100 protein-coding genes and 2 pseudogenes (2 of these 102 cut by a window edge) are annotated in these 115343 nt (G+C 51.7%); 36 read left to right on the top strand and 66 right to left on the bottom strand.

The window, feature by feature from the left end; translation table 11 throughout:
• On the bottom strand, positions 1-350 hold the 5' portion of the coding sequence (rcsC, locus tag ACJHWK_RS00510) for a two-component system sensor histidine kinase RcsC (protein ID WP_113328625.1). It extends 2500 nt beyond the left edge of the window; only the first 350 of its 2850 coding nucleotides appear in the window; the start codon lies at positions 348-350; its stop codon lies beyond the left edge, outside the window.
• 166 nt (positions 351-516) lie between these two features.
• On the opposite strand from rcsC, the gene atoS reads away from it, so the two are divergent.
• The 6 genes from atoS to atoB all read left to right on the top strand — a co-directional run bounded on the left by atoS (position 517) and on the right by atoB (position 7767).
• On the top strand, positions 517-2343 hold the full coding sequence (gene atoS, locus ACJHWK_RS00515) for a two-component system sensor histidine kinase AtoS (RefSeq protein WP_000559127.1): 1827 nt from the start codon (positions 517-519) through the stop codon (positions 2341-2343).
• Positions 2340-3725 carry an acetoacetate metabolism transcriptional regulator AtoC gene (atoC, locus tag ACJHWK_RS00520; protein ID WP_000125281.1) on the top strand — a complete coding sequence of 462 codons (1386 nt, stop codon included), beginning with the start codon at positions 2340-2342 and terminating at the stop codon, positions 3723-3725. The genes atoS and atoC overlap by 4 nt, the downstream gene beginning before the upstream one ends.
• A 195-nt stretch (positions 3726-3920) precedes the next feature.
• Entirely contained in the window at positions 3921-4583 is a 663-nt protein-coding gene (atoD, locus tag ACJHWK_RS00525; protein WP_000850534.1) for an acetate CoA-transferase subunit alpha, read from the top strand.
• Entirely contained in the window at positions 4583-5233 is a 651-nt protein-coding gene (gene atoA, locus ACJHWK_RS00530) for an acetate CoA-transferase subunit beta (RefSeq protein WP_000339064.1), read from the top strand. The genes atoD and atoA overlap by 1 nt, the downstream gene beginning before the upstream one ends.
• A complete protein-coding gene (locus tag ACJHWK_RS00535; RefSeq protein WP_000580275.1) occupies positions 5230-6552 on the top strand; it encodes a TIGR00366 family protein in 1323 nt (440 codons plus the stop codon). Before atoA ends, ACJHWK_RS00535 begins: the two co-directional genes overlap by 4 nt.
• Positions 6553-6582: 30 nt before the next feature.
• Positions 6583-7767 carry an acetyl-CoA acetyltransferase gene (gene atoB / locus ACJHWK_RS00540; protein WP_410234788.1) on the top strand — a complete coding sequence of 395 codons (1185 nt, stop codon included), beginning with the start codon at positions 6583-6585 and terminating at the stop codon, positions 7765-7767.
• 73 nt (positions 7768-7840) lie between these two features.
• On the opposite strand, the gene ACJHWK_RS00545 is transcribed toward atoB, so the two are convergent.
• From ACJHWK_RS00545 to gyrA, 6 genes are all read right to left on the bottom strand, one after another.
• Positions 7841-8617: a YfaP family protein gene (locus tag ACJHWK_RS00545; RefSeq protein ID WP_001225828.1), complete on the bottom strand. Its 777-nt coding sequence runs from the start codon at positions 8615-8617 to the stop codon at positions 7841-7843.
• Positions 8618-8621: 4 nt separating this feature from the next.
• Positions 8622-10271: a YfaQ family protein gene (locus ACJHWK_RS00550; RefSeq protein ID WP_001520880.1), complete on the bottom strand. Its 1650-nt coding sequence runs from the start codon at positions 10269-10271 to the stop codon at positions 8622-8624.
• Positions 10272-14786, bottom strand: a complete 4515-nt coding sequence (locus ACJHWK_RS00555; protein ID WP_410234791.1) for an alpha-2-macroglobulin family protein — start codon at positions 14784-14786, stop codon at positions 10272-10274. It abuts the gene before it with no gap.
• Between the two features lie 23 nt (positions 14787-14809).
• On the bottom strand, positions 14810-15433 hold the full coding sequence (locus ACJHWK_RS00560; RefSeq protein ID WP_001322734.1) for a DUF1175 domain-containing protein: 624 nt from the start codon (positions 15431-15433) through the stop codon (positions 14810-14812).
• On the bottom strand, positions 15430-17118 hold the full coding sequence (locus ACJHWK_RS00565) for a DUF2138 domain-containing protein (RefSeq protein WP_001520882.1): 1689 nt from the start codon (positions 17116-17118) through the stop codon (positions 15430-15432). The genes ACJHWK_RS00560 and ACJHWK_RS00565 overlap by 4 nt, the downstream gene beginning before the upstream one ends.
• Before the next feature lie 148 nt (positions 17119-17266).
• Entirely contained in the window at positions 17267-19894 is a 2628-nt protein-coding gene (gene gyrA / locus ACJHWK_RS00570) for a DNA topoisomerase (ATP-hydrolyzing) subunit A (RefSeq protein WP_001281251.1), read from the bottom strand.
• Positions 19895-20040: 146 nt separating this feature from the next.
• Here gyrA and ubiG point away from each other — a divergent pair, with 146 nt between their 5' ends.
• Entirely contained in the window at positions 20041-20763 is a 723-nt protein-coding gene (ubiG, locus tag ACJHWK_RS00575; protein ID WP_000990765.1) for a bifunctional 2-polyprenyl-6-hydroxyphenol methylase/3-demethylubiquinol 3-O-methyltransferase UbiG, read from the top strand.
• 60 nt (positions 20764-20823) lie between these two features.
• Here ubiG and yfaL read toward each other — a convergent pair whose 3' ends face one another.
• Positions 20824-24582, bottom strand: coding sequence for an AIDA-I family autotransporter adhesin YfaL/EhaC (gene yfaL / locus ACJHWK_RS00580; protein ID WP_021517215.1), 3759 nt, complete (start codon positions 24580-24582; stop codon positions 20824-20826).
• A gap of 424 nt (positions 24583-25006) precedes the next feature.
• Positions 25007-25150 (bottom strand): protein YpaB, encoded by a 144-nt coding sequence (gene ypaB / locus ACJHWK_RS00585; protein ID WP_001300064.1) that lies wholly within the window; start codon positions 25148-25150, stop codon positions 25007-25009.
• 127 nt (positions 25151-25277) lie between these two features.
• On the opposite strand from ypaB, the gene nrdA reads away from it, so the two are divergent.
• From nrdA to yfaE, 3 genes are all read left to right on the top strand, one after another.
• Complete coding sequence (gene nrdA, locus ACJHWK_RS00590; protein ID WP_001075170.1) at positions 25278-27563, top strand: class 1a ribonucleoside-diphosphate reductase subunit alpha; 2286 nt, start codon at positions 25278-25280, stop codon at positions 27561-27563.
• Between the two features lie 145 nt (positions 27564-27708).
• On the top strand, positions 27709-28839 hold the full coding sequence (nrdB, locus tag ACJHWK_RS00595; protein ID WP_000332037.1) for a class Ia ribonucleoside-diphosphate reductase subunit beta: 1131 nt from the start codon (positions 27709-27711) through the stop codon (positions 28837-28839).
• The gene (yfaE, locus tag ACJHWK_RS00600; protein ID WP_000101256.1) at positions 28839-29093 is read left to right on the top strand and encodes a ferredoxin-like diferric-tyrosyl radical cofactor maintenance protein YfaE; all 255 of its coding nucleotides are present in this window, start codon (positions 28839-28841) and stop codon (positions 29091-29093) included. Before nrdB ends, yfaE begins: the two co-directional genes overlap by 1 nt.
• Positions 29094-29146: 53 nt before the next feature.
• Here yfaE and inaA read toward each other — a convergent pair whose 3' ends face one another.
• Together inaA and ACJHWK_RS00610 are read right to left on the bottom strand one after the other, a co-directional pair.
• Positions 29147-29797 carry a lipopolysaccharide kinase InaA gene (gene inaA, locus ACJHWK_RS00605; RefSeq protein ID WP_000301032.1) on the bottom strand — a complete coding sequence of 217 codons (651 nt, stop codon included), beginning with the start codon at positions 29795-29797 and terminating at the stop codon, positions 29147-29149.
• 80 nt (positions 29798-29877) lie between these two features.
• The gene (locus tag ACJHWK_RS00610; RefSeq protein WP_001520889.1) at positions 29878-31068 is read right to left on the bottom strand and encodes an MFS transporter; all 1191 of its coding nucleotides are present in this window, start codon (positions 31066-31068) and stop codon (positions 29878-29880) included.
• A 151-nt stretch (positions 31069-31219) separates the two neighbouring features.
• Here ACJHWK_RS00610 and ACJHWK_RS00615 point away from each other — a divergent pair, with 151 nt between their 5' ends.
• Positions 31220-32098, top strand: coding sequence for a LysR family transcriptional regulator (locus tag ACJHWK_RS00615; protein ID WP_020233897.1), 879 nt, complete (start codon positions 31220-31222; stop codon positions 32096-32098).
• A 41-nt stretch (positions 32099-32139) separates the two neighbouring features.
• Here the strand turns inward: ACJHWK_RS00615 and glpQ are convergent, their stop codons facing one another.
• Together glpQ and glpT are read right to left on the bottom strand one after the other, a co-directional pair.
• A complete protein-coding gene (gene glpQ, locus ACJHWK_RS00620; RefSeq protein WP_000779071.1) occupies positions 32140-33216 on the bottom strand; it encodes a glycerophosphodiester phosphodiesterase in 1077 nt (358 codons plus the stop codon).
• A gap of 4 nt (positions 33217-33220) precedes the next feature.
• Entirely contained in the window at positions 33221-34579 is a 1359-nt protein-coding gene (glpT, locus tag ACJHWK_RS00625; RefSeq protein WP_000948724.1) for a glycerol-3-phosphate transporter, read from the bottom strand.
• A gap of 272 nt (positions 34580-34851) precedes the next feature.
• Here glpT and glpA point away from each other — a divergent pair, with 272 nt between their 5' ends.
• The 5 genes and pseudogenes from glpA to ACJHWK_RS00650 all read left to right on the top strand — a co-directional run.
• Positions 34852-36480, top strand: a complete 1629-nt coding sequence (gene glpA / locus ACJHWK_RS00630; protein ID WP_001520893.1) for an anaerobic glycerol-3-phosphate dehydrogenase subunit A — start codon at positions 34852-34854, stop codon at positions 36478-36480.
• The gene (gene glpB / locus ACJHWK_RS00635) at positions 36470-37729 is read left to right on the top strand and encodes a glycerol-3-phosphate dehydrogenase subunit GlpB (RefSeq protein ID WP_001520894.1); all 1260 of its coding nucleotides are present in this window, start codon (positions 36470-36472) and stop codon (positions 37727-37729) included. The genes glpA and glpB overlap by 11 nt, the downstream gene beginning before the upstream one ends.
• Complete coding sequence (gene glpC / locus ACJHWK_RS00640; RefSeq protein WP_001000377.1) at positions 37726-38916, top strand: anaerobic glycerol-3-phosphate dehydrogenase subunit GlpC; 1191 nt, start codon at positions 37726-37728, stop codon at positions 38914-38916. The genes glpB and glpC overlap by 4 nt, the downstream gene beginning before the upstream one ends.
• 192 nt (positions 38917-39108) lie before the next feature.
• Positions 39109-40068 (top strand): ISNCY family transposase, encoded by a 960-nt coding sequence (locus tag ACJHWK_RS00645; RefSeq protein ID WP_000140566.1) that lies wholly within the window; start codon positions 39109-39111, stop codon positions 40066-40068.
• A pseudogene (locus tag ACJHWK_RS00650) lies at positions 40069-40254 on the top strand (hypothetical protein); the annotation flags it as partial.
• 40 nt (positions 40255-40294) lie between these two features.
• Here the strand turns inward: ACJHWK_RS00650 and yfaU are convergent.
• The 6 genes from yfaU to ACJHWK_RS00680 form a co-directional block, all read right to left on the bottom strand.
• The gene (gene yfaU / locus ACJHWK_RS00655) at positions 40295-41098 is read right to left on the bottom strand and encodes a 2-keto-3-deoxy-L-rhamnonate aldolase (RefSeq protein WP_000992991.1); all 804 of its coding nucleotides are present in this window, start codon (positions 41096-41098) and stop codon (positions 40295-40297) included.
• A gap of 16 nt (positions 41099-41114) precedes the next feature.
• A complete protein-coding gene (locus ACJHWK_RS00660) occupies positions 41115-42404 on the bottom strand; it encodes an MFS transporter (RefSeq protein ID WP_001328560.1) in 1290 nt (429 codons plus the stop codon).
• Positions 42405-42460: 56 nt separating this feature from the next.
• Positions 42461-43666 (bottom strand): L-rhamnonate dehydratase, encoded by a 1206-nt coding sequence (gene rhmD, locus ACJHWK_RS00665; RefSeq protein WP_001520901.1) that lies wholly within the window; start codon positions 43664-43666, stop codon positions 42461-42463.
• A gap of 14 nt (positions 43667-43680) precedes the next feature.
• Positions 43681-44463, bottom strand: coding sequence for an IclR family transcriptional regulator (locus ACJHWK_RS00670; RefSeq protein WP_170886228.1), 783 nt, complete (start codon positions 44461-44463; stop codon positions 43681-43683).
• A gap of 219 nt (positions 44464-44682) precedes the next feature.
• On the bottom strand, positions 44683-45885 hold the full coding sequence (locus ACJHWK_RS00675) for a nicotinamide mononucleotide deamidase-related protein YfaY (protein WP_000921656.1): 1203 nt from the start codon (positions 45883-45885) through the stop codon (positions 44683-44685).
• A 99-nt stretch (positions 45886-45984) separates the two neighbouring features.
• On the bottom strand, positions 45985-46527 hold the full coding sequence (locus tag ACJHWK_RS00680; protein WP_000717009.1) for a YfaZ family outer membrane protein: 543 nt from the start codon (positions 46525-46527) through the stop codon (positions 45985-45987).
• Between the two features lie 277 nt (positions 46528-46804).
• Here ACJHWK_RS00680 and nudI point away from each other — a divergent pair, with 277 nt between their 5' ends.
• On the top strand, positions 46805-47230 hold the full coding sequence (nudI, locus tag ACJHWK_RS00685) for a nucleoside triphosphatase NudI (protein ID WP_001303598.1): 426 nt from the start codon (positions 46805-46807) through the stop codon (positions 47228-47230).
• 38 nt (positions 47231-47268) lie between these two features.
• On the opposite strand, the gene ais is transcribed toward nudI, so the two are convergent.
• Positions 47269-47871: a lipopolysaccharide core heptose(II)-phosphate phosphatase Ais gene (ais, locus tag ACJHWK_RS00690; RefSeq protein ID WP_001306469.1), complete on the bottom strand. Its 603-nt coding sequence runs from the start codon at positions 47869-47871 to the stop codon at positions 47269-47271.
• A gap of 307 nt (positions 47872-48178) precedes the next feature.
• On the opposite strand from ais, the gene arnB reads away from it, so the two are divergent.
• The 7 genes from arnB to arnF are packed head-to-tail and all read left to right on the top strand — an operon-like array spanning position 48179 to position 55529.
• On the top strand, positions 48179-49318 hold the full coding sequence (gene arnB, locus ACJHWK_RS00695) for a UDP-4-amino-4-deoxy-L-arabinose aminotransferase (RefSeq protein ID WP_024166496.1): 1140 nt from the start codon (positions 48179-48181) through the stop codon (positions 49316-49318).
• Between the two features lie 3 nt (positions 49319-49321).
• Positions 49322-50290: an undecaprenyl-phosphate 4-deoxy-4-formamido-L-arabinose transferase gene (arnC, locus tag ACJHWK_RS00700; protein ID WP_000461642.1), complete on the top strand. Its 969-nt coding sequence runs from the start codon at positions 49322-49324 to the stop codon at positions 50288-50290.
• The gene (gene arnA, locus ACJHWK_RS00705; RefSeq protein WP_001551384.1) at positions 50290-52272 is read left to right on the top strand and encodes a bifunctional UDP-4-amino-4-deoxy-L-arabinose formyltransferase/UDP-glucuronic acid oxidase ArnA; all 1983 of its coding nucleotides are present in this window, start codon (positions 50290-50292) and stop codon (positions 52270-52272) included. Before arnC ends, arnA begins: the two co-directional genes overlap by 1 nt.
• Complete coding sequence (arnD, locus tag ACJHWK_RS00710) at positions 52269-53159, top strand: 4-deoxy-4-formamido-L-arabinose-phosphoundecaprenol deformylase (protein ID WP_001520904.1); 891 nt, start codon at positions 52269-52271, stop codon at positions 53157-53159. The genes arnA and arnD overlap by 4 nt, the downstream gene beginning before the upstream one ends.
• Positions 53159-54811 (top strand): lipid IV(A) 4-amino-4-deoxy-L-arabinosyltransferase, encoded by a 1653-nt coding sequence (arnT, locus tag ACJHWK_RS00715; RefSeq protein WP_001520905.1) that lies wholly within the window; start codon positions 53159-53161, stop codon positions 54809-54811. The genes arnD and arnT overlap by 1 nt, the downstream gene beginning before the upstream one ends.
• Complete coding sequence (gene arnE, locus ACJHWK_RS00720; protein ID WP_000638031.1) at positions 54808-55143, top strand: 4-amino-4-deoxy-L-arabinose-phosphoundecaprenol flippase subunit ArnE; 336 nt, start codon at positions 54808-54810, stop codon at positions 55141-55143. Before arnT ends, arnE begins: the two co-directional genes overlap by 4 nt.
• Positions 55143-55529: a 4-amino-4-deoxy-L-arabinose-phosphoundecaprenol flippase subunit ArnF gene (gene arnF / locus ACJHWK_RS00725; protein WP_000523864.1), complete on the top strand. Its 387-nt coding sequence runs from the start codon at positions 55143-55145 to the stop codon at positions 55527-55529. The genes arnE and arnF overlap by 1 nt, the downstream gene beginning before the upstream one ends.
• On the opposite strand, the gene pmrD is transcribed toward arnF, so the two are convergent.
• From pmrD to ACJHWK_RS00770, 9 genes are all read right to left on the bottom strand, one after another.
• Positions 55523-55789, bottom strand: a complete 267-nt coding sequence (gene pmrD / locus ACJHWK_RS00730) for a signal transduction protein PmrD (protein ID WP_001389849.1) — start codon at positions 55787-55789, stop codon at positions 55523-55525. The genes arnF and pmrD overlap by 7 nt on opposite strands.
• A gap of 109 nt (positions 55790-55898) precedes the next feature.
• Complete coding sequence (menE, locus tag ACJHWK_RS00735; RefSeq protein ID WP_170886227.1) at positions 55899-57254, bottom strand: o-succinylbenzoate--CoA ligase; 1356 nt, start codon at positions 57252-57254, stop codon at positions 55899-55901.
• On the bottom strand, positions 57251-58213 hold the full coding sequence (gene menC / locus ACJHWK_RS00740) for an o-succinylbenzoate synthase (protein WP_001520909.1): 963 nt from the start codon (positions 58211-58213) through the stop codon (positions 57251-57253). Before menC ends, menE begins: the two co-directional genes overlap by 4 nt.
• Complete coding sequence (gene menB / locus ACJHWK_RS00745) at positions 58213-59070, bottom strand: 1,4-dihydroxy-2-naphthoyl-CoA synthase (RefSeq protein ID WP_000639989.1); 858 nt, start codon at positions 59068-59070, stop codon at positions 58213-58215. Before menB ends, menC begins: the two co-directional genes overlap by 1 nt.
• 14 nt (positions 59071-59084) lie before the next feature.
• Complete coding sequence (menH, locus tag ACJHWK_RS00750) at positions 59085-59843, bottom strand: 2-succinyl-6-hydroxy-2,4-cyclohexadiene-1-carboxylate synthase (RefSeq protein WP_000600541.1); 759 nt, start codon at positions 59841-59843, stop codon at positions 59085-59087.
• Complete coding sequence (gene menD, locus ACJHWK_RS00755) at positions 59840-61510, bottom strand: 2-succinyl-5-enolpyruvyl-6-hydroxy-3-cyclohexene-1-carboxylic-acid synthase (RefSeq protein WP_001520910.1); 1671 nt, start codon at positions 61508-61510, stop codon at positions 59840-59842. The genes menH and menD overlap by 4 nt, the downstream gene beginning before the upstream one ends.
• An 88-nt stretch (positions 61511-61598) precedes the next feature.
• The gene (gene menF, locus ACJHWK_RS00760; protein ID WP_001520912.1) at positions 61599-62894 is read right to left on the bottom strand and encodes an isochorismate synthase MenF; all 1296 of its coding nucleotides are present in this window, start codon (positions 62892-62894) and stop codon (positions 61599-61601) included.
• A 78-nt stretch (positions 62895-62972) separates the two neighbouring features.
• Positions 62973-63278 (bottom strand): stress response protein ElaB, encoded by a 306-nt coding sequence (gene elaB, locus ACJHWK_RS00765; RefSeq protein ID WP_000070621.1) that lies wholly within the window; start codon positions 63276-63278, stop codon positions 62973-62975.
• Positions 63279-63332: 54 nt separating this feature from the next.
• Positions 63333-63794 (bottom strand): GNAT family N-acetyltransferase, encoded by a 462-nt coding sequence (locus ACJHWK_RS00770; protein ID WP_000574084.1) that lies wholly within the window; start codon positions 63792-63794, stop codon positions 63333-63335.
• 64 nt (positions 63795-63858) lie between these two features.
• Here ACJHWK_RS00770 and rbn point away from each other — a divergent pair, with 64 nt between their 5' ends.
• The 4 genes and pseudogenes from rbn to ACJHWK_RS00790 all read left to right on the top strand — a co-directional run bounded on the left by rbn (position 63859) and on the right by ACJHWK_RS00790 (position 68132).
• Positions 63859-64776 (top strand): ribonuclease BN, encoded by a 918-nt coding sequence (rbn, locus tag ACJHWK_RS00775; protein WP_001520915.1) that lies wholly within the window; start codon positions 63859-63861, stop codon positions 64774-64776.
• Between the two features lie 187 nt (positions 64777-64963).
• Positions 64964-66174 (top strand): annotated as a pseudogene (locus ACJHWK_RS00780) (ElaD/SseL family deubiquitinase).
• Positions 66175-66554: 380 nt separating this feature from the next.
• Entirely contained in the window at positions 66555-67526 is a 972-nt protein-coding gene (locus tag ACJHWK_RS00785; RefSeq protein ID WP_001520918.1) for a M28 family metallopeptidase, read from the top strand.
• A gap of 102 nt (positions 67527-67628) precedes the next feature.
• On the top strand, positions 67629-68132 hold the full coding sequence (locus ACJHWK_RS00790; protein ID WP_000525365.1) for a YfbM family protein: 504 nt from the start codon (positions 67629-67631) through the stop codon (positions 68130-68132).
• 66 nt (positions 68133-68198) lie between these two features.
• On the opposite strand, the gene nuoN is transcribed toward ACJHWK_RS00790, so the two are convergent.
• The 14 genes from nuoN to lrhA all read right to left on the bottom strand — a co-directional run bounded on the left by nuoN (position 68199) and on the right by lrhA (position 84859).
• On the bottom strand, positions 68199-69656 hold the full coding sequence (nuoN, locus tag ACJHWK_RS00795) for an NADH-quinone oxidoreductase subunit NuoN (protein ID WP_000156701.1): 1458 nt from the start codon (positions 69654-69656) through the stop codon (positions 68199-68201).
• Positions 69657-69662: 6 nt separating this feature from the next.
• Positions 69663-71192: an NADH-quinone oxidoreductase subunit M gene (gene nuoM / locus ACJHWK_RS00800; protein WP_000926437.1), complete on the bottom strand. Its 1530-nt coding sequence runs from the start codon at positions 71190-71192 to the stop codon at positions 69663-69665.
• Between the two features lie 230 nt (positions 71193-71422).
• Positions 71423-73264, bottom strand: coding sequence for an NADH-quinone oxidoreductase subunit L (nuoL, locus tag ACJHWK_RS00805; protein WP_001056618.1), 1842 nt, complete (start codon positions 73262-73264; stop codon positions 71423-71425).
• Positions 73261-73563, bottom strand: a complete 303-nt coding sequence (nuoK, locus tag ACJHWK_RS00810; protein WP_000612644.1) for an NADH-quinone oxidoreductase subunit NuoK — start codon at positions 73561-73563, stop codon at positions 73261-73263. The genes nuoL and nuoK overlap by 4 nt, the downstream gene beginning before the upstream one ends.
• The gene (nuoJ, locus tag ACJHWK_RS00815) at positions 73560-74114 is read right to left on the bottom strand and encodes an NADH-quinone oxidoreductase subunit J (RefSeq protein WP_000393511.1); all 555 of its coding nucleotides are present in this window, start codon (positions 74112-74114) and stop codon (positions 73560-73562) included. Before nuoJ ends, nuoK begins: the two co-directional genes overlap by 4 nt.
• Before the next feature lie 11 nt (positions 74115-74125).
• Positions 74126-74668, bottom strand: a complete 543-nt coding sequence (gene nuoI / locus ACJHWK_RS00820; protein ID WP_000172749.1) for an NADH-quinone oxidoreductase subunit NuoI — start codon at positions 74666-74668, stop codon at positions 74126-74128.
• Positions 74669-74682: 14 nt separating this feature from the next.
• On the bottom strand, positions 74683-75660 hold the full coding sequence (gene nuoH, locus ACJHWK_RS00825; protein ID WP_000118507.1) for an NADH-quinone oxidoreductase subunit NuoH: 978 nt from the start codon (positions 75658-75660) through the stop codon (positions 74683-74685).
• Positions 75657-78383 (bottom strand): NADH-quinone oxidoreductase subunit NuoG, encoded by a 2727-nt coding sequence (gene nuoG, locus ACJHWK_RS00830; protein ID WP_001296257.1) that lies wholly within the window; start codon positions 78381-78383, stop codon positions 75657-75659. Before nuoG ends, nuoH begins: the two co-directional genes overlap by 4 nt.
• Before the next feature lie 52 nt (positions 78384-78435).
• Positions 78436-79773: an NADH-quinone oxidoreductase subunit NuoF gene (nuoF, locus tag ACJHWK_RS00835; protein WP_000789502.1), complete on the bottom strand. Its 1338-nt coding sequence runs from the start codon at positions 79771-79773 to the stop codon at positions 78436-78438.
• The gene (gene nuoE, locus ACJHWK_RS00840; RefSeq protein WP_000545042.1) at positions 79770-80270 is read right to left on the bottom strand and encodes an NADH-quinone oxidoreductase subunit NuoE; all 501 of its coding nucleotides are present in this window, start codon (positions 80268-80270) and stop codon (positions 79770-79772) included. The genes nuoF and nuoE overlap by 4 nt, the downstream gene beginning before the upstream one ends.
• 2 nt (positions 80271-80272) lie before the next feature.
• Positions 80273-82075, bottom strand: coding sequence for an NADH-quinone oxidoreductase subunit C/D (gene nuoC, locus ACJHWK_RS00845; RefSeq protein WP_000247878.1), 1803 nt, complete (start codon positions 82073-82075; stop codon positions 80273-80275).
• A gap of 93 nt (positions 82076-82168) precedes the next feature.
• On the bottom strand, positions 82169-82831 hold the full coding sequence (gene nuoB / locus ACJHWK_RS00850; RefSeq protein ID WP_000386733.1) for an NADH-quinone oxidoreductase subunit NuoB: 663 nt from the start codon (positions 82829-82831) through the stop codon (positions 82169-82171).
• A gap of 15 nt (positions 82832-82846) precedes the next feature.
• Positions 82847-83290, bottom strand: a complete 444-nt coding sequence (gene nuoA, locus ACJHWK_RS00855; protein WP_000062997.1) for an NADH-quinone oxidoreductase subunit NuoA — start codon at positions 83288-83290, stop codon at positions 82847-82849.
• Positions 83291-83920: 630 nt separating this feature from the next.
• Positions 83921-84859 carry a transcriptional regulator LrhA gene (lrhA, locus tag ACJHWK_RS00860; protein WP_000622290.1) on the bottom strand — a complete coding sequence of 313 codons (939 nt, stop codon included), beginning with the start codon at positions 84857-84859 and terminating at the stop codon, positions 83921-83923.
• Between the two features lie 919 nt (positions 84860-85778).
• Here lrhA and alaA point away from each other — a divergent pair.
• Positions 85779-86996 carry an alanine transaminase AlaA gene (gene alaA / locus ACJHWK_RS00865; protein ID WP_001520923.1) on the top strand — a complete coding sequence of 406 codons (1218 nt, stop codon included), beginning with the start codon at positions 85779-85781 and terminating at the stop codon, positions 86994-86996.
• A gap of 83 nt (positions 86997-87079) precedes the next feature.
• Complete coding sequence (gene yfbR / locus ACJHWK_RS00870) at positions 87080-87679, top strand: 5'-deoxynucleotidase (RefSeq protein WP_000813860.1); 600 nt, start codon at positions 87080-87082, stop codon at positions 87677-87679.
• A 58-nt stretch (positions 87680-87737) separates the two neighbouring features.
• On the opposite strand, the gene ACJHWK_RS00875 is transcribed toward yfbR, so the two are convergent.
• From ACJHWK_RS00875 to yfbV, 4 genes are all read right to left on the bottom strand, one after another.
• The gene (locus ACJHWK_RS00875; protein ID WP_001012889.1) at positions 87738-89570 is read right to left on the bottom strand and encodes an SLC13 family permease; all 1833 of its coding nucleotides are present in this window, start codon (positions 89568-89570) and stop codon (positions 87738-87740) included.
• 86 nt (positions 89571-89656) lie between these two features.
• Positions 89657-90307, bottom strand: a complete 651-nt coding sequence (gene hxpA / locus ACJHWK_RS00880; RefSeq protein WP_001203403.1) for a hexitol phosphatase HxpA — start codon at positions 90305-90307, stop codon at positions 89657-89659.
• A 10-nt stretch (positions 90308-90317) separates the two neighbouring features.
• A complete protein-coding gene (locus ACJHWK_RS00885) occupies positions 90318-90812 on the bottom strand; it encodes a YfbU family protein (RefSeq protein WP_001520926.1) in 495 nt (164 codons plus the stop codon).
• Positions 90813-90894: 82 nt separating this feature from the next.
• Positions 90895-91350, bottom strand: coding sequence for a terminus macrodomain insulation protein YfbV (gene yfbV, locus ACJHWK_RS00890; RefSeq protein WP_000106627.1), 456 nt, complete (start codon positions 91348-91350; stop codon positions 90895-90897).
• A gap of 337 nt (positions 91351-91687) precedes the next feature.
• On the opposite strand from yfbV, the gene ackA reads away from it, so the two are divergent.
• The 3 genes from ackA to yfcC all read left to right on the top strand — a co-directional run bounded on the left by ackA (position 91688) and on the right by yfcC (position 96819).
• The gene (gene ackA, locus ACJHWK_RS00895; RefSeq protein ID WP_000095707.1) at positions 91688-92890 is read left to right on the top strand and encodes an acetate kinase; all 1203 of its coding nucleotides are present in this window, start codon (positions 91688-91690) and stop codon (positions 92888-92890) included.
• A 74-nt stretch (positions 92891-92964) separates the two neighbouring features.
• Positions 92965-95109: a phosphate acetyltransferase gene (gene pta / locus ACJHWK_RS00900; RefSeq protein WP_000086716.1), complete on the top strand. Its 2145-nt coding sequence runs from the start codon at positions 92965-92967 to the stop codon at positions 95107-95109.
• 189 nt (positions 95110-95298) lie between these two features.
• Complete coding sequence (gene yfcC / locus ACJHWK_RS00905) at positions 95299-96819, top strand: putative basic amino acid antiporter YfcC (protein ID WP_001274493.1); 1521 nt, start codon at positions 95299-95301, stop codon at positions 96817-96819.
• A 32-nt stretch (positions 96820-96851) separates the two neighbouring features.
• Here the strand turns inward: yfcC and yfcD are convergent, their stop codons facing one another.
• The 3 genes from yfcD to yfcF are packed head-to-tail and all read right to left on the bottom strand — an operon-like array spanning position 96852 to position 98703.
• Positions 96852-97394: an NUDIX hydrolase YfcD gene (gene yfcD / locus ACJHWK_RS00910; protein ID WP_000437935.1), complete on the bottom strand. Its 543-nt coding sequence runs from the start codon at positions 97392-97394 to the stop codon at positions 96852-96854.
• A 57-nt stretch (positions 97395-97451) separates the two neighbouring features.
• Positions 97452-98003, bottom strand: coding sequence for a phosphodiesterase (gene yfcE, locus ACJHWK_RS00915; protein ID WP_000772452.1), 552 nt, complete (start codon positions 98001-98003; stop codon positions 97452-97454).
• A gap of 55 nt (positions 98004-98058) precedes the next feature.
• Positions 98059-98703: a glutathione transferase gene (gene yfcF, locus ACJHWK_RS00920; protein ID WP_000042441.1), complete on the bottom strand. Its 645-nt coding sequence runs from the start codon at positions 98701-98703 to the stop codon at positions 98059-98061.
• Positions 98704-98842: 139 nt separating this feature from the next.
• Here yfcF and yfcG point away from each other — a divergent pair, with 139 nt between their 5' ends.
• Genes yfcG through ACJHWK_RS00935 form a run of 3 tightly spaced genes read left to right on the top strand, consistent with a single transcriptional unit; the run spans position 98843 to position 100823 of the window.
• Positions 98843-99490 carry a GSH-dependent disulfide bond oxidoreductase gene (yfcG, locus tag ACJHWK_RS00925; RefSeq protein WP_001520930.1) on the top strand — a complete coding sequence of 216 codons (648 nt, stop codon included), beginning with the start codon at positions 98843-98845 and terminating at the stop codon, positions 99488-99490.
• A 56-nt stretch (positions 99491-99546) separates the two neighbouring features.
• Positions 99547-99909 carry a dihydroneopterin triphosphate 2'-epimerase gene (gene folX, locus ACJHWK_RS00930; protein ID WP_000068457.1) on the top strand — a complete coding sequence of 121 codons (363 nt, stop codon included), beginning with the start codon at positions 99547-99549 and terminating at the stop codon, positions 99907-99909.
• 20 nt (positions 99910-99929) lie between these two features.
• Complete coding sequence (locus ACJHWK_RS00935) at positions 99930-100823, top strand: TIGR01777 family oxidoreductase (RefSeq protein ID WP_001520931.1); 894 nt, start codon at positions 99930-99932, stop codon at positions 100821-100823.
• 47 nt (positions 100824-100870) lie between these two features.
• Here the strand turns inward: ACJHWK_RS00935 and rpnB are convergent, their stop codons facing one another.
• From rpnB to pdxB, 16 genes are all read right to left on the bottom strand, one after another.
• Positions 100871-101773, bottom strand: a complete 903-nt coding sequence (gene rpnB, locus ACJHWK_RS00940) for a recombination-promoting nuclease RpnB (protein ID WP_001520932.1) — start codon at positions 101771-101773, stop codon at positions 100871-100873.
• 196 nt (positions 101774-101969) lie between these two features.
• Positions 101970-102743 carry a histidine ABC transporter ATP-binding protein HisP gene (gene hisP / locus ACJHWK_RS00945; RefSeq protein ID WP_001293612.1) on the bottom strand — a complete coding sequence of 258 codons (774 nt, stop codon included), beginning with the start codon at positions 102741-102743 and terminating at the stop codon, positions 101970-101972.
• Positions 102744-102750: 7 nt separating this feature from the next.
• Complete coding sequence (locus ACJHWK_RS00950; RefSeq protein ID WP_000569958.1) at positions 102751-103467, bottom strand: ABC transporter permease; 717 nt, start codon at positions 103465-103467, stop codon at positions 102751-102753.
• The gene (gene hisQ / locus ACJHWK_RS00955) at positions 103464-104150 is read right to left on the bottom strand and encodes a histidine ABC transporter permease HisQ (protein ID WP_001520934.1); all 687 of its coding nucleotides are present in this window, start codon (positions 104148-104150) and stop codon (positions 103464-103466) included. The genes ACJHWK_RS00950 and hisQ overlap by 4 nt, the downstream gene beginning before the upstream one ends.
• Positions 104151-104239: 89 nt before the next feature.
• Positions 104240-105022, bottom strand: coding sequence for a histidine ABC transporter substrate-binding protein HisJ (gene hisJ, locus ACJHWK_RS00960; RefSeq protein ID WP_170886225.1), 783 nt, complete (start codon positions 105020-105022; stop codon positions 104240-104242).
• A 220-nt stretch (positions 105023-105242) separates the two neighbouring features.
• Positions 105243-106025 carry a lysine/arginine/ornithine ABC transporter substrate-binding protein ArgT gene (gene argT, locus ACJHWK_RS00965; RefSeq protein WP_000748261.1) on the bottom strand — a complete coding sequence of 261 codons (783 nt, stop codon included), beginning with the start codon at positions 106023-106025 and terminating at the stop codon, positions 105243-105245.
• Between the two features lie 265 nt (positions 106026-106290).
• Positions 106291-106860, bottom strand: a complete 570-nt coding sequence (gene ubiX / locus ACJHWK_RS00970; protein ID WP_001520936.1) for a flavin prenyltransferase UbiX — start codon at positions 106858-106860, stop codon at positions 106291-106293.
• A gap of 94 nt (positions 106861-106954) precedes the next feature.
• Positions 106955-108472 carry an amidophosphoribosyltransferase gene (gene purF / locus ACJHWK_RS00975; RefSeq protein WP_000334221.1) on the bottom strand — a complete coding sequence of 506 codons (1518 nt, stop codon included), beginning with the start codon at positions 108470-108472 and terminating at the stop codon, positions 106955-106957.
• Between the two features lie 36 nt (positions 108473-108508).
• Positions 108509-108997: a colicin V production protein gene (gene cvpA / locus ACJHWK_RS00980; RefSeq protein WP_000262113.1), complete on the bottom strand. Its 489-nt coding sequence runs from the start codon at positions 108995-108997 to the stop codon at positions 108509-108511.
• Positions 108998-109255: 258 nt separating this feature from the next.
• Positions 109256-109906 carry a cell division protein DedD gene (gene dedD / locus ACJHWK_RS00985; RefSeq protein WP_000157005.1) on the bottom strand — a complete coding sequence of 217 codons (651 nt, stop codon included), beginning with the start codon at positions 109904-109906 and terminating at the stop codon, positions 109256-109258.
• Positions 109896-111164, bottom strand: a complete 1269-nt coding sequence (gene folC, locus ACJHWK_RS00990; RefSeq protein ID WP_001520938.1) for a bifunctional tetrahydrofolate synthase/dihydrofolate synthase — start codon at positions 111162-111164, stop codon at positions 109896-109898. Before folC ends, dedD begins: the two co-directional genes overlap by 11 nt.
• A 69-nt stretch (positions 111165-111233) precedes the next feature.
• A complete protein-coding gene (accD, locus tag ACJHWK_RS00995) occupies positions 111234-112148 on the bottom strand; it encodes an acetyl-CoA carboxylase, carboxyltransferase subunit beta (RefSeq protein ID WP_000118404.1) in 915 nt (304 codons plus the stop codon).
• 155 nt (positions 112149-112303) lie between these two features.
• Positions 112304-112963 (bottom strand): DedA family protein, encoded by a 660-nt coding sequence (locus ACJHWK_RS01000; RefSeq protein WP_001520941.1) that lies wholly within the window; start codon positions 112961-112963, stop codon positions 112304-112306.
• Positions 112964-113045: 82 nt separating this feature from the next.
• Positions 113046-113858 (bottom strand): tRNA pseudouridine(38-40) synthase TruA, encoded by an 813-nt coding sequence (gene truA, locus ACJHWK_RS01005; protein ID WP_001283590.1) that lies wholly within the window; start codon positions 113856-113858, stop codon positions 113046-113048.
• Complete coding sequence (locus ACJHWK_RS01010; RefSeq protein WP_001289165.1) at positions 113858-114871, bottom strand: aspartate-semialdehyde dehydrogenase; 1014 nt, start codon at positions 114869-114871, stop codon at positions 113858-113860. The genes truA and ACJHWK_RS01010 overlap by 1 nt, the downstream gene beginning before the upstream one ends.
• A 65-nt stretch (positions 114872-114936) precedes the next feature.
• A protein-coding gene (pdxB, locus tag ACJHWK_RS01015) for a 4-phosphoerythronate dehydrogenase PdxB (RefSeq protein ID WP_000699144.1) crosses the window boundary here: on the bottom strand, positions 114937-115343 show its 3' portion. Its footprint extends 730 nt past the window's final position; the window shows 407 of its 1137 coding nt (coding positions 731-1137); its start codon lies beyond the right edge, outside the window; its stop codon occupies positions 114937-114939.

Genomic DNA, 115343 nt, shown 5'->3' on the forward strand with positions numbered 1-115343 from the left:
GTGTTACTCATTGCGGAACAATCGGAGTCGGCAAACAGCGGTTCAAACGCAGGCACATCCGCCTGCGTTTCTCGTCCACGCGGGGAAAGCACACCGTTTTCTGCCGATAAGCGATTTTCGGCGATGTACTTCAGCTCTTTCATCACATCAGAGGTGCGTTGAATAAAGCGCTGAGCCTGATCGGAACTCAGATTAAATTCCTGACGAATTTCCGATTCTCGCTGATGTAACGCATTAACGATGTAAAAAACGGATGAAAAAGCAATCAACAGCCAGAGCACTAACGCCAATGCTCTGAACATGTAGCGCGAGGCTTTCAGGGTTGTACGAAAAGAAGCAAGGTATTTCAAAGGGGCGAAGCTCCGCCTCAGGTGACCGATGGAGTGTGGTTAAGGTAGCGGTAAAAGCGTGTTACCGCAATGTTCTCTCTTCTCTGGAATATGATACACCGCCGAGAAATCATCACCTTAACCTCTGATAATCGTCATATACCGGACAAGACTAGTGGATTTCAGCATGCATTATATGAAGTGGATTTATCCACGCCGCTTACGCAATCAAATGATCCTGATGGCAATCCTGATGGTCATTGTCCCAACGCTTACTATTGGTTATATCGTAGAAACGGAAGGACGTTCAGCAGTCTTATCTGAAAAAGAGAAAAAACTTTCTGCCGTGGTCAACCTGCTTAATCAGGCACTAGGCGATCGCTATGATCTCTACATCGACTTACCACGTGAGGAGCGTATCCGCGCATTAAATGCAGAACTTGCCCCCATTACCGAAAATATCACTCACGCCTTCCCTGGCATCGGCGCTGGTTATTACAACAAAACGCTGGATGCGATAATCACCTACGCACCTTCAGCGCTATATCAGAATAATGTGGGCGTTACCATTGCCGCAGATCACCCTGGTCGCGAAGTCATGCGTACAAATACCCCTTTGGTCTATTCAGGCAGGCAGGTGCGCGGCGATATTTTGAATTCAATGATTCCCATTGAGCGTAATGGTGAAATCCTCGGCTATATCTGGGCCAATGAATTAACCGAAGATATTCGCCGTCAGGCCTGGAAAATGGATGTGAGGATTATCATTGTGCTCACCGCCGGTTTGCTGATAAGCCTGCTGTTGATTGTCCTTTTCTCCCGTCGCCTGAGCGCCAATATTGATATCATCACCGATGGCCTCTCGACTCTGGCACAAAATATTCCCACTCGATTACCACAATTGCCCGGTGAAATGGGGCAAATCAGTCAGAGTGTTAACAACCTCGCCCAGGCACTGCGTGAAACGCGGACACTCAACGATCTGATTATTGAAAACGCTGCCGATGGCGTCATTGCCATTGATCGCCAGGGTGATGTAACCACCATGAACCCGGCAGCAGAAGTCATCACTGGCTATCAACGTCATGAACTGGTAGGGCAGCCTTACTCCATGTTGTTCGACAATACTCAGTTCTACAGTCCAGTACTGGATACGCTGGAACATGGCACCGAACATGTAGCGCTGGAGATCAGTTTTCCAGGCCGTGACCGCACCATTGAACTCAGTGTCACTACCAGTCGTATTCATAACACGCATGGTGAAATGATAGGTGCTTTGGTGATTTTCTCTGATTTAACTGCCCGCAAAGAAACCCAGCGCCGCATGGCGCAAGCAGAACGCCTCGCCACACTGGGTGAGCTGATGGCTGGCGTCGCGCATGAAGTGCGTAATCCGCTAACGGCTATTCGTGGTTATGTACAGATCTTGCGCCAACAAACCAGCGACCTAATACATCAGGAATATCTGTCCGTAGTACTCAAAGAAATCGATTCAATTAACAAAGTTATTCAGCAATTGCTCGAATTTTCACGTCCACGCCACAGTCAATGGCAACAAGTCAGTCTCAATGCATTGGTTGAAGAAACTCTGGTACTGGTACAAACCGCCGGCGTACAAGCGCGGGTCGACTTCATAAGCGAACTGGATAATGAATTAAACCCGATTAACGCCGATCGTGAACTGCTCAAACAGGTACTACTGAATATCCTGATCAATGCCGTCCAGGCTATCAGCGCACGAGGGAAAATTCGCATTCAAACCTGGCAATACAGCGACTCACAACAGGCCATTTCGATAGAGGACAACGGCTGTGGCATTGATCTCTCGCTGCAAAAAAAGATCTTCGATCCCTTTTTCACCACCAAAGCCTCAGGAACCGGGCTTGGTCTGGCGTTAAGTCAACGCATCATTAATGCCCATCAGGGTGATATTCGCGTCGCCAGTTTGCCGGGCTACGGCGCAACCTTCACGCTTATTTTACCGATCAATCCGCAGGGAAATCAGACTGTATGACTGCTATTAATCGCATCCTTATTGTGGATGATGAAGATAATGTTCGCCGTATGCTGAGCACCGCTTTTGCACTACAAGGATTCGAAACACATTGTGCGAACAACGGACGCACAGCATTACACCTGTTTGCCGATATTCACCCTGACGTGGTGTTGATGGATATCCGCATGCCAGAGATGGACGGCATCAAGGCACTCAAGGAGATGCGCAGCCATGAGACACGGACCCCCGTTATTCTGATGACGGCCTATGCTGAAGTGGAAACCGCCGTCGAAGCGCTACGCTGCGGGGCCTTCGACTATGTTATCAAACCGTTTGATCTCGATGAGTTGAATTTAATCGTTCAGCGCGCTTTACAACTCCAGTCAATGAAAAAAGAGATCCGCCATCTGCACCAGGCACTGAGCACTAGCTGGCAATGGGGGCACATTCTCACCAACAGCCCGGCGATGATGGACATCTGCAAAGACACCGCCAAAATTGCCCTTTCTCAGGCCAGCGTCTTGATTAGCGGTGAAAGCGGCACCGGGAAAGAGTTGATTGCCAGAGCGATTCACTACAATTCGCGGCGGGCAAAGGGGCCGTTCATTAAAGTCAACTGCGCGGCGCTGCCGGAATCGTTGCTCGAAAGTGAACTGTTTGGTCATGAAAAAGGTGCATTTACTGGTGCACAAACCTTGCGTCAGGGATTATTTGAACGTGCCAACGAAGGTACTCTGCTCCTCGACGAAATTGGCGAAATGCCGCTCGTACTGCAAGCCAAATTACTACGCATTCTGCAGGAACGGGAATTTGAACGGATTGGCGGCCATCAGACCATAAAAGTTGATATCCGCATCATTGCTGCCACCAACCGCGACTTGCAGGCAATGGTGAAAGAAGGCACCTTCCGTGAAGATCTCTTTTATCGCCTTAACGTTATTCATTTAATACTGCCGCCTCTGCGCGATCGCCGGGAAGATATTTCCCTATTAGCTAATCACTTTTTGCAAAAATTCAGTAGTGAGAATCAGCGCGATATTATCGACATCGATCCGATGGCAATGTCGCTGCTTACCGCCTGGTCATGGCCGGGTAATATTCGAGAGCTTTCCAACGTCATTGAACGCGCCGTCGTGATGAACTCAGGCCCGATCATTTTCTCTGAGGATCTTCCGCCGCAGATTCGTCAGCCAGTCTGTAATGCTGGTGAGGCAAAAACAGCCCCTGTCGGTGAGCGTAATTTAAAAGAGGAAATTAAACGCGTCGAAAAACGCATCATTATGGAAGTGCTGGAACAACAAGAAGGAAACCGAACCCGCACTGCTTTAATGCTGGGCATCAGTCGCCGTGCATTGATGTATAAACTCCAGGAATACGGTATCGATCCGGCGGATGTATAACGCCAAAACTTGCTATGCAGAAATTTGCACAGTGCGCAATTTTCTGCATAGCCGCTCATTCTCCTTATAAATCCTCATCCAATTTATCCCTTCATATTCAATTAGTTAAATAACAAAACCCAATAATCTCATTCTGGCACTCCCCTTGCTATTCCCTGACTGTACCCACAACGGTGTATGCAAGAGGGATAAAAAATGAAAACAAAATTGATGACATTACAAGATGCCACCGGCTTCTTTCGTGACGGCATGACCATCATGGTGGGCGGATTTATGGGGATTGGCACTCCATCCCGCCTGGTTGAAGCATTACTGGAATCTGGTGTTCGCGACCTGACATTGATAGCCAATGATACCGCGTTTGTTGATACTGGCATCGGTCCGCTCATCGTCAATGGTCGAGTCCGCAAAGTGATTGCTTCACATATCGGCACCAACCCGGAAACAGGTCGGCGCATGATATCTGGTGAGATGGACGTCGTTCTGGTGCCGCAAGGTACGCTAATCGAGCAAATTCGCTGTGGTGGAGCTGGACTTGGTGGTTTTCTCACCCCAACGGGTGTCGGCACCGTCGTAGAGGAAGGCAAACAGACACTGACACTCGACGGTAAAATCTGGCTGCTCGAACGCCCACTGCGCGCCGACCTGGCGCTAATTCGCGCTCATCGTTGCGACACACTTGGCAACCTGACCTATCAACTTAGCGCCCGCAACTTTAACCCCCTGATAGCCCTTGCGGCTGATATCACGCTGGTAGAGCCAGATGAACTGGTCGAAACCGGCGAGCTGCAACCTGACCATATTGTCACCCCTGGTGCCGTTATCGACCACATCATCGTTTCACAGGAGAGCAAATAATGGATGCGAAACAACGTATTGCGCGCCGTGTGGCGCAAGAGCTTCGTGATGGTGACATCGTTAACTTAGGGATCGGTTTACCCACAATGGTCGCCAATTATTTACCGGAGGGTATTCATATCACTCTGCAATCGGAAAACGGCTTCCTCGGTTTAGGCCCGGTCACGACAGCGCATCCAGATCTGGTGAACGCTGGCGGGCAACCGTGCGGTGTTTTACCCGGTGCGGCCATGTTTGATAGCGCCATGTCATTTGCGCTAATCCGCGGCGGTCATATTGATGCCTGCGTGCTCGGCGGTTTGCAAGTAGACGAAGAAGCAAACCTCGCGAACTGGGTAGTGCCTGGGAAAATGGTGCCCGGTATGGGTGGCGCGATGGATCTGGTGACCGGGTCGCGCAAAGTGATCATCGCCATGGAACATTGTGCCAAAGATGGTTCAGCAAAAATTTTGCGCCGCTGCACCATGCCACTCACTGCGCAACATGCGGTGCATATGCTGGTTACTGAACTGGCTGTCTTTCGTTTTATTGACGGCAAAATGTGGCTCACCGAAATTGCCGACGGGTGTGATTTAGCCACCGTGTGTGCCAAAACAGAAGCTCGGTTTGAAGTTGCCGCCGATCTGAATACGCAACGGGGTGATTTATGATTGGTCGCATATCGCGTTTTATGACGCGTTTTGTCAGCCGGTGGCTTCCCGATCCACTGATCTTTGCCATGTTGCTGACATTGCTAACTTTCGTGATCGCGCTTTGGTTAACACCACAAACGCCGATCAGCATGGTGAAAATGTGGGGTGACGGTTTCTGGAACTTGCTGGCGTTTGGTATGCAGATGGCGCTTATCATCGTTACCGGTCATGCCCTTGCCAGCTCTGCTCCGGTAAAAAGTTTGCTGCGTACTGCCGCCTCCGCCGCAAAGACGCCCGTACAGGGCGTCATGCTGGTTACTTTCTTCGGTTCAGTCGCTTGTGTCATCAACTGGGGATTTGGTTTGGTTGTCGGCGCAATGTTTGCCCGTGAAGTCGCACGCCGAGTTCCCGGTTCTGATTATCCGTTGCTCATTGCCTGCGCCTACATTGGTTTTCTCACCTGGGGTGGCGGTTTCTCTGGCTCAATGCCTCTGTTGGCTGCAACACCGGGCAACCCGGTTGAGCATATCGCCGGGCTGATCCCGGTGGGCGATACTCTGTTCAGTGGTTTTAACATTTTCATCACTGTGGCGTTGATTGTGGTGATGCCATTTATCACCCGCATGATGATGCCAAAACCGTCTGACGTGGTGAGTATCGATCCGAAACTACTCATGGAAGAGGCTGATTTCCAAAAGCAGCTACCGAAAGATGCCCCACCATCCGAGCGACTGGAAGAAAGCCGCATTCTGACGTTGATCATCGGCGCACTCGGTATCGCTTACCTTGCGATGTACTTCAGCGAACATGGCTTCAACATCACCATCAATACCGTCAACCTGATGTTTATGATTGCGGGTCTGCTGCTACATAAAACGCCAATGGCTTATATGCGTGCTATCAGCGCGGCAGCACGCAGTACTGCCGGTATTCTGGTGCAATTCCCCTTCTACGCTGGGATCCAACTGATGATGGAGCATTCTGGTCTGGGCGGACTCATTACCGAATTCTTCATCAATGTTGCGAACAAAGACACCTTCCCGGTAATGACCTTTTTTAGTTCTGCACTGATTAACTTCGCCGTTCCGTCTGGCGGCGGTCACTGGGTTATTCAGGGACCTTTCGTGATACCCGCAGCCCAGGCGCTGGGCGCTGATCTCGGTAAATCGGTAATGGCGATCGCCTACGGCGAGCAATGGATGAACATGGCACAACCATTCTGGGCGCTGCCAGCACTGGCAATCGCCGGACTCGGTGTCCGCGACATCATGGGCTATTGCATCACTGCCCTGCTCTTCTCCGGCGTCATTTTCGTCATTGGTTTAACGCTGTTCTGACGGCAACCCTACAGACAGAAGGAATAAAAAATGAAAAATTGTGTCATCGTCAGTGCGGTACGTACTGCTATCGGTAGTTTTAACGGTTCACTCGCTTCCACCAGCGCCATCGACCTGGGGGCGACAGTAATTAAAGCCGCCATTGAACGTGCAAAAATCGATTCACTACACATTGATGAAGTGATTATGGGTAACGTGTTGCAAGCCGGGTTGGGGCAAAATCCGGCACGTCAGGCACTGTTAAAAAGCGGGCTGGCAGAAACGGTGTGCGGATTCACGGTCAATAAAGTGTGTGGTTCGGGTCTTAAAAGTGTGGCGCTTGCCGCCCAGGCAATTCAGGCAGGTCAGGCGCAAAGCATTGTGGCGGGGGGTATGGAAAATATGAGTTTAGCGCCCTACTTACTCGATGCAAAAGCACGCTCTGGTTATCGTCTTGGAGACGGACTGGTTTATGACGTAATCCTGCGCGATGGTCTGATGTGCGCCACCCATGGTTATCATATGGGGATTACCGCCGAGAACGTGGCCAAAGAGTACGGAATTACCCGAGAAATGCAGGATGAACTGGCGCTACATTCACAGCGTAAAGCGGCAGCCGCAATTGAGTCCGGTGCTTTTACAGCCGAAATCGTCCCGGTAAATGTTGTCACTCGGAAGAAAACCTTCGTCTTCAGTCAAGACGAATTCCCGAAAGCGGATTCTACGACTGAAGCGTTAGGCGCATTGCGCCCGGCCTTCGATAAAGCAGGAACAGTCACCGCCGGGAACGCGTCTGGTATTAACGACGGTGCTGCCGCTCTGGTGATTATGGAAGAATCTGCGGCGCTGGCAGCAGGCCTTACCCCCCTGGCTCGCATTAAAAGTTATGCCAGCGGTGGCGTGCCCCCCGCATTGATGGGTATGGGGCCAGTACCTGCCACGCAAAAAGCGTTACAACTGGCGGGGCTGCAACTGGCGGATATTGATCTCATTGAGACTAATGAAGCATTTGCCGCGCAGTTCCTTGCCGTTGGGAAAACCCTGGGCTTTGATTCTGAGAAAGTGAATGTCAACGGCGGGGCCATCGCGCTCGGGCATCCTATCGGTGCCAGTGGTGCTCGTATTCTGGTCACACTATTACATGCCATGCAGGCACGCGATAAAACGCTGGGGCTGGCAACACTGTGCATTGGTGGCGGCCAGGGAATTGCGATGGTGATTGAACGGTTGAATTAATCAATAAAAACACCCGATAGCGAAAGTTATCGGGCGTTTTCTTGAACATCGACGGCGAAGGTAACCCCATTAATCACCAGTCAAAACTTTTCACCAGCGTCAGCTCGCCAGCATTACGCATCGGTACAATAAATGTTTCCTGTTTCTCATTGACCGATCCTTCATCGGTGATCAACGTCAGTTGGGCGGTCGTCAATTCCGTTTCGCTGCGTCCGCCATAGTAGTTGATATACACCTGATAACGTCCGTGAACTGGCGCTGGCATGGCGAAAATCTCGGGTCCGTACCCCGTCGTGACATCCATATCCAGTGCACCACTGTTTTTCAGCACGGTGTTACCGTACCAGGCGTGTTCGCCATCGGGCGTAACAACGTGAAGGTCGAGATCGGTATTGTCCGTGTCCCAGGAGAGAACCAGCCGTAAACGCGCGCGGATCGCTCCAGCGCCCGGCGTTGAGTAAAACTGCATTTTTTGTCGGCTTTGCCCATCCGGGCTGATGACCTGCACGCTGTTGCTGCCTTCAGTGAAAATATAAGGGCGTGCAAATGAACCATCGGATTCAATTCTCTGCGGCATACTGGCACCGTTGACCACCAGCCGGCCCTGCTGAACTTTACCCGCCGCAGCATAATTCTTTATTTTGCCGCGGATCTGCGCTGAGATATTTTGATCATCTGCCATGTTGACGGACGACGCCGGGTAATTGATCGATTGTGAAAAACTGGCATCTTCGCCCTCTGCCTGATGCCAGCCAGAGAGCGGTGCATCAATCTCGACTTCCTGCACACCTTCGCCATGGGCAACAGGCGAAAGCGCCACCAGTAACAACGGAAGAAAAATCTTTCGCATAGCATTAGTCCATTAATAATTGTCGGGTCAGCGTTTCGATATAGTTCTCATCAAGCCCGGTGGGATAACCATCAAAGGCCAGATGCAGATACTCATGGGTTAAATCGAGCCGATCCTGAAGCGTAAAGAAGTTACGAATAAACAGCCGTTTCTGCTGCCGAACGGTATAGGGGAAACCTGAGACTAAACGGCAAACCGCAAACACGTCTGGTTCGTTGTACCCCGTCTCACCTTGTAATATACGCCGCCACTGCGGCATTTTTTTCGCCAGCCAGGCTTTCGCTTTGGGTAATAACTGGCAGGTTGAGCGTGGCGCTCCCCAGCGGCTAAGGCTGTTGTCGGGATAAGCAAACGCGAGTATCTGGTCGTAACGCTCCCCCTGCCCCGCCTGGGCCATGGCTTGCCGCCAGGAAAGCGTCCCTTCGGTAGCGCGACTGCCGTGATAATGAACCGGATCGCCCGCATAGATGAGATCCTGCGTCCAGGCGGTCATCGTTCGCGCCCCCGTGGTCGCTGGCGAAGCAGAAACACGCTGCGTGGCGCTACTGTCGGGGATGGTCAGGCAATCGCCTTCCCGATTGGCGTTTTGCTGTAAAAAAGTGCGAATCGCCACGGTCATGGCTTTCGCTGCCTCAGGGGGCGTACTTTTCGCCTCGCGATCCAGAACTCTGGCAACGTACTCTTCACGATCAAGATGCGACTGCAATTTCAGTTTGCCCTTTTCGCTCAGTAAGGTCGTCTCACCGTGGCTGACAAACGTAATGTGGTTACCATTAGTAAACGTCACACGATAGCGCCCATTAAGTACGCCGGGTTTTACTGCCGTCGTACTCTTTTCCGCTGTGATTTTCTTCAGCGGATAGCGGGCAAACAGTTCCACCTCTACACATTGCCCACTGGCAACCTGCGTCGGCACTGGCAAAACTCGATTAAGCACCGTCGCATAACGGGTCAGTACCGTTTTGCTGGTGCCACTGCCAGTAACCCACAGCGGTGTACCATCGGTTAACCAGCCGGCAAAACCACCCTGACGGATTTCCTGTTTATCATCGGCAAACCAGCTCCAGGTTTTCACCCGTACCCGACTACCGAGCATGGATGCGACACCGATTTTCGCCTCGTCCAGCACCACATCCAGTAAGACTTCCTGAGCTTTGTTTTGCGCAGGTAACGTCGCTAATGAATCAAGCAGCGATTTAACCGTTACCGAGGTTTCTGGCTTCAGCGTAGTAAGAGACGCTAACCACGCAGGTGCCTGACGCTGTTGCCAGTATTGCCCCCACATATCTGCGCTAATATGCAACCGCTGCGGCGCAAAATAGAGCCCACAGGAACGTACCAGCGCGGTATCGCGCGTTATGCTCTCCCCAGCCTGACAACAATAAACCTCTTCCGGGGAGTTTCCACGACACTGGTAGGCCTGCTCCGGTTGATGGGTATCCTCCAGCCAGGCGTAAACATACAGTTTCCACAAACTCCCTAACGGCGTGGTGAGCATGTCAGGTAATGCTGAGACTTTGGTCACGCCTGATGACGACAGCTGATACAGTTGATCGTGCTGCGCACCGCGCAGCACCAGTTGTAACGGCGTCTCCTCCGCAAGCGTTGGCAGAGTAACCAACGCCAATAGCCAGACGATTCTGCGCCAGTTCACTTATTTCACCTGCATCCCGGTCCATTCACTCCCTGCCGCAACACTTTGCTGTGCAGGTGCATAGGAACGCACATAACGAGCAGGAGGCAGAACGAATTGCCCTTTTTGCGAGAAGCGCAGCAAATGGCGGAAAGTGACCGTTCCCGTCAGTTCTTTCACCGGCACCATATAGGCCAGTTCGCCCATTTCATTTCGCGCTTTTTCCAGCAATTGCCCCTGCTGTTTCGCGGCGTTGGGTTTATTGATCGAAATGCCCCATGTTGTGCGCTCAACATCGGCTCCCGGCGGGAGCGGTACTTCCACCTGACCGTAGCGCAGAACGGCATCCTGCTCGCTGGTAAGCGTAATTTCATCGAGATACAGCGCATCGCTGTCAATCTCATTGCTGGTCACCGGCTGCAGAGTAAAGCTCATCTCTTCTTCACCGGGGATAAGCCGATACAACTGGCGTTCAACGGTCACCGGAATGTTACTTTGTTGAGTCGTTTTTGCCGGTTCACGCCAGCGGACCTGCACATTTTGCGGCGATAATTCGTCACCAAAAGAGAGAATGTCCGGCACGCCCTGACCAACCCAACGCCAGTATTCGCCCCCTCCAGTTAACTTATGTTTGGCCCATGCGCCCGCAGGCGCAGGCAAAACAACTGGAGGCATTGTCGCCATATATTTCGCCAGCCAGTTCATGGCCAGCGCGCGTTCAATAGTGGATTGCTCAGCGGTCAAACCACTTAAAATAGCAGCCGCCTGGGTAGCGTCGCCCCCGCTATTGAGCAGCACAACTGTGTGCGCCAGCGGCTGATTGCTGTTTGCCGCTTTATCCCACGCGTATTGCTGAATCTGTGGCATCACAGTGGACTTCAACTGCGCTTTTTTCAGCAACATCATGGTTAAGACGTGTGCCACCGCATCTGCCAGTGGAGATTCCGGTGTATCGAGGATCAGGCTGTCATTGATATCGCGGGTGTCTTCCTCAGAGAAATCTTCAGTTTTAGTTCCGCGCCGGGCGATAGCTTCATCCAACCCTTTCAACAACGTTTTGCACGGCAGATTCATCTCCTGTGCCCACGCCAGCACCAGCGCGCGATGCAATAACGGCATGTTATCTGCCTGCTCCGCGTAGCTGTCGAGCATATGCTGCCAGTATTCCGGTTGTTGCGTTACGCCGAGCGCCTGGCTGTCCTGCCAGTCGGCGTACCATGCCCATGCCGTCAGGAAGGCGTCGCCATTGCCATCTTCCCCCCACCAGGTAAAGCGCGCACCGGGCCCCGCCAGTTGCATCAGCCGCAGACGGTTATCCTGAATCATCTGACGAATGTCGTTAGCGGCGGCACTTTGATGATCGGCAAGCGAACGCCAGGCGAGACTGAGCGGGATCAGACGGCTACCGGTGTTGATCACGCCACCCCACGGTTCATCGACTAACGCATCAAGATTGTTACGGAAAATCTCCTGCGGCGTTTCGCTACTTTGTAGCCGGATATTGCTCGCCTGCTCGGGCAACATCAGCGCGTTATCGCCACCGCCGAGCATGACATTTTTCTGCTGTTCAACGGGCCAGCTGTTATCCACAAAAAACAGTTTTGTGCTAATGCTGTCCTGCACTTGCCCATTTTGTTGCAGTTCTGCGCTTAACAAGCCAGATTGCTGAATGTTCTGCGCCAGCGAAATATAATTCGCCCCTTTGTGCAGTGTCAGCGTCTGGCGCATCTCGTCGCCTGCAAACTTAGTCACCAGCGCCACCGGTTCGTTATCCTGCTGACTGAAGATAAACAGTCCTGCTGCCGGTTTGTCGCCCATGCGATACACCGTTGGCATACTCCACTTCATGTAGAGATTTTTTTCCGAACGAAGATAAGCACGCCCCTGCCCGACCAGCCCGTCGCCGTTCATCCCTCTGGCTGTAATGCGCCAACGGGTTAACGAATCAGGCATCAGGAACGTAAAATACGCTTTGCCTTGTTTATCGGTTGTGAGTGACGGCATCCATGCCGCGGTATCCACCTCTTCACGCCGTGGACGTTCAAGCATTTTTACTCGCCGCTCGCTGCGGTTGGTCGCGCCAGGCGCAACCGGCTCGCTGGAGAGCGCCTGGTCGTAGCTGATAAACGACAGACTGGAGCTGGTACGCACATTGTTACGCCCCAGCGGATAGAAAAATTTGCCGATATTCGGCGCGATTTCCGGTTGCAGCGCGTAGATCATTTCATCGACCACGCCAACCGTTAGCTGCGCAGAAACAGGTTTACCTTTCAGCGACGAGGTTAATTCGACATTGACCAGTTCACCGGGCTGGTAATGGGTTTTGTCCGTTTTCACCCGGATATCCAGCTGGGGAACGGCAACTTTGATCCCGGCGTTCTGAAAACTGTACTGACCGTTACGGGTATACAGCACCGAAAAAGTGATGTTAGGCGCAAAGGAATTGCTCACCGGTACGCGGGCTTCATACTGGGTATCGTTTAAACGTTGTAACGTCAGCCAGTTTGCCGGATGCGAAAGCAGCGACTGCTGTTCAACGCGATCGCGTTCCAGCGTCAATAATGCTTCATCAATTGGCTCCGGGAAGGTAATCAGCATCTTCGCGGTTTCGCCAGGCTGGTACAGCGTTTTATCTGCCACGATATCTACCGTACCAGTATGCGACGTGCTGCCCTTACCGCTGACTGCATGGCTTAACCCGGCGAGAGTTAAGCCGTCTTTATCGCGTAACGTCAGATTGTAGTTACCCGGTTTATCGAAATTGACGGTAAAGGATTTGCCACCAGAAGGTAGATCTCCGCTGTGGCTCGTGCGGTCTTCGAGACGCAACCATTCATACGTAACAGGAACCTGTTTTGAAGATTCCAGCGCGGCATAACGGAACACAACCGACTCGCCGCTATAACTGTATTGTGCGGCGGTACTTAAAGAGTAATGCGCCAGGCCGCGTTCAATGAGGATCTCTTTGGTAGTGGTAACTCGATACGCCGCGCCGTCACTGGCGGAGACGGTTAACAAATAACGGCTTGGTTTATCAGCGGCGGGGAGATTTAACGCCACATGACCGCTATCGTCGGACACCGTTTCACTGCCTTCCAGCGACACCGGGAAACGTCCGGCATAACGCAAATCGTTACCGACCATTGATAATTGCTGAGCGCGCAAACTTAACTGCACACGGGCATCTTTTACCGGCTCGCCATCCGGGTAGAGCAGTTGCAGTTTGCCGCTGACCGCTTCGCCAGTTTTGAACTCTTTTTTGTCGAGAGCTAAACCAATCTCGAAATGTGGCTTGATATAGTTGGCTACGCGAAAACTACTGCTATAGACCTGATTGCGGTAAGCAAGACGTAACTCATAACCTCCGGCAACGGCATTTTCTGGCAGGCGGAAACTCCCCTGCCCGCCATTACGCGCATCCAGCGTGACATTGATGGTTTGCAACAGACTGCCGTTGGCGTCCAGCACTGAAAGCTTCGCCGGGGCGCTAACGATGGGGGATGAATGCAACGGGTCGTGGAACTCGCGGCCCATCACTTTGACATCAACACGATCGCCTGCGCGATACAGAGGGCGGTCGGTGAAGATATACAAGCGGGTGTTGTAAATTTCGCTTTCGTAGAAAAAATTCTCGGAGACAAAAACGCCGCCTTCAGCATCTTTACCCAGAATGTATGAACGTTCCGGCGATATATGTTGTAACTGCAAGGTACCGCTGTCATCGGTCACACCGCGGGTCATCACGCCAAGACCGTCAGTCCACAAGATCTCTGAGCCGGGCTTCGCTTCACCCTGTTTTTTACCCGCGGTCCACACCAGAAGCTCGTTACCTGACACTTTGCTAAGCGCCACGGTATCGGAAACAAACACCACCGTCGTCGCCCGATACCCACCAACCATCGCCTCGACGAGGTACAGTCCCGGCTCTTGTTTGCCGAGAGGAATATAGATGTTGCCCGGCTGCGGCGAGATGAAATTGCTGGATGCGCCTTCCAGTTTTACCCCTTGCTGCGGCTCGACCAGTTTAGCCTGCCATAATGGGTAACGGAACTGTTCCACCAGTGGATATTTTTTCAGCGGGGAAAACTGGCTGTTCTGTACATAACGGGAAGGTTTAATAATGGCATTACCGAGCTGTAATTCGGGTAACGCCTGAGTCACATTCTGCCGTGACTGAGAAGAGAAAGTACGCTGCATCACGCGGCGAGATTTGCCGTACCAGTTATCCCACAGCCAGGTCAGCGTATTGTTCAGCCCGTCGCCCAAATATTGCGGTTGCACCACAATGCGATGCAGGTTTTTCTGCTGGCGCAAAAATGCCATCGGGTCAGGAATACGATACAGGCGAACGTCCACGCCGCCGTACTCTTCCATCTGATAGCGTCGATAATCACGCCCCGGCGCTTCCAGTCGCACTTTCGCCTCTTCACTGCTGCTAAAACTGCTGTCAGCGAGCAAAAAGAATGTTCCCCCGGCGGGCGGCGCATAGTTGCTGGAAGGAAGCGAATCATCAGCATTGGCAAGCCCTGTTCCCACAAGAGACAGGGACAAGCACGCTGCTATCGCGCCAGAAAATTTAAACGATAAATGCCAATGAAATTGGGATTGGAATCGTTGGGTATCCATCGGGTGTCCTTCCATGTCATAAGTTGTTGCAGACTGACTGCGCGCATTCCGTTGTCAGTTTTCGTGGCGCTTCCGGTGTGGTAGATGACGTAACGCCCCATCCAGACCATTAAGTGCTGGGCATCGCCCTGATCGAAAAAAATCATATCGCCAGGCAGCGCCTGGTTTATGTCCTGGCCAATAAACTGGCTGTTGTACTGAATCAAATTAATCGCGGTCACGTAGGGGCCGGTTTTCCCGTTCCCCTGATTCCAGTTTTGCGCCAGTTGACGCTGTTCAGGTGTTAGCGTCATTTCAGGCGGCAAATACTGACTTGCTATACCGTTACTTTTTAGCCATTTGCTGTCGTGAATTTTCAGCGCCTCGTTCGCCGAAAATCGCACCAGGCCCGCACAATCCTGCTGATACCAGCGCGGACTTGGCCCCTGGCGGAGCTGTTCCTGTGCAATGCGCACAAACCAGGCGCGAAACAGCCCCGACTGTTCGACATTCAGCATTTCGCTATGGGCAACAACACAACACAGCCAGCAAATCAGCGCCAGCAGCCCGTGCCTCATAGCGGCTGCCAGGTTATGGGTAGCCACTGCCAGGCGGCACCGGGTTCCATCTGGGCCAGCTTCATGACATAACGCGGTTGTTGAGATAAAGCGTCCAGCTTCGGCATTAATAAAGTTTGTGCGGCGTTATAAAAAACCGGTTCGAGATTCTTCGGCAGACTGGTCAACGTTTCGTTACGCAGCAGTTTCGCCACGCCTTGTGGATTGATATAGAGCGGAACGATGCCATCAGTGGGTATTACATCCACCATTGCCGGACGGGTTTTATTCAGTGTTTGCAGGGCGTTATTAACCAGCGTGTCATCGAGGGAGAAAAGCAGCGTTTTGTTTTGCATCGCCAGCGACACGCGGAAAAAATAATCCGACATTAATTGATCGGGTTGCGCCGCCTGTGTTTTCGGATACTGACCGTATCGGGAACTCACTTCGCGACGCCAGATTTGCGCTTCGCCCTGCTGAGTCTGGTTTACCGGCAAAACACCTTCTGGCGCTTTGCTTTCGTGCGCACCAATATTTTGCGTAAACAGTTTCCCAGGCAGTTGTGCCTGTTCGGCTGAGCCATCAAATTGACCAACAAATAACGGGGTTTGTAATTTTGAGTCTTCATACCAGCACAGCCCGGCTGCACCATCTAACGCCCCGTTCAGCTTGTCGTTTTCCTGGCTGATGTGCGAAAGCATCTCTTCGGCAATACCATGCGAATACGGCACCGCCACACAGAAGCTGGCCCCGGCAGGCATACTGTTCCATACCGGCGTAAAATCGAAACTGGCATCTACGCTGGCGGATTCATCATTTAACGCCACAAAGCTATGCCAGCCGTCGTTGCTCATTTCGAAGCGTACGCCAGCAAAAGAAGGCATTAATCGCTGGTAGCCAAACCCCAGCAACCTGGCGCTGACCACGATGCGCTGGCGTACTGGCGTTTTTTCAGCAGCACGCTCTTCCAGGCCAAAGCTGGCTTGCCAGCGTTTTTTACCGCTCAACAAATCACTTGCGATCGCCGTGGCTTCGGTATCCTGCTGGTCATCTTTAAACAGCATATCCGTGCTGGAAAATACCAACATCTTGTCCTGATAAGTCGCGAACATCAGGGCGTTATTGCCGTTATAGCGCAACTGATAAACCGGGATGGTTTCACTATTTAGCTTAATACTACTGATTTCCGTTTTGCTTAACTGGCTGTCGCTGGTAGCGGCAAACAACAATGGCTCCAGCAGTTTGCTTAAACCACTGCGCTGGATCAGCACCATGTAATGTGAAAGATGGCCTTGTTTATCGTGCCATAGCGCCGCCTGCGCGGGCTGATCTAAGAGTGAAGAAAAGAGCTTATCTTTCAGCGTGAGATCGTGTTCATAGACAATGCGGCGAATGCTGCCTTCAATGCCCAGACGATCGGCATGATTCTGATAATAGAAAACGAAATCTTCACTCAGAACATCGTGGAGAAACGGAATGGTAAGGAGATCTTTGGGAAGCTGGCTCAGAGAGTCGCTGTCGAGAAAGAGGTCCGGCTCATTGAGATCGATTTGCAGATTGTTGTGCACCACCAGCGGCGACAACGTTTTTTCTGGCCCACTGCCAGCATATTGCAACGCCCAGACGCCAGCGGAAAGCAGTGCTATTGCGCCAAAACCTACAAGACCATAGAACCGCCAGCCTTTCGCCTTTTTTTCACCACTCATTGCCACATTCCTTGTGTATAGCCAGCCATTTTTTACGAGCACAGCAAAACTTTACCGCGCCCTAATACGACAAAAGCCCAGACTTTGCAGCCTGGACTTTTCAATTCAAACAAGGGAGATAGCTCCCTTTTGGCATGAAGAAGTAAAATTATTCTTCTTCTGGCTCGTCGTCAACGTCCACTTCCGGAGCGATTTCATCGTCCCCTTCCGCGGCACTGCCGTCGATGGTATCCAGATCTTCCTCGTCAACCGGTTCAGCAACACGTTGCAGACCCACTACGTTTTCATCTTCCGCAGTACGGATGAGGATCACGCCCTGGGTGTTACGGCCCACGATGCTGATTTCCGAAACGCGAGTACGTACCAGCGTACCGGCATCGGTGATCATCATGATCTGGTCGCAGTCATCTACCTGCACCGCGCCAACCACTAAACCGTTACGTTCGGTAACCTTGATGGAGATAACCCCTTTCGTCGCACGCGACTTAGTCGGGTATTCCGCCACTGCGGTACGTTTACCATAACCGTTCTGCGTTGCGGTGAGGATTGCGCCATCGCCACGAGGCACGATCAGAGAGACGACTTTATCGCCTTCGCCTAAACGAATACCGCGAACACCGGTGGTGTTGCAGCCCATCGCACGGACAGAAGACTCTTTAAAGCGCACCACTTTACCTTCGGCGGAGAACAGCATTACTTCGTCTTCGCCGCTGGTCAGGTCAACGCCGATCAGCTCATCGCCTTCAACCAGTTTGATCGCCACTTTACCGGCGGTACGCAGACGGTTGAATTCGGTGAGGACGGTTTTCTTCACAGTACCGTTAGCGGTCGCCATGAAGACTTTCACGCCTTCTTCAAACTCGGTCACCGGCAGGATCGCGGTGATACGTTCGTCCTGCTCCAGCGGCAGCAGGTTGACAATCGGACGACCGCGCGCGCCACGAGTGGCTTCCGGCAACTGATAGACTTTCATCGAATAGACGCGACCACGGCTGGAGAAGCACAGAATATGGTCGTGGGTGTTCGCCACCAGCAGTCGGTCAATAAAGTCTTCTTCTTTAATACGTGCGGCAGATTTGCCTTTCCCGCCACGACGCTGCGCTTCGTATTCAGAAAGCGGCTGATACTTCACGTAGCCCTGGTGAGAGAGCGTCACAACCACATCTTCCTGAGTGATCAGATCTTCCAGGTTGATGTCTGCGCTGTTGGCGGTGATTTCAGTGCGACGTTTGTCACCGAACTGTTCACGAACCAGTTCCAGCTCTTCGCGGATCACTTCCATCAGACGATCGGCACTGCCAAGAATACGCAGCAGTTCTGCGATCTGATCCAGCAGCTCTTTGTATTCGTCGAGCAGTTTTTCATGCTCAAGACCGGTCAGTTTCTGCAGACGCAGATCCAGAATTGCCTGGGCTTGCTGTTCGGTCAGATAGTACAGACCATCGCGCACGCCGAACTCTGGCTCCAGCCATTCCGGACGCGCAGCATCGTCGCCAGCACGTTCCAGCATCGCGGCAACGTTGCCCAGCTGCCACGGATTAGCCACCAGCGCAGTTTTCGCTTCTGCAGGCGTCGGCGCATGACGGATCAGTTCGATGATCGGGTCGATGTTCGCCAGCGCCACGGCTAATGCTTCAAGGATATGAGCACGATCGCGAGCTTTACGCAGTTCGAAAATAGTACGACGGGTCACCACTTCACGGCGGTGACGAACAAACGCCGCGATGATGTCTTTCAGGTTCATGATCTTCGGCTGACCATGGTGCAATGCCACCATGTTGATACCGAAAGAAACCTGCAACTGGGTCTGGGAGTAGAGGTTGTTAAGCACAACTTCACCAACCGCATCGCGTTTCACTTCAATCACGATGCGCATACCGTCTTTGTCAGACTCGTCACGCAGCGCGCTGATGCCTTCCACGCGTTTTTCTTTTACCAGTTCCGCAATCTTCTCGATCAGGCGCGCTTTGTTCACCTGATACGGAATTTCATGGACGATAATGGTTTCACGTCCGGTTTTGGCGTCAACTTCCACTTCAGCACGGGCGCGGATATATACCTTGCCGCGACCGGTACGGTAAGCTTCTTCAATACCGCGACGACCATTAATGATTGCCGCCGTCGGGAAGTCCGGCCCCGGGATGTGTTCCATCAGCCCTTCAATGCTGATGTCTTCATCATCGATATACGCCAGACAACCGTTGATAACTTCCGTCAGGTTGTGCGGCGGGATGTTGGTTGCCATACCTACGGCGATACCGGAAGAACCGTTCACCAGCAGGTTAGGAATTTTGGTTGGCATGACGTCGGGAATTTTTTCCGTGCCGTCATAGTTATCAACGAAATCGACCGTCTCTTTTTCGAGATCGGCCATCAGTTCATGGGCAATTTTCGCCAGACGGATTTCCGTATAACGCATTGCCGCCGCAGAGTCGCCGTCGATGGAACCGAAGTTACCCTGACCGTCTACCAGCATGTAACGCAGCGAGAATGGCTGCGCCATACGGACGATCGTGTCATAAACCGCCGAGTCACCATGGGGATGGTATTTACCGATTACGTCACCAACGACACGGGCAGATTTTTTATAGGCTTTGTTCCAGTCATTGCCTAGTACGTTCATGGCGTAAAGTACGCGACGGTGTACCGGCTTCAGGCCATCTCGGACATCTGGCAGCGCACGGCCAACAATGACCGACATCGCATAATCCAGATAGGAGCTCTTCAGCTCTTCCTCAATGTTGACCGGTGTAATTTCTCTCGCAAGGTCGCTCATCTAACCGCTATCCCTCTACTGTATCCCGGATTCAAAGGTCGCAAATTATAACACAGCCGCGCAGTTTGAGGTAAACCTATACGCTTTATTCACATCCAATGCCTGATATACTCGTTTGTCTTGCCAATTACGGAGTAGAAGTGCCAATGAATGCCGAAAAATCGCCGGTAAACCATAACGTAGACCACGAAGAGATCGCTAAATTTGAAGCCGTCGCCTCCCGCTGGTGGGATCTTGAAGGTGAGTTCAAACCGCTGCACCGCATTAACCCGCTGCGTCTGGGCTATATTGCCGAGCGTGCTGGCGGTTTATTTGGCAAAAAGGTGCTCGATGTCGGTTGTGGCGGCGGCATTCTGGCCGAGAGTATGGCGCGCGAAGGTGCGACGGTGACCGGTCTGGATATGGGCTTTGAGCCATTGCAGGTGGCAAAGCTGCACGCGCTGGAAAGCGGCATTCAGGTGGATTACGTGCAGGAAACCGTGGAAGAGCACGCGGCAAAACATGCCGGGCAGTATGATGTGGTGACCTGCATGGAGATGCTGGAGCACGTGCCCGATCCGCAGTCAGTGGTCAGAGCCTGTGCGCAACTGGTGAAACCGGGCGGCGATGTCTTTTTCTCGACGCTTAACCGCAACGGCAAGTCATGGCTGATGGCGGTGGTTGGCGCGGAATATATTTTGCGCATGGTGCCCAAAGGCACGCACGACGTGAAGAAATTTATAAAACCGGCAGAACTGCTTGGCTGGGTAGATCAGACAAGCCTTAAAGAGCGACATATAACCGGGTTACATTACAACCCGATCACTAATACTTTTAAACTCGGCCCCGGCGTCGATGTGAACTATATGCTGCACACGCAGAATAAATAAAATTGTTAGCCGGATAAGGTGCTCGCACCACATCCGGCTACAATGCCGGGCGCAAAGCAGCTACCATTTCACCGTCATCGACAAAAACCCTGCCGTCTGGGCAAAATCATCACTCCCTTTCTGCCACGCCACGCTACCACGCAGGGACACTCGCTGACTGATATTGCCCGTGACTCCCACTTTTATTTCACCCCGTTGTTTTACCGCTTCGTCACTGATAGTGCTGCCATCTTCTTCAATTTTCGTCGAATGGGGATCGTAATAATAATTCAGATCTAATGTTGGTGTGACATGAACAGCGGTACGCCATTCGCTGTGTAAACCCAGCCGCGTCTGAATATCATCGCCCTGTGATTGTGACACGCGCGCATGGTTAGCGGCTGTAAAATCATCCTGCTGCACGCCCTGATAAATCACCTGCGCCTGTGGTTCAATCACCACTCCATGCCCCGGTAACCACTGATACCCGGCTTCCAGCGAGGCGATAATCCCCGATGAGTGGTAATGATCCACGCCATCTTCATGTTCGGAAACATCATTGTTAAACCACGCGTATTGCAGCCAGCTATCCAGCCAGGCCCCCTGCTTCTGATTACCGTGCTGAAACCAGCTTGAGGTCAGACCAACGGCATAACCGTGGTTCTGGTTATCGGCGCGAGTTCCGGTCATATTCGAGCGGCTGTCGCCCTGGTTATCACTGTAGCCACCAACCGCCCCAAGCATCCACTCGCCATCCGTGCCCCAGCGCCCGCTAAACAAGTCGCCGCTAAGCTGCACCGTAGAAGTGTCTTCATGCTGAGCCAGTTGCCCCGCTGCTGTGTAATGATAATCTCCGCCGATAACACGTAAATTCAGCGTCTGACCATTGCCACCAGCGTGATCGTGTCGCTCCATCACAAACGCCTGATTTGCCGCCCGCAGGTTATTAAAATATCCACCAACTTTGGCATTCAACACCGGCTGATAAGCAGGCGTAGGGTCCGGGGCCGGGTCGGGTGTTGGATCAGGATCCGGCGTGGGATCAGGATCGGGAGTCGGGTCTGGATCAGGTGGCGATGGTGGCGTTACTTCTTGCGATCGCAGATACCAGTCGTTGTTATCTTCCACCAGCGTGTAGTCATACGCTCCCATATTGACGTAGCCGCTGCCCGCCAGACTGAACTGCGCATTGTTTTGAAATTGCGTTGGATCGGCTGCGAAATCAACCACTTTAATGCCTGTCGATGTCGGCTCACCAATACCCGTAATGGGATTAATTACCACGGTCGTGTTGCCAGCAGTATTACCGTTCAACACCAGTTGGTCACTTGCCGAGTCATCGCCGTTTAATTCGCTATCGAGCAGTAGCGTACCACCGCCAGTATAATCACCGTTTACCCTCAGCGTGTCGCCAGCGACGCCATTTTGCAGGCTGACCGCACCGGACGTATTGGTCAGATTGCCATTAACTGTTACGTCGGAAAGATAAGTCAGGCTGTCAGTTTCAAGGTTGGTATTAAGCTCACCTGTCAACGTCACGCCATCGGTGGTATTCACCAGCGTCCCATCGCCGTTAAACAGTGAGGCATTAAGGGCGACGGAAGTATCCTGCCCGGTCAGGCGCAAAACCGTACCATCGCTGATGTCGATAGTGCCGCTGGAAGTAGCATCAATTGACTGAATATCCTGATCCGCGCCAGTAACGAACGTTGCCCCGTCACCGACCCACAGCGACGAAGCATAAGGGAAGATATCCGCAACATCGCCTTGCAGCGTGCCTTCTTCGACACGTACCGCCGACTGCGTCGTACCGCTGGCGGTCAGTTCCAGCGTACCCGCCCCCGTTTTCGTCAATGTGCTACCCTCATCCTGATGCTGCCCGCTGCTGTCAGCCATCAGTGCGCCCCACTGCGTGTCTACCCCCGCATCAACTGCCACTTCACCGTCGGCGCGCATTTCAATATCACGCCCATGCTCAGTCGTTGTAGAGCGAGTATCGACATTGGCAGTAATCTCCATCACGCTTTCTTGTTGATTATCGGTAAAGATAACCTGGCGGTTGTAATGGGTATCTCCAAGCTGCGAGTTGTCGCTCACCACCAGCGTACCGGAAGCGATTTGCGTGGTGCCCAGGTAACTATTATTGTTTGCCAGGCTAATCAGCCCGTCGCCCGCATCGACCACCACGTAGACGCCATCTTTCCCGTCGCCGCCGATATGCATATTGTTTCCGCCTGCAAGATCTACCACATCCTGACTGCCGATAACCGTTCCGCTGCTGCCGCTGACTGCAAGGCCATCGTTGTATGATGTGCCGCTCTGCCAGGTGGCGAAATCAGAGAGATCAAGCACACCGCCGTTTAACACGATCGACTGCGGATCGTCCTGGAGAGCGGCAAGATCTGCCGCGTCGCCTTCCAGCGTAAGCACCGCGCCATCATCAACGACTATATCGCCAGTTAGCGCCATCGACTGTGCCCCTGCCAGCACGTAGCTGCCGTTTTGCGCAATGGTGAGCTGACCAGCACCTTCGATGGTGCCAGCAAAACTGCCTTGATTAACAGTAACATTGCCACCAGCATCGATATTTAAAGTGCCATTCTGAAAGCCCGTCAATGCGTGCACAAAAGTTTGTTGGGTCGAGCCAACGTTTAGCTCAGCCTGATTCTGATACTGATCAATACTCCCTATCGTCAGACCGTAGCAGTCTTGCGGATCGTCCTGGCAATGCGTATCGCCGACATTCATCAGGGAGTTGCTGCGGCCCAGGGTAACTTCACCGTTTTCTATCTGCATCTCGCCAGTAAAGTCATTGTTATTTGCATTAAGTACCAGATCGCCGGAACCTGTTTTGGTGATTACCCCGGTACCAGCAATAGAGTCAACAGCTCCGTCATTCTCTGTATTGCCGATAACCAGCGTTTTTCCGTCGGCAATATCAAAGGTAACTTCACTTAAGCCGAGATACATAAAGCCGCCCGCCGCAGTGGAAGGACCATCCCCATAACCTGCTGCGCTGTTGTTCTCATCCACTAACACGCCGTTGTTCTGGCTGTAGCTGTCATCAACTGAAATATCAATAAGATAGGGAGCCGTCACGCTATTGGTATAAATCGCCCCACCATATCCCTCAGCAGAGTTATTTGTAAATGCGGTGTTATTTATTATTGTGAAACCTGACGGATGCGTGATATTGCTATTATTATCGGTGACATCGATTGCCCCTCCATCGCCATCACTGTAACTTGTTGATGTATATGCCTGGTTGTTATCAAAAATAACTTCACTTAAATAGACGTCATTGTTGATGGTATAAATTGCACCACCTTTGCCGTCATTAGCGATGTTATTGCGAAACACGGCGTTAGTGACACGTAAATCGACGACACCGGTATCGTTAGTACCAGAAGAATAGATTGCGCCACCATAGCCACCTGCAACGTTATCGGAAAAAATAACATCAGTAAGATTCAGCGTTGAGTTTTCTTTAGCAAATATTGCCCCGCCGTTATTATATTCTCCTGAGACAGTATTATTGGCAAACAGAGTCATTCCAGTTTCATTTTCTGGCGATAGAGAAAACTCCGCTCCTTGTTGCAAAAATACGGCCCCACCGCTGGCGTTATTGTTCATATCCGAAAAAACCAGCCATTGCCCATCGGCGATGCTCCAGTCCTGCGTAATGCCTGAAAGGCTTTGCCTGCTGGCGTGACAACTCGCTTTGATATCATATCCCTGACATGAATCAATGACCGCCGCGACACCGTTAGCAGAGAAAAGAGATGCAATCATTGACGGGAGTAAAGATAAATACTCCTTGCGTAGAAAAATAATCCGCATATTAATCTGACCATCATTTTCTATAAGACGGCATATTTAATCGCATTATACGATATGGGTTATTTTTCTTTTGTAAATTGTTCAACCCGGTGCAATGGCTATTTTGTTATTATTTCATGAATAATATCAGTGCGTCATAATTCAAGTTAATCACCTTAAGGGATATCAGTTATGTTTAAACTGAATTAAAGTAATGAATAATTTTCTTATAATATAAGGTAAATTAACAAAATGGCTTCGCATTTAACAACAACCGAAGAGAAAACAACCATTTCGACATCAACAATCGCTTACATTCGCTTATATATTGACCACAACTGATACATCAGATTATGTGATGACTCGTACTTAGATCAATTTTTGCAATCATTAGCAAAAAGATTAATAAACCATCTATATCAATTTATCCAACCTATTCTGCCGTTCAAGAAATCGCCGAACAGTTATTTTTAACAAATTTTTCTCTTCCCATTGACTTTCCCGGACACCTTGTCTGACCTAAGGTGCGCGAAAGCCACTTTTTCCTTCCTGAGTTATCCACAAAGTTATGCACTTGCAAGAGGGCCATTTTCACACTATCTTGCAGTGAATCCCAAACATACCCCCTATATATAGTGTTCTAAGCAGCTTCCCGTACTACAGGTAGTCTGCACGAAACTATTGCGGAAAGAATTCCAAAAACAGGTACGACATACATGAATCAGAATCTGCTGGTGACAAAGCGCGACGGTAGCACAGAGCGCATCAATCTCGACAAAATCCATCGCGTTCTGGATTGGGCGGCAGAAGGACTGCATAACGTTTCGATTTCCCAGGTCGAACTGCGCTCCCACATTCAGTTTTATGACGGTATCAAGACCTCTGACATCCACGAAACCATTATCAAGGCTGCCGCAGACCTGATCTCCCGTGATGCGCCGGATTATCAGTATCTCGCCGCGCGCCTGGCAATCTTCCACCTGCGTAAAAAAGCCTACGGCCAGTTTGAGCCGCCTGCGCTGTACGACCACGTGGTGAAAATGGTCGAGATGGGCAAATACGATAATCATCTGCTGGAAGACTACACGGAAGAAGAGTTCAAGCAGATGGACACGTTTATCGATCACGACCGTGATATGACCTTCTCTTATGCTGCCGTTAAGCAGCTGGAAGGCAAATATCTGGTGCAGAACCGTGTGACCGGCGAAATCTACGAAAGCGCCCAGTTCCTTTATATTCTGGTTGCCGCGTGCCTGTTCTCGAACTACCCGCGTGAAACGCGCCTACAATACGTGAAGCGTTTTTACGACGCGGTTTCCACATTTAAAATTTCGCTGCCGACGCCAATCATGTCCGGCGTGCGTACCCCGACTCGTCAGTTCAGCTCCTGCGTACTGATCGAGTGCGGTGACAGCCTGGATTCCATTAACGCCACCTCCAGCGCGATTGTTAAATACGTTTCCCAGCGTGCCGGGATCGGCATCAATGCCGGGCGTATTCGTGCGCTGGGTAGCCCGATTCGCGGTGGCGAAGCGTTCCATACCGGTTGTATTCCGTTCTATAAGCATTTCCAGACAGCGGTGAAATCCTGCTCTCAGGGCGGTGTGCGTGGCGGTGCGGCTACGCTGTTCTACCCGATGTGGCATCTGGAAGTGGAAAGCCTGCTGGTGTTGAAAAACAACCGTGGGGTGGAAGGCAACCGCGTGCGTCATATGGACTACGGGGTACAAATCAACAAACTGATGTATACCCGTCTGCTGAAAGGTGAAGATATCACTCTGTTCAGCCCATCCGACGTACCGGGGTTGTACGACGCGTTCTTCGCCGATCAGGAAGAGTTTGAACGCCTGTACACCAAATATGAGAAAGACGACAGCATCCGCAAGCAGCGTGTGAAAGCCGTTGAGCTGTTCTCGCTGATGATGCAGGAACGTGCGTCTACCGGTCGTATCTATATTCAGAACGTTGACCACTGCAATACCCATAGCCCGTTTGATCCGGCCATCGCGCCAGTGCGCCAGTCTAACCTGTGCCTGGAAATCGCCCTGCCGACCAAACCGCTGAATGATGTCAACGACGAGAACGGTGAAATCGCGCTGTGTACGCTGTCTGCTTTCAACCTGGGCGCAATTAATAGCCTGGATGAACTGGAAGAGCTGGCGATTCTGGCGGTACGCGCACTCGACGCGCTGCTGGACTATCAGGATTACCCGATCCCGGCCGCCAAACGTGGAGCGATGGGTCGTCGTACGCTGGGTATTGGTGTGATCAACTTCGCTTACTACCTGGCGAAGCACGGTAAACGCTACTCCGACGGCAGCGCCAACAACCTGACGCATAAAACCTTCGAAGCCATTCAGTATTACCTGCTGAAAGCCTCTAATGAGCTGGCGAAAGAGCAAGGCGCGTGCCCGTGGTTTAACGAAACCACTTACGCGAAAGGGATCCTGCCGATCGATACCTATAAGAAAGATCTGGATGCCATCGCTAATGAGCCGCTGCATTACGACTGGGAAGCACTGCGTGAGTCAATCAAAACGCACGGTCTACGTAACTCCACGCTTTCTGCTCTGATGCCGTCCGAGACCTCTTCGCAGATCTCTAACGCCACTAACGGTATTGAACCGCCGCGTGGTTACGTCAGCATCAAAGCGTCGAAAGACGGTATTCTGCGCCAGGTGGTGCCGGACTACGAGCATCTGCACGACGCCTATGAACTGCTGTGGGAAATGCCGGGTAACGATGGCTATCTGCAACTGGTGGGTATCATGCAGAAATTTATCGATCAGTCGATCTCTGCTAACACCAACTACGATCCGTCACGCTTCCCGTCAGGAAAAGTGCCGATGCAGCAACTGCTGAAAGACCTGCTCACCGCCTACAAATTCGGGGTCAAAACGCTGTATTATCAGAACACCCGTGACGGCGCTGAAGACGCGCAGGACGATCTGGTACCGTCAATCCAGGACGATGGCTGCGAAAGCGGCGCATGTAAGATCTGATATTGAGATGCCGGATGCGGCGTGAACGCCTTATCCGGCCTACGGCTCGGTTTGTAGGCCTGATAAGACGCGCCAGCGTCGCATCAGGCACAGGATGCGGCGTAAAATGCCTTATCCGGCATTAAACTCCCAACAGGACACATTCATGGCATATACCACCTTTTCACAGACGAAAAATGATCAGCTGAAAGAACCGATGTTCTTTGGTCAGCCGGTCAACGTGGCTCGCTACGATCAGCAAAAATATGACATCTTCGAAAAGCTGATCGAAAAGCAGCTCTCTTTCTTCTGGCGTCCGGAAGAAGTTGACGTTTCTCGTGACCGTATCGATTACCAGGCACTGCCTGAACACGAAAAACACATCTTTATCAGCAACCTGAAATATCAGACGCTGCTGGACTCCATTCAGGGTCGCAGCCCGAACGTGGCACTGCTGCCGCTGATCTCGATCCCTGAACTGGAAACCTGGGTCGAAACCTGGGCGTTCTCAGAAACCATTCACTCTCGTTCTTATACCCATATCATTCGTAATATCGTTAACGATCCGTCCGTTGTGTTTGATGATATCGTCACCAACGAGCAGATCCAGAAACGTGCGGAAGGGATCTCCAGTTATTACGATGAGCTGATCGAAATGACCAGCTACTGGCATCTGCTGGGCGAAGGTACCCACACCGTTAACGGTAAAACCGTAACCGTTAGCCTGCGCGAGCTGAAGAAAAAACTGTATCTCTGCCTGATGAGCGTTAACGCGCTGGAAGCGATCCGCTTCTACGTCAGCTTTGCTTGTTCCTTTGCCTTTGCAGAACGCGAACTGATGGAAGGTAACGCCAAAATTATTCGCCTGATTGCCCGCGATGAAGCCCTGCACCTGACCGGTACTCAGCATATGCTGAATCTGCTGCGCAGCGGCGCGGATGATCCGGAGATGGCGGAAATTGCCGAAGAATGTAAGCAGGAATGCTATGACCTGTTTGTCCAGGCGGCACAGCAAGAGAAAGACTGGGCGGATTATCTGTTCCGTGACGGTTCGATGATTGGTCTGAATAAAGACATTCTCTGCCAGTACGTTGAATACATCACCAATATCCGCATGCAGGCAGTCGGTTTGGATCTGCCGTTCCAGACTCGCTCCAACCCGATCCCGTGGATCAATACCTGGCTGGTGTCTGATAACGTGCAGGTTGCTCCGCAGGAAGTGGAAGTCAGTTCTTATCTGGTCGGGCAGATTGACTCGGAAGTGGACACCGACGATTTGAGTAACTTCCAGCTCTGATGGCTCGCATTACCCTGCGCATCACTGGCACACAACTGCTGTGCCAGGATGAACACCCTTCCCTTCTGGCGGCGCTGGAATCCCACAATGTGGCGGTTGAGTACCAGTGCCGCGAAGGTTACTGCGGTTCCTGTCGCACGCGCCTTGTTGCAGGCCAGGTGGACTGGATTGCCGAACCGTTAGCCTTTATTCAGCCGGGGGAAATTTTGCCTTGTTGTTGCCGGGCAAAAGGCGATATTGAAATCGAGTTGTGATCGGGTACTAGCGCCAGATACGACGCTTACGCGTATTATCTGGCCTACAACGATTACATGGCGTAGTAATACGCTTTCACCTGCTCCCAGTCCGCTTTGGGGATCGGCTCCAGATATTTTTCCAGCTGGCGGAAGTCATGATTAATCGCTTTATCGCGACGCAAGCGGCGACGACTTTTCTCCAGATCAAGAAATCCAGCTTCTGCCTTACCTTCTGTTTTCACATAGATATGGCGAACATAGCAACAGCCATGCTGACGATTAACGCTATGCATTTTCTTAAACGCCAGCGCCACTGCTTTCAACATGGCTTGCCGTACTTCGTCAGAATAGGGCGTTACTGCATGCCGGGCATACCAGTCAGCAATGCTGATGAACCCCGCCATATCTTCAGTCACCAGCAACGCGCGCCATTCCCCCTCAATTTTCACCGCTTCACCAAAAACAATCTTCGGCACGATGACACCAGCCCGCTCCAGTTCTTTAATTACCGCAACCTCACGGACAATCGTTGGTCGGCCGAACGGATAACGTACGGAATGAAACAGATGATGCGTCATGCGCTTTACATATAGCTTTTTGCCGTTGCGCTCGACGCATTGCACCCCGCTCATACCATTACGGCGATAGTTAGGCTCTTCAACCCAGTCGCCCTCTGTTGCCCACCAGTGATTAAATTCGTCGTGCTTTGCTGAAACTGCCATACCCTATCGCCTGTCATTTTTTATTTACGACAATGACTATAGGTGGTTACCTGCGAAAAATCTTAATGAAACGTGTCGTATTAATGAATTTCTTTTGCCACTACTAGCGCGACACCGCTTTTACCCTTCATTTGCAGCGCATAGACTCCGCCAGCCACTACCACTAATAGTGCACCCAGCAGATAAATCATTCGGTAGCCAGTATGTGCAACCATCATCCCCATCACACAGGCTCCCAGCGCCAGGCCTGCATCCATCGCATTGAAGAAGAGGGAGTTTGCGACACCGATTTTATGCGGTTCCACTGAACTGATAATCTGCGTCTGAAAAACTGGCGTCACGGAACCATACCCGATACCAATCAATGCGCCAGAAACAACCATCATTATGCTTCCCTGGGTGTAGCCGAGAACCACCAGTCCTACCGTAAAGAACACAAGGCAAGGGTAAACCACATATTTCGGTCCTTTTTTGTCGCAGACATTGCCGGTAAAGGTACGGCAAATCATCAGGAAGATAGCGTAGCAAAGCAGGAAATTACTGGCTGCCGACATCAGGTTAAGTTCGCGTGCATAAAGCGCCAGAAAAGCAGAAACCCCGGCATACGAAAAGGTCATAAAAAAGGTGACCATCGCAAATGGCAACGCCGCGCGATCGAACATGGCGGCGAAGCCCATTTTCGGCGTTGAACCATCAGCATGGCTGATAACCGGCGGCACTGTCATAATCAGCGACAGAATAATCCCCACCGCTGCCACGCCGGTGCATAGCCAGAAAGCCAGATTAAAGCCTTCCCAGCGCGCCATATTCAGACCAATCCACGGCCCGACCACCATTGCCAGCCCCATTGCCAGAGAAAAAAAACTGATGCCCTCCCCACGTCGGGAGGCCGGGATCAGCCGCGCGGAAATCGTTCCTTTTACCGTAGTGATAACCCCGAAGGTAATACCATGAAGCACCCGAATAAAAAGCAGTGATTCAATTGAGTGGCAAAAAGGATACAGCGCAGTGACCACCAAAAAGGCCAGAGAAGAGAGCCCCAGAATAGTTTTATTCGAATATTTACCTACCCATTGCCCGGCAAAGGGGCGAATAACAATGGCGGCAATTAAAAATAAAGTCACCAACAAACCTGCTTTATCAGGAGAGGCATGCAAGCGGTCTGAGATATAAATTGGCAACAATGTTAGTAAAACATAAAAGACGAAGAAAATAATAAAGCTGATGATGGTTATTGCCCAAAAATCCTTCGTCCATAACTTCTCTTTCATACCCTACCGCCTGTCAGGATGACGCACGCAGACAACACTCCCGTTACTGCGGTTGCGTCAAATTGTGATGTACTTTGCAGAACAGAAGTATAAATGGCGGCACGCTATTAGAGAAATTAATCGTTTTAATATTATTGATTAGCAAACTCTAATGACTCTTACTCAAATAAATTCTTTACTCGCCGTGCTGGATTACGGTGGCTTTACTGAAGCCAGCAAGCGATTGTTCATGACGCAGTCGGCGGTAAGTCAGGCAATTGCTGCCCTCGAACAAGAACTTGGCGTGAGTATACTGTTACGCGATCGCCGTAAAGCTATACAACTGACCGCAGCAGGTCATCGCATTGTGCATCATCTGCGCGCCATTAATCGGGAAGTGAACGCAGTAAAAGAGATAGCCGAGCAGGAAAAGCAGAACCCTCAAAGAACGCTGAGACTTGGTTGTTTCCCCAGCGTCTGCGCCTGTATCTTACCGGCTGTGATTCGCTACTTTGAAATTCATCATCCGAATATAAAAATTATTCCTTTTGAGGAAAATAGCACAGCGATTATTGATTCCCTTCAGAATGAATCCATTGATGCCGGTTTTGTTCATTTTCCGGTGAGCGGAATGTACTCCGTGCCCATTTATCAGGATAAATTCACCGTAGTGTTACCGCCCAACCATGCTCTGGCAAAAAACAGCACTATTACAGTGGAAGAGTTAATGGGTGAACCATTAATTATTAGTAAAGGACGCTATGAATTAAGCATTATGGCACTATTTAAAGAAAAGAATATTACCCCACAGATAAAATATGAATTTAATCACCCGGATACAGCGATCAGTTTTATTCGACAGGGATTAGGCATCGCCTTATTACCAGAGTTAACGCTGAAAACCATTGCAGATGAATTGTGTTCCGTTCCTCTCGAACCAAACTTCTATCGACAGATTTCGTTGCTGGCTAAAGAAAAGCCGGTAGAAGGCAGTCCACTGTTTTTACTGCAAATGTGCACGGAACAATTAGTGGAGATTGGAAAAATTTGATGTGAGACAGGATGGCGCATGAACGCCATCCTGCAATAGCATTACTCTTTATTAAGGAATTTTACTGCCTTATCAGGGAAATCAGTAAACAGCCCATTTACACCCGCTTTGTTATACAGAGCATCATATAACTGATTCACATCAGTAGTGTATTCAGGCAGCTTATCTGACCGCACGGTGTAAGGATGCACTACCAGTTTATTCTGCTGAGCATCTTGCACCATGCCAGTGAGTTTGATATTACCTGGCTGCGATGTCTCCTCAATCAACATATGATAATCCGGACCAATACCATCAGCATATTCCGCCACCTGTTTCATGGCCCCCGGCTTAAACATCCAGTCGTAGTTGTAATTAACCCAGCTTCCGTCCGGCTGTTTCTGCTGAGTTTCGTTCCAGTCGGTATAGGCAATCAGCTGTACCAGATTGAGGTCCATGCCCATTTTAGGTTCCAGCTCATTCTTAATACGCTTCAGTTCATCGGCATCAAAACATTGCAAATAAACTTTGTCGTCCTTACCGCTGTAACCATATTTCTTCAGCACTTCCAGCGTTTTAGCCGCAATATCCTTCCCTTCCTGATGATGGAACCACGGCGCTTTAATTTCTGGATAGATACCGATATTTTTCCCGGTAGAGTGATTTAACCCCTGAACAAATTCAATCTCTTCTTCGAAAGTGTGTACCCGGAAGTCAGATTTACCCATCGGGAAACGCCCCGGATAAGTCTGTACTTTCTTACCGTTTTCAATATCGAAACCTTCGGTAAATTTCAGCGACTTAATTTCATCGAGCGTGAAATCTATCGCGTAGTAACGACCGTCTTTGCGCGCCCGATCCGGGAAACGATCGGCAACATCAGTAACACGATCGAGATAATGGTCATGCAGGACAACCAGATGGTCGTCCTTCGTCATCACCAAATCCTGTTCCAGATAATCCGCTCCCTGCGCATACGCCATCGCTTTTGCTGGCAGCGTATGCTCCGGCAAATATCCACTGGCACCGCGATGGGCGATGACTATTTTTTCGTTGCTATCCGCCGCCATTGCACTGCTTCCCATGATCATTCCACTCATCATGATCGCCATGCTAAGGTTTTTTAGCGTCAATTTCATGCCATTAGCCTCCGTTGCGTTTTTGCAGTAATTCCTGATGGCGACGTTTTTCGCCAATCATCACAACAATCAACAAGATAACCGCGAGAATGCTGCCGCCAATCATTACCATAAAGCCGCCATCCCAGCCGAAGAAGTCCACGGTGTAGCCAACAATCGCGCTCGCCGCCACCGAACCGCCCAGGTAACCAAACAGTCCGGTAAAGCCCGCTGCCGTACCTGCCGCTTTTTTCGGTGCCAGTTCCAGCGCATGCAGACCGATCAGCATCACAGGGCCGTAGATCAGGAAGCCGATAACAATCATACAAATCATATCTACGGTTGGGTTACCTGCCGGGTTCATCCAGTAAACGATAGTCGCGATGGTCACCAGTGTCATAAAGAAGACGCCGGTGGCCCCACGGTTGCCACGGAAGACTTTATCCGACATCCAGCCGCACAGCAGGGTGCCCGGAATGCCCGCATACTCATAGAAGAAGTAGGCCCAGGAGGATTTATCCAGCGCGAAGTGTTTCACCTCTTTCAGATAAGTCGGTGACCAGTCGAGGATGCCGTAACGCAGCAGATAAACGAACACGTTGGCGATAGCGATGTACCACAGCAGTTTGTTCGGCAGCACGTACTGCATGAAGATTTGCTTCGCCGTCAGCTCCTGTTCCGCTTTTTCGTTATAGTCGTCCGGATAATCATTTTTGTACTCTTCGATCGGCGGCAGGCCACAAGATTGCGGGGTATCGCGCATCATCGCAAAGGCGAACAGTGCCACCAGAATGGCGCAGAAAGCGGGCATATAGAGCGCCGCGTGCCAGTCATTGAACCAGGCCATCCCCAGCAGGAACAGCAGCGGCGGAATACCACCACCGACGTTGTGTGCACAGTTCCACACTGACACAATGCCGCCACGTTCTTTCTGCGACCACCAGTGCACCATAGTACGACCACACGGCGGCCACCCCATCCCCTGGAACCAACCGCAGAGGAACAACAGTACAAACATCACCGCGATGCTCGACGTCGCCCACGGCACAAAGCCCATAAACAACATCACTGCCGCCGCCAGAATCAAACCTGCGGGCAGGAAAACGCGTGGATTCGAGCGATCTGACACCGAGCCCATGATGAATTTCGAAAATCCATAAGCAATCGAGATCCCCGAAAGGGCAAAACCTAAATCACCGCGTGAGAAGCCCTGCTCGACCAGATAAGGCATAGCGAGGGCAAAGTTCTTACGAACCAAATAGTAAGCAGCATAACCAAAGAATATCCCCAGGAAAATTTGCCAGCGCAATCGACGATAAGTCGGATCGATCTCCGCGGCAGGTAAGCGCGCTTTGTGTGGCGCTGGTTTAAAAATACTCAACATTGATAGCCTCCGTGGCCCGTGGTCTTATTTATGATTAACAGCCTGATTCAGTGGGAGAACCTGCCGTTTCTTGAGTTGCCGCGATGTTAAGAAAACATTCATAAATTAAATGTGAATTACCGCACACATTATTAAATACGATGGGTTAAATGTTCATAATGACGCATGAAATCACGTTTCACTTTCGAATTATGAGCGAATATGCGCGAAATCAAACAATTCATGTTTTTACTATGGCTAAATGGTAAAAAACGAACTTCAGAGGGATAACAATGAAAACTCGCGACTCGCAATCAAGTGACGTGATTATCATTGGCGGCGGTGCAACGGGAGCCGGAATTGCCCGCGACTGTGCCCTGCGCGGGCTGCGCGTGATTTTGGTTGAGCGCCACGACATCGCAACCGGTGCCACCGGGCGTAACCACGGCCTGCTGCACAGCGGTGCGCGCTATGCGGTAACCGATGCGGAATCGGCCCGCGAATGTATTAGTGAAAACCAGATCCTGAAACGCATTGCACGTCACTGCGTTGAACCGACCAACGGCCTGTTTATCACCCTGCCGGAAGATGACCTCTCCTTCCAGGCCACTTTTATCCGCGCCTGCGAAGAAGCAGGGATCAGCGCAGAAGCTATAGACCCGCAGCAAGCGCGCATTATCGAACCTGCCGTTAACCCGGCACTGATTGGCGCGGTGAAAGTTCCGGATGGCACCGTTGATCCATTTCGTCTGACCGCAGCAAATATGCTTGATGCCAAAGAACACGGTGCGGTTATCCTTACTGCTCATGAAGTCACGGGACTCATTCGTGAAGGCGCGACGGTGTGCGGCGTTCATGTACGTAACCACCTCACCGGCGAAACCCAGGCACTTCATGCGCCTGTCGTGGTTAATGCCGCCGGGATCTGGGGGCAACATATTGCGGAATATGCCGATCTGCGCATTCGCATGTTCCCGGCGAAAGGATCGCTGCTGATCATGGATCACCGCATTAATCAGCATGTGATCAACCGCTGCCGCAAACCTTCCGACGCCGATATTCTGGTGCCTGGCGATACCATTTCGCTGATTGGCACCACCTCTTTACGTATTGATTACAGCGAGATTGACGATAATCGAGTGACGGCAGAAGAAGTTGATATTCTGCTGCGTGAAGGGGAAAAACTGGCCCCCGTGATGGCGAAAACGCGTATTTTGCGGGCTTACTCTGGCGTGCGTCCGCTGGTTGCCAGCGATGACGATCCAAGCGGACGTAACGTCAGCCGTGGCATCGTGCTGCTCGATCATGCTGAACGCGATGGTCTGGACGGGTTTATCACCATCACCGGTGGCAAACTGATGACCTACCGCCTGATGGCGGAATGGGCTACTGACGCGGTGTGTCGCAAGCTGGGCAACACGCGCCCCTGTACCACTGCCGACACGCCGTTGCCTGGCTCACAGGAACCGGCAGAAGTCACGCTGCGCAAAGTGATCTCCCTGCCCGCTCCGCTGCGCGGTTCCGCAGTTTACCGGCACGGCGATCGCACACCAGCCTGGCTGAGCGAAGGCCGCCTGCACCGCAGCCTGGTATGTGAGTGCGAAGCGGTAACTGCGGGTGAAGTGCAGTACGCAGTAGAAAATTTAAACGTTAACAGCCTGCTGGATTTACGCCGTCGTACCCGTGTAGGGATGGGTACCTGCCAGGGCGAACTCTGCGCCTGCCGGGCTGCCGGACTGCTGCAACGGTTTAACGTCACGACGTCCGCGCAATCTATCGAGCAACTTTCCACCTTCCTTAACGAACGCTGGAAAGGCGTGCAACCCATAGCATGGGGAGACGCACTGCGCGAAAGCGAATTTACCCGCTGGGTTTATCAGGGACTGTGTGGTCTGGAGAAGGAGCAGAAAGATGCGCTTTGATACTGTCATTATGGGCGGCGGCCTCGCCGGATTACTCTGTGGCCTGCAACTGCAAAAACACGGCCTGCGCTGTGCCATTGTCACTCGTGGTCAAAGCGCGCTGCATTTCTCATCCGGTTCGCTGGATTTGCTGAGCCATCTGCCGGATGGTCAACCGGTGACAGACATTCACAGTGGACTGGAATCTTTGCGTCAGCAGGCACCTGCCCATCCTTACACTCTTCTCGGGCCACAACGCGTACTCGATCTCGCTTGCCAGGCGCAGGCATTAATCGCTGAAAGCGGTGCACAATTGCAGGGCAGCGTAGAACTGGCTCACCAGCGGGTTACGCCACTCGGCACTCTGCGCTCAACCTGGCTAAGTGCGCCAGAAGTCCCCGTCTGGCCGCTGCCCGCGAAGAAAATATGTGTAGTAGGAATTAGCGGTCTGATGGATTTTCAGGCGCATCTTGCGGCGGCTTCGTTGCGCGAACTCGACCTTGCCGTTGAAACCGCAGAAATTGAATTGCCGGAACTGGATGTGCTGCGCAACAACGCCACCGAGTTTCGCGCGGTGAATATCGCCCGTTTCCTTGATAATGAAGAAAACTGGCCGCTGTTACTTGATGCGCTTATTCCTGTCGCCAATACCTGCGAAATGATCCTGATGCCCGCCTGCTTCGGCCTGGCCGATGACAAACTGTGGCGTTGGTTGAATGAAAAACTACCTTGTTCACTGATGCTTTTGCCAACGCTGCCGCCTTCCGTGCTGGGCATTCGTCTGCAAAACCAGTTACAGCGCCAGTTTGTGCGCCAGGGTGGCGTGTGGATGCCAGGCGATGAAGTGAAAAAAGTGACCTGTAAAAATGGCGTAGTGAATGAAATCTGGACGCGCAATCACACCGATATCCCGCTGCGCCCACGATTTGCGGTGCTTGCGAGCGGCAGTTTCTTTAGCGGCGGACTGGTGGCAGAACGTGACGGCATTCGCGAGCCGATTCTCGGCCTTGATGTGCTACAAACCTCCACGCGGGGTGAATGGTATAAGGGCGATTTTTTTGCACCGCAACCGTGGCAGCAGTTCGGTGTAACCACTGATGAGGCACTACGCCCGTCGCAGGCAGAGCAAACCATTGAGAACCTGTTTGCCATCGGTTCGGTGCTGGGCGGATTTGATCCCATCGCCCAGGGATGCGGCGGCGGTGTTTGTGCCGTCAGTGCTTTACATGCCGCTCAACAGATTGCCCAACGCGCAGGAGGTCAACAATGAACGACACCAGCTTCGAAAACTGCATTAAGTGCACCGTCTGCACCACCGCCTGCCCGGTGAGCCGGGTGAATCCGGGATATCCGGGGCCAAAACAAGCCGGGCCGGATGGCGAGCGTCTGCGTTTGAAAGATGGCGCACTGTATGACGAGGCACTGAAATATTGCATCAACTGCAAACGTTGTGAAGTCGCCTGCCCGTCCGATGTGAAGATTGGCGATATCATCCAGCGCGCGCGCGCGAAATATGACACCACACGCCCGTCGCTGCGCAATTTTGTGTTGAGTCATACCGACCTGATGGGTAGCGTTTCCACGCCGTTCGCACCAATCGTCAATACCGCTACCTCGCTGAAACCAGTGCGGCAGCTGCTTGATGCGGCGTTAAAAATCGATCATCGCCGCACGCTACCGAAATACTCCTTCGGCACGTTCCGTCGCTGGTATCGCAGCGTGGCAGCCCAGCAAGCGCAGTATAAAGACCAGGTGGCTTTCTTTCACGGCTGCTTCGTTAACTACAACCATCCGCAGTTAGGCAAAGATTTAATTAAAGTGCTCAACGCAATGGGTACCGGTGTACAACTGCTCAGCAAAGAAAAATGCTGCGGCGTACCGCTGATCGCCAACGGCTTTACCGATAAAGCACGTAAACAGGCAATCACAAATGTAGAGTCGATCCGCGAAGCAGTGGGAGTAAAAGGCATTCCGGTGATTGCCACCTCCTCAACCTGTACATTTGCCCTGCGCGACGAATACCCAGAAGTGCTGAATGTCGACAACAAAGGCTTGCGCGATCACATCGAACTGGCGACCCGCTGGCTGTGGCGCAAGCTGGACGAAGGCAAAACGTTACCGCTGAAACCGCTGCCGCTGAAAGTGGTTTATCACACTCCGTGCCATATGGAAAAAATGGGCTGGACGCTCTACACCCTAGAGCTGTTGCGTAAAATCCCGGGACTTGAGTTAACGGTGCTGGATTCCCAGTGCTGCGGTATTGCAGGTACTTACGGTTTCAAAAAAGAGAACTACCCCACCTCACAAGCCATCGGCGCACCACTGTTCCGTCAGATAGAAGAAAGCGGCGCAGATCTGGTGGTTACCGACTGCGAAACCTGCAAATGGCAGATTGAGATGTCCACAAGTCTTCGCTGCGAACATCCGATTACGCTGCTGGCCCAGGCGCTGGCTTAAACTCCTTTCTGATGCCCGGTAAGCATGTTGTTACCGGGCATTTTTGCGTACACGATTCCGTGCCCAATGTATGCGTTGCAACGCAGTGAAAATTCCTCTGAAAACGTCTCGCAAAGGCTAAAACTGGCAGATGTCAAAGGCCTGGGATAACCGTAATGTCGCGTCATCATAAATATCAGGTGACGGACAACCATGACCGAATCAACAACCTCCTCCCCGCATGATGCGGTGTTTAAAACCTTTATGTTCACACCCGAAACCGCACGGGATTTTCTGGAAATACATCTACCAGAGCCGCTGCGCAAGCTTTGCAACCTGCAAACCTTACGCCTGGAACCCACCAGTTTTATTGAAAAAAGTTTACGCGCTTACTACTCGGATGTTTTGTGGTCCGTGGAAACCAGCGACGGTGACGGTTATATCTACTGCGTGATTGAACATCAAAGCTCTGCAGAAAAGAATATGGCTTTTCGGCTAATGCGCTATGCCACTGCCGCCATGCAGCGTCACCTGGATAAAGGCTATGACAGAGTTCCGCTGGTGGTGCCATTGCTGTTTTATCATGGCGAAACCTCGCCCTACCCGTACTCACTCAACTGGCTGGATGAGTTTGACGATCCGCAACTTGCCCGGCAGTTGTACACCGAAGCTTTTCCGTTGGTGGATATCACCATCGTACCTGACGATGAGATTATGCAACATCGGCGTATAGCTCTGCTTGAACTGATTCAAAAGCATATTCGCGACCGCGATTTAATCGGTATGGTCGACAGGATCACCACGCTTTTGGTTAGAGGCTTCACTAATGACAGCCAGCTACAAACGCTGTTTAATTATCTGCTGCAATGCGGCGATACCTCCCGTTTCACCCGTTTTATTGAGGAGATTGCCGAACGTTCACCACTACAAAAGGAGAGATTAATGACTATTGCTGAACGGCTACGGCAGGAAGGACATCAAATTGGCTGGCAGGAAGGTAAAATTGAAGGTTGGCAGGAGGGGAAATTGGAGGGTTTGCAGAAAGGCAAAGTAGAAGGTATGCATGAACAAGCCATTAAAATTGCCTTGCGCATGCTGGAACAGGGCTTTGAACGTGAGATTGTGCTGGCGACAACCCAACTCACTGATGCTGATATTCCGAACTGTTATTAAAAGGAGAGATTAATGACTATTGCTGAACGGCTACGGCAGGAAGGACACCAAATTGGCTGGCAGGAAGGTATGCGTAAACAAGCCATTAAAATTGCTTTGCGCATGCTGGTACAGGGCATTGATCGTGACCTGGTGCTCGCAGCCACCCAGCTAAGCGAAGCCGATCTGGCAGCGAATAACCACTAATTAACACAGGCCCACAGCCGATCCCCATGGGCCTTTGATATCAATAATTACCTTTTATGCGTGGCCCATTTTTGCCTGATTTAAACATCGCCAGTCGTTGATCCAGGGCATCGCTGTAGAGCATCGTGTCAACGCCAACAGCGACAAAGTTCGCTCCCCACGCCAGGCATTGCTGCGCCATATCAGGAGCCACAGCCAGAAAACCAGCCGCTTTACCCGCAGCACGGATCCGCCGAATACTGGTTTCAATAATTCGCTGCACTTCCGGGTGCCCGGCGTTATCCGGGTAGCCCAACGAGGCAGAAAGATCCGCAGGTCCAATAAACACGCCGTCAATCCCTTCGACGTCGAGGATTTCGTCCAGGTTATCCAGTGCTGTTTTACTTTCCACCTGCACCAACAGACAAAGCGAATCGTTGACTTGCGCCATGTAATTCTCAATGCGTCCCCAGCGCGCAGCCCGTGCCACACTGGCCCCGACACCACGCTCACCGTAGGGAGGATAGCGCGTGGCAGACACCACCTGACGTGCCTGATCGGCAGTATCGACCATCGGGATCAGTAGAGTTTGCGCGCCAATATCCAGGACTTGTTTAATCAGCGACTTACTGCCTTCCACCGGACGGATCACGGGTTGGCTGGCATAGGGCGCTACCGCCTGTAGCTGGTGATAAAGATCCTGAATGGTGTTTGGCGCGTGCTCCCCGTCAATCAGTAACCAGTCATAACCGGAAGTGGCGGCAATTTCTGCCATATAAGAAGTAGTCGAGCTTAACCACAGACCAATTTGCACTTCGCCCTTGCGTAAACGTTCTTTAAAGGGATTGGTTAATAATGCGTTCATCGTGTTCCTTAACCTATTAATGATGTGCCACGTCGGTCTGCGCAACAGTGCGATTTACACGCAGAGTGAAAATAATCAGCGAACCGATGACCGCCACCGCTGCCAGCGTCAGTAATCCCGCCGCATCGCTGGCAAATAACGTTTCTGCTTTCACGCGCAGGATCGGGGCAATAAACCCGCCCACTGCACCAAACAGGTTTACAAAACCAATCCCCGCAGCCAGCGCCGTACCGGAAAGCAGTTGTGTCGGCATCGTCCAGAACACCGGCTGCACGGCAATAAACCCGATGGCTGCAACACACAGCGCTACGATCGCCATTACTGGAGAAAGCAGCCCGGACAGACCAATACCAATGCCCGCCGCCAGTAATGTCAGCGCCGCGACATTACGCCGTTCGCCGGTTTTATCGGAATAGCGCGGAATAAGCCAGGTCCCAAACAATGCCGCGACCCACGGAATGGCGGTGACCACCGACGCCGTAAAGCCCACTTTTGTCCCCAACAATGCAGCAACTTGCGTCGGCAGGAAGAAAATTAATCCGTAAACCGCCACCTGAATGGTCAGGTAGATAATCGCCAGTTGCCAGACTCGCCCATTACGCAGCGCATCGCTCAGTCGAGAAGTCACTTTCTGTTGTTCTTCACTTGCCAGTTGATTGATAAGCAATTTTTTTTCTTGTTTACTCAGAAAACGTGCCTGCTCCGGTGTGTCATCAAGCCAAAAGAATGTGAATACCCCAGCGCCGACTGCCAGCAATCCTTCAATCACAAACATCCAGAACCAGCCGGGATGCCCCATAAATCCATGCATCTCCAGCAGCGCGCCGGAAAGCGGTGATCCCAGTGTTAACGCCAGCGGTGCGCCCATATAGAACAGCCCCATGATGCTGGCGCGATTACGCTGCGGAAACCATTGCGAGGTGAGATAAATCATACCAGGGAAAAACCCGGCCTCCGCAGCACCAAGCAGAGTGCGAACGATCAGAAATTTCGCTTCAGTATCGGCCCATGCCATGGCTGCCGAAAGAAATCCCCACAGCAGTGTTGTCGTGCCAATCCAGGTTCTTGCCCCCAGTTTGCGCATCAAAAGATTCGCCGGAACACCCAGAAACGCGTATACCACAAAGAAAATGCCTGCTCCCAGCGCATAAGCTTCATTACTCAGCCCGGTATCAATCTGGTAGGTTTGTTTGGCAAAACCGATATTCGAACGGTCGAGAAACGCCAGCACATACAGCGCCAACATAAACGGAATTAAACGCGCACGGTTTTTCTTCACCACGGCATCAAGCAAAGCGGTGCTCATAAAAAGCTCCTTAGAATATGTGGGCATTACCGTTGTCACAGCAACGCCCGGAGTGATTAGTGGCTGTAGGGGCGTTTCAATTTGCAGTCACGATTGAGTTCGACGCCGAAACCAGGTTTATCAAGCACTGATTTATGAATACGACCATTCACCGGAACCGGCTCATTAAGCAGAATCGGATCAAATTGCGGACGCATCGTTGAACAATCCGGGCTGGTCATCAGGAATTCGCTGAATGGCGTATTGGTGAAGGTGATCACCGCATGGTGAGAGTAAACAGACGAACCGTGCGGCACCACCAGTTGCCCTCTGGATTTGGCGATTGCGGCAATTTCCACCAGCGTGGTTAAGCCACCGCACCAGCCAACATCCGGCTGCATAATGTCGATACCGGTTTCTGAAAGCGTACGGAAAGATTGCAGTGTGCCGTGATGCTCACCGCTGGTGACCATCATTCCGACTGGCGCGTTGCGTTTCAGTTCGCGATAACCTTCATACTGCTGTGGCGGCAGGCACTCTTCGATCCATTTCAGGTTATAGGGCGCGCAAGCGTGGGCCAGCTTGGTGGCATAGTTCACGTCCTGACTCATCCAGCAGTCGAGCATTAACCAGAAATCCTCACCGCATTTTTCACGCATATCCGCGACCATAGCGGCATCTTTGCGGATCCCCGCATCGCCATCATGTGGCCCCCAGTGCGTCGGCATTTTGCCACCGATAAAGCCCATCTCTTTTGCCAGATCCGGGCGCGCGCCTGTAGCGTAGAACTGAATCTCATCACGAACTGCGCCGCCTAAAAGTTTATAAACCGGAAGCCCGACCACTTTGCCGAACAGATCCCACAGAGCCAGATCGACACAGGAAATCGTATTCATCACCAGGCCACCAGAGCCGGAGTAATACAGGGTGGCATTGAGCATTTGATCGTGGATCAGTTTGATATCACTGACGCATTTACCCTCAATGAAACGGTTAAGATGTTTTTCGACAATAAAACAGCCCATTTCACCGGCTGTCGAAACAGCGAATCCGGTCTGGCCGTTTTCTGCTTCAACTTCAACAATCAACGTGCCAAGAACGTTAATGCCAAATGACTGGCGGGACTGCTCGTATTCGCGGTATTTACTCATCGGGGTGGCAATATGATCATCAATCCAGTGATTTGCCCCCTGGTCGTGATAATCACCGCCGCCAGCGCCTTTTTCTGCTGTCGCACCGCCAGTAAACCAGGCGCGAACCTGTTTGATTTTTGGTAGGGTCATGATGTTCTCCATTGTTATGAGGCCTGTAAGTCAAAGGGACTTTTCCATCCCAACAGACGTGAAATATCCCTGGCGCAGGCAATGGCCTTGCCCGCCAGATAATCACGGTATTCTTCATTGATTTGTAAGCGGGTACCGACCACCGAAATCGCAGCGGTAAGCTCGTTATTGGCGTTAAACACCGGCGCAGCGACACAACGGACATCGGCATAATCTTCGCCGTTGTCATAACTCCAGCCCTGACGGCGAATACGCGCCAGTTCTTCGTGAAGTTGCTGTGGATGAGTAATCGTTGTGGGTGTCGCCTGCTCCCAGACCAGCCCTTCGATAATACTTTGCTGTACAGCTGCAGGTTGCCAGGCAAGCAGGCATTTACCTATTCCGGAGCGATAAAGCGAAAGGCTTTTTCCTTCATGGGAACGCACGCTGATAGTGGCTGATGACTCCACTTTCAAAATGTAATAAGCGCTGCCGTTATCAATAATCTCCAGGTGACATAACAGCCCGGTGGTATCCATCAGTTGCGTCAAACGCGGTCGAGCCAGTTCCCGGAGATCCATCTTGCTTAACGCATGACCGGAAAGCTCCACCAGCTTGGTCCACAAACAAAAATTTTCCTGGTGATCAAGGCTAAGAAAACGCTGACGCCTGAGTTCATTAAGCAGCAAATAGGCCGTGCTTTTAGGGATCCCCAATGTGTCAATGATCGTCGCAGCACTACAGGGGCCAATGCGGGCAATCAAATTGAGAATATCAATAGCCCGTGTCAGGGCGGGAACTTTGCTTGATTCCAACATACTGGACTCCAGTCTTAGATACTGGAATCAGTCTCGTTGCTCAGGGGGAGTAAAATTGTGAAGCGCATCAAATCCCACTCCTCGTCCAGCGGACTGGAGAAATTACGCACAAATTTGTGAATCAGCGCACGGATTTTTTCTTATTGAGTACAACAGGTTGGACAAATTTCGCCGGAGGGGGAATGTGCCGGTGCAGTAAACCGGCACAGAGTGGCGGAATCAGACAGATAAAGTCATGGACTCAACAACCTCAATCCAGCCATGCTCACTGGCGATGTCCTGACCGTTTAACCAACGGCGCAGCATATTCAGTGCCATCATTGCGCACACTTCCTGACGGATAGCCAGGCTGTAGCGTGTAGTGCTGAAACGTACACGCAGAGCGAAAGTGCCATCTGGCGTGGCTAGCGCAAAGTTGAGATGCTCGTTCTCGAAACCCGAAACAGCCAGTGCCAGCCCGGCAAAATGGTTGGCCCGCCGTTCTGTAATCCAGTGCGCAGTTTGCGCCAGGGTTTCTTCCTGTGAAGGAACCACTTCACACGCCAGCAATGGAGCACCTGCGCGAGAAAGTTGCAAAGCCAATAAACCGCTGGTGAATTGCTCGCTCAACGTCAGGCTGAACTGGCGGTTTTGCAATTCGCGACTGATCTGCGCGGGCAGTCCTTCGGTGCCTTCGAAAATCACGCTCTGTCCGGCAACACGTTTAACGTCCAGCCACAGTTTTTCCATAGCCTGTTGCTCGCTTGCCGGTCCGGTGAGTTTCAGTTCGATAATCGGCATAGAAGAGCGATAGCCCATTGTTACGCCCGGCGGCAATTGTAGAGTGTCCAGGCTTTGTGCCAGATCGCTTTCCGAACGACCAAAGGTAGTCAAACGCAGGCAAACCGGCGGCTGCGGTAAAGAAAAACGCTCGCGCAGGCGCGGCAGGATTTCGTGCTCGACCATCACCTTAAATTCTGACGGTACGCCGGGGGTAAAGAACATCAGGCAACGATTAAGCTGCACGGCAAAACCACAGGCGGTGCCTACCGGGTTATTGATAAATTCAGCACTGGCAGGTAGCTCCGCTTGTTTACGGTTGCTCGGTGCCATTACTCGTCCACGTTCGTGGAAATAGCGTTCCATCTCTTTGAGCCAGGCTTCATGCAACACCAGGCCTTCACCTTTTGCTGTCGCAGCGGCGAGTGCGCTTAAATCATCACTGGTCGGCCCCAGCCCGCCGTTAACGATCAGCACATCGGCGTGCTGACTACGTTCGCGAAGAATGGTGACTAAGTCATCAAGGTTATCCCCCACCGTATTGCGGCGAGTTAAAGGCAACCCCTGATGAAAGAAAAAATCGGCCAGCCAGGCAGCGTTAGTGTCAACGATTTGCCCGTGTAACACTTCATCCCCGGTGGATAACATTTCCACTTTTAACATGGTTATCTCCTGCTTTTGTTATCGAATCACTATAACGCAAAGGGAGATAAGGCGTAGTAAGAAACTGAATGGCGCGGCAGAATGCCGCGCCGGAAGGGATCAGAAACTGGCGTTAACCCCAACATACGGGCCGTCAGCCACTGCGTTGTCGCGGTTACCGTCTTTACCAGAAAGGTTCAGGTAGCGATAACCCGCCTCAATGCTGACTGGACGCATAATGGTGTAACGCGCGCCAGCATTCGCTTCCTCATAACTTTGAATACCGCTGGAGAGCGAATCCGGAGAGTAGTAATACTCGCCAAACAGACGGAAGCTGTTGCCAATTTTCCACTGCAAACCACCTCCTACCGCTGCGGCATAACCTTCATCGCCGTAATTCGGGTTGGTGTAAACGCCTTTTCCGCCAACGGTCGCCATTAACGGCCCGAGAGGTAGATTCAACCCCAGCCCCACGCCCGCGACGTCACCGTCGTCGTCGTTATGTGTCCAGTTACCGCTTAACGCCAGGCCCGTTGATTCAGTCCCAAAACCGACACCAATATTGGTGTATTCTTTACCCGCCTGGCCGCTGATGCTCATTGCATTGACCGATGCAGAAACCAACAGCATTCCGGCCAGACCTGCTAGCGCAATTTTTTTCATTTCCCCTCTCCCACAAGCAATAAATCAAAATTCCCAAAGCTGCGGGATTGTACTGCCTGGCACAGAGGATTCAATGAGCGAAAAAAGGGATCTAGTCACTTATTGTAACTAAATACTTCTTAAATAATTAAACGCCGAAAAAATAAACATACTTTATCGATACACACAAAAATAATAATAAGTGCCGTTATCATCGCAAAAGAGATTACTGTCACTTTCACATATTTCTGAGTTACCGTATTCTCATGGTTTCTTTTTATTTATAAGGAATACCCCTGTGCGACAACGGACTATTGTATGCCCTTTGATTCAAAATGATGGTGCTTATTTGCTGTGTAAAATGGCCGACGATCGCGGCGTTTTCCCCGGTCAATGGGCGCTTTCGGGTGGCGGCGTAGAGCCTGGCGAACGAATTGAAGAGGCACTACGCCGCGAAATTCGCGAAGAACTGGGAGAACAGCTGCTTTTGACAGAAATCACGCCGTGGACCTTCAGCGATGATATTCGCACCAAGACGTATGCAGATGGTCGCAAGGAAGAGATTTATATGATTTACCTGATTTTTGACTGCGTTTCTGCCAACCGAGAAGTGAAAATAAACGAAGAGTTTCAGGACTACGCGTGGGTAAAACCTGAAGATCTGGCGCACTATGATTTGAATGTCGCCACCCGAAAAACGTTACGTTTGAAAGGTCTTCTGTAACAATGATGACAGCCATTACTGGCTGTCAGATTGAAAATTTAGTGGTTAACGAATTCCCCATCCAGATAAACTTTGCCTTTTTCCACATGCATGACTAAACCATCCAGATAATCAGGTTTAAATGTCGCATCACGCTTATCTTTAGCAATATATGTCAGGCAATGATTATGGGTGAAAATAACGATATTTTTATCAGGCGCTTTGCTTTGTAAGTCCTTAATTGCACTATAAATCTCATTACCGCACTGAAGAAGTCGTTTATCTACCGTCAGCTTTTTACCCGCTGAAAACCAGGTCGCCGACTGAATGGTCCGGACGGTATTACTGGAATAAAGATCGAAATCAGGGATATCAGCACTAAAAGCGTTGCCCAGTTCACGGGCATCCTGGGTACCTTTAACCGTAATACCTGTTTTATCTGACAAGCATTGGTTGGTTGAACGATCGCAACGTTCAGCATGGCGAAACAAAACGACAACCGGATGCTGCTGTGCCAGTCTGGCCAGCGTTTTATTGTCGATACGTGGCAAACCATTGCTACTCCAGGCGGCATGAGTACCCAGTCCGGCAATTGCAGCGAGCGCCAGTAAAATGATGAAATATTTTTTTGACTTCAACGAAGAGCGGCAAAAAGCTAACACGTAAACTCCACCTATAGACAAGCGCAACCAGACAATTACCGTGAAATTGAGCGACATTTCTGGCGATAATTAGCAGTTGGTGTAATATTAAAAATCCTGCGATGCCGGCAAAATGCCTCAAAATTTTGCCAAATGCAAAGCCTAAATAAGAAAAAATATAAAAATTTCAATATTTACGTCTAATATTAGTTTCTTAAGGTTAAGTTAATATTCTATCCTTAAAATTTTGCTCCAAATGGCAAAATATACACAACACTCTTTATAGCAAATATAAGTGGACAGGTATTCAATGGCGGAAGGAAAAGCAATGTCAGAATTTTTGCCTTTTTCGCGACCAGCAATGGGCGTGGAGGAACTCGCTGCAGTTAAAGAGGTTCTCGAATCCGGTTGGATCACAACCGGTCCGAAGAATCAGGCGCTTGAACAAGCCTTTTGCCAGTTGACGGGAAATCAGCATGCCATCGCGGTCAGTTCAGCCACCGCCGGAATGCATATCACGCTAATGGCGTTGGAAATTGGCAAGGGCGATGAAGTGATTACGCCTTCCCTGACCTGGGTTTCAACCCTCAATATGATTTCCTTGTTGGGTGCAACGCCGGTAATGGTGGATGTCGACCACGATACGCTGATGGTCACGCCTGAAGCGATCGAGTCAGCCATTACGCCACGCACTAAAGCCATCATTCCGGTGCATTATGCCGGTGCGCCAGCAGATATTGACGCCATTCGCGCCATTGGCGAACGTTACGGCATCGCAGTTATCGAAGATGCTGCCCATGCCGTCGGTACGTATTACAAAGGCCGACATATTGGCGCAAAAGGTACCGCTATTTTTTCTTTTCACGCCATCAAAAATATTACCTGTGCGGAAGGTGGCCTGATTGTTACAGATAATGAAAACCTTGCCCGCCAGCTACGGATGCTAAAATTTCACGGTCTGGGTGTCGATGCCTATGACAGACAAACCTGGGGCCGTGCACCGCAAGCTGAAGTCTTAACGCCGGGCTATAAGTATAATCTGACCGATATTAACGCCGCGATTGCCCTGACCCAGTTAGCCAAATTAGAGCACCTCAACACCCGTCGGCGCGAAATTGCTCTGCAATATCAGCAAGCACTGGCAGCTCTCCCCTTTCAGCCATTAAGCCTTCCCGCCTGGCCGCACGTTCACGCCTGGCATCTGTTTATTATTCGTGTCAATGAACAACGTTGTGGTATCAGTCGCGATGCGTTGATGGAAGCGTTAAAAGAAAGAGGCATTGGTACCGGGTTACATTTCCGCGCCGCTCACACACAAAAATATTATCGCGAGCGTTTTCCCACGCTGTCGTTACCGAATACCGAATGGAATAGCGAACGCATCTGTTCGTTGCCGCTGTTCCCGGATATGACCACCGCCGATGCCGACCGCGTCATCACAGCCCTTCAGCAACTCGCAGGACAATAAGCCATGTTTGAAATCCACCCTGTTAAGAAAGTCTCGGTGGTTATTCCCGTTTATAACGAGCAGGAAAGCTTACCGGAATTAATCAGGCGCACCACAAAAGCCTGTGAATCACTGGGGAAAGAGTATGAGATCCTGCTGATTGATGACGGCAGTAGCGATAATTCCGCACATATGCTGGTCGAAGCCTCACAAGCGGAGAACAGCCATATTGTGTCTATTTTGCTTAACCGCAATTACGGGCAACATTCAGCGATTATGGCGGGATTCAGTCACGTTACTGGCGACTTAATTATTACCCTTGATGCCGATCTCCAGAATCCGCCAGAGGAGATCCCCCGCCTGGTGGCAAAAGCCGATGAAGGCTACGACGTGGTAGGAACTGTGCGTCAGAACCGCCAGGACAGCTGGTTTCGTAAAACGGCATCGAAGATGATTAACCGGCTTATTCAGCGCACCACCGGCAAAGCGATGGGTGACTACGGTTGTATGCTGCGCGCCTATCGCCGTCATATTGTCGATGCGATGTTGCACTGCCATGAACGCAGCACCTTTATCCCGATTCTGGCGAATATCTTCGCCCGCCGTGCCATTGAAATTCCAGTGCACCATGCCGAGCGTGAGTTTGGTGAATCCAAATACAGTTTTATGCGCCTGATTAATTTGATGTACGACCTGGTGACCTGCCTTACCACAACGCCGCTACGTATGCTGAGTCTGCTTGGCAGCATTATTGCGATTGGAGGTTTTAGCATTGCGGTGCTGCTGGTGATTTTACGCCTGACCTTCGGACCACAATGGGCGGCAGAAGGCGTCTTTATGCTATTTGCCGTGCTGTTTACTTTTATTGGCGCTCAGTTTATCGGCATGGGATTGCTCGGTGAATATATCGGCAGGATCTACACCGATGTCCGCGCCCGCCCCCGCTATTTTGTTCAGCAAGTTATCCGTCCATCCAGCAAGGAAAATGAATAATGAAAACCGTCGTTTTTGCCTACCACGATATGGGATGCCTCGGTATTGAAGCCCTGCTGTCTGCCGGTTACGAAATTAGCGCCATTTTTACCCATACCGATAATCCCGGTGAAAAAGCCTTTTATGGTTCGGTGGCTCGTCTGGCGGCGGAAAGAGGCATTCCGGTTTATGCGCCGGATAACGTTAATCATCCGCTGTGGGTGGAACGTATTGCCCAACTCTCACCAGAGGTGATTTTCTCTTTTTATTATCGCCATCTTATTTGCGACGAGATTTTGCAGCTCGCTCCCGCAGGTGCATTTAATCTGCATGGTTCGCTGTTACCAAAATATCGTGGTCGCGCGCCGCTGAACTGGGTGCTGGTGAACGGTGAAACGGAAACTGGCGTTACATTGCACCGAATGGTGAAACGTGCCGATGCCGGGGCCATTGTGGCGCAACTGCGCATTGCCATTGCGCCAGACGATATCGCTATTACGCTGCATCATAAATTGTGCCATGCCGCGCGCCAGCTACTGGAACAGACATTACCCGCCATTAAACACGGTAATATTCTGGAAATCGCCCAGCGCGAAAACGAAGCCACCTGTTTTGGTCGCAGAACACCGGAAGACAGTTTCCTCGAATGGCATAAACCGGCATCCGTGCTGCACAACATGGTACGTGCCGTTGCCGATCCGTGGCCGGGTGCCTTCAGCTATGTTGGTAATCAGAAATTTACCGTCTGGTCGTCACGCGTGCATTCTCATGCGCCCGCAGCACAACCGGGGAGCGTGATTTCTGTTGCGCCACTGCTGATTGCCTGTGGCGATGGCGCGCTGGAAATCGTCACCGGACAGGCGGGCGACGGCATTACTATGCAGGGCTCGCAATTAGCGCAGACGCTGGGCCTGGTGCAAGGTTCACGCTTGAATAGCCAGCCTGCCTGTGCCGCCCGACGCCGTACCCGGGTACTCATCCTCGGGGTGAATGGCTTTATTGGCAACCATCTGACAGAACGCCTGCTGCGCGAAGATCATTATGAAGTTTACGGTCTGGATATCGGCAGCGATGCGATAAGCCGTTTTCTGAATCATCCGCATTTTCACTTTGTCGAAGGCGATATCAGTATTCATTCCGAATGGATTGAGTATCACGTCAAAAAATGTGATGTCGTCTTGCCGCTGGTGGCGATAGCCACGCCGATTGAATATACCCGCAACCCACTGCGCGTATTTGAACTCGATTTTGAAGAGAATCTGCGCATTATCCGCTACTGCGTGAAGTACCGTAAGCGAATCATCTTCCCGTCGACTTCAGAAGTTTATGGGATGTGTAGCGATAAATACTTCGATGAGGATCATTCTAATTTAATCGTCGGCCCGGTGAATAAACCACGCTGGATTTATTCGGTGTCTAAACAATTACTTGATCGGGTTATCTGGGCCTATGGCGAAAAAGAGGGTTTACAGTTTACCCTCTTCCGCCCGTTTAACTGGATGGGACCACGACTGGATAACCTTAATGCGGCACGAATCGGCAGCTCCCGCGCTATTACGCAACTCATTCTCAATCTGGTAGAAGGTTCACCAATTAAGCTAATTGATGGCGGAAAACAAAAACGCTGCTTTACTGATATCCGGGATGGTATCGAGGCGTTGTACCGCATTATCGAAAATGCGGGAAATCGCTGCGACGGCGAAATTATCAACATTGGCAATCCTGAGAACGAAGCGAGCATTGAGGAACTGGGCGAGATGCTGCTGGCGAGCTTCGAAAAACATCCGCTGCGCCATCACTTCCCACCGTTTGCGGGCTTTCGTGTTGTCGAAAGTAGCAGCTACTACGGCAAAGGATATCAGGACGTAGAGCATCGTAAACCGAGCATCCGCAATGCCCGCCGCTGCCTTGACTGGGAACCCAAAATTGATATGCATGAAACCATCGACGAAACGCTAGATTTCTTCCTGCGCACCGTGGATCTTACGGATAAACCATCATGACCAAAGTCGGCTTACGCATTGATGTCGATACCTTTCGTGGCACCCGTGAAGGCGTGCCGCGTCTGCTGGAAATCTTGAGTAAGCATAATATTCAGGCCAGCATTTTTTTCAGCGTCGGCCCGGACAATATGGGCCGCCATCTCTGGCGACTGGTGAAGCCACAGTTTTTGTGGAAGATGCTGCGCTCAAACGCGGCATCGCTTTATGGCTGGGATATTTTACTGGCAGGTACGGCCTGGCCGGGTAAAGAGATTGGTCATGCCAATGCCGATATCATTCGTGAAGCAGCTAAACATCACGAAGTCGGCCTGCACGCCTGGGATCACCATGCCTGGCAAGCCCATAGCGGTAACTGGGATCGGCAAACATTGGTCGACGATATTGCACGCGGCCTTCGCACCCTGGAAGAGATCATAGGTCAACCGGTAACCTGTTCTGCCGCTGCGGGCTGGCGTGCCGACCAGCAGGTGATCGAAGCAAAAGAAGCGTTCCATTTGCGCTACAACAGCGATTGTCGTGGGGCCATGCCGTTTCGGCCACTGCTCGAATCAGGAAACCCTGGCACTGCGCAAATTCCGGTGACCTTACCCACCTGGGATGAAGTGATTGGTCGGGATGTGAAAGCAGAAGATTTTAACGGTTGGTTACTCAACCGCATCCTGCGAGATAAAGGCATGCCGGTTTATACCATTCATGCAGAAGTTGAAGGCTGCGCTTATCAGCATAATTTTGTGGATCTCCTGAAACGGGCAGCCCAGGAAGGCGTGACATTTTGCCCTTTAAGCGAACTGTTATCAGGGACGTTGCCGCTCGGACAAGTTGTTCGCGGAAATATTGCCGGACGTGAAGGCTGGCTGGGTTGCCAACAAATTGCGGGTAGTCGTTGATGAAATCGGTACGTTACCTTATCGGCCTCTTCGCGTTTATTGCCTGCTATTACCTGTTACCGATCAGCACGCGTCTGCTATGGCAACCCGATGAAACGCGTTATGCGGAAATCAGTCGGGAAATGCTGGCATCCGGCGACTGGATTGTGCCCCATCTGTTAGGGCTACGTTATTTCGAAAAACCCATTGCCGGATACTGGATTAACAGCATTGGGCAATGGCTATTTGGCGCGAATAACTTTGGTGTGCGGGCAGGCGTTATCTTTGCGACCCTGTTAACTGCCGCGCTGGTGACCTGGTTTACTCTGCGCTTATGGCGCGATAAACGTCTGGCTCTACTCGCCGCAGTGATTTATCTCTCATTGTTTATTGTCTATGCCATTGGCACTTATGCCGTGCTCGATCCGTTTATTGCATTCTGGCTGGTAGCGGGAATGTGCAGCTTCTGGCTGGCAATGCAGGCACAGACGTGGAAAGGCAAAAGCGCGGGATTTTTACTGCTGGGAATCACTTGCGGCATGGGGGTGATGACCAAAGGTTTTCTCGCCCTTGCCGTGCCGGTATTAAGCGTGCTTCCATGGGTTGCATCGCAAAAACGCTGGAAAGATCTCTTTATTTACGGCTGGCTGGCGGTTATCAGTTGCGTACTGACGGTTCTCCCCTGGGGACTGGCGATAGCGCAGCGGGAGCCTGACTTCTGGCACTATTTTTTCTGGGTTGAGCATATTCAACGCTTTGCAATGGATGATGCTCAGCATAGAGCTCCGTTCTGGTACTACTTGCCGGTCATCATTGCCGGTAGCCTGCCGTGGCTGGGATTACTCCCCGGAGCACTGTACGCAGGCTGGAAAAACCGCAAGCATTCCGCAACCGTCTATTTGTTGAGCTGGACGATAATGCCGCTGCTGTTTTTCTCCGTCGCTAAAGGCAAATTGCCCACCTATATTCTTTCCTGCTTTGCACCTCTGGCAATGCTGATGGCGCATTACGCTTTGCTGGCAGCAAAAAATAATCCTCTGGCGCTGCGGATTAATGGCTGGATTAACATCGCTTTTGGTGTCACTGGCATTATTGCCACATTTGTGGTCTCCCCATGGGGACCAATGAACACGCCAGTGTGGCAAACCTTCGAGAGCTATAAAGTCTTTTGTGCCTGGTCGATTTTTTCGCTATGGGCATTTTTCGGCTGGTACACCTTAACAAACGTCGAAAAGACCTGGTCTTTTGCCGCGCTTTGCCCGCTGGGGCTGGCGTTGCTGGTAGGATTTTCAATTCCTGACAGAGTCATGGAAGGAAAACATCCGCAATTTTTTGTCGAGATGACACAAGAATCACTTCAGCCAAGCCGCTATATTCTTACTGATAGCGTCGGCGTTGCCGCAGGTCTGGCATGGAGCCTGCAACGCGATGACATCATCATGTATCGCCAGACAGGTGAGTTGAAATACGGCCTTAATTATCCGGATGCGAAAGGGAGATTTGTCAGCGGTGATGAGTTCGCAAACTGGCTTAATCAACATCGTCAGGAGGGGATTATTACACTCGTGCTTTCGGTTGACCGCAATGAAGATATCAACAGTCTCGCCATTCCGCCCGCAGATGCCATCGATCGTCAGGAGCGTCTGGTGCTGATTCAGTATCGTCCCAAATGATCTGGCTAACATTAGTCTTTGCCAGCTTGCTTAGCGTTGCCGGGCAGTTGTGTCAGAAACAGGCAACCTGCTTTGTGGCGATAAACAAACGGCGCAAACATATCGTGCTGTGGCTGGGACTGGCGCTGGCTTGTCTTGGTCTTGCCATGGTGCTCTGGCTGCTGGTCTTGCAGAACGTACCGGTAGGCATTGCCTACCCGATGTTAAGTCTGAATTTTGTCTGGGTGACGCTGGCTGCAGTAAAACTGTGGCACGAACCGGTATCGCCGCGTCACTGGTGTGGGGTGGCGTTCATTATTGGTGGCATTGTGATCCTCGGGAGTACCGTGTAATGGGCCTGATGTGGGGATTATTCAGCGTCATTATCGCCTCCGCTGCGCAATTAAGCCTGGGTTTTGCGGCGAGTCATCTGCCGCCGATGACGCACTTATGGGATTTTATCGCGGCGCTGTTAGCTTTTGGCCTGGATGCCCGGATACTGTTACTCGGGCTGCTGGGTTATCTGCTTTCCGTTTTTTGTTGGTATAAAACACTACATAAACTTGCACTAAGCAAAGCCTATGCCTTGCTCAGTATGAGTTATGTGCTGGTATGGATTGCTTCAATGGTACTTCCCGGCTGGGAAGGGACTTTTTCGCTGAAAGCACTACTGGGAGTAGCCTGTATTATGAGCGGGTTGATGCTGATTTTCCTGCCCACGACAAAACAACGTTACTGAGTTTTCCCTGCCACTTTACACTGCCGTTCCCACTCATCGGGGCTATAACTGCTTGCCGAGAGGACTTTCACCGTATGCAGCTTTTCACGATTAATACAATAAAGCGCATTCTGCAAAGGCGAGAGTAAATCCCCCACTTTCACGGCGAAGTCACTCTTCACTTCGGCGATCATTTTTATCGTGCCACCAGCATCACAAAGCTTAAGTACATGTCTGTTATCTTGTTTATCACAGCATGACTTTTTAACCAGCCATTCCATTGCACCACCCTGCTTGATAAGAATTTTCACATTAATTTACAGATTAACAGATAAACCTATTATCAACGGCAATGGAATGGCAAAATTGCGAAGTGAAACTAATGATTTCTTAATCCTGGCGTTGCACCCACTCTTTTAGCGCCTGACGTGAAATCTTAATGCCGCCGTTTTTCAGTTCAGGCGGCAGCGTTAACCAACGCACCGGTTGCTGAAAACGGGCCAGCTTATCTTTCACCCATTCACTAAGATCAACGGTTTGCTGGTCATACTCCACCACCGCTACCGGCCGATGACCAAACTCCTTGTCGGCAACGGGGACGATAAACACCTGCAAAACCGCAGGATGTGCAGCAATAACGCGCTCGACTTCTTCCGGCTGAATACCCTCACCGCCACTGAAGAACAGATTGTCTAAACGCCCGACAATGGTCAGCTTGCCATTATGCAGCTCACCGCGGTCGCGCGTAGCGTACCAGCCTTCGTCATTAACCAGTGCCACCAGTTGCCCGTTACGCCAGTAACCTTCAGCCATACTGGCAGCCCGCAGCCACACTTCATCATTAACGATTTTCACTTCCCGACCCGGCAGCGGCGAACCAACGTCTGCCAGACCGTCGGCTTCTTTCGCACACACCGTGGAGGCAAACTCGGTCAGACCATAGCCGCAAAAGCAACGAATCCCCTGCTCGTGCGCCTGTTCCGTCAACTCGACCGGGATAGCCGCGCCGCCAAGTAGCACCGCTTTCAGGGAAACGGAACTACGGTTAACCAGCAAACGCCAGAGTTGTGTTGGCACCAGTGAAGCGTGAGTACAGCCTGCCAGCATTTGCTCCAATGGCTGTTTATCACGTACCGTCATCCGCGCACCAGCGTATAACCAGCGCCACATAATTCCCTGACCGGAGACGTGAAACAGCGGTAAAGAGAGCAACCAGTCATCGTGCTCGCCAAACGGTATCAGCGATAACACACCTTGCGCACTGGCAAGATGGGCCTGATAAGTATGAACAGCGGCTTTCGGCAAACCGGTAGAGCCGGAGGTCAACGTCATTGAGCACAGACGCGTCGGCTGCCACGCAGCGGCATGTGCGCCTTCAACCAGCTGAATGTGCAGCGACGTTAACGCCGGAAACGTGTTTTCCCCATCCGGCACCAGCGCAAATTGCAGCGTCAGATTGGGCAGCAATTCTTCAAGCAACGGTTGCGGCAGCTGAGGGTTCACGGGCAACACCCGCGCCCCGCATTGCAGTAACGCCAGCCAGGCGAGCAGCGTTTGCGGCGTATTCCACGCCCGCAACATCACGCCGCTGCCCTCAACAACGCCCTGCGCCGCAAAGCCGGAGGCTAATTCATCGACGCGAGCACAAAGCTCGCGCCAGTTAAGTTGCTCGTCATTAAGACGTAAGGCGATGGCTTCTCCCCGCACTTGCCGCCAGTGACGCCACGGCCAGTCAGAGAAGATCATAACAGCCGCTCCAGTGCATCAACTTCCACTAACGGTAGCGGGCTACCCGGCCAGCGACGAACCTGCTGCGCCTGCATCAGATCCAGCGTGTCCAGCCCCGGAATGGTGTCTGGCGTTAACCAGGCGGCAATCCGCGCCAGTTGCGTTAAGCCTAAGCTCGACTCAATAGAAGAACTGATCACCGCCGTCAGCCCCAACGCGTGCGCCGCCTGCACCTGCTCACGTACTTTCTCCAGGCTGCCCGTGAGCGTAGGTTTGATAACTACCGCGCTCACGCCCTCTTCAGCCACAAAGGCAAAATCCGGCTCGCGCAGGCTTTCATCCCAGGCAATGGCAATGCCGGTTTCACGGGCAAACGCACGGGAATCATCGCGGGTTTTGCACGGCTCTTCGAGAAACGCGATGCGGTGGCGATAATCCGGGTTAACGTATTTGGCAAACTGCTGACCTTTCAGCGACGTCCAGGCGCGATTTGCGTCAAGACGCAAATGCAGATCCGGAATTGCCTCCAGCAACAGATTCACCACCATGCCGTCGCGCACCGCTTCGTACAATCCCACTTTGACCTTCGCCACTTTCTCGCCCGGCATATCGGCAAGTTTGAGGATCAGATCGTCCGGATCGCCATTACACAGCGGTGCCGCACGGTAGTTGGCTGCTTGCGGCAACGCATCGGTCAGTTCTGCCAATGCACAGCTTACGCCAAAGGCCACGGAAGGCATCTGCGGTAGCTCGCAATCGCCTGCCAGCCAGTTATTTACCCAGGCAAGCAGCACGCTTTGCGCCTCTTCCCAGGTTTCCTGGCTGAAGCCCGGCAGTGGGGAGATCTCCCCCCACCCTTCGCGCTCGCCCTCACGCAGGCAAACATACAGCCCGTCGCGGGTTTTTAACCGCCTGTCGCGCAGAACCACCCCCGCGTCCATGGGGATCTGCCAGCGGTATACCTGCGCGCTACGCATTACGGATTCCGTTTAAATTTGCTGAAATCAGGCTGACGTTTCTGGTTGAAAGCGTTGCGACCTTCCTGACCTTCTTCCGTCATATAGAACAGCATGGTGGCGTTACCTGCCAGCTCCTGCAGACCTGCCTGACCGTCACAGTCGGCGTTCAGCGCAGCTTTCAGGCAGCGCAGCGCCATCGGGCTGTTTTGCAGCATTTCGCGGCACCAACGGACGGTTTCTTTTTCCAGATCCGCCAGCGGTACCACGGTGTTCACAAGGCCCATATCCAGCGCCTGTTTCGCGTCGTACTGACGGCACAGGAACCAGATTTCACGCGCTTTTTTCTGTCCGACGATGCGAGCCATGTAGGAAGCGCCCCAGCCGCCGTCGAAGGAACCGACTTTCGGGCCAGTCTGGCCGAAGATGGCATTATCAGCCGCGATAGTCAGGTCGCACATCATGTGCAGAACGTGACCGCCGCCGATGGAGTAGCCAGCCACCATCGCGACAACCGGTTTCGGACAGGTACGAATCTGACGCTGGAAGTCCAGCACGTTCAGGTGATGTACGCCGGAATCATCTTTATAGCCGCCGTAATCACCACGCACTTTCTGGTCACCACCGGAGCAGAACGCTTTATCGCCTGCGCCAGTCAGAATGATCACGCCGATGTTGTCGTCATAACGCGCATCTGCCAGTGCCTGGATCATCTCTTTTACCGTCAGAGGACGGAAGGCATTGCGCACCTGCGGACGATTAATGGTGATTTTTGCGATACCGTCGGCAGATTTTTCATAACGAATGTCCTCGAAACCTTCGGAGCAGTCGTGCCATTCAACCGGTGCGTAAAGCATTGCTTCATCAGGATAAATCATATTGTGTCCTTTAGTCAGAAACGCAAGATCTGCGCCAGACTTGCGATTACGCCAGCGGGATTTTCCCGATGCGCGTTATGTCCGGCGCGAGGAATGACATGGCATTCGGCAGCCAGTTCCGCCGCCAGGGCGCGGAATTTGCTGTCACGTTCACCACATAAATAATAAAACGCAAATGTGCGGGCGCTAAGGTTAGCACGTAAATCGGGCTGGACGGCGAGAGAAGTCGCCTCCAGCATGGCGGCAAGCGTTGCGCCATTATTGTTGCTGCGCAGCGCAACCAGCTCCCGGCGTTGTTCGTCATTGAGTGAGGCAAAAACAGGCTGTTGATACCAGTCAGCAAATACCGCCGTTAACGGTTCTGTGCGAAAACGCTGCGCCCATTGGCGATCGGAACGCTGACGTTCCGTGCGTTGTTCAGCATTTTGCAACCCAGGGTGCCCGCCTTCGACAATAACCCCACAAAGCCCCGGCATCCCCTGACAAGCCGCCATCATCGCCACCCGTCCGCCAAGCGAGTACCCCACCAGCCAGAAGTTAAGGATGTTGTAACTAACCAGAGTTTTGCGCAGTAAGCCGGTGACATCATCAAATCCATCGACGCGAATCGCCGCCGAACCACCGTGACCTGGGAGATCAACATACAACCGCGAGTAGTTGGCAAACACCTCGCCCACTTCTTGCCATTCATGGCAATCGCCGGAAAAACCGTGCAAAAACACCAGCCAGGGTAAACCTGGTTTACCGTGTTTTGCCTGCGCGTGCAGGATCATAAATGGCTAACCTGCGCCAGCAGTTGCTGGAGGGTTTGCGCACCATTGGTGTCGTTAACCACCATTTCAATTACCGTGGTGGTCGGCGTGCGCCAGGCGTCGGCAAGTGCCGTTTCAAGTTCCTGCCAGTTTTGCGGACAATGATATTTCAGCTCGAACATCGCGGCGGCGTGCTCAAAATGGACGTTTTGCGGCATCAGATAGAAACGCTCGCGCTCGTTTTTCGGCGTTGGCAACAGCGAGAAAATTTGCCCGCCATTGTTGTTCACCACAATTAATACCAGCGGCGCGGAAACCTGACGTAATAACGCCAGCGCGTTGAGATCGTAAAGTGCTGAGAGATCGCCCACAATCGCCAGCGTCGGTTTGCCACTGGCCCGCTGAACGCCAGCAGCAGTTGAGAGCAGCCCGTCGATACCGCTGGCACCTCGGTTGCTGTACACCGGGTAACCTGCCGGAAGTTGCGAAAGCGCATCAATCAGACGTACCACCAGGCTGTTACCGACAAACAATTGCCCCTGTTCAGGCAAATAGTCGCTGATGCGATGCGCCAGTTGCGCTTCGCCAAACGCATCGCGACGGGCAATAACCGCCTGCATTGCCTGTTCAGCCAGGCGCGGGATTTCAACGCACCAGGGCTGGCGTTTTTCTGCCGGATGTTGCTCCAGCCAGTCGGCAATATTGGCAATTAAGCGACGTCCGCGATGGTGTGCCGGATCAAGTCGCCCTTCAATGTCATCAACAATCCAGTACTCTTCGGGTTCACAGCTTGCCTGCCATTGCAGGAGCCGTTTGCCCGTCAGGCTGCTTCCCAGTTGCACCACAATTTGCGCCTGTTGCAGTTCGCTGGTCGCTTTGGCATTGCCTAACCAGAGATCGGCACACGGCAGCGGCTGTCCGGTTTGCGACAGCACATCGCCAATCAGCGGCCAGCCAAGAGTTTGCGCCCACAGTGCGACTTTTTTGCCCTCTTCCGCACTCATGCGCCCGGCAACCACCACGCCGCGCTTTTGTCGCCAGAAGAACCAGTCGCGCTGTTTTTCACTTTCCAGACGAGGCGCTTCACGCAACCACGGTTTGTCGTCCTGCCACCAGTCGCCCAGACGCTGTTGCCAGCTAAGCCCGGTGTCGTCCATTTCGCCATACAGCGGTTCAGCAAACGGGCAGTTGATATGGACTCCACCAGCATGAAGCGTACCGAGAGCGTGGTCGATGGTAGAAACCAGCCAACGTGCGGGGATATCCTGGGTCGGGCGCGGCAGTGAAATACTGTGCGTGGGGTGAGAGGCGAACATTCCCGGCTGACGAATCGCCTGATTCGCGCCGCAGTCAATTAGCTCCGGCGGGCGATCGGCGGTTAACAGGATCAGTTTTTCTCCGGTTAACCCGGCTTCAATCAGTGCCGGATAGAGATTTGCTACCGCCGTGCCGGAGGTCACAATCACAGCCACCGGCTGCTTGCTGACTTTCGCCAGCCCCAGCGCCAGATGCCCCAGTCCACGCTCATCGAAATGGGTGTGGTGAATGAATGCGGAATTCTCCGCCGCCGCTAACGTTAACGGTGTAGAACGCGAGCCAGGGGCGATACAGATGTGTCTGACGCCGTGACGCGTTAATGCTTCCAGAATGACCGCCGCCCAGCGTCGGTTAAATGCGCTTACTGACATGAGTTTGTCCGGTATCAATATTGCGGCTAAGTATAAGGAGCTACAAAAATAGATTATTGATATGAATCGGTAATGATGCGACTCATTACTATTCCATTTGTAATAAAGTACGCAGCCCTGCCGCTTTGTTGTCGATTTCCTGCCACTCTTGCTCGGGGTCGGAACCACGGACAATGCCCGCGCCAGCATATAGTCGCACGACATTGCCGCTAATTTTTGCTGAGCGCAGGGAAACGCAGAATTCGCTTTGTTGTAAAGAGAGATAGCCCGCAGAACCGGCGTACCATTCTCGGGTGAACGGTTCGTGACGGGCGATAAACTGTCGCGCCAGATCGCGCGGTAAGCCAGCAACTGCTGCCGTTGGCTGCAACTGATGTAAACAGATCACATCATCCGCTTTGTTGAGTGCAGTCCAGATACAGCGGCGAAGATGCTGCACTTTACGCAGACGCAGTACCTGCGGCGGTAAAACATCCAGCGTCAGGGTATCGGCCTGCAATCGTTGGCAGATATCCTCCACCACCAACATGTTCTCGCGCTGGTTTTTATCATCCGCCATCAGCCACTCACCTAACTGCTGCGCCTGCTTATCATCAGGATGATTTGCTACCGTTCCCGCCAGCGCTTCGGTACGCAGCGCTTTGTCACGCCGCCGCCATAACCGTTCCGGTGAAGAACCAAGAAAAGCATTTTCGCCATCAAAGGCCATGTAAAAATGGTAGCAATTCAGATTGAGCCGACGACTGGCAGCCATCATCGCTGCCGCATTGACCGGACTTGCGAAATGCAGGTCAGTTGCCCGAGCAAGCACCACTTTGTCGAGCTCACCTTCGGCGATGGTTTTCGTTGCCAGTTCGATTAATTGCGTCCAGCCCGTTTTGTCCGGCCAGTGTTGTTCTCGCGTGGTGGTTAAATGTAACCCAGGCAAGGGCTTGATACTCACCAGTTTGGCGATAAATTCTTTTGCCTTGATTGCATCGTGCTGAAGGGAGCTTTCGCTGAATAGCGTCACCCTCAGCGTGGCTTTACCGCCACAGCGTCGCCATTCGAGGCGTGGTAAAAGTAAATTACCCTGCGACGGGTCAAACGCATTCAGCCCCCAGATGCGTAAGTCGGCGTGTTCCGGGTGCTGGCGAAGAAAACGTTGTGCCTGGTCCAACGACGTAAAACGGGTAATCGCACCCAGGACGGCAGCTTCTTCATCACCATTACGTTGTTGCCAGTAGAATTGCGGATACGTTTGCTGACTGGCCAGCCAGCTCAAGGCATCAAAAGCGTCTTTGAGAGGGAAAGGAATATCGATAACCCGAATGCCGGGTGTCGCCGGAATCTCTTGCGACAAATGGCGCAGTAGATTTTCCAGCGCCGTAGTAAGTGATTGCACGCGGACCTCTCCCTGTTAAAAGCCTCACATTATACGGGGTACTACAAAAAAAATGCAGTACCCCGGTGTAGGGAGGTTTTAACGGCGTGCCAGCAACAGTCCTAGTACCAGCCCAACGGCCGCGCCCACACCAATTCCTTGCCAGGGTTTTTCGTGGACGTAGTCATCAGCACGATAAACAGCCTGCTTCGCCCGATAGTAATAACTGTCTGAAGCCTGGCTAACCCGTTTTTTCACATCATCCAGCGCTTTTTCTGCACGCGCTTTCAGCTCAACATATTTCTGATCGGCGGGATCGCCAGAGGAGCGGAGCACCTCTTCCAGTGTTTCACTAAGCAGCGTCAGGTCATCATCGATACGTGTATCACCAAACTGATTAGACATTCTCGTTCTCCATTTGCGTAAAACCTGTCACTAACTATAGACAAGGGTTATTGATTACGCCTGAATTACCTCGCGTGCCATCCCAATGTGTGGGATACCATCTTCTTCATAGACCTCCGTCACAGGGATAAAGCCAAAACTCTGGTAGAAGTTTTGCAGATGCGCCTGCGCCCCGAGGTAAACAGGTTTATCAGGCCAGTGACGCGTACATGTTTCGAGTGTTTTATTCATCAGCTGCTGCCCCACTTTTTCGCCACGCAACGCTTCACTAACAATCACCCGACCAATAACGACCGGCTCAAGATCATCATCACTTTTCAGAATCCTCGCATACGCCACCAGTTCATCATTTTTCCAACCGAGAATATGGCGATTATCCCCCGTCAAATCATCACCATCGATATCCTGATAAGGGCAATTCTGCTCAACAACAAACACCGCGCAACGCAGTTGTAATAAGGCATAAAGCTGGGAAACCGATAATTCAGAGTGATGCAGATCTTGCCATTCAATCATAATGCTCTCCTTTTAGATGTATGCCTTATACTAGCCGGAATATTTTTTGAAACGTGATGAACTCATGGAATTAATTTTTTTAGGTACTTCAGCCGGTGTGCCAACCCGTACGCGCAATGTCACGGCAATATTGCTTAACCTGCAACATCCGACCCAGAGCGGTCTTTGGTTGTTTGACTGCGGTGAAGGCACCCAGCATCAGCTACTGCATACCGCCTTTAACCCTGGAAAACTGGATAAGATTTTTATCAGCCACCTTCATGGCGATCATCTCTTTGGTTTACCCGGCTTGCTGTGCAGTCGTTCTATGTCAGGCATTATCCAACCCTTAACGATTTATGGTCCGCAAGGTATCCGTGAATTTGTGGAGACTGCGCTGCGGATTAGCGGCTCATGGACCGATTATCCGCTGGAAATTGTCGAAATTGGCGCTGGCGAAATTCTCGATGATGGCCTGCGCAAAGTGACCGCTTATCCGATGGAACACCCACTGGAATGTTATGGCTATCGTATTGAAGAACATGATAAACCGGGTGCATTAAATGCCCAGGCATTAAAAGCTGCTGGCGTGCCGCCTGGCCCACTGTTTCAGGCATTAAAAGCGGGCAAAACAATCACGCTGGAAGACGGAAGGCAGATTAACGGCGCAGATTACTTAGCCGCTCCAGTGCCAGGTAAAGCGCTCGCTATTTTCGGCGATACCGGCCCCTGCGATGCCGCACTTGACCTGGCTAAAGGTGTCGATGTCATGGTGCACGAAGCGACGCTGGATATAACCATGGAAGCCAAAGCCAATAGTCGCGGCCATAGCTCTACACGCCAGGCTGCGACACTAGCCCGTGAGGCTGGAGTCGGTAAGCTAATCATTACCCACGTCAGCTCGCGCTATGATGACAAAGGTTGTCAGCACCTGTTACGTGAATGTCGGTCAATTTTCCCGGCGACTGAACTGGCGAATGATTTCACCGTGTTTAACGTTTAACTCTGCTTACTACTAAAAACAGGGCGAAACTTGCCCTGTTATCGCAACCCGCGCTACATATATCCACCCACACGGGAATATTGAGCGATTTTTGATATTTATTCATCTCCTCACGCACTATATTCAGAGCAATAAGTTGCCTCTTTTTATCTTCATTCAGCACAACCTTTGCAACTAAAAGGAGCCTATGATGGTTACAGTTGTCAGCAATTATTGTCAATTATCTCAAACCCAACTCTGTCAGACATTTGCAGAAAAATTTACTGTGACCGAGGAATTACTGCAGTCTTTAAAAAAAACAGCGTTATCCGGGGATGAAGAAAGTATTGAGTTACTGCATAACATTGCGTTAGGTTATGATGAATTTGGGAAAAAAGCTGAAGATATTCTTTACCATATTGTTAGAAACCCAACAAATGAGACCCTATCGATTATCCGACTTATTAAAAATGCCTGTTTAAAATTATATAATTTGGCACATACCGCAACCACCCCCCCCTCAAATCACATGATTCAGATGATCTCCTGTTCAAAAAACTATTCTCCCCTTCGAAATTAATGACAATTATCGGTGAGGACATTCCTCTTATATCAGAAAAACAGTCGCTTTCAAAGGTACTTTTAAATGATAAGAATAATGAACTGAGCGATGGGACAAACTTCTGGGATAAAAATCGTCAATTAACCACAGATGAAATAGCTTGCTATCTTAAAAAGATAGCCGCAAATGCAAAAAATACTCAAGTCAATTATCCTACTGATTTCTACCTCCCCAATTCCAACAGCACTTACCTGGAAGTCGCTCTCAATGATAATATTAGGAGCGATCCATTATGGCCGAAAGCAGTCCAGTTATTCCCCATAAATACTGGCGGACACTGGATATTAGTTTCGCTACAAAAAATAGTTAATGAAAAAAATAACACACAACAAATAAAATGCATCATATTCAACTCATTACGTGCACTAGGCCATGAAAAAGAAAATTCACTTAAGCGTATCATTAATAGTTTTAATTCTGAACTCATGGGAGAAATGTCGAATAATAATATAACAGATCATTTAACTGAACCCGAGATAATATTTTTACATGCCGATCTTCAGCAATACTTAAGCCAAAGTTGCGGTGCATTTGTGTGCATGGCAGCCCAGGAAGTGATTGAACAAAGGGAAAGCAATTCCGACAGCGCCCTCTATACGTTATTAAAAAACTATGCTGACAGATTTAAAAAATATTCAGCAGAAGAGCAGTACGAAATTGATTTTCAACATCGACAGGTAAACAGAAATTGTTATTTAGATAAATATGGCGATGCAAATATCAATGATTATTATAGAGACTTAGAAATAAAACACTCACAACCCCAAAATAGAGCATCAGGCAAAAGAGTAAGTTAACATCATTGTTAATTAATTCGACCAGTCAGCAAATATGCTGACTGGTCGAACATAGTTTGCTAAAAAGTCATCACTGACTGATGTCAGTCACACCACCCGCCAGTTCAATCTGCGGGTATTTCCAGCGTATCGCGGCACGCGATTGCTGGTCTGTTGATGTAGTGGATTGTAGTTGCTGATTTTTCTTACCCTAAGATTTCAATTCAATCTGCCAATAAATAACATAATTATATTTTTTCCTCATATGAATTCCTTTTTAATATAGCGAACTCACTGTAAAAAAAACACTTTTTGTATATCTCTACCAACCGTAATAAAATAAACACTCACAGCTCATTATAAATAATAATGAAATAACGCCTTTTATTGATAATTTACATATGAAAAAAATAACACCTCTTTGTTTTATATCATTACTACTATCACTTCCTTTTATTATTTTTTACCAACCCTGGGTCAATGCATTACCGCCAACGCCCCGACACGCAAGTCCTGAGCAATTAGAAAAAACAGTTCGTTATCTTACACAAACTGTGCATCCCCGTAGTGCCGACAATATTGATAATCTGAAAAGGTCCGCAGAGTATATAAAAGAGGTCTTTGTCAGTAGCGGTGCCAGAGTTACCGCGCAGGACGTCCCCATTACGGGTGGCCCCTACAAAAACATTGTTGCTGATTATGGTCCTGCCGATGGACCGCTGATTATTATTGGTGCGCACTATGACTCTGCCAGCAGTTATGAAAACGATCAATTGACCTATACGCCGGGCGCGGATGATAACGCCAGCGGCGTGGCAGGATTACTCGAACTGGCACGTTTGTTACAGCAGCAAGTACCGAAAACTGGCGTGCAGCTGGTCGCCTATGCGTCGGAAGAACCGCCCTTCTTTCGTAGCGATGAAATGGGGAGCGCGGTACATGCAGCTTCGCTTGAGCGTCCAGTGAGATTAATGATAGCGCTGGAGATGATTGGCTATTACGACTCTGCGCCTGGTAGTCAGAATTACCCTTACCCGGCAATGTCCTGGCTTTATCCCGATCGGGGAGACTTTATTGCCGTGGTAGGCAGAATGCAGGATATCAACGCCGTTCGTCAGCTAAAAGCGGCATTGTTGTCATCTCAGGATTTATCTGTTTATTCTATGAATGCCCCAGGGTTTATTCCCGGTATTGATTTCTCTGATCACCTTAATTATTGGCAACACGATATTCCCGCCGTAATGATTACCGACACCGCTTTTTATCGTAATAAACAATACCACTTGCCCGGTGATACCGCAGACAGATTGAATTATCAGAAAATGGCTCAGGTAGTGGATGGGGTTATAACTTTGTTATACAACAGTAAATAATAAAAATTTCTCGAGGCGGGTCCAGAAAAAGCGACATGTACATTTTATTTTCCCTCGTCTGTTTTAAGATGCGAAACATGAAATTCAACGGAGGAAAATAAAATGGGAATGATTGGCTATTTTGCAGAAATTGACTCAGAAAAGATTAACCAACTGCTTGAGTCTACTGAAAAACCCTTAATGGACAATATTCATGACACGCTTTCAGGATTACGCCGACTGGATATTGATAAACGCTGGGATTTTTTACATTTTGGCCTGACAGGCACCTCTGCTTTTGATCCCGCGAAGAATGATCCGCTGAGTCGTGCCGTGCTTGGTGAACACAGCCTCGAAGATGGCATAGATGGCTTCCTGGGATTGACCTGGAATCAGGAGTTAGCCGCGACAATCGATCGCCTGGAATCACTGGATCGAAGTGAGCTGCGTAAACAGTTTTCCATTAAACGACTCAATGAAATGGAGATTTACCCTGGTGTGACTTTTTCAGAAGAGTTAGAGGGGCAACTCTTTGCTTCGATCATGCTTGATATGGAAAAGCTGATTAGTGCGTATCGACGTATGCTGCGACAAGGGAATCATGCGCTGACGGTTATTGTTGGGTGATGGTGTCAGGGCACCAAAAAAAACCGCCGAACATGTCGGCGGCTTTCTGACTTACAAACTGACAGCTTACATCAGCGGCATGGCTAACCGCACAATGCTAATCAGCGGTTGTGGCCATACACCCAGCACCAGTACCAACAGTGCAGAGATCAGCACCACGATACCACCCGCGCTGTACTGCCAGTTTGATGGTGCATCGCGACCCGGTTGTTCCGGGGCGTGCAGGTATAAGCTCACCGCCACGCGCAGGTAGTAGTAGAGGCCGATTGCCGAACCGACAACCACGGCACCCACCAGCCACCACAAGTGCGCCTGGACACCGACCGCCAGCACGTAGAACTTACCAATAAAGCCCAGCGTCATCGGGATACCGGCCAGAGACAGCATCATCACCGTCATCACCGCCGCGAGGATCGGACGATGCCAGAACAGTCCGCGGTAAGAGAACAGGGAATCAGCATCCGGGCCACGATACGGGCTGGACATCAGGCTGACCACGCCGAACGCGCCAAGGCTGCTGAACAGATAACCGGCCAGGTAAACCCCTACCGCTTCCATCGACATCTCGCCGGTTTGCAGCGCAATCAGCGCCACCAGCAGATAGCCGAGGTGAGAGATAGATGAGTAACCGAGCAGACGTTTGATATTGGTCTGGCTCAACGCCATCAGGTTACCGAAGATGATAGAGGCAAAGGCGATAATCGCCAGCACCACGCGAATCGCTTCGCTGTCACCCACCGGTGCGTAGAGGAACAGACGCATCACCACGCCGAAGATAGCGATTTTGCTCGCCGTCGCCAGGAAAGTGGAAACCGGCGCAGGCGCGCCCTGGTATACGTCTGGCGTCCACAGGTGGAACGGCACCAGAGAGAGTTTGAAGCCGAGGCCAACAATCATCAGTCCGAAACCTGCCAGCAACAGCGGCTCGTTGAGCATACCGTCGCCGAGGTTTTTACCCAGCGCGACAAACGACAGGTCGCCAGACTGCGCATACACCAGCGCCATACCAAACAGCAGGAAAGAAGACGCTGCGGCAGAGAGAATGGTGTATTTGATACTGGCTTCCAGCGAACGTTTCTGGCGGAAAGCGTAACCGACCAGGCCAAACAGCGGCAAAGAGATCAGTTCGATACCGAGGAACAGAGACGCCAGATGGTTGGCATTCGCCAGCAGGATCCCGCCCAGCGCGGCAATTAACACCAACAGGTAGAACTCATCCTTGTTGTCGTTATAGCCTTCAAGCCACGGGTAGGCGAAAGTACAGGTGGCGAGGCTCGCCAACAATACCAGCCCGGTGTAAAGCATGGCGAAACCATCAACGCGCATCAGCGGCGTAACGTCCATAGCGCCCGCCTGGCCGACAAACCAGAGCGAAACCAGCGCCGCGTTAAGCCCAATAACCGAGAGCGTAGCGTTGAGGAAATGATTGCGTCGCCACGCAATGGAGAGCATCACAACCACCACCGTCAAGCCGACGATCAGCAACGGTAGCAGTGCGATCAGGTTTTGTGGAGTTATTGTCATGGCGATTTACGGCCTTGTAGTAGTAACGGAATTAACAAACCACTGCTGGATATTGCCAATCGCGGAATGCGAGGTATCCAGAATCGGCTGCGGATAGAAGCCCAGCAGTACCAGCAGCACCACCAGCAACAGGATCATAAACAGCTCACGCAGCGACATCCCTGGCAGTTCCTGGCTGGCAATCTGGCTTTTCGCTTTACCGAAGTAAGCGCGATGCAACATCGCCAGCGAATAAACAGATGCAAAGACCAGCCCAAAGGTAGAGATAACGGTAATCACCGGGACAACCTGGAAGCTGCCGAACAGAATCATAAATTCGCCGACGAAGTTACCGGTGCCAGGCATCCCAAGCGTTGCCACCGCAAAGAACAGCGACAGTGCTGGCAGCCATTTCATCTTGCTCCACAGACCGCCCATCATGCGCATGTCGCGGGTATGGATACGTTCATAAAGCTGACCGCAGAGAATAAACAGACCCGCCGCCGACAAGCCGTGCGCAATCATCTGGATTACCGCGCCCTGGTAGGCCAACTGGCTGCCGGTATAGATAGCAATCAGCACGAAGCCCATGTGGGAAACCGAGGTGTAGGCGATCAGACGTTTGATATCGGTCTGGGCGAAGGCCATCCACGCACCGTAGAAGATGCCGATAACACCCAGCCACATAGCGATTGGCGCGAACTCTGCCGACGCGTTCGGGAACAGCGGTAGGGAGAAACGCAGCAGACCGTAAGCGGCGGTTTTCAGCAAGATCCCCGCGAGGTCAACGGAACCGGCGGTTGGAGCCTGTGAGTGCGCATCCGGCAGCCAGCCATGCAGCGGAACCACCGGCATTTTCACCGCAAATGCGATGAAGAAGCCCAGCATCAGCAAATATTCCACGCCGTTAGACATTGGCGTATTCAGCAGCTCTTCATAGTTGAAGGTCCAGACGCCGGTCGCATTGTAGTGAACAAAAACCAGCGCCAGGATGGCGATCAACATCACCAGACCACTCGCCTGGGTGTAAATGAAGAACTTGGTTGCCGCCGTGATACGCGTTTTACCGTCAGAGGCTTTATGCCCCCACAGTGCGATCAGGAAGTACATCGGCACCAGCATCATTTCCCAGAAGAAGAAGAACAGGAACATGTCGATGGCAAGGAACACGCCGATAACGCCGCCCAGGATCCACATCAGGTTGAGGTGGAAGAAGCCCTGGTATTTTTCGATCTCTTTCCACGAACAGAGTACCGCCAGCACACCGAGCAGACCGGTCAGCACGACCATCAGCAGCGATAGCCCGTCAATGGCGAGATGGATAGAGATACCAAAACGCGGGATCCACGGCATGTCGAATTCAGACTGCCACTGCGGAATTCCGGCGGATTGCGTCAGTGAATAACCGCCCTGCAACCACAGTTGCAGCGACAGCGCCAGCGTCAATCCCATGGTGATCAGCGCGATCCAGCGCGGCACCTTGACGCCAAAGCGTTCGGTCTGCCAGCACAGGAAGCCGCCGATAAAGGGGATTAGTATTAACCAGGGTAATAACATAGCTAAGTATGTCCCTTATATTTACTCCTGCTCAGGCTATCTCACTCGCCAGCCCGAATCCCGGCAGTGCTCGCAATCCTCACGTACTTAAGTACGCTCCGGTTGCTGTGCGCTGGCGGTATCCGGTCTGACTTCGCCGATGACGCCTGTACTTCAGGAACAGTTACCTAAAATTTATTCTTAGTTCACAGACCCGGCGCAACGCCGGGTATATTCACTCAGCCAACAACTCAACGCAGTACCATCAACAGTGCCAGCACCACGACCGCACCGATGCTCATGGATGCCACATACCAGCGCAGATAACCGTTCTCGCTTAACAGCAGACCTTTACCTGCAAAGCGGGAAAGGACAGCCGGGATGTTCATCATTGAGTTCAGCGGATCGCGTTTCAGCAACCAGGCAATACCCAGGAACGGCTTGACGAACACTTTGTCATACAGCCAGTCAAATCCCCAGGCGTTGTACCACCAGGTGCCCAGCAGACGGCCCGGCGCACTGTTGGCGATGGAGGTCACCAGAGTACGTTTACCCAGCCACAGCCAGGCTGCCAGCAGAATGCCGACCACCGCGACCACGCCAGAGGTAATTTCCAGGGTCAACATGCTGCCGTGCGCCAGCTCCGTCGTTTGCGGAAGCACGCCCTGCAGCGGCGGTACAATCAGTGCGCCAACGAAGGTGGAAAGGATCAGCAGCACAATCAGCGGCAGGCTGTGAGTTACCCCTTTCACGGCGTGAGCGTGAATTTGTTCTTTTCCGTGGAAGACGATGAAAATCATACGGAAGGTGTAGAGCGAGGTCATAAACGCACCGACCAGACCTGCCACCATCAGATTGATATGACCATTCGCCATCGCACCCGCGAGGATCTCATCCTTACTGAAGAAGCCCGCAGTGACCAGCGGCAGTGCCGACAGGGCTGCGCCGCCCACCAGGAAGCAGAGATAAACCAGCGGAATAGATTTACGCAGACCGCCCATCTTGAAGATGTTCTGTTCGTGATGGCAGGCCAGAATGACGGAACCGGATGCCAGGAACAGCAGCGCTTTAAAGAACGCGTGAGTCATCAAGTGGAAAATCGCCGCATCCCATGCCTGTACGCCAAGCGCGAGGAACATGTAGCCAATCTGGCTCATGGTAGAGTAAGCGAGAACACGTTTGATATCGGTCTGTACCAGCGCGGCAAAACCGGCCAGCAGCAGCGTAACCGCCCCAACAATGCCCACCAGATGCAGAACTTCCGGCGTCATCAGGAACAGGCCGTGGGTACGGGCGATCAGGTAGACACCCGCGGTTACCATGGTTGCGGCGTGGATCAGCGCGGAGACAGGCGTCGGGCCCGCCATCGCGTCGGCAAGCCATGTCTGCAACGGCAACTGCGCAGATTTACCGACCGCACCGCCCAGCAGCATCAGCGTCGCCCACATCAGCATGTTATTGCCGTCAGCAAAGTGCGCTGGTGCCAGTTCCACCATTTCGCGGAAGTTCAGGGTGCCCAGTTCGTTGTAAAGAATGAACAGCGCGAAAGCGAGGAACACGTCACCCACACGGGTCACGACGAATGCCTTCATTGCCGCTGCGCCATTCTTCGGATCGGTGTAATAGAAACCGATCAGCAGATAGGAGCACAGGCCCACCCCTTCCCAGCCGAGGTACATCAGCAGCAGGTTGTCGGCAAGCACCAGAACTACCATGCTGGCGATGAACAGGTTGGTGTAAGCGAAGAAGCGAGAGTAGCCCTCTTCACCGCGCATATACCAGGAGGCGTACATGTGAATAAGGAAACCCACACCAGTGACCACCGAGAGCATGGTCAGCGACAGGCCGTCCAGCACCAGGTTAAAACCGATGTTAAAGTCACCTACCGACATCCACGTCCACAGCGGCTGGCTATATGCCTGCTCGCCGTTAGCGAAGAAGTCAACGCCGATAAAAGCGGTTACCAGCGCCGCCAGGCCCACAGAGCCAACGCCCACGATCGCCGAGACGTTTTCAGACCAGCGCCCACGGGAGAACGCCAGCAGGACGAAGCCAATCAATGGCAAAATAATGGTTAAGGCAAGCATGTTCATCCGCGCATCTCACTTACTGAATCGATGTTCAGGTTCTGGCGACGACGGTGAAGTTGCAGCAGCAGTGCAAGGCCGATACTTGCTTCTGCCGCCGCGAGGCTGATGGCGAGAATGTACATCACCTGACCGTCGGTCTGGCCCCAGTAGCTTCCGGCGACCACAAAGGCCAGCGCAGAGGCGTTAATCATGATTTCCAGACCAATCAGCATAAACAGCAGATTGCGACGGATAACCAGACCGGTTAAGCCAAGAACGAATAAGATTGCCGCGAGGATCAGTCCATGTTGTAAGGGGATCATGCGTGCTCCTCCGTTTTTCTTTTCGCGCTGTCGTCTTTACGATTGCTCAGCACTTCACCCGCTCGCTCTTCACGACCAACGTGGAAGGCCACAACCAGACCCGCGAGCAGCAGCATAGAAGCCAGTTCCACCGCCAGTACGTAAGGCCCGAACAGCGTAATACCCACTGCTTTAGCACTGATTGGCGTACCGTCGATACCCTGATCGTTAACACCAAGAATGGCGTAAACAATCACCACCAGCATGATGGCCGACAAAATTGCCGGACCAATCCACACCTGCGGTTTCAGCCACTGGCGTTCCTGTTCAATTTCTGAACCGCCCAGGTTGAGCATCATCACCACGAACACGAACAGCACCATAATGGCACCCGCGTAGACAATAATTTCCAGCGCACCGGCAAAGTAAGCGCCTAGCGAGAAGAACACCCCGGAAATCGCCAGCAGCGAAATAATCAGGTACAGCAGTGCGTGTACCGGATTGGTATGGGTGATCACTCGCAAGGTCGCAAGTATGGCTATCAGGCCACAGATATAAAAAGCGAACTCCATTGCCCCTCTCCTTACGGTAACAGGCTCTTGACGTCGATAGGCTTGGCTTCGTTCTCTGCTTCGCCCTTATCTTTGCCGTCGATTGCCATACCTGCCATCCGGTAGAAGTTATATTCCGGGTATTTGCCCGGACCGGAGATCAGCAGATCCTCTTTCTCGTAAACCAGATCCTGGCGCTTGTATTCCCCCATTTCGAAATCCGGGGTTAACTGAATCGCCGTGGTCGGACAGGCTTCTTCGCACAGACCACAGAAAATGCAGCGTGAGAAGTTGATGCGGAAAAATTCCGGATACCAGCGACCGTCTTTGGTTTCTGCTTTTTGCAGCGAGATACAGCCGACCGGGCAGGCTACCGCGCAGAGGTTACAGGCTACGCAACGCTCTTCGCCGTCCGGGTCGCGGGTCAGAACGATACGACCACGATAACGGGGCGGCAGATAGACCGGCTCTTCCGGGTACATTCGCGTTTCGCGTTTGGCGAACGCATGCAGGCCGATCATCCAGATACTACGAACCTGGGTGCCGAAACCTACTAACAATTCTTTTAAGGTCATGGTCTTATTGCCCCTTATTGCGCCTGCCAGAGAATGACAGCCGCCGTTACCAGCAAGTTGATCAGCGTCAGCGGCAGGCAGATTTTCCAGCCGAAGGACATTACCTGGTCATAACGCGGACGCGGTAACGACGCACGAATCAAAATGAACATCATCATAAAGAACGCGGTTTTCAGCGCGAACCAGATGAATGGCGGTAACAACGGGCCTTGCCAGCCACCGAAGAACAGCGTCACCATCAGTGCAGAGATGGTCACAATCCCGATGTACTCACCCACGAAGAACAGACCGAACTTCATACCGGAATATTCAATGTGGTAACCATCCGCCAGTTCCTGCTCGGCTTCCGGCTGGTCAAACGGGTGACGGTGACACACCGCCACGCCCGCGATGGCAAAGGTAATAAAACCAAAGAATTGCGGGATGACGTTCCACACATGCGCCTGGCTGTTAACGATGTCGGTCATGTTGAATGAACCGGCCTGCGCCACCACGCCCATCAGGGAAAGCCCGAGGAACACTTCGTAGCTCAGAGTCTGCGCAGAAGCACGCATCGCACCCAGCAGCGAGTATTTGTTGTTACTTGACCAGCCCGCAAACAGCACCGCGTAGACCGCCAGACCGGCCATCATCAGGAAGAACAAAATCCCGATGTTCAGGTCGGCAACCACCCAACCTGGGCTGACTGGCACAATCGCAAAGGCCAGCAGCAGCGAGGTAAAGGCAATCATCGGTGCCAGGGTAAAGATGACGCGATCCGAGAATTTCGGGATCCAGTCTTCTTTAAAGAACATCTTGATCATGTCCGCGACCAGCTGGAGCGAACCGCCCCAGCCAACACGGTTAGGTCCGTAACGGTTCTGGAACAGACCCAGCAGGCGACGTTCGCCAAAGCTCATGAATGCCCCACAGGTGACAACCACCAGCAGGATCACCACCGCTTTGAGGATGGTCAGCAGGATCTCAATCAGTTCCGGTGATATCCAACTCATTGTTGTGCCTCCTTGAGATCCTCAAGATGCGCGCCCGCCAGCACCGGAGCAATGCCGGACATACCCATCGGCAAGCCCACCTGCCCTGCCGTCAGCCCTTCGGCGATTTCAACCGGCAGCGTGACCGTGTTGCCATCGTAACTAAAGGAGACGCGTGTACCCGCGTTCACACCCAACTTCGCGGCATCCGCTGGGTTGAGTTTGATGTACGGCTGCGGCATACGGCTCTGGAAGACCGGAGCACGCTGTGACAATTCATCGCTGCCAAACAGGTGGTAATACGGCGCGATACGCCATTTCCCGTCCTGCGGCTGGAAGCGTGCCGGTACGCTGGTGAAGTAATCCAGACCGTTTTCGCTGGTTTCAAACAGACGCACGCCCGGATCGCCAAAGCGCAGTTTGCCGCCCACTTCGTCCTGGAATTTGTTCCACGCCTGCGGGGAGTTCCAGCCCGGTGCCCAGGCAAACGGCACTTGCGAACGGTGCGCGGTCGGCTGGTTGTTACCTTCCATCGAGAAGGTGAACATGGTGTCAATATCCTGCGGCTGACGCGGCTCATGAACGCTGATGTTGGCGCGCATGGCGGTACGACCGCTGTAACGGTGTGGTTCACGGGCCAGTTTCTGTCCACGGATACGGAATGTCGCATCCGGCGCAGCATCTTTGATACCTGCCAGCTCCGGGATTTTCGCCACAACAGCGTCAATCACATGGTCGAGCTGCGTCCAGTCCACTTCACGGCTCAGCAGGGTGCTGTGCAGCGAGTGTAACCAGCGCCAGCTTTCCAGCATGACAGTTTTGCTGTCGTAATAGGCCGGATCGTAAACCTGGAAGAAACGTTGGGCGCGGCCTTCGTTGTTGATCACCGTACCGTCGCTTTCAGCAAAGCTGGCAGCAGAAAGCACCAGATGGGCGTTTTCCATAATCGCCGTGCGTTGATGGTCAACCACCATCACCAGCGGCGCTTTCGCCAGCGCAGCATTCACGCGGGTAGCGGAAGCGTGACGATGCAGATCGTTTTCCAGCACCACCACCGCGTCGGCGCGTCCGGTTTCCAGTTCGGTTAACGCTTCTTCAAGTGATCCACCGCCCATAATGCCCAGCCCCATACTGTTTACAGAGCGAGCAATCATGGTGATACCGACGTCAGCGCCGCGACCTTTCAGGGCTTTCGCCACGTTAGCCGCAGCCTGAATCACTTCAGCGCTACCAGCGTTCGTCCCGGAGATAATCAACGGTTTCTTCGCACCCGCCAGAGCCTGCACGATGACGTCGATTTTGCTTTGCAGCTCAGGTTCGATTCCGTCAACCGCTGGCGCGGAGTTATCCAGCGCATGGGCGATGGCAAAACCTAAACGCGCCTGATCTTCAACCGGTGCGCGGTAAGTCCACGCCGCGATATCATCCAGACGGGTATCATCAACGTTGGTAACAAACAGCGGATGCTTCGCACGTTGACCGATGTTGAGGATTGCCGCAATCTGCCAGTCAGCCACTTTCTGTGCTGCCGCCATTTCGCGCGCTTTACCTTTCACCGCCTGACGCACTGCCAGCGCGACGCGCGCACCGGTCTGGGTAACGTCTTCGCCCAGCACCAGTACCGCATCGTAAGATTCGATTTCGCGCAGTGCCGGCGTATAAATGCCGCCTTCACGCAGCACTTTCAGCGCCAGTTGCAGACGTTCCTGCTCACCGTGAGCGATACCGGTGTAGAAGTTTTCTTCGCCCACCAGCTCACGCAGCGCAAAGTTGCTTTCCACGCTGGCACGCGGAGAACCGATGCCGATCACTTTCTTCGACTGACGCAGAATATCTGCTGCGCCCTGCATTGCCTGTTCGGCATTGAGGGTAATGAAATCATCGCCACGACGCTGTACTGGCTGACGCGGACGATCTTTCAGGTTGACGTAACCGTAACCGAAACGACCACGGTCGCAGAGGAAGTAGTGGTTTACTGTACCGTTGTAACGGTTTTCGATTCGACGCAGTTCGCCATAACGCTCGCCGGGGCTGATGTTACAGCCGATGGAACATTGCTGGCAGATGCTCGGCGCAAACTGCATATCCCATTTACGGTTGTAACGCTCGGAGTGCGTTTTGTCGGTAAATACGCCGGTCGGGCAAATTTCGACCAGGTTACCGGAAAATTCGCTTTCCAGCGTGCCGTCTTCCGGGCGACCGAAGTAGACGTTGTCGTGTGCACCGTAAACGCCCAGGTCCGTGCCGTCAGCGTAATCTTTGTAGTAACGCACGCAGCGGTAGCAGGCGATGCAGCGGTTCATTTCGTGAGAGATGAATGGCCCCAAATCCTGATTACGGTGGGTACGTTTGGTGAAACGGTAGCGACGGAAGCTGTGTCCGGTCATCACGGTCATATCCTGAAGATGGCAGTTACCGCCTTCTTCACATACCGGACAATCGTGCGGGTGGTTGGTCATTAACCACTCGACCACACTTTCACGGAACTGTTTCGCTTCTTCATCGTCAATGGAAATAAAGGTGCCATCGGAAGCCGGTGTCATACAGGACATCACCAGGCGACCACGCGTGTCTTCCGCGTTTTGGTATTGCTTCACCGCACACTGGCGGCAAGCACCGACGCTTCCCAGCGCCGGATGCCAGCAAAAGTAAGGAATATCAAGGCCCAGAGACAGACAAGCTTCCAGCAGGTTGTCCGCTCCGTTGACCTCGTATTCTTTGCCGTCTACATGAATTGTAGCCATTAGCATGCTTCCAGTTTTCTCAGTCAGAGACTGAGCGTTAATCGAAATTCGGTTACCAGCGCTCTTTCAGCAGGTTCGGCTGAATCCCATTAATCAAATGGGTATTGCTGAACGGCTGTTTGATTCCCGCCTCAAATTCTTCGCGGAAATATTTGATGGCGCTCTGTAACGGCTCCACTGCACCAGGTGCGTGGGCACAGAAAGTTTTACCCGGGCCTAAGAATCGACACAGTTGCTCAAGTGTTTCGATATCGCCCGGCTGACCTTCGCCACGCTCCAGCGCGCGCAGAATTTTCACGCTCCACGGCAGACCGTCGCGGCACGGCGTACACCAGCCACAGGACTCACGGGCGAAAAACTCTTCCAGGTTACGCACCAGCGACACCATGTTGATCTCATGGTCAACCGCCATCGCCAGCGCCGTACCCAGACGGCTTCCCGCTTTACCGATACTTTCGAATTCCATCGGCAGGTCAAGGTGCGCTTCAGTCAGGAAGTCAGTACCCGCACCGCCTGGCTGCCAGGCTTTGAATTTCAGACCGTCACGCATACCACCGGCGTAATCTTCGAGGATCTCGCGAGCGGTGGTGCCGAACGGCAGTTCCCACAGGCCCGGATTTTTCACCCGACCGGAGAAGCCCATCAGCTTGGTGCCAGCATCTTTACTTTTCGAGATGTTCTGATACCACTCCACGCCGTTAGCAAGGATCGCCGGAACGTTACACAGGGTTTCGACGTTATTGACACAGGTCGGTTTGCCCCATACGCCGGAGGTTGCCGGGAAGGGGGGTTTCGAGCGTGGGTTAGCACGACGCCCTTCCAGGGAGTTGATTAACGCTGTTTCTTCCCCGCAGATGTAGCGCCCTGCACCGGTATGGACGAACAGTTCGAAGTCGAAACCTGTTCCCATAATGTTTTTGCCAAGCAAGCCCGCTTCAGTCGCTTCGGCAATGGCGCGGCGCAGATTCACTGCCGCTTCAATATATTCGCCACGCAGGAAGATGTAGCCACGGTAAGCTTTCAGCGCAAACGCGGAGATAAGCATACCTTCCACCAGCAGGTGCGGCAGTTGCTCCATCAACAGGCGGTCTTTATAGGTGCCCGGTTCCATTTCATCGGCGTTACACAGCAGGTAACGGATGTTCATGGATTCGTCTTTCGGCATCAGGCTCCACTTCAGGCCAGTCGAAAAGCCCGCGCCGCCGCGCCCTTTCAGACCAGCGTCTTTTACCTGATTAACGATTTCGTCCGGAGACAGCCCGGTCAGCGCCTTACGCGCCCCTTCGTAACCGTTTTTGCTGCGGTATTCGTCCAGCCACACTGGCTGTTTGTCATCGCGCAGACGCCAGGTCAGCGGATGCGTTTCGGGAGTACGGATAATGTTTTTCATTTATACCGCTCCAGCAGTTCAGGGATCGCTTCCGGGGTCAGATGCGCGTGAGTGTCCTCATCGATCATCATGTTTGGCCCTTTATCACAGTTCCCCAGGCAGCAAGTTGGCAGCAGCGTAAAGCGACCGTCAAATGTCGTTTGCCCTGGTTTGATGTTCAGCTTTTTCTCGAGCGCCGCCTGAATACCCTGATAACCGTTGATATGACAGACCACGCTGTCGCAATAACGGATCACATGGCGACCAACCGGCTGGCGGAAGATCTGGCTGTAGAACGTTGCCACGCCTTCTACGTCGCTCGCCGGAATACCCAGCACATCGGCGATCGCGTGGATCGCGCCATCCGGCACCCAGCCACGCTGCTTCTGAACGATTTTCAGCGCTTCAATGGACGCCGCACGCGGGTCTTCGTAGTGGTGCATCTCGTGCTCAATCGCTTCACGCTCTGCCGCACTCAGCTCAAAAGCCTCAGTTTGTGGTTGTTGATTCTCGTGCATAATTAGCGGTCCACATCTGACATAACAAAATCGATACTGCCCAGATAAACAATCAGGTCAGACACCAGGCTGCCGCGGATCGCCGCCGGAATTTGCTGCAAATGCGCATAACTCGGCGTACGGATACGGGTGCGATAACTCATGGTGCTACCGTCGCTGGTCAGGTAGTAACTGTTGATCCCCTTGGTCGCCTCAATCATCTGGAAAGATTCATTGGCTGGCATCACCGGACCCCACGACACTTGCAGGAAGTGGGTGATCAGGGTTTCGATATGTTGCAACGTGCGCTCTTTCGGCGGCGGCGTGGTCAGCGGGTGATCCGCTTTGAACGGGCCTTCCGGCATGTTGTTGAGGCACTGCTCAAGAATGCGCAGACTCTGGCGCAGCTCTTCCACTTTCAGCATTACGCGGGTGTAGCAATCAGAAACACCACCACCAACCGGGATTTCAAAGTCGAAGTTTTCATAGCCAGAATACGGACGCGCCTTACGCACGTCGAAGTCGATCCCGGTGGCGCGCAGGCCCGCGCCAGTGGTGCCCCACTCCAGCGCCTCTTTCGCGCCATAGGCGGCAACGCCCTGGGAACGACCTTTCAGAATAGTGTTTTGCAGCGCCGCTTTCTCGTAAGACGCCAGACGTTTCGGCATCCAGTCGAGGAACTCACGCAGCAGGCGATCCCAGCCACGCGGCAGGTCGTGCGCTACGCCGCCAATACGGAACCACGCCGGGTGCATACGGAAACCAGTGATTGCTTCCACCAGATCGTAAATTTTCTGACGATCGGTAAAGGCGAAGAACACTGGCGTCATTGCGCCGACGTCCTGAATAAAGGTCGAGATGTACAGCAGGTGGCTGTTGATGCGGAACAGCTCAGAAAGCATTACGCGAATGACGTTAACGCGATCCGGCACGGTGATCCCGGCCAGTTTCTCTACCGCCAGCACGTAAGGCATTTCGTTAACGCAGCCACCGAGGTATTCGATACGGTCGGTATACGGAATGTAGCTATGCCAGGACTGGCGCTCGCCCATTTTCTCCGCACCACGGTGGTGGTAGCCGATATCTGGTACGCAGTCGACAATCTCTTCGCCATCGAGCTGCAAAACGATACGGAAAGCACCGTGCGCCGACGGGTGGTTCGGACCGAGGTTGAGGAACATGAAGTCCTCGTTTTCGGTGCCGCGCTTCATCCCCCACTCTTCCGGTTTGAAGGTCAGGGCTTCCATCTCCAGATCCTGTTTGGCTTTGGTCAGCTCAAACGGCGAGAATTCGGTAGCGCGCGCCGGGTAATCTTTACGCAGCGGGTGACCTTTCCAGGTTTGCGGCATCATGATGCGGCGCAGGTTCGGGTGACCGTCGAAAGTAATGCCAAACAGATCCCAGGTCTCACGCTCATACCAGTTAGCGTTCGGGAACAGTTTGGTGAAGGTCGGTACGTGCAGGTCGTTTTCTGCTAGCGCCACCTTCAACATGATGTCGCGGTTACGATCGATAGAAATCAGATGGTAGAAAACGGAAAAATCCGCGGCAGGTAACCCTTCGCGGTGTGTGCGCAGACGTTCGTCCATGCCGTGTAAGTCAAACAGCATGACGTAAGGTTTCGGCAGTTTCTTTAAGAAATCGCCAACTTCCAGTAATTGTTCACGCTTGATCCACACAACGGGAACCCCGGTGCGAGTCGCCTGAACAGTAAAGGCATCCGGCCCAAAACGGTTGCGCAGTTCGCCAATCACCGGATCATCAAGATGATCGCGGGTCTGCCAGGCGGGTTCTTGCGCGGTTAAGTCGGTCATATTGTTCACCATTGCAAATGGTCCGTGGTGACTGTCGGCGCAGTAAGCTTCGCGAAATAGATTTAGGAATAAGCGAAGAAAAATTCCTTTGCCGACAGGCGCAAATTAAATCTCGTCAGGTGTACGCAGGTTGGTTACGGCAATGCGTTCACCGCGCTTGCGTTCGCGCTCTGATTGCATATTGGCGCGATAAACGCCCTGATCGCCAACCACCCAGGAGAGCGGACGACGTTCTTTACCGATAGATTCCTGCAACAGCATCAGTGCCTGCATGTACGCTTCAGGACGCGGAGGGCAGCCCGGGATATACACATCAACCGGGATGAATTTATCGACGCCCTGCACAACGGAATAAATATCGTACATACCGCCAGAGTTGGCACAGGCACCCATTGAGATAACCCATTTTGGCTCCAGCATCTGGTCATACAGACGCTGAATAACCGGTGCCATTTTGGTAAAGCAGGTTCCTGCCACCACCATCAGGTCAGCCTGACGCGGCGAAGCACGCAATACTTCTGCGCCAAAACGCGCCACGTCATGCACCGCGGTAAACGAAGTCACCATCTCAACGTAACAGCAGGAAAGACCGAAGTTATACGGCCAAATTGAGTTTTTACGACCCCAGTTAACCATGTCATTGAGCTTGCCCATAAACACGTTTTTGTTAACTTCTTGCTCCAGAGGGTCGGTTACGATCTCCTGCTTTTGCAGGGGGTAACGGTCGTTCTCACCGTTGGGATCTATGCGGGTGAGCGTATAATCCATCTTAATGCCTCGCGGTTAGCGTTGACGATTAGCGATACTGTTCGTTTCCGGGTTCATACGCTCGCGGCGTGAACGCGCGGGCGTCCAGTCCAGCGCGCCAATACGCACCAGATAAACCAGACCTGCCAGTAACACAAAAATAAAAATTGCAGCTTCCACAAAGCCTACCCAGCCGCTTTCGCGGATAGAGGTTGACCATGCGAACAGATACAGCGCTTCAACGTCGAAGATAACGAAGAACATGGCCACCAGATAAAACTTGGCGGACAGGCGTAAGCGGGCGGAGCCGACCGAGTCGATACCGGATTCAAACGGCACGTTTTTCGACCTCGCGCGTGCGCGACCGCCTAAAAACCAACCGCCTACCAGCATCAGGCAACACAGGCCAATGGCAACGATAAGAAAGATAGCGAATGCCCAGTGATGAGCGATGACTTCAGTGGATGTTGACATACTCATTGCTTACTCATCAAAAGTAGCGCCAGATTCACTGCTCTTCACGGCAGATGGACGCCACATCGATTCATGGGGAGGAATAAAAAAAAACCTTACAATCACTGTAGAAATTCTTTTATACAGCTAATTGATGTGGTCTTTTACTCCTTTCTATAACCTTTTGTCAACTTTAACAAAAGTTTCTTCACATTAGTTTACATAATATCAACACCATTAGCATTTAATGCCCTTTCACCCCAGATCCTTGACGACTCCAGGATAATTAGATGTTGTTGAATCGTGTCCGTTGTGAAGCAATGGAAAAAATACGGGCCTATTTTGACAGGAATTTGTGTCGATTCCTCCCCCCAAAAGAGAGTATTTTCTTGATCTGTGACACGCTTTTGTCATTCCATAACAAAAACGCAGCAACAAATTTACGTATTTTTTAACATCATTGTAGCAGGTGATTTTTTTCAGGCGATTATTTGTGCGTTCGGGACTTGAATCTCTGGTGATTGAAAAATGAACAGTTTTGTACGTTCTGCACGATACGAGGAAGGCTTTTTACTAAAAAAAAGCCGCTGGGGTTTAAAACACCCCCAGCGGCTCGTTTTTACACTATTGTCTCAGAAATTATCTATGGTCCGTCGATTACTCGATATCCCTTTCAATCAACAATGAGTCATCGCCTTCCGGAGCAGACATTGGGCTGTATTGCCACGGATTATGGTAGCTCTCCATCGCCTGATAGATCACCTGAGCCAGCTCATTATTACTGGACGGGTCATAGCACAGCAAATATTCGGTATCGGGTAGCGGCGGTAAGCCATCTACTCCACTCAGCACACGCAGGTCTGGACTCATCATCTCGACCGGCCTTGCCGTCACGCCAAGACCGGCTTTTACTGCCGCACGAACTGCCGGAAGCGTCGAGGCGACATAAGCCAGTCGCCATGGAATATCTGCTTTATTAAGCGTCGCCAGCACCATATCGCGAAACGGGCTAGGATCATCCAGCAGTACAAGAGGGATCGGCTCGCCTTTTTGCAATACGTATTCCGCTGCGCAGTACCAGTGTGTTGGCGAGGTACGCAGGTTCAATGCCTTAAACGTTGAAGGACGATGGGTGGTTACCATCAAATCCACTTCCTGGGATTCCAGCATTTCTGCCATATAGGCATTACGTTTAACGCGGACATCCAGCGCTAGTTTCGGATAAACCGAACTCACGCGATTTAACAGGAAAGGTAAGATCGTATCGGCAGATTCATCTGAAGCACCGATAGTTAACACGCCCTGAAGATTACTGAACATTAATGATGAGCAGGCCTCATCATTAAAACGCAGAATTTTTCTGGCGTAACCAAGAAGTTGAATGCCATGTTCAGTTAACAGTTTGTTGCGACCGTGACGAGCGAACAGTTCTTTCCCAACAAGTTGTTCCAGACGCTGCATTTGCTGACTTACGGCGGACTGAGTACGACACACAGCGGCAGCTGCGGCAGCAAAAGTGTTCAGATCGGCAACAGCAACAAATGTTCTCAGCAGATCGAGGTCGAGGTTAATTATCGGACGATTTGCACTTATCATATATTATCACTTACTGGCGGCTCATACTGAGCTGGTTAATGCTGTGCACACACAAACAAGCAATTCCATTTGTAATGTGCCTCCCTGGCAGTTTCATCCGGAACCCGGACGAAAGTAAAAATGCATATGAGTTGCACTAAAAAAGCGACTCACATTGTTCCGTTATAATGCCTGAAGTAGATCACAGAATATATCTTCAGGAATCGCATATCTATTAAGTTACTCACTCTTTTGTATTTATGACATGCGCGTGTTTGTATAAATGTAAATGTGAGTCCTTGTTCCACTCTCGTGCAGCATCGCTGGTCATACGCGAACACGTACAAACAGCAATGGTGAGGCGGCATCAAGAGCAGGGATCCGTCATTTATGCGAGCATTTTACCCCAAAAACCTTTTATTTATAAGGGTCATTGCGAATTATCTGATGCAAAGTTATGTTATGTTAGGCAAAGTAATCTTCTATTATTAATAAGCACAACAAAACCTTTTTGAATATTAAATAATAATTAATTAGCATCATCCTCATACATTAATCCCGCTTAACAATAGTTTCACACCTTGCACCCATTACGACACCTCGGAAATCATCACGCTGTTAAACTCTCCGTAATGCGGAAATATCATCATCACGATTCATTAGTGAATTCTTAAACGAGGCATTTTCAAACAATTATCTTACAGATAAAAAAACCACACTCACAATTAAGATTCAGAACAATTCACTACATAACATTAATTACTAAGCATATACACCTCATTATTTTGCCATTATTAAGTTATTAACAGCACAATCGAGTCTTCCCCTCTGGCAAAATCTTATTCTGCAGACCTTCAAAACGCCGTCCTGGGGGAGTACATTGTTCTAAGCTGACTTCCACGGCAGGGAGTGGCGATAACAGCAAAAAAGGTCAAGATTCATGTCCCCCATTGAAAAATCCAGCAAATTAGAGAATGTCTGTTACGACATCCGTGGTCCGGTGCTGAAAGAAGCAAAACGCCTGGAAGAAGAAGGTAACAAGGTACTGAAACTGAACATCGGCAACCCTGCCCCGTTCGGTTTTGACGCGCCAGATGAAATCCTCGTTGACGTGATTCGCAACCTGCCTACCGCTCAAGGGTATTGCGATTCCAAAGGGCTTTACTCCGCGCGTAAAGCCATCATGCAGCACTACCAGGCTCGTGGCATGCGTGATGTTACCGTGGAAGATATTTACATCGGCAATGGTGTATCGGAGCTTATCGTTCAGGCAATGCAGGCATTGCTGAACAGCGGCGACGAAATGTTGGTTCCTGCACCTGATTACCCACTATGGACCGCGGCGGTTTCGCTCTCCAGCGGTAAAGCGGTGCATTATCTTTGCGATGAATCCTCTGACTGGTTCCCGGACCTTGATGATATTCGCGCTAAAATTACGCCTCGTACGCGTGGGATCGTTATTATCAACCCAAATAACCCAACTGGCGCGGTATATTCCAAAGAGCTTTTAATGGAGATAGTGGAGATTGCACGTCAGCATAATCTCATTATCTTCGCCGATGAAATTTATGACAAAATTCTCTACGACGACGCTGAGCATCACTCAATTGCGCCGCTGGCACCTGATCTGCTGACTATTACCTTTAACGGACTGTCGAAAACGTACCGCGTTGCTGGCTTCCGTCAGGGGTGGATGGTGTTGAACGGGCCGAAAAAACACGCCAAAGGTTACATCGAAGGTCTGGAAATGCTGGCCTCAATGCGCCTGTGTGCTAACGTTCCTGCGCAACACGCCATTCAGACTGCACTAGGCGGTTATCAGAGCATCAGTGAATTTATTACTCCCGGCGGGCGTCTTTATGAGCAGCGTAACCGCGCGTGGGAATTGATCAACGATATTCCGGGCGTTTCCTGCGTGAAACCGCGCGGTGCGCTGTACATGTTCCCGAAAATCGACGCCAAACGCTTTAATATTCACGACGATCAGAAAATGGTGCTGGATTTCCTGTTGCAGGAAAAAGTTCTGTTGGTGCAAGGGACGGCATTCAACTGGCCGTGGCCGGATCACTTCCGCATTGTCACGCTACCGCGTGTCGATGATATCGAGCTGTCTTTGAGCAAGTTCGCGCGTTTCCTTTCTAGTTATCATCAGCTGTAATCTTAATTTCACTGCCGGAGATTGCATCCGGCAGTGTTATCCCGCCACAATGACCTGATGATGTCATCATACGTAAGGTCACTATGAAACAGAGCCATTTTTTTGCCCATCTCTCCCGCCTGAAACTCATTAACCGCTGGCCGCTGATGCGTAACGTGCGGACTGAAAATGTGTCCGAACACAGTTTGCAGGTAGCGATGGTCGCCCATGCGCTGGCAGCTATCAAAAATCGGAAATTTGGCGGTAATGTCAACGCCGAACGTATCGCTTTACTGGCGATGTACCACGATGCCTCAGAAGTGCTCACCGGCGATCTCCCTACTCCGGTGAAATACTTCAATTCGCAAATCGCTCAGGAGTACAAGGCGATTGAAAAAATCGCTCAGCAAAAACTGGTCGATATGGTTCCGGAAGAGCTGCGGGATATCTTTGCGCCGTTAATTGACGAGCATGCATATAGCGATGAAGAAAAATCGCTGGTGAAACAGGCAGATGCACTGTGTGCATATCTGAAATGTCTGGAAGAACTCGCGGCGGGAAATAATGAATTCTTGCTGGCAAAAACGCGACTGGAAGCGACGCTTGAAGCGCGCCGCAGCCAGGAGATGGACTACTTCATGGAAGTCTTTGTTCCCAGCTTCCATCTTTCGCTCGATGAGATTAGCCAGGATTCACCGCTGTAAGCGGCCGGAGTCTGCGTCGCATCAGGCAATAAGCGCCGGATGCGACATCAGGCTCTTGTCAAAACGGAAACAGCATCGGGATCATCACCACACAAACCGCCATCACGATAATGGTGAACGGTACCCCCAACTTCACAAAGTCACTGAAGCTGTAATTTCCCGGACCTAAAACCAGTGTGTTAACAGGTGAAGAAACCGGCGTCATAAAGGCGGCGGATGCTGCCATCGCCACGACCATCGCAAATGGATAAGGCGACACACCCATCGTTTTGGCAGCAGCCAGCGCAATCGGAGCCATCAACACCGCCGTTGCGGTATTAGAGATAAATAGCCCAATAACCGCCGACAAGACAAACAAACAACCCAGCATCATATGTGGCCCATAACCGCCGCCAATGTCCATCAGCCCTTTCACCGCCAGCGCGACACCTCCCGTTTTCTGTAATGCCACAGCAAATGGCATCATCCCAACGATCAAAATAATGCTCGGCCAGTGAATGGATTTATAGGCGCTTTCAGCATCGATACAGCGGAATTTCCCCATCAGCAGGCAGGCGATGATAGCGGCAACAGGATTAGGGATTTCATCGGTCAGCATTAACGCCACCATCAACACCAGGCAAAAAATGGCATGAGGTGCCTGACTGTGTGCTGGCGATGCTTCACTCACTTCTTCTGGTAAGTTCAGCGCCACAAAGTCACGCCCCTGTTTTGCCAGCATACCGATCAGTTTCCAGTTACCCACAACCAGGATGATATCGCCCAGCAGCAGAGGCTCATCCGCCAGCGAACCTTCCATCGCCTCGCCATTGCGCTTTAGCCCCACCACATTCAGTCCGTAGCGGGTACGAAAACCAATTTCGCGCACCGATTTACCAATAAGTTCAGACTCAGGAATTAATGAAATCTCTGCCATGCCCACATCAAGTGCCTGGTCAGAAAAATACTCGCCGCGTAGTACCATCGGCTCCAGCAACTGCTCACTACAAAATTGCCGGAGATCGACATCAGCCGCAGACATATCAATAAGCAAAACGTCACGCGCGCGAAATTCAGAAACCCCATTAACGTTCACGATAACGCGACGAAAACGCCGCCAGCGTTCAACACCGATGACGTTAGCGCCATAACGCTCACGTAATTTGAGATCGTCCAGCCGTTGACCAATCATTGGCGATCCGGGGCGAATAGCCAGACGTCGCGCACGCCCGGTCAGTCGATATTCACGGATAAGATCGCGAAAGGTTCGACGCGTCCAGCCTTCGCGCTGCGGGGTCTGGGTATCCCCTTTCAGCATGAAACGCATCACTAACATATACAAAATACCCAGCACCAGCACGACCAGGCCAATAGGTGTTACGCTAAAGAAACTGAAGCCGTGATAGCCTTCACGCAGCAATTCACTGTTGACTACCAGGTTCGGCGGCGTCGCCACCAGCGTCATCATGCCGCTTATCAGCCCGGCAAAACTTAACGGCATCATCAGACGCGACGGCGACGTTTGCATACGCATGGCAACGCTTAACACCACGGGAATAAAGATAGCGACAACGCCGGTTGAACTCATAAACGCGCCAAGCCCCGCGACGGTCAGCATCAACAAAACCAACATTTTGATTTCACTGTTGCCCGCCACTTTGACCAGCCATGTCCCCATTACAGTGGCAACACCAGTACGGACCAAACCATCGCCAATAATAAACAAGGCGGCAATCAGGACAACGTTAGGATCGGAAAAGCCGGAAAATACTTCGGGGACCGTCAGCGTTCCGCTTAATGCAAACGCGACAATAACAAACAAAGCGACCGCATCCATACGCACTCTGCCCGTCGCAAACAAGACGATGGCAACGGCCAGTAATGAAAGAACCCAAATCAATTCACCGTTCACAACTTATCCTTGTTAATTGAGGGGGATGACTTGATTCTGCCATAAAAAAGCCCCGACGAGACGGGGCTAAATCATGATCAGGTGTTTCACTGAATAATAACATCACCATTTGGCTGTTTGGTCACAGTAATTTGCTCCAGACTGTGGAGGACCAAATCGACCTCATTCAGGCGCGGGGTATCTGCCGGAGCGTTAACCGCAATGACATGACAACCCGCCGCCAGGCCAGAAAGCACGCCAGCGGGAGCATCTTCCACCACCACACACTCCTGCGGCGCAAGCCCCAGCAGCTGCGCGCCTAACAGATACGCATCAGGTTCTGGTTTTCCGCGCTTCACTCGCTCAGCGGTTACAAACACCTCTGGTGCGGGAAGCCCAGCTACTTTATGGCGCGCTCGCGCTACCGGCATGGAGCCAGAAGTCACAATGGCCCACGGAATACCTGCTTTATTCAAATGATTGAGTAAGGCGATTGCCCCCGGAAGCGCGGTAATACCCTCGGTTTCCGTGGCCTCGATTTGCTCCAGACGCGTAAACTCGGCGGCAATATCAGCCTCGGATTTGCCCGCCATAAAATGGCGCAGAGAGGTGATCGCCTGTTTACCGTGAATGAAAGCCAGCACCTCTTCCGGCGCTAACCCATGACGTCTGGCCCAGTTGCTCCACGCCCGCTCTACCGCAGGCAGGGAATCCACCAGCGTTCCATCAAGATCAAACAGAAAACCTTTGCACCGCACGCGGACCTCCTCAGGCGTTGATAATTTGATTAATTTCGTTGGCGCTCAAATGGTACTGACGCGGGCAGGCATGCCACACATTAAGCATGCGCTGATATTTTTCCCACATTGGCGTCTGGGCGTTAAAACCGTGAGTTCCGGCGTCAAAATGGGTATAGCGCCCTTCCACATTAACCATAAAGCGGACATAACCGAGGTAACGTGCTTCAGTGGCGGCGTCAAAGCCGAGGAAGGTAACACGACGTTCATCGATGGATTGCTGGTCCTGCAAATTAGACCAGGAAACATGCAACGCATGATACATCTCCATAATGTCGATGATAGTGCGGCAGGTTTCTTCTTTCAGCTCGCCAAACTCGCGATCCAGTTCACGCATCTGTAATCCATAACCACGCTCAATGATTGTTTTCAGGCGACGGTAACGTTCAGCATTTGCCGGATCGAGCATAGTCATCATCTTGTACTGGTTAGACAAAATAAGACGTTGCGCGTTGGTCATTTCCATTGTTGACTCCTGTATCACTCTACTACGGTGAAAAAAAAGAAGGCTGAGTATGCCTTCTTTTATATGCGTAATCAGGGGTCAATTACAAATCATCAAGGAAAGTTTTATCCAGTTGTTTGAAGGCGCGCTTAAGCGTGTCAGCTAATGCCTGGTAATCAGGCTTGCCTTCAACGGGTGCCAACACCTGTCCAGACTCCTGCAATTTACCGCGAACTTCATAAAACCAGTTGAGGATAGCAGGGGGTAATGGCGTTACAGAACGCTTGCCCAGCCACCACAATCCCTGCATGGGTAAACTTAAGGCGAACAGCGCAGTGGCAACTGCCGGCCCAAGCTGACCGCCCAGGGCAATCTGCCAGCAGAGAGTAAATACGGCGATCGGCGGCATAAAACGGATCGCATAACGCGTCATCTTGATAACGCGATTTTCGACAAAGACCGGGGCAAGGCGTTTTTCCAGCGGCCACGTCTTTGAGTAATGCTGTCCCCGGCGAAACAAGCTAAAAAAATTAACAGAACGATTATCCGGCGTTGACATGCTTCACCTCAACTTCACATATAAAGATTCAAAAATTTGTGCAAATTCACAACTCAGCGGGACAACGTTCAAAACATTTTGTCTTCCATACCCACTATCAGGTATCCTTTAGCAGCCTGAAGGCCTAAGTAGTACATATTCATTGAGTCGTCAAATTCATATACATTATGCCATTGGCTGAAAATTACGCAAAATGGCATAGACTCAAGATATTTCTTCCATCATGCAAAAAAAATTTGCAGTGCATGATGTTAATCATAAATGTCGGTGTCATCATGCGCTACGCTCTATGGCTCCCTGACGTTTTTTTAGCCACGTATCAATTATAGGTACTTCCATGTCGAGTAAGTTAGTACTGGTTCTGAACTGCGGTAGTTCTTCACTGAAATTTGCCATCATCGATGCAGTAAATGGTGAAGAGTACCTTTCTGGTTTAGCCGAATGTTTCCACCTGCCCGAAGCACGTATCAAATGGAAAATGGACGGCAATAAACAGGAAGCGGCTTTAGGTGCAGGCGCCGCTCACAGCGAAGCGCTCAACTTTATCGTTAATACTATTCTGGCACAAAAACCAGAACTGTCTGCGCAGCTGACTGCTATCGGTCACCGTATCGTACACGGCGGCGAAAAGTATACCAGCTCCGTAGTGATCGATGAGTCTGTTATTCAGGGTATCAAAGATGCAGCTTCTTTTGCACCGCTGCACAACCCGGCTCACCTGATCGGTATCGAAGAAGCTCTGAAATCTTTCCCACAGCTGAAAGACAAAAACGTTGCTGTATTTGACACCGCGTTCCACCAGACTATGCCGGAAGAGTCTTACCTCTACGCCCTGCCGTACAACCTGTACAAAGAGCACGGCATCCGTCGTTACGGCGCGCACGGCACCAGCCACTTCTATGTAACCCAGGAAGCGGCAAAAATGCTGAACAAACCGGTAGAAGAACTGAACATCATCACCTGCCACCTGGGCAACGGTGGTTCCGTTTCTGCTATCCGCAACGGTAAATGCGTTGACACCTCTATGGGCCTGACCCCGCTGGAAGGTCTGGTCATGGGTACCCGTTCTGGTGATATCGATCCGGCGATCATCTTCCACCTGCACGACACCCTGGGCATGAGCGTTGACGCAATCAACAAACTGCTGACCAAAGAGTCTGGCCTGCTGGGTCTGACCGAAGTGACCAGCGACTGCCGCTATGTTGAAGACAACTACGCGACGAAAGAAGACGCGAAGCGCGCAATGGACGTTTACTGCCACCGCCTGGCGAAATACATCGGTGCCTACACTGCGCTGATGGATGGTCGTCTGGACGCTGTTGTATTCACCGGTGGTATCGGTGAAAATGCCGCGATGGTTCGTGAGCTGTCTCTGGGCAAACTGGGCGTGCTGGGCTTTGAAGTTGATCATGAACGCAACCTGGCTGCACGTTTCGGCAAATCTGGTTTCATCAACAAAGAAGGTACCCGTCCTGCGGTGGTTATCCCAACCAACGAAGAACTGGTTATCGCGCAAGACGCGAGCCGCCTGACTGCCTGATTTCACACCGCCAGCTAAGCTGGCGGTGCTGTTTTGTAACCCGCCAAATCGGCGGTAACGAAAGAGGATAAACCGTGTCCCGTATTATTATGCTGATCCCTACCGGAACCAGCGTCGGTCTGACCAGCGTCAGCCTTGGCGTGATCCGTGCAATGGAACGCAAAGGCGTTCGTCTGAGCGTTTTCAAACCTATCGCTCAGCCGCGTACCGGTGGCGATGCGCCCGATCAGACTACCACTATCGTGCGTGCGAACTCTTCCACCACGACGGCCGCTGAACCGCTGAAAATGAGCTACGTTGAAGGTCTGCTTTCCAGCAATCAGAAAGATGTGCTGATGGAAGAGATCGTCGCAAACTACCACGCTAACACCAAAGACGCTGAAGTCGTTCTGGTTGAAGGTCTGGTCCCGACACGTAAGCACCAGTTTGCCCAGTCTCTGAACTACGAAATCGCTAAAACGCTGAATGCGGAAATCGTCTTCGTTATGTCTCAGGGCACTGACACCCCGGAACAGCTGAAAGAGCGTATCGAACTGACCCGCAACAGCTTCGGCGGTGCCAAAAACACCAACATCACCGGCGTTATCGTTAACAAACTGAACGCACCGGTTGATGAACAGGGTCGTACTCGCCCGGATCTGTCCGAGATTTTCGACGACTCTTCCAAAGCTAAAGTAAACAATGTTGATCCGGCGAAGCTGCAAGAATCCAGCCCGCTGCCGGTTCTCGGCGCTGTGCCGTGGAGCTTTGACCTGATCGCGACTCGTGCGATCGATATGGCTCGCCACCTGAATGCGACCATCATCAACGAAGGCGACATCAATACTCGCCGCGTTAAATCCGTCACTTTCTGCGCACGCAGCATTCCACACATGCTGGAGCACTTCCGTGCCGGTTCTCTGCTGGTGACTTCCGCAGACCGTCCTGACGTGCTGGTTGCCGCGTGCCTGGCTGCCATGAACGGCGTAGAAATCGGTGCCCTGCTGCTGACTGGCGGCTACGAAATGGACGCGCGCATTTCTAAACTGTGCGAACGTGCTTTCGCTACCGGCCTGCCGGTATTTATGGTGAACACCAACACCTGGCAGACTTCTCTGAGCCTGCAGAGCTTCAACCTGGAAGTTCCGGTTGACGATCACGAGCGTATCGAGAAAGTTCAGGAATACGTTGCTAACTACATCAACGCTGACTGGATCGATTCTCTGACTGCCACTTCTGAGCGCAGCCGTCGTCTGTCTCCGCCAGCGTTCCGTTATCAGCTGACTGAACTTGCGCGCAAAGCGGGCAAACGTATCGTTCTGCCGGAAGGTGACGAACCGCGTACCGTTAAGGCAGCCGCTATCTGTGCTGAACGTGGTATCGCAACTTGCGTACTGCTGGGTAATCCGGCAGAGATCAACCGTGTTGCAGCGTCTCAGGGTGTAGAACTGGGTGCAGGCATTGAAATCGTTGATCCAGAAGTGGTTCGCGAAAGCTATGTTGGTCGTCTGGTCGAACTGCGTAAGAACAAAGGCATGACCGAAACCGTTGCCCGCGAACAGCTGGAAGATAACGTAGTTCTCGGTACGCTGATGCTGGAACAGGATGAAGTTGATGGTCTGGTTTCCGGTGCTGTTCACACTACCGCAAACACCATCCGTCCGCCGCTGCAGCTGATCAAAACTGCACCGGGCAGCTCCCTGGTATCTTCCGTGTTCTTCATGCTGCTGCCGGAACAGGTTTACGTTTACGGTGACTGTGCGATCAACCCGGATCCGACTGCAGAACAGCTGGCAGAAATCGCGATTCAGTCCGCTGATTCCGCTGCGGCCTTCGGTATCGAACCGCGCGTTGCTATGCTCTCCTACTCCACCGGGACTTCTGGTGCTGGTAGCGACGTAGAAAAAGTTCGCGAAGCAACTCGTCTGGCGCAGGAAAAACGTCCTGACCTGATGATCGACGGTCCGCTGCAGTACGACGCTGCGGTAATGGCTGACGTTGCGAAATCCAAAGCGCCGAACTCTCCGGTTGCAGGTCGCGCTACCGTGTTCATCTTCCCGGATCTGAACACCGGTAACACCACCTACAAAGCAGTACAGCGTTCTGCCGATCTGATCTCCATCGGGCCGATGCTGCAGGGTATGCGCAAGCCGGTTAACGACCTGTCCCGTGGCGCACTGGTTGACGATATCGTCTACACCATCGCGCTGACTGCGATTCAGTCTGCACAGCAGCAGTAATCTCGTCATCATCCGCAGCTTTGCGCTGCGGATATCTGAACCGGAAATAGTCACTATTTCCGGTTTTTTATTCTCTTAATTTGCATTAATCCTTTCTGATTATCTTGCTTAGCTGCGCTGCATCAATGAATTGCGCCATCTCACTTTGCATACTTACCACTTTGTTTTGTGCAAGGGAATATTTGCGCTATGTCCGCAATCACTGAATCTAAACCAACAAGAAGATGGGCAATGCCCGATACGTTGGTGATTATCTTTTTTGTTGCTATTTTAACCAGCCTTGCCACCTGGGTAGTTCCGGTGGGGATGTTTGACAGTCAGGAAGTGCAGTATCAGGTTGATGGTCAAACAAAAACTCGCAAAGTCGTAGATCCACACTCTTTTCGCATTCTGACTAACGAAGCAGGCGAACCTGAGTATCACCGCGTACAGCTGTTCACGACGGGCGATGAACGCCCGGGTCTGATGAACTTCCCGTTTGAAGGGTTAACCTCAGGATCGAAATACGGGACAGCCGTTGGCATCATCATGTTTATGCTGGTGATTGGCGGCGCGTTTGGCATTGTGATGCGTACAGGAACCATTGATAACGGTATCCTGGCGCTTATTCGCCATACCCGCGGAAATGAAATTCTCTTTATTCCTGCGCTCTTTATTCTGTTTTCACTTGGCGGCGCGGTATTTGGTATGGGAGAAGAGGCCGTCGCCTTTGCCATTATCATCGCACCGCTAATGGTCCGGCTAGGCTATGACAGTATTACCACCGTCCTGGTGACCTATATCGCCACGCAAATCGGTTTTGCCAGTTCGTGGATGAACCCGTTTTGTGTGGTTGTTGCTCAGGGGATTGCCGGCGTTCCGGTGCTTTCTGGCTCCGGGTTGCGCATCGTGGTGTGGGTTATCGCCACTCTGATTGGCCTGATCTTTACCATGGTGTACGCCTCACGAGTGAAAAAGAATCCTCTTCTGTCACGCGTGCATGAGTCCGACCGCTTCTTTCGTGAAAAGCAGGCGGATGTTGAACAACGTCCGTTTACCTTTGGTGACTGGCTGGTATTGATTGTCCTGACCGCCGTAATGGTCTGGGTGATTTGGGGCGTGATCGTTAATGCCTGGTTTATTCCAGAAATTGCCAGCCAGTTCTTCACCATGGGTCTGGTGATTGGCATCATCGGCGTTGTTTTCCGCCTTAACGGCATGACGGTTAATACCATGGCTTCATCCTTCACCGAAGGGGCGCGAATGATGATCGCCCCTGCCCTGCTGGTAGGTTTCGCCAAAGGGATTTTGCTGCTGGTCGGTAATGGTGAAGCGGGTGATGCCAGCGTGTTAAATACCATCCTCAACAGCATTGCCAATGCCATTAGCGGTCTGGATAACGCGGTCGCGGCCTGGTTTATGTTGCTCTTCCAGGCGGTATTTAATTTCTTCGTGACGTCCGGTTCTGGTCAGGCGGCGTTAACCATGCCGTTACTGGCACCGCTTGGCGATCTGGTCGGTGTTAACCGTCAGGTTACCGTGCTGGCGTTCCAGTTTGGTGATGGCTTCAGCCACATCATTTACCCGACCTCAGCTTCGTTAATGGCAACGCTAGGTGTTTGCCGGGTGGACTTCCGTAACTGGCTGAAGGTGGGCGCGACACTGCTTGGACTGCTGTTTATTATGTCCAGCGTCGTGGTGATCGGCGCTCAGTTGATGGGCTACCACTAAAAATGTTAAGAGCCGCAATTGCGGCTCTTTTTTCATTCTGCCGTTTCAGTCTCTACGGCTTCATTTTTGGCATTGCGCTTCATCCACAACGCCAGCGCTTTCAGCGAGTCTGGAGTGAACTCATCGCAGCGTGCGGTGATTTCTTCCGGTGTCAGCCAGCAAACTTCACTGACTTCATCTTCCTGTAGGGCGAAGGGACCGTGAGAGACGCAACTGAACAACGCGCCCCAGACACGGCAATTTTTATCTTCGAAATAGAACTGCCCGTGCTCGGCAAAGGGGACACCGGCAATGCCCAACTCTTCTTCCGCTTCGCGACGCGCGGATTCCAGCAGTTGCTCATCGGCCTGGACTACACCGCCTGCGGTCGCATCTAACATGCCGGGTAAAAAGTCTTTTGTCTCGGTACGACGCTGGACCAGAATTTTGCCCATGCCATCATGCACGACGATGTAAGTTGCACGATGACGCAGACACTGTGCCCGCATTTGTTCCCGGCTGGCTTGTGCAATGACTTCGTTCTCTTCATTGACAATATCCACCCATTCAGTACTTGCCAAACGACGCTGTTCCATTATCAGGAAACCTTCTTTTTCTGGCGCTCTTACGGCGCATTTTGAGTTGTGGGTAAATTACGGATTAATCGCGACCTGCGCAATGATACTTTGATCATTGAGTGCGATTACACTAAGTACGTCATTATCCAGCATGCCATAACTCGCCGGATTACCGCCTTTCGGAATACTCACCGAGCCGGGGTTAAAGTGGAAAATCTCCCCCCGCTGTTCTGCCACTGGCAGATGGGTATGACCGTACACCAGCACATCGTTCTGGTTTAAAGCAGGCAGATTTTCCGGCCCAAACAGATGACCATGCGTCAAAAACAGACGTTGTTTTTCCAGTAATACCTGTTGCCACGGCGCGGTTATCGGGAAATGCAAAAGCATTTGATCCACTTCGCTGTCGCAGTTGCCGCGCACAGCGATAACCTTATGTGCCACTTCATTAAGCCGTTCAGCGACTTTGGCTGGCGCGTAACCCTCCGGTAAAGCATTACGCGGGCCGTGATTCAACACGTCGCCAAGGATCACCAGCCACTGGGCACCGCTTTGGGCAAACAACTCCAGAACACGTTCCGTCGCCGGTAACGACCCATGAATGTCCGATGCAAACATCAGTTTCATCACTCACTCCTCGTCGAAAAAACGTAAGCTATGATACTGGATTCTGTCGTTGCTATCAGCCAGATTGCTTCGCCGAAAGAGCAATAAAACGCTGGACAGACGCTCGCTGCCACTGGAATGTCGCATAATCCACCAGGCGTTCTGGCACCTCATCGCCATGTAGTACCAGGCGGTTAATCATTAGCGCCAGATCAGTATCAGCAATGCACCATTCACCAAATAAATTCGGCCGCCCCAGTGCTAACAAATGTTCTGCCATCGCGAACAGTTTCTCTGCACTGGCTTTTCCCTCCGCCGTTAATGGCGCTTTTTTCGCACCCGCAAAGACAACATCCGTTGGACGTTCTTCGCGGATGGGCATCAGATCGCTACGCAGCCAGGCCTGAATCTGTCGTGCACGCGCACGATTTTCTAAATCAAGCGGATAAATGCGTTCCCAGGTCGGTGGCGCAAATCGATCTTCCAGATACTCCGCAATGGCAGAAGATTCACTCAACTCAAAATCATCGATTTGTAATAACGGCACACGGCGTGTCTGACCGTAACCTTGCCACGTCGGCTGCAAATGCTCACCGCTGTCGAGGTCGATGGTCTTGATATGAAACGACAGGCCTTTTTCCTGCAACGCCACCCAGGCGGATAACACATAAGGGGAGAAAAAATGGGCATCTGACCAAAGCGTGATAGCGGGTTTACTCATTATGTCCTCGGCAATAAAGGGGGGGGGCTAGCTATCAAACTATAGAGCCTTTTTGTCACTGTCACGTGACGAATACTCACGCAAGTCGCCGCGCTTTCTATACTTGTGGTGTTCAGATGATTAGACAACCGGAGCTGCAATGATCGATCTCTATTTCGCCCCGACACCAAATGGTCACAAAATTACGCTGTTTCTCGAAGAAGCAGAGCTGGATTATCGCTTGATAAAGGTAGACCTGGGGAAAGGCGGTCAGTTTCGCCCGGAATTTTTGCGCATTTCGCCTAACAACAAAATTCCGGCAATTGTTGATCATTCTCCAGCCGATGGCGGCGAACCGCTAAGCCTCTTTGAGTCTGGTGCCATTTTGTTGTATCTGGCTGAGAAAACAGGACTCTTTTTGAGTCATGAAACGCGTGAGCGCGCCGCCACATTACAGTGGTTATTCTGGCAGGTAGGCGGACTGGGGCCGATGCTTGGGCAAAATCATCATTTTAATCACGCAGCCCCCCAAACCATTCCTTACGCTATTGAACGTTATCAGGTTGAAACTCAGCGTCTGTACCATGTACTGAACAAGCGGCTGGAAAACTCGCCCTGGCTGGGTGGCGAGAACTACAGCATTGCGGATATTGCCTGCTGGCCGTGGGTTAATGCCTGGAGTCGCCAGCGAATTGACCTCGCAATGTATCCGGCAGTCAAGAACTGGCATGAGCGGATCCGTTCGCGCCCTGCCACCGGGCAGGCACTGCTAAAAGCACAACTCGGTGATGAGCGTTCGGATAGTTAACAGAAACAGGTTCTCGTGTATTATTTCATTCTAAGTAAAACAACGGAGAACCTGCAATGGCACAACCTGCCGCTATTATTCGTATAAAGAACCTTCGTTTACGTACGTTTATCGGAATTAAGGAAGAAGAAATTAACAACCGTCAGGATATTGTTATCAATGTGACGATCCACTACCCCGCCGATAAAGCGCGCACCAGCGAAGATATCAACGATGCGCTGAATTATCGCACCGTAACGAAAAACATTATTCAGCATGTAGAGAATAACCGTTTCTCTTTGCTGGAAAAATTAACTCAGGATGTGCTCGATATCGCACGTGAACATCACTGGGTGACGTATGCTGAAGTGGAGATCGATAAACTGCACGCGCTGCGCTACGCCGATTCGGTATCCATGACCTTAAGCTGGCAGCGTTAACCGCCATATCGGGAGGCTGCATGAAGATAGTGATCACCGGAGGGACGGGATTAATTGGTCGCCATTTGATTCCGCGTTTGCTGGATCTGGGCCATCAAATCACGGTAGTGACGCGTAACCCGCAGAAAGCCAGTTCCGTTCTCGGCCCTCGGGTGACACTATGGCAAGGGCTTGCCGATCATAGTAACCTCAACGGCGTTGATGCGGTAATCAACCTGGCCGGAGAGCCGATTGCTGATAAACGCTGGACTCACGAGCAAAAAGAGCGTCTCTGCCAAAGCCGCTGGAATATCACGCAAAAACTGGTCGATTTGATTAATGCCAGCGACACGCCACCGTCGGTACTCATTTCCGGCTCGGCAACAGGCTATTATGGCGACTTAGGTGAAGTGGTGGTTACCGAAGAGGAACCGCCGCATAACGAATTTACCCATAAACTCTGCGCCCGCTGGGAAGAGATTGCCTGTCGGGCGCAAAGTGACAAAACGCGAGTGTGCCTGCTGCGTACCGGCGTAGTGCTGGCACCAGACGGTGGTATTCTCGGTAAAATGCTGCCGCCGTTTCGTCTTGGTCTGGGCGGGCCGATTGGCTCCGGTCGGCAGTATCTGGCCTGGATTCATATTGATGATATGGTCAACGGCATTCTCTGGCTGCTGGATAACGAGCTGCGCGGGCCATTTAATATGGTTTCGCCCTACCCGGTACGCAATGAACAATTTGCCCATGCGCTCGGTCATGCGCTGCATCGCCCGGCCATTTTGCGCGTCCCCGCGACCGCCATTCGACTGTTAATGGGCGAATCTTCAGTACTGGTATTAGGTGGACAACGCGCGCTGCCTAAACGGCTGGAAGAAGCGGGTTTTGCGTTTCGCTGGTACGATTTAGAAGAGGCGCTGGCGGATGTTGTTCGCTGATGTGGTTTACTGCAAACATCCGCCAGTTAACTCCCGGTGTTACAGGGTTAGTGGCTTTGCGCGATAAGATCGTCTGGTGAAAGTCGGGTCACCATCAGAACTAACTCTCGGTCTAAACCTCTATCCAGCATCTCCTGAGCAATACGCAGGGCTTCTTCGCGTTTGCCAAGAATTAATCCATCATTCCGCCCTTCTTCACGTAATCTGTCAGCAATAGTCATCAGTTTCTCCTTTTCTTGTGGTGCGCGTTCCGCTATCTCACCAATAAATGCACGGAAACGCTGGGCATCCCCCGTTTGTAATACGTAATTAAACAGGGCTTTTAGCTGTCTGTCATTAGTGTTCCCTGTAACTAGCAGCGAAACAATTTGGTCGACTAATCCCAACAGATCGCGCTGACGAATATGTTTCTGAATTAACTCCAACAGCGCCATTTTGCGATGTTGCATAATCTCGTCATCCGGCACCACGGTAATATCCACCAGCGGAAAAGCCGATGAATAAATTTGGCGGGCAATCGCAGGCTCGGCAAATTCATCAAGCCAGCAGAGTGAATATGGATAAGGACTTCTGCAACCATGATAAAACAGCATCGGGATCACTAATGGAAGCTCTTTATAGCCCGCATCAAGATGGTTTTGCATCGCCGCAATGGAATAGCGCATCATGCGAAAAGCCATTAATTCCTCTGGCTTACTTTGGTGCTCTATCACCACATAAATATAACCCGCTCCCTCCTGCGTTTTCACAGACCACAAGAGGTCGGAATAATATTGCCGCAGGTCTTCATCAATAAAACTGTTTGGTTCCAGTTTAAGTGTTGTTAAATCACACAGTTTGCGCAGCGGCGCGGGAAGATGAATATCAATAAAATCCCGCGCGGTGTCTGGATGGCGTAAAAAAGATTTAAATACCGCATCATGCGGCGTGGAAGTTGTCGATATTGTCATGGCGTTCCGTCACCCCTCAAATTTAAGATGACGCGACAATAACCACGATTTACACCCAATGCAGCAGGCAGTTTTTATCTTTGGACAGCGAATTCAGAACTATTTTTAGCGGACTGCAACTTTTACATTTCAGCGGAAGCGGACTCGCAAATTCCCCTTGAAAATACTCCGGTAGCGTTAGCCACCGGAGGGGGAATTATTTCAGCGATCCCTTAAGGAACTGTTGCAGACGAGGGCTTTGCGGGTTACCAAATAACTGTTCTGGCGCGCCCTCTTCTTCTATTTTCCCCTGATGGAGGAAAATGACGTGAGTAGAAACATGGCGAGCAAAGCCCATTTCGTGAGTCACTACCACCATGGTTTTCCCCTCTTCTGCCAATTGCTGCATAATACGTAACACTTCGCCTACCAGTTCAGGATCGAGCGCCGAGGTAGGTTCATCAAACAGTAAAACTTCCGGTTCCATCGCCAGCGCCCGCGCGATAGAAACACGCTGTTGCTGACCACCGGACAGGTGCACCGGGTATTTCCCCTGCGCACGTTCGTCTATCCCGACTTTCGCCAGATACTTCACCGCCCGCTCGCGCGCTTCCTGCTTGCTCAGGCCCAACACCTGAATCGGCGCTTCCATGACGTTTTCCAGCACCGTCATATGGCTCCAGAGATTGAAGTGCTGGAATACCATCGTCAGGCGTGTGCGCAGTAAGCGCAGCTGATTTTTATCGGCGACTTTGAGTTGACCGTCTTTGTCGCGCACCAGATTGATCGTCTGGCCGTTAACCACGATCGATCCTTCGCTCGGTTTTTCGAGGAAGTTAATGCAGCGCAGAAAGGTACTTTTCCCCGATCCCGACGATCCGATGATGCTTATGACATCTCCGGCATTCGCTTGCAGTGAGACCCCTTTCAGCACTTCGTGTTCGCCGTAGCGTTTGTGCAAATCGATAACGTTTAATTTATTCTCGGACATCGTATTCTCAGTGCGTTGAAGAAGGTTTCACATGCTGCAACCAGCGTTTTTCCGCTCTGCGAAAGAGGCTGATCAGGACATAAGAGATGATTAAATAGAGCACCGCGGCAATGCCGAAGGCGGTAAAAGGTTGATACGTGGCGGCGTTAATATCGCGGGCTATTTTCAGCAGATCCGGCACAGTAGCGGTGAAAGCCAGCGCAGTAGAGTGCAGCATCAGGATCACTTCGTTGCTGTAGGCCGGTAACGCAATACGCAGCGCCGATGGCAAAATAATGCAGCGATACATTTTAAAGGTCGAGAAGCCATAGGCTCTGGCGGCTTCGATTTCCCCATGCGGCACTGAACGGATCGCTCCGGCAAAAATCTCGGTGGTGTAAGCACAGGTGTTAAGCGTCAGCGCCAGCACGGTACAGTTCAGGCCACTGCGAAAAAAGGCGTTAAGAAACTCGGTCCCCTTAACAATCTCCAGCGTATACATGCCGGAATAGAACACCAGCAACTGAACATACAGCGGCGTACCGCGAAAAATATAGGTAAATAACCAGATTGGAAACTGGATGTATTTATTACTGGAGACACGACCAATCGCCAGAAACAGCGCCAGAACTCCGCCTATCACTACCGACAAAATCAGCAGCCACAGGGTGATCGCCACGCCAGTAAAGCGATAACCGTCGGTCCACAACAACGGTTTCCAGTATTCATGTAAGATTTCGATCACAGGTCAGCCCTCTTCACACCCACGGAGTAGCGGCGCTCAAGGACCAGCAGCACACCATTGGAAACAGTGGTGAAAACCAGGTAAATCACGCCACAGACGATGGCGAAATAGAACGGTTCCCAGGTACTTTTGCCTGCCAGCTGCGTGGCTTTGACCACATCTTCCAGGCCAAGTAACGAAACCAGAGCGGTAGATTTGAGGATCACCTGCCAGTTGTTGCCAATGCCTGGCAGGGCGTAACGCATCATCGCCGGAAACATGATCCGCCGAAACACTTGCCCACGAGTGAAACCGAACGCCGTCGCCGCCTCTATATGTCCTTTCGGCACTGCCATAAAAGCGCCACGGAACGTTTCGGTAAAATAAGCACCGTAGATAAAACCGAGAGTAATAATACCAGCGACCATCGGATCGATATCAATCTGCCCGACGCCCATCGCCTCCGTCACCGTGTTTAGTGCAATCTGCAAACCGTAGAAAATTAGCAGCATCAACACCAAGTCCGGCACGCCTCGAATCAGCGTGGTGTACCCTTCGAAAATCAGCCCCGAAAGCCGATTTTGCGAGAGCTTACCGCCAGCGCCAATTAAACCGATGATTACAGCGAGCACTACAGAGCTGATAGCCAGCTCCAGCGTGACGAGCGCACCCTGTAAAATAACACCTGAAAACCCATACAACATGCTGCCTGTCCTGTCGTGTGTGGTGAATTACCGCCTCTTGTCTCCCTCCGGTTACCCGAAGGGAGCGGACTTTCTTTCACCGATGGCGATTAACCACCATAAACATCAAAATCGAAGTACTTTTTCGCTAATTTCTCGTAAGTACCGTCAGCGCGCATTTCGGCAAAGGCTTTGTTCAGTGCCTCGCGCAGTTCGTTATCTTCTTTACGCAGGCCCATGCCGGTCCCTACGCCAAACAGTTTTTCATCTTTAACAGACGGACCACCGAATTTGTAATCTTTACCGACGGGTTGTTTGAGGAAACCTTCGCTGGCTGCGACCTCATCCTGGAACGCGGCATCAATACGTCCGGCAGTCAGGTCAGAATAAATATTGTCCTGCCCCTGATAAGAAACGATTTCAATGCCTTTTGGTGCCCAGTGTTCGTTACCGAACGTCTCCTGGGTGGTGCCCTGCAATACGCCTACCCGTTTGCCTTTCAGCGATTCGACTGTCGGCTGAATGTCGGAATTTTTCGCCACCACCAGACGAGAACCGGCTGCGTATAGTTTGTCGGTGAATGCTATTTCTTGCTGACGTTTTTCCGTAATGGAAAGCGATGACATGATGGCGTCAATCTTCTTCGCTTTTAAGGACGGGATTAACGCATCCAGTGGGTTTTCGACAAACGTACATTGCGTATTGATGCGTTTGCACAACTCCTTTGCCAGATCGATATCGAAGCCAACCAGTTCACCTTGTGAATTTTTTGATTCAAATGGCGCATAGGTCGGATCGGTACCGATGCGGATGTTTTGCGGAATCGCAGCAAACGCCACAGTTGCGCTGGAGAAGGCCAGAACCAGAGAGAGCGATAGCACCAGTTTTTTCATAATGTCCTCAACTGACAGTCTTTTTATAGGGAATATTTACAGGTTTGTTACACTTATCGTGCCATAAAATTGACCATCAAGGCAAAATATCCCGCCCCGTTAGACGTATTATTTTTCATTAAAAATGCTTAAGTATGCATTTCAATGCACCACGATAGTGCAACAAACCTGCCGTGCACCATGATGATCATTCCATCAGGTACAGCTTCCCTGCGACGTATCAGTCACCGTAGACATTAAAGTCAAAATACTTTTTCGCCATCTTGTCGTAGGTGCCGTCCTGACGCAGCTCGCCAAGCGCCTTATTAAACGCCGCCGTCAGTTCCGCATCATCTTTACGTAGCCCTACACCGGTGCCGTCACCGAAGTATTTTTTGTCTTTCACTGATGAGCCAGCAAAGGCGAAGTCTTTACCAGCAGGTTGCTTGAGGAATCCTTCGCTGGCAGCAACTTCATCTTGTAACGCAGCATCCAGACGTCCTGCAGCCAGATCGGAATAGACCAAATCCTGGTTGGCATAGGCCACCACATCCACACCTTTGCTACGCCAGGTCTCGTTAGCGTAAGCTTCCTGGGTTGATCCCTGCAGCACACCAACATGTTTACCTTTCAGTGAATCCAGCGTTGGCTGAATCGGCGAACCTTTGGCGGCAATCAAACGAGAATCTGCGGCGTACAGCTTGTCGGAGAAAGCAATCTCCTGCTGACGTTTATCGGTAATGGAAAGCGACGAAATAATGGCGTCGATTTTTTTCGCTTTCAGTGAGGGGATCAGCGCGTCAAAGTCACTGGCAACCCAGGTACATTTCACCTGCATCCGTTTGCACATCTCGTTACCGAGATCGATATCAAAGCCAACAAAGTCACCTTTGGCATCTTTCGATGAGAACGGCGCATAGGTGGTATCAGTTCCGATACGTACTGTCTCCGGTAGCGCCGCATAGCTGGAAGCCGCTGCGGAGAGACCGACTAACAAAGACAGAGCGAGAATCGACTTCTTCATACATAACCCTCAAGTGAAAATGGCTTTTTTATGTTGTGTATTGTGTTGTGTGTTTGCAGGCTCTTTCATGCAGGTCTTATGCCATCTTTACGACAGCAGTAACATTCAACGTTAAACATGTTAATAAGACGTTGCATTATTGTCCTGAAGTTGAAGATAGCAGGTATGGCGGTTGAATCGCAGCGTTTCGATTCATCGAAAGGAACAAAATGTCGAGGATTTGATCGCGGTTGCAAAATTGCCCTGAAACAGGGCAACAGCGGAGTTATGCGCCCTGCCAGCGGGCAAAGAGATCTTCAGGAAGCGTTATGGCGAATTGATCGAGTACACGGTTAACCGTCTGATTTATCACATCATCAAGGGATTGCGGGCGATGATAAAACGCCGGAACGGGAGGCATAATCACCGCACCGATTTCTGCTGCCTGAGTCATTAAACGCAGATGGCCTAAGTGCAATGGTGTTTCACGTACGCAGAGCACCAACGGGCGACGCTCTTTCAGCACCACATCTGCCGCACGGGTCAGTAAGCCATCAGTATAGCTATGGACAATGCCGGACAGGGTTTTGATTGAACAGGGTAAAATCACCATCCCCAGTGTCTGGAAAGAACCGGAAGAAATGCTGGCAGCAATATCGCGCGCATCGTGCGTCACATCGGCTGATGCCTGCACTTCGCGCAGGGAAAAATCCGTTTCGAGGGATAAGGTCTGGCGCGCGGCCTGGCTCATCACCAAATGCGTTTCAACATCTGCGACATCGCGCAGAACCTGTAATAAGCGCACGCCATAAATCGCGCCGCTGGCACCGCTGATGCCTACAATGAGTCGTTTCATAAATAGTTGCCCTGTCAGACTTGCAGGCAGACTTTGCAGGATTTCGGCGGGAGTTGCAAGTCAGGGTGCCAGACCGGCACCCTGAGCGAAGGCATCATCCTTCGTTATGCATTTCGAGATTTTCCACTTCGTTCTGACGTTGCACTGCTTTGGCGTCATCATTACGTAACGTATCGAGGAAATCGAGGTAGCCCTGATCAACATCTTTGGTGACGTAGACGCCGTTGAACACCGAACACTCAAACTGCTGAATATCCGGGTTTTCAGCGCGAACGGCTTCGATCAGATCGTTCAGATCCTGGAAAATCAACCCGTCAGCACCGATGATCTGGCGAATTTCATCTACTTCGCGACCGTGAGCGATAAGCTCCGTAGCGCTCGGCATATCGATACCGTAAACGTTCGGGAAGCGAATCTCCGGTGCCGCAGAAGCGAGGTACACTTTCTTCGCTCCGGCTTCGCGTGCCATCTCGATAATCTGCTCAGAAGTGGTGCCACGGACGATGGAGTCGTCGACCAGCAGGACGTTTTTATCGCGGAACTCGGCGCGGTTGGCGTTCAGTTTACGGCGCACGGACTTACGACGCAGTTGCTGACCCGGCATGATGAAGGTACGGCCTACATAGCGGTTTTTAACGAAGCCCTGACGGTACGGTTTGCCCAGAATACGAGCAATTTCCAGCGCGATATCACACGAGGTTTCCGGGATCGGGATCACCACGTCGATATCCAGATCTTCCCATTCGCGGGCAATTTTCTCGCCCAGCTTCGTGCCCATATTCACACGCGCGCTGTAAACGGAAATTTTGTCGATGAACGAGTCCGGGCGAGCAAAGTATACATACTCAAACAGGCACGGATTGCTGACCGGATTGTCAGCACATTGACGGGTAAACAACTGCCCTTCTTCAGTGATGTAAATCGCTTCGCCCGGCGCGACGTCACGCAGGAAATCAAAGCCTAGTGTATCGAGCGCAACGCTTTCGGAAGCGACCATATATTCTGTGCGGTTCTCGTCAATATCACGTTTTCCCAGTACCAGCGGACGAATACCGTTAGGATCGCGGAAAGCAACCATACCGTGGCCGATAATCATCGCCACACAGGCATACGCGCCGCGGATTAAGCGGTTTGTGGCAGCAATGGCAGCGAAAATATTGTCGGCTTCCAGCGGGTAGTGGCGGAAGTTGTCCAGCTCGCTGGCGAAGATATTAAGCAGAATCTCCGAGTCGGAAGTGGTATTGATGTGGCGGCGTTTTTCTTCAAACAGTTTTTTACGCAACTCGTGAGCGTTGGTCAGATTGCCGTTGTGGGCAAGCGTAATGCCATACGGAGAGTTAACGTAAAACGGCTGCGCTTCAGAGGCGCTGGAGCTGCCAGCCGTAGGGTAACGCACATGACCAATGCCCATATTGCCCTGCAAACGCTGCATATGGCGAGCTTCAAATACATCGCTCACCAGCCCGTTCGCTTTACGCAAACGGAAGCAGTTATTGGCATCTATGGTGATGATGCCGGCGGCATCCTGACCGCGATGCTGAAGCACCGTTAAGGCATCATAAATCGACTGGTTAACCGGCATAACACCGGCGATACCGACAATACCGCACATACGTCTTTTTCCTCGTTAAGCCACATCTCAGAGCACTTACGCTCTGGGCAAGAAACTTGACGAGCTTTGCAGATAATCAAAAAACCATCTGATGATAAAACTGAACTGCGGGATCAGCTGTGATTTGCTCCAGTCTTCGCTTTTCGACACCCCGGTAAAGGAGTCGAGAAAGAAGAGAATGGCGGCAACAATCAACACACCGCGCAACGCACCGAAACAGACGCCCAGCACCCGATCGGTGCCTGACAACCCCGTTTTCTCCACCAACTGGCCTATCACGAAGTTCACGATAGCACCAACGATCAGGGTAGCGATAAACAGTACCGCGATGGCAATCCCATTTCGAACCAGTTCGTCTTCAAAGCCCGTAAACCAGACTGACAGGTAAGTGTAGTAATGACTGGCAACAAAGAAAGCACAACCCCATGTCACCAGCGATAACGCTTCACGAACAAAGCCGCGGATCAGGCTAACCAGAGAGGAAAAAGCAATCACCGCGATTATGGCGTAATCAATCCAGACCATATGTGTCCCACGATTTTACGCCCTGTCATCCTGTTCGGGGCGCATTCTAACAGAAAAAGAAAACGTTTGCGTAGGGATTTCCTTCCCACGCATCAATAAAAATGGCGCTGAAAAAATATTCAACGCCATCGACTTTTTATGCCTTTGCGGCATCGGGCAATGCGTGTCGGATGCGGCGTAAACGCCTTATCCGACCTACGTTTCTACTCCTGCGTAGGACTGATAAGACGCGCCAGCGTCGCATCAGATAAGACCGTATTAATTCGGCGTATAACCCATTACCACGCCACTTAAGCCAGAAAGTTGCTTCAACTCACCCAGCGAACCTTTCAGCTTATCTTTCGAGGCATCTGGCCCAACCAGAATACGAGTAATTTTACCCTGCACTGGCGTGGATGGCGACGTATAAACCCGATAACCGGCACCGCGCAGCTTACCGACAATCTCATTCACTTTATCGGCATTTTTCAGTGCGCCCAGTTGTACAACATAGGCTTTACCCGTTGGCGCTGCTTTTTCTTCCACGACCGGCTTCGGCGCAGGTGGTGCTTCAACCTTCGGTTTCGGCGGCTCTACCGGTTTCGGCTTCGGTGGGACGACCGGTGCAGGTTCCGGTTCAAACTCGGTGTTATTGGCTGCAATAGTGGCCGGATCGAGCGACGGTGCTGCGGCATCACCTGCCCGCACCTCTTCCGCTGCGCCTTCCGGCGGCTGCGTCGGCAGCGCCTGGGTGGCGGCTGGCATCATATCAGGCTCATCGCGATCGCCCGCTTTTGGCACCAGCGGGATAGCCGCGAACTCATCCTGATAATGTTTTTTCTGCCCGTCCAGCAGCCCTGGAAGTACAATCACCCCCAGCGCCACCAGCACGATCGTGCCCACTAACCGATTCTGAAACTTACTTGCCACCGCTTCTCCTCGCGTCAATCACTTCCATGACATGTGCGACCGTGTGGAACGAACCACACACCAGCACGGTATCTTCCGCTTTAGCGTCCGCCATTGCGGCATCCCATGCCTGCGCCACGCTATCAAATGATTTGCCGTTACCCAAATGCTCAAGCAGTTGTTCTGCCGTGGCACCGCGCGGCCCTTCCAGTGGCGCACAATACCAGTCATCAACCACGCTTTTCAACCAGGCCAGAGTTCCGGCAATATCTTTATCATGTAGCATACCGATAACCGCCAGCACGCGCCCGTTTTTCGGTAGCGCTTTCATACGCCCGGTGAGATATTCCGCCGCATGTGGATTATGCGCGACATCAAAAATAACGCGTGGTGACTCGCTCACAATCTGGAAACGTCCCGGCAAAATTGCGTTGGCAATCCCGTCGCGAATGGCATTTTCACTGACCTCCAGCCCGCTGGCACGCAGTGCCGCCAGCGCCGTTGCGGCATTCGGTTGCGGGACAAGCGGCAACGGCAGATTTTCCAGCGTGCCGTGAGCATCGCTAAACGCCCAGTCATGATCGGTGACGGAATAGTTCCACTCAACGCCCCGACGTTGTAACAGTGCACTTTTTTCCTGCGCCACATCAGCAATGGTAGAAGGCATTTCCGGCTCACCGACAATTGCCGGTTTTTCGCTGCGGAAGATGCCTGCTTTCTCGCGACCAATGCTTTCGCGATCTGGCCCCAGCCAGTCGGTATGATCCAGCGCAATGCTGGTTACTACCGCAACATCGGCATCGACAATATTGGTTGCGTCCAGACGACCGCCCAGCCCTACTTCCAGAATCACCACGTCAAGTTGTGCCTGTTTGAACAGCCACAACGCCGACAGCGTACCGTACTCGAAATAGGTCAGGGAAATATCACCGCGTGCCGATTCAATCTCCGCAAAAGAGGCGGTGTGGGCCGATTCCGGCAATTCCTGCCCCTGCACACGTACGCGCTCGGTATAACGCACCAGATGCGGTGAACTGTAGACGCCCACTTTGTACCCTGCCGCCATCAGAATCGACTCCAGCGTACGGCAGGTGGTGCCTTTGCCATTCGTACCCGCAACGGTAAACACAAATGGCGCTGGTTTCAGAACGCCAAGACGCGCCGCGACCTGGCTCACGCGCTCAAGGCCGAGATCGATAGTTTTACTGTGCAGGTTTTCCAGATAAGAAAGCCACGAAGCCAGAGGCGACGCGGCTTGAGGAGTGCGTTTGATAATCATGGTATCCGCTGATTCGTTACGGTGAGAATAGCAAAAGGGCAGAGCCAGTGGCCCTGCCCTTATCAGTTATCAGGCCTCAGGTTCCTGATCTGGTACCGGTGGCACCACTACGCCTTCACGCGGCGCTTCAGGATTCGGCGCTGGCAGATTCATCAACTTCGCCAGAATACTCGCCAGTTTCAGGCGCATTTCCGGACGACGGACGATCATGTCGATCGCGCCTTTCTCGATCAGGAATTCACTGCGCTGGAATCCTGGCGGCAGTTTTTCGCGAACGGTCTGTTCGATAACACGCGGACCGGCAAAGCCGATTAACGCTTTCGGTTCAGCGATGTTGAGATCGCCCAGCATGGCGAAACTTGCAGAAACACCGCCCATGGTCGGGTCGGTCAGCACGGAGATGTACGGCAAGCCGCGCTCCTGCATTTTTGCCAGTGCCGCAGAGGTTTTCGCCATCTGCATCAGCGACATCAGTGCTTCCTGCATACGTGCGCCACCAGAGGCGGAGAAGCAGATCAGTGGGCAGTTATCTTCCAGCGCCTGCTCAACGGCACGCACGAAACGTGCACCTACCACAGACCCCATGGAACCGCCCATAAAGGCGAACTCGAATGCCGCAGCGACAACCGGCATTCCATACAGGGTGCCTTTCATCACCACCAGCGCATCTTTTTCGCCGGTTTCTTTCTGCGCAGATGCCAGACGGTCTTTATACTTCTTGGAGTCACGAAACTTCAGCACATCTTTCGGCTCAAGCTCGCTACCCAACTCCACAAGGCTTCCTTCATCTAACAGGCTATGCAGGCGATTACGCGCTGTCATACGCATGTGATGGTCACACTTCGGACAGACCTCAAGATTACGTTCCAGCTCAGCGCGGTATAAAACCTGACCGCAGCTATCACACTTAGTCCACACCCCTTCAGGAATGCTCGCCTTGCGGGTGGGAGTAATGTTGCTTTTAATTCGTTCAATCCAGCTCATTAGGGACCTTTCTGTCTGAACCTGGTTCGATGCCAGTTTTATCTTTGGGGACGCATAATGCCATTTTTGCCCCCAACAGACCATGAATGTTGCACATTAAAACATAACAGCCCGAAACTTTGGATAAAAAAGTGGTCGAACCGCGGAGTTACTTTTTATTTTGCGGCGCGTGCCGCAGCGCGTTTGTGGCGAATAAATTCGAAAACACCTGGCAATATTGAAACAAAAATAATGCCAACAATCATCAGTTTAAGGTTGCTCTGAATGAAGGGGAGCGTTCCGAAGAAATAGCCTGCGTAGGTAAAAAGCAGTACCCACAACAGTGCGCCGATCACGTTATAAGCGGCGAAATGACGGTACGACATGTGGCCCATTCCCGCAACAAACGGGGCGAACGTTCTGACGATCGGCACAAAACGGGCGAGAATAATCGTTTTGCCGCCATGTTTCTCATAAAACTGATGAGTCTTATCAAGATAACTGCGACGAAAGATTTTCGAATCCGGATTACTGAACAGTTTGTCACCAAATAACCGTCCAATGGTGTAGTTCACCGCGTCACCCACAATCGCGGCGATCAGCATCAGCACCACCATCATATGGACGTTGAGATCGTTGGTTTCCAGTGATGCCAACGCACCGGCAACAAACAGCAATGAATCACCCGGTAAAAACGGCGTTACCACCAAACCGGTTTCACAGAACAAAATTAAGAACAAAATGGCATAAACCCAGACGCCATACTCCGCGACCAGTTCTGCCAGATGCACGTCAATGTGCAGGATAAAATCGATGAGGAAATAAATCAGGTCCATATTAGCCTATGCCTTGTACTCGTCATCTTTCAGGCTGTAACTACGTTGGCTACAGCCTGAAATGTTCCGAGCATTATTCTTGTTAGTCCGCCAGAAATAGCGGGCCCATTGGCGGTTTTGGAAGATCATACCGGTCAGGGTAATCCACCGCGACCAGATACAGCCCTTCCGCTTTTGCCGTTGCTGCCGCCAGCGTTCTGTCCTTTGCCGCCAGCAACTCTGCTATCCAGCTCTCCGGCTGGTTGTGGGCACCGACTTCCATCAGGCTGCCGACAATATTCCTGACCATATGATGTACAAAGGCATTCGCTTTGATATCTACCACCACATAAGGACCGTGACGCGTGACATTAATATGCATAACGTTGCGCCACGGGGTTCGGGATTGGCACTGCACCGCACGGAACGAGGTGAAATCATTCTCGCCCAGCAAGCATTGCGCGGCCCGATGCATCCGTTCAGCGTCCAGCGGTTCGTAAAAATGGGTTACCCCTTTACTCAGTACCGCCGGGCGCAGCCGATGATTGTAGATGATGTAGCGATAACGGCGAGCCGTGGCGCTAAATCGGGCATGAAAATCATCAGGTACAGCTTTAACCCAACGCACGGCGATGTCACCAGGTAAATTCGCATTTACGCCCAACGTCCACGCAGCGTCTTTGCGCTGCGCGGTCGTTTCGAAATGCACAACCTGCCCGGTGCCGTGTACACCTGCGTCAGTACGCCCGGCGCAGAAGACGGTGATCGGTTCGTTCGCCACCTGGGAGAGCGCCTTTTCCAGCTTCTCCTGCACACTGCGGACTTCGTTCTGCCGTTGCCAGCCGTAATACTTACTGCCGTCGTACTCAATGCCCAGCGCAATTTTATAAACTGGCGGTTGTTGCTGGTCGGACATTAGTACAGATACTCCTGCACCAGTTTCTCGGCGATTTTTACTGCCATCAGCGCGCCGCCAAAGCGAACGTTATCGGCCACCGACCAGAACTGAACTTGCTCCGGCATACCGTAGTCATTACGTACGCAGCCAACGGAAAGATGCGGCGTACCAGAAGCATCCCCCACCTGAGTCGGGAATTCGTTCTCTTCAGAGAGCACAATATCTTCGCCCTGAGCAAACGCATCACGCGCTTCTTCTGCCGCCAGCGGACGCAGAGCTTCAAAGTTGACCATCTGGGCATGACCGTAGAATACCGGTGCCTGGACGACGCTTGCCGAAATCATCAGCCCTTCGTCCTGCAGGATTTTGCGTACTTCGTCAACGATACGACGTTCTTCACGCACGCTACCTTCGCTATCCGGCAGTAACGGCAGCATGTTGAACGCCAGCTGACGCCCGAAGAAATCTTCTTCATCAATCGGAATGCCGTTGAGCAATTTAGCACTCTGCCCCGCTAACGCATCGACCGCTTTTTTGCCCTGGGCGGAGGCTGAAATCAGGCTGGTAACGCTGATACGCGACAAACCGCCCTGATCGATTAACGGTTTCAGTGCCGCCAGCAGCTGACTGGTCAGACTGTCTGGTACGGCGATGACATTCCGGTTGCGGTAATCGGTCAGTACAAACGGGTTTACTTCCGGCACCACCAGCGGTACGTCGGGTTCGAGAGCAAACAATCCGCTGCTGTCGATCACCAGGCAACCTGAGTTGGTCGCTTCTTCAACCCAGGCAGCGGTAGCTTCTTTGCCTGCGACAAAAAACGCCAGCTGCGCCTGCGTCCAGTCGAATTCAGCGGCATCCTGCACGGTGATTGTCTTACCACCAAAGCGCAGTTGTTCGCCTGCGCTTTCGTTACGTGCCAGTGCATAAATTTCCCCAACCGGGAACTGACGTTCAGCCAGCGTTTCAAGCAGGGCTTCGCCCACAGCGCCAGTTGCGCCCAGGACGGCAATGTTCCAGCCTTCAGACATGGTGGTTTACTCCAGAAATAGCAAAGCTCCCTGCCAATATTACAGCAGAGAGCATGAAGAAGAGATTAACGTGCCGGATGATGAACGGCGTTAAAACCCAGTTTACACAGCAATGATGCCGCGCTGGCGTCATCACAAATTACATACAGAGATGACCATTCACGGCGCTCAAGATAGTTTTTGCGCAGCTTATCGAACTCACCCGGTATTCCGGCGACTTTACGCAGCGGTGCGTCATCGCGGCGCACATCATACACCAAATGCACCAGCCTTTTCAGCGTCGGTTGATCGAGCGGGCCATGCAGCGTAATGCGGCCAAACTCTGGCGCGGGCAGCAACGTATCCAGCGCAACGTGTTGTTCATGCCCAATAAACTTGCTATAAGCTTCAAACACTTGCGTAGTACCGCGTGCTTTACCTTCCAGGGTATAGCCTGCGATATGCGGCGTGCCGATATCCACTTTTTTCAGCA

Source organism: Escherichia sp. WS547 (assembly GCF_046486065.1).
In the GTDB taxonomy this organism is placed as follows: Bacteria; Pseudomonadota; Gammaproteobacteria; order Enterobacterales; family Enterobacteriaceae; genus Escherichia; species Escherichia coli.

Excerpts from the sequence above, each read along its gene's own strand:
- nuoJ (WP_000393511.1), bottom strand. The coding sequence starts at position 74,114 with ATGGAGTTCGCTTTTTATATCTGTGGCCTGATAGCCATACTTGCGACC.
- ACJHWK_RS00785 (WP_001520918.1), top strand. The coding sequence starts at position 66,555 with ATGAAAAAAATAACACCTCTTTGTTTTATATCATTACTACTATCACTT.
- atoC (WP_000125281.1), top strand. The coding sequence starts at position 2,340 with ATGACTGCTATTAATCGCATCCTTATTGTGGATGATGAAGATAATGTT.
- ackA (WP_000095707.1), top strand. The coding sequence starts at position 91,688 with ATGTCGAGTAAGTTAGTACTGGTTCTGAACTGCGGTAGTTCTTCACTG.
- hisP (WP_001293612.1), bottom strand. The coding sequence starts at position 102,743 with ATGTCCGAGAATAAATTAAACGTTATCGATTTGCACAAACGCTACGGC.
- yfcC (WP_001274493.1), top strand. The coding sequence starts at position 95,299 with ATGTCCGCAATCACTGAATCTAAACCAACAAGAAGATGGGCAATGCCC.
- nrdB (WP_000332037.1), top strand. The coding sequence starts at position 27,709 with ATGGCATATACCACCTTTTCACAGACGAAAAATGATCAGCTGAAAGAA.
- ACJHWK_RS00770 (WP_000574084.1), bottom strand. The coding sequence starts at position 63,794 with ATGATTGAATGGCAAGATCTGCATCACTCTGAATTATCGGTTTCCCAG.
- pmrD (WP_001389849.1), bottom strand. The coding sequence starts at position 55,789 with ATGGAATGGCTGGTTAAAAAGTCATGCTGTGATAAACAAGATAACAGA.
- yfaU (WP_000992991.1), bottom strand. The coding sequence starts at position 41,098 with ATGAACGCATTATTAACCAATCCCTTTAAAGAACGTTTACGCAAGGGC.
- cvpA (WP_000262113.1), bottom strand. The coding sequence starts at position 108,997 with ATGGTCTGGATTGATTACGCCATAATCGCGGTGATTGCTTTTTCCTCT.
- gyrA (WP_001281251.1), bottom strand. The coding sequence starts at position 19,894 with ATGAGCGACCTTGCGAGAGAAATTACACCGGTCAACATTGAGGAAGAG.
- nuoL (WP_001056618.1), bottom strand. The coding sequence starts at position 73,264 with ATGAACATGCTTGCCTTAACCATTATTTTGCCATTGATTGGCTTCGTC.
- nuoA (WP_000062997.1), bottom strand. The coding sequence starts at position 83,290 with ATGAGTATGTCAACATCCACTGAAGTCATCGCTCATCACTGGGCATTC.
- nuoN (WP_000156701.1), bottom strand. The coding sequence starts at position 69,656 with ATGACAATAACTCCACAAAACCTGATCGCACTGCTACCGTTGCTGATC.
- lrhA (WP_000622290.1), bottom strand. The coding sequence starts at position 84,859 with ATGATAAGTGCAAATCGTCCGATAATTAACCTCGACCTCGATCTGCTG.
- ACJHWK_RS00535 (WP_000580275.1), top strand. The coding sequence starts at position 5,230 with ATGATTGGTCGCATATCGCGTTTTATGACGCGTTTTGTCAGCCGGTGG.
- accD (WP_000118404.1), bottom strand. The coding sequence starts at position 112,148 with ATGAGCTGGATTGAACGAATTAAAAGCAACATTACTCCCACCCGCAAG.
- yfbR (WP_000813860.1), top strand. The coding sequence starts at position 87,080 with ATGAAACAGAGCCATTTTTTTGCCCATCTCTCCCGCCTGAAACTCATT.
- folX (WP_000068457.1), top strand. The coding sequence starts at position 99,547 with ATGGCACAACCTGCCGCTATTATTCGTATAAAGAACCTTCGTTTACGT.
- menD (WP_001520910.1), bottom strand. The coding sequence starts at position 61,510 with ATGTCAGTAAGCGCATTTAACCGACGCTGGGCGGCGGTCATTCTGGAA.
- ACJHWK_RS00610 (WP_001520889.1), bottom strand. The coding sequence starts at position 31,068 with ATGAAAGAGAAGTTATGGACGAAGGATTTTTGGGCAATAACCATCATC.
- arnF (WP_000523864.1), top strand. The coding sequence starts at position 55,143 with ATGGGCCTGATGTGGGGATTATTCAGCGTCATTATCGCCTCCGCTGCG.
- ACJHWK_RS00565 (WP_001520882.1), bottom strand. The coding sequence starts at position 17,118 with ATGAGTGGTGAAAAAAAGGCGAAAGGCTGGCGGTTCTATGGTCTTGTA.
- truA (WP_001283590.1), bottom strand. The coding sequence starts at position 113,858 with ATGTCCGACCAGCAACAACCGCCAGTTTATAAAATTGCGCTGGGCATT.
- nuoE (WP_000545042.1), bottom strand. The coding sequence starts at position 80,270 with ATGCACGAGAATCAACAACCACAAACTGAGGCTTTTGAGCTGAGTGCG.
- glpA (WP_001520893.1), top strand. The coding sequence starts at position 34,852 with ATGAAAACTCGCGACTCGCAATCAAGTGACGTGATTATCATTGGCGGC.
- ACJHWK_RS00885 (WP_001520926.1), bottom strand. The coding sequence starts at position 90,812 with ATGGAAATGACCAACGCGCAACGTCTTATTTTGTCTAACCAGTACAAG.
- arnA (WP_001551384.1), top strand. The coding sequence starts at position 50,290 with ATGAAAACCGTCGTTTTTGCCTACCACGATATGGGATGCCTCGGTATT.
- nuoI (WP_000172749.1), bottom strand. The coding sequence starts at position 74,668 with ATGACCTTAAAAGAATTGTTAGTAGGTTTCGGCACCCAGGTTCGTAGT.
- arnE (WP_000638031.1), top strand. The coding sequence starts at position 54,808 with ATGATCTGGCTAACATTAGTCTTTGCCAGCTTGCTTAGCGTTGCCGGG.
- hisJ (WP_170886225.1), bottom strand. The coding sequence starts at position 105,022 with ATGAAAAAACTGGTGCTATCGCTCTCTCTGGTTCTGGCCTTCTCCAGC.
- ACJHWK_RS00645 (WP_000140566.1), top strand. The coding sequence starts at position 39,109 with ATGACCGAATCAACAACCTCCTCCCCGCATGATGCGGTGTTTAAAACC.
- arnD (WP_001520904.1), top strand. The coding sequence starts at position 52,269 with ATGACCAAAGTCGGCTTACGCATTGATGTCGATACCTTTCGTGGCACC.
- glpC (WP_001000377.1), top strand. The coding sequence starts at position 37,726 with ATGAACGACACCAGCTTCGAAAACTGCATTAAGTGCACCGTCTGCACC.
- glpB (WP_001520894.1), top strand. The coding sequence starts at position 36,470 with ATGCGCTTTGATACTGTCATTATGGGCGGCGGCCTCGCCGGATTACTC.
- yfaL (WP_021517215.1), bottom strand. The coding sequence starts at position 24,582 with ATGCGGATTATTTTTCTACGCAAGGAGTATTTATCTTTACTCCCGTCA.
- alaA (WP_001520923.1), top strand. The coding sequence starts at position 85,779 with ATGTCCCCCATTGAAAAATCCAGCAAATTAGAGAATGTCTGTTACGAC.
- glpT (WP_000948724.1), bottom strand. The coding sequence starts at position 34,579 with ATGTTGAGTATTTTTAAACCAGCGCCACACAAAGCGCGCTTACCTGCC.
- ACJHWK_RS00615 (WP_020233897.1), top strand. The coding sequence starts at position 31,220 with ATGACTCTTACTCAAATAAATTCTTTACTCGCCGTGCTGGATTACGGT.
- nuoM (WP_000926437.1), bottom strand. The coding sequence starts at position 71,192 with ATGTTATTACCCTGGTTAATACTAATCCCCTTTATCGGCGGCTTCCTG.
- ACJHWK_RS00675 (WP_000921656.1), bottom strand. The coding sequence starts at position 45,885 with ATGTTAAAAGTGGAAATGTTATCCACCGGGGATGAAGTGTTACACGGG.
- purF (WP_000334221.1), bottom strand. The coding sequence starts at position 108,472 with ATGTGCGGTATTGTCGGTATCGCCGGTGTTATGCCGGTTAACCAGTCG.
- rbn (WP_001520915.1), top strand. The coding sequence starts at position 63,859 with ATGGAATTAATTTTTTTAGGTACTTCAGCCGGTGTGCCAACCCGTACG.
- arnB (WP_024166496.1), top strand. The coding sequence starts at position 48,179 with ATGTCAGAATTTTTGCCTTTTTCGCGACCAGCAATGGGCGTGGAGGAA.
- ACJHWK_RS01000 (WP_001520941.1), bottom strand. The coding sequence starts at position 112,963 with ATGGACCTGATTTATTTCCTCATCGATTTTATCCTGCACATTGACGTG.
- ypaB (WP_001300064.1), bottom strand. The coding sequence starts at position 25,150 with ATGGCCCTCTTGCAAGTGCATAACTTTGTGGATAACTCAGGAAGGAAA.
- folC (WP_001520938.1), bottom strand. The coding sequence starts at position 111,164 with ATGATTATCAAACGCACTCCTCAAGCCGCGTCGCCTCTGGCTTCGTGG.
- hisQ (WP_001520934.1), bottom strand. The coding sequence starts at position 104,150 with ATGTTGTATGGGTTTTCAGGTGTTATTTTACAGGGTGCGCTCGTCACG.
- yfbV (WP_000106627.1), bottom strand. The coding sequence starts at position 91,350 with ATGTCAACGCCGGATAATCGTTCTGTTAATTTTTTTAGCTTGTTTCGC.
- ACJHWK_RS00680 (WP_000717009.1), bottom strand. The coding sequence starts at position 46,527 with ATGAAAAAAATTGCGCTAGCAGGTCTGGCCGGAATGCTGTTGGTTTCT.
- ACJHWK_RS00670 (WP_170886228.1), bottom strand. The coding sequence starts at position 44,463 with ATGTTGGAATCAAGCAAAGTTCCCGCCCTGACACGGGCTATTGATATT.
- nrdA (WP_001075170.1), top strand. The coding sequence starts at position 25,278 with ATGAATCAGAATCTGCTGGTGACAAAGCGCGACGGTAGCACAGAGCGC.
- yfcF (WP_000042441.1), bottom strand. The coding sequence starts at position 98,703 with ATGAGTAAACCCGCTATCACGCTTTGGTCAGATGCCCATTTTTTCTCC.
- atoS (WP_000559127.1), top strand. The coding sequence starts at position 517 with ATGCATTATATGAAGTGGATTTATCCACGCCGCTTACGCAATCAAATG.
- yfcG (WP_001520930.1), top strand. The coding sequence starts at position 98,843 with ATGATCGATCTCTATTTCGCCCCGACACCAAATGGTCACAAAATTACG.
- menB (WP_000639989.1), bottom strand. The coding sequence starts at position 59,070 with ATGATTTATCCTGATGAAGCAATGCTTTACGCACCGGTTGAATGGCAC.
- ACJHWK_RS00545 (WP_001225828.1), bottom strand. The coding sequence starts at position 8,617 with ATGCGAAAGATTTTTCTTCCGTTGTTACTGGTGGCGCTTTCGCCTGTT.
- ACJHWK_RS00935 (WP_001520931.1), top strand. The coding sequence starts at position 99,930 with ATGAAGATAGTGATCACCGGAGGGACGGGATTAATTGGTCGCCATTTG.
- ACJHWK_RS00790 (WP_000525365.1), top strand. The coding sequence starts at position 67,629 with ATGGGAATGATTGGCTATTTTGCAGAAATTGACTCAGAAAAGATTAAC.
- yfaE (WP_000101256.1), top strand. The coding sequence starts at position 28,839 with ATGGCTCGCATTACCCTGCGCATCACTGGCACACAACTGCTGTGCCAG.
- menH (WP_000600541.1), bottom strand. The coding sequence starts at position 59,843 with ATGATCCTGCACGCGCAGGCAAAACACGGTAAACCAGGTTTACCCTGG.
- nuoB (WP_000386733.1), bottom strand. The coding sequence starts at position 82,831 with ATGGATTATACGCTCACCCGCATAGATCCCAACGGTGAGAACGACCGT.
- menE (WP_170886227.1), bottom strand. The coding sequence starts at position 57,254 with ATGATCTTCTCTGACTGGCCGTGGCGTCACTGGCGGCAAGTGCGGGGA.
- ACJHWK_RS00560 (WP_001322734.1), bottom strand. The coding sequence starts at position 15,433 with ATGAGGCACGGGCTGCTGGCGCTGATTTGCTGGCTGTGTTGTGTTGTT.
- ACJHWK_RS01010 (WP_001289165.1), bottom strand. The coding sequence starts at position 114,871 with ATGTCTGAAGGCTGGAACATTGCCGTCCTGGGCGCAACTGGCGCTGTG.
- argT (WP_000748261.1), bottom strand. The coding sequence starts at position 106,025 with ATGAAGAAGTCGATTCTCGCTCTGTCTTTGTTAGTCGGTCTCTCCGCA.
- elaB (WP_000070621.1), bottom strand. The coding sequence starts at position 63,278 with ATGTCTAATCAGTTTGGTGATACACGTATCGATGATGACCTGACGCTG.
- ubiX (WP_001520936.1), bottom strand. The coding sequence starts at position 106,860 with ATGAAACGACTCATTGTAGGCATCAGCGGTGCCAGCGGCGCGATTTAT.
- nuoH (WP_000118507.1), bottom strand. The coding sequence starts at position 75,660 with ATGAGTTGGATATCACCGGAACTGATTGAGATCCTGCTGACCATCCTC.
- atoB (WP_410234788.1), top strand. The coding sequence starts at position 6,583 with ATGAAAAATTGTGTCATCGTCAGTGCGGTACGTACTGCTATCGGTAGT.
- nuoK (WP_000612644.1), bottom strand. The coding sequence starts at position 73,563 with ATGATCCCCTTACAACATGGACTGATCCTCGCGGCAATCTTATTCGTT.
- rhmD (WP_001520901.1), bottom strand. The coding sequence starts at position 43,666 with ATGACCCTACCAAAAATCAAACAGGTTCGCGCCTGGTTTACTGGCGGT.
- inaA (WP_000301032.1), bottom strand. The coding sequence starts at position 29,797 with ATGGCAGTTTCAGCAAAGCACGACGAATTTAATCACTGGTGGGCAACA.
- menC (WP_001520909.1), bottom strand. The coding sequence starts at position 58,213 with ATGCGTAGCGCGCAGGTATACCGCTGGCAGATCCCCATGGACGCGGGG.
- yfcD (WP_000437935.1), bottom strand. The coding sequence starts at position 97,394 with ATGGAACAGCGTCGTTTGGCAAGTACTGAATGGGTGGATATTGTCAAT.
- ubiG (WP_000990765.1), top strand. The coding sequence starts at position 20,041 with ATGAATGCCGAAAAATCGCCGGTAAACCATAACGTAGACCACGAAGAG.
- atoA (WP_000339064.1), top strand. The coding sequence starts at position 4,583 with ATGGATGCGAAACAACGTATTGCGCGCCGTGTGGCGCAAGAGCTTCGT.
- glpQ (WP_000779071.1), bottom strand. The coding sequence starts at position 33,216 with ATGAAATTGACGCTAAAAAACCTTAGCATGGCGATCATGATGAGTGGA.
- nuoG (WP_001296257.1), bottom strand. The coding sequence starts at position 78,383 with ATGGCTACAATTCATGTAGACGGCAAAGAATACGAGGTCAACGGAGCG.
- arnT (WP_001520905.1), top strand. The coding sequence starts at position 53,159 with ATGAAATCGGTACGTTACCTTATCGGCCTCTTCGCGTTTATTGCCTGC.
- ACJHWK_RS00660 (WP_001328560.1), bottom strand. The coding sequence starts at position 42,404 with ATGAGCACCGCTTTGCTTGATGCCGTGGTGAAGAAAAACCGTGCGCGT.
- nuoF (WP_000789502.1), bottom strand. The coding sequence starts at position 79,773 with ATGAAAAACATTATCCGTACTCCCGAAACGCATCCGCTGACCTGGCGT.
- rpnB (WP_001520932.1), bottom strand. The coding sequence starts at position 101,773 with ATGACAATATCGACAACTTCCACGCCGCATGATGCGGTATTTAAATCT.
- yfcE (WP_000772452.1), bottom strand. The coding sequence starts at position 98,003 with ATGAAACTGATGTTTGCATCGGACATTCATGGGTCGTTACCGGCGACG.
- atoD (WP_000850534.1), top strand. The coding sequence starts at position 3,921 with ATGAAAACAAAATTGATGACATTACAAGATGCCACCGGCTTCTTTCGT.
- arnC (WP_000461642.1), top strand. The coding sequence starts at position 49,322 with ATGTTTGAAATCCACCCTGTTAAGAAAGTCTCGGTGGTTATTCCCGTT.
- nuoC (WP_000247878.1), bottom strand. The coding sequence starts at position 82,075 with ATGGTGAACAATATGACCGACTTAACCGCGCAAGAACCCGCCTGGCAG.